This window comes from Thalassotalea litorea, from assembly GCF_043642205.1.
GTDB classification, from domain to species: domain Bacteria; phylum Pseudomonadota; class Gammaproteobacteria; order Enterobacterales; family Alteromonadaceae; genus Thalassotalea_A; species Thalassotalea_A litorea.
Genome location: NZ_JBHZSG010000005.1, coordinates 1 through 115,343, shown reverse-complemented (window position 1 = coordinate 115,343; position 115,343 = coordinate 1). Strand labels below are relative to the sequence as shown.

The following is a 115,343-nucleotide window of genomic DNA, read 5'->3' as shown; positions in this document are numbered from 1 at the left end:
GGGCATATAGCAAAAAACGTAAAACTTCATTTGATGAAGCTGCCAATTCGATTTTCGACGAAGACGACAACGTGAATAAAGAAAAACAGGAGACTAATAAGAATGTCTAGCTTCTGGAGTATATGGATCACAGTTCTTACCCTGGGCACGTTAATCGGTTGCTTTATTCTGCTGCGATGGACGTTAACCAATTTCACTGGCGTGGAAGAAGGCGAATCCATGGGCCATGAATTTGATGGCATCGAGGAATTAAATAACCCACTTCCTAAATGGTGGAGTACTTTCTTCCTGGTAACCATTATTTGGGGCTTTATTTATCTGGCGCTATATCCAGGCCTTGGTAACTTTAAAGGTTTGTTTGGTTGGAAAAGTTCTAACCAGGGAATCACCAGCCTTGCCGATTCGAAGGCGCAAATTGAGGCTGCAAAAGAAGCCGGTTTACTGGTTCAATATGACCGTGAAGTGGATTCTGCGCAAGAACGTTTCGGTCCAATTTTTGAAGGTCTTGCCAAGCAAGACTACAGCGAATTGGTGAAAAACGAAGAAGCGCTGCGTATTGGTCAGCGTCTATTCCTGCAAAACTGTGCTCAGTGTCACGGTTCTGACGGTAAAGGTACCACGGGCTTCCCTGACCTTACAGACGGTGATTGGTTATACGGTGGCTCTCCTGAAGCCATTGAAGAAACCTTACTGCACGGCCGTAAAGCACAAGGTATGATCGCCTGGAAAACCATGTTAGGTGGTGAACAAGGCGTTAAAGAAGTTGCAGCTTATGTGCGTGGATTAAGTGGTTTAGACGTTGATTCTCAATTAGCCGATGCTGGTAAAGAGAAATTTGCCATGTGTGCCGCCTGTCACGGTGAAAACGGTGAAGGTAGCCACGAAATGGGCTTAGCCCTTGGTGCGCCACGTTTGAATGATGATATCTGGTTATACGGCGGTTCTCCTCGCGCAGTAGAAGCGTCTATTCGTGATGGTCGTGCCGGTGTCATGCCTGCCTGGAAAGACTTCCTTGGTGAAGACAAAATCCGAGTGGTCAGTGCCTACGTTTACAGTTTGTCCGCTGACAATTCCGACAGCGAATAATCTCAATCTCAATAAACCCTGTACAATCTAATTGTGCAGGGTTTATTTTTGTCCGGTACAAAGATAAATCCAGAAATACCTAGTTCAATACAGGTTAAATCAGATTAAGTTTTCCAAAATAACCAACAAGAATGCTTAACCTTATTTAACTTGATACCGAAAAAGCGTTAAAATTAGCGCGTTCAAACAATCGCTGAGCTTTTTCTCACAATAATAGGTTTATTTATGACAACCCGCTGGTACAAAGAGCCCTGGGCTTATTTCGTTTTCTTCTTACCTTTAAGTGCGGTGATCGCCGGAACCACGACGTTCATCATCGCCAATACAAATGCTGATACTGTCGTCGTTGACGATTATTATAAAAAAGGCAAAAGCATTAACCTGGAAATATCAAAAATCAAAGAAGCTCAAAAACTCGGGGTTTCCTTCGATATGATGGTGTCCAGGCAAGAAATCATTTTAAAACCAACCGGAATTGAGAAGAGTTTCCCTGTGCTGAACGTTAGCTTTTATCATTCGACGTTGGCGGACCGAGACTTTTCATTGAAACTAACGGCAGATGGCAATGGCTGGTATCGTCAGACCTTTGAAAACAACATTGAAGGAAAGTGGCGCATTCAGGTATTGCCATTTGACCAGCGCTGGAAAGTACAAACCACGGTTGCCCTACCCCAATCAGACTTCAGGCCATTTGATATTCAATATTAATGATGAACATGGATTGTTACCACTGCGGTGAAATCGTTCCAGCAGGTCTGGAGTTAACCGTTAATATTTTTGGCAATGACGAGCCAATGTGCTGCATTGGTTGTCAGGCAGTCGCCGAAGCGATTGTTGACAACAACCTCGACGATTACTATCGTTTCCGTACTGAAAAAGGAAATAAGGTAAACGCTGATATTCCTGAACAATTACAGGTTAATCAATTTGTTGATGATCAGGACTTACAGACAGAATTTACTTTTGAAGCCGATGGTCATCAGGAAACCATTCTTTCTATTGAAGGCATGAGTTGCGCGGCTTGTGCCTGGCTGATAGAGAAACAACTGACGCCGCAAACCGGCATTGTCAAAGCCCAGGTTAATGCAACCACTCAACGGGCTACCGTTACCTGGAATAAAGACCAAGTAAAGCTAAGCGAAATCATTTCAGCAATCGCCCGTATTGGTTATTCGGCCCTGCCATTTAAAGCCAACACCACGGAAATTAAAAATAACCAGCAAAGTAAAGCCTTTATACGTCGACTTGGGGTCAGCGGCATACTAACCATGCAAGTTATGATGATTGCCTTCGGGTTGTATTTTGGTGCGTTTAGCGATTTGAGTGAACATAATTTAATGTATTTACGCTCAACCAGTCTGATCCTCACCCTTCCGATTGTGACTTACGGTGCCTTTCCGTTTTATCTGGGTGCCATTAATGCGGTCAAAGGTCGGCGCTTAACTATGGATGTGCCGGTTGCGATAGCCATTAGCCTTGCGTTTATGGCCAGTTGCAGGGCAACTTTCTACCAACAGGGTGAAGTGTACTTTGAATCCGTCGCCATGTTTACGTTCCTGTTGCTGATAGGCAAATTTATGGAATTCAGAGCTCGGGCCCGGGCCGCAGAAGTCTCTGCCAATTTATTAAAATTGATGCCCTTATCGGCTACCTTACTCGAAGGTGACAGTGAATCGATTGTGAGCGCTAAGCATCTGAAAATTGGTGATATATGTTTGGTTAAACCTGGTGAAACCATCCCCGGAGATGGCGTTATTGTTCATGGCAGCACCAGCATTAATGAAGCCATGCTAACGGGCGAATCGGCTCCGGTACGCAAACAAGTGGGCGATCAGGTGTTTGCAGGAACCGTAAATACCGATGGTAGTTTAAAAATTAACATTAACGCCACCAACGCCGACAATTTTTTAACCAACATTATTCGCATCAGTGAGAAAGCACAGAATCATAAGCCCGCCATCGCTAAACTTTCCGATAAGATTGCCCAGTATTTCGTTGCGCTCATTCTTATTACCGCGATCTTTACCTGGGTTTATTGGGCTCAGGAAGATGCCAGCTATGCTTTTTGGATCACCATTTCCGTATTGGTAGCGACCTGCCCTTGTGCATTATCACTGGCAACACCGACCGCATTGACCTGCGGCACCATTCGCCTGAATCGTCAGGGCATTATGATCAAAAGTGCACATGTTATTGAAACGATGAACCGGATTGATACTTACGCCTTTGATAAAACAGGAACTCTGACCCACGGCAAATTTTCACTCAATCATGTGAAAATACTGTCATCGACGTTTGATAAACAGCAGGTGCTTGCTTTAGCCAGTGCCTTGGAAGCCTATTCGCAGCATCCAATAGCGGAAGCATTTGCATCGTTCAGAAACCCTAATATCAAGGTCTCTGGTGTCCAGACTCATACAAGTTGTGGGGTTGAGGCTAAATTTGAGGGTAAGAGGGTCCTGATTGGTAAAGTCAGTTGGGTCTTGCAACACTTGGACTCAGAACAGGGTAAATCGGTAGATATGATATCCGAGCGAAGCAACTGTATTCTGGCACTGGATAACCAGATTATTGCCGAATTCTATCTTGAAGACGATATTCGTGACGATGCAGCATCGGTACTCTCTCAACTCGGGCAGTCGGCAGATACTCTGTTACTGAGTGGCGATAACAAAACTGGTGTTGAACGTTTTGCCCAACAAATGGCAAATAATGGTGGACACTTTAGCGCCGTAAAAAGCAACCTGACAGCGCCTGAAAAGCTAGAAACACTGACAGAGCTAACAAAACAGCAAAAAAACGTGGCCATGGTAGGTGACGGTGTCAATGATGCTCCGGTCTTTGCTGGTGCCCATGTCTCTGTCGCTATGGGTAGTGGTACCGAGATCGCCAAAACCGGTGCTGATGTGATATTGCTGGATAATCATCTATCCAGCTTGCTATCCTTAAAAGATACGTCCATACGTACGCAACGTATTATTAAACAAAACTTTATCTGGGCTATGGCATATAATGCGATTGTACTTCCGTTAGCGGTTTGTGGTTATATTACGCCATATTTTGCCGTGCTAGGAATGTCCGCCAGCTCCCTGATAGTGGTAACAAACTCTTTAAGGCTACTAAAAAAATGAGTGTCATTTACATTCTAATTCCAATCGCCATATTATTTACTGCTCTGGCTATCTATTTATTCTTCTGGGCGGTTAAATCTGAGCAGTTTGATGATTTAGAAAAACAAGGGATGAGTATTTTATTCGATGATGAATCGGTAAAAAACTCAAAACCGAAGCAAGAACAGGATCAAGAACAGAAAATCACCGATAATAAGCAGGCAAGTGAAAGCAAGCCATCAACGGGCAAATAGTCGGGGCCCTTAAATGGAAATGGATGTCATCTCTGCGTTTATCGTTGGTCTGGCGGGTGCGGGTCACTGCATAGCGATGTGTGGCGGCATTACTTCCATGCTCACCCGGTCAGTTACGTCGACAGGTTCAATAACTCCTCCAATTAGACTTATCGTCGCCTATAATATGGGCCGTTTAGGTTCCTATACCATTGCCGGGATCATTGCCGGTCTCACCGGCTCGCTGGCCGCGCAATCCATAGGCTTACCTATCGCACTGCTGCAGGTTATCGCCGCCATTTTCTTAATTTTACTGGGTCTGTATGTCGGTCAGTGGTTTTTTCTTTTGCATCGTGTTGAAGCATTAGGAAAACATATTTGGCAACGGATCCAGCCATTTTCCAAGCGATTTTTACCTGTCACTACCAGTTATCAGGCTCTGGGGCTTGGGGTCATCTGGGGTTGGTTACCCTGTGGTTTAGTCTATTCAACGTTAACCTGGAGCATGGCCAGCGGTAGCTGGTTAAAAGGAGGGTTAATCATGCTGGCATTTGGACTAGGGACATTGCCAGCGTTACTTACCTTAAGTGTTGGCTTTACCTGGATCACCGACACGCTTCGCCAAAACTGGTTGAAAAAAATCAGTGGTATGTTTTTGTTAATCTACGGCTTTTACTTATTGCATATTGCACTCAAAAATCTCTTTTAGTACTCTTGTCGTTAAAATTTAATAAATGCCTCACTGGATATATGTCTGTAACGAGAAACCTTTCATGTGCTAATTGCCGCATCAGCGAGCTTTGCTTACCGTTTAGCCTATCCAGCAGTGAGTTGAATTTACTGGATCAGATCATCAAGCGCAAAAAACCGATCCAAAAAAACCAAACCCTATTCAAAAGTAGTGATAACCTGCAAAGTCTATATGCGATTCGTTCCGGAACATTTAAATCCTACATAGAGACGGCCAGGGGCGAACATCAGATCACCGGATTTCATTTGCCTGGCGATGTGATAGGTTTTGATGCTCTGTCCGAAAAAATCCATCCTGGCACAACGCAGGCGCTGGAAACCGCCATGGTATGTGAGATCCCGTTCGATGTACTCGACCAGTTATCCAACCAAATCCCGCGATTAAAGATGCAAATCATGTCACTGATGAGCGCTGAACTTGGCGGAAACCAACTTCATTTATTAAGCATTAATCAGGAAAATGCGGAACAAAAGCTAGCCCGCTTTTTGATCAATTTTGGCGACCGACTGGCCGACAGAAATTTGTCTGCAAATGAATTCCAATTACCCATGACCCGAACTGATCTGGGAAATTATCTTGGATTGACCGTAGAAACCGTGTCTCGGTTATTGAGTCGGTTTCAACAAAACTCATGGATAACTCTGGATAAAAAATTCATCTCTATTAACGATCCCAAAGCCCTTTTACAACTTAGTGAATAAGCCTTTGCTACAAGGCTCTTTTTTATTTGTATCCAAGACAATATCCGATTAAGCTTAAAGTCAGTTAATCTGACACAATTATATTTGTATTGGTATAAGCTGTATTCACGTAATCACAATTGTTGACAAAGGGTGGAGCTATGGAAAGGTATCGAAATATTCTCGTGGTCGTTGATCCGGATAGCGATGAGCAAAAAGCCTTACAAAGGGCTTGTACCATTGCTAAGAAAACCGGCGATAAAATCACCGCGCTACTGGTAATTTTTGATTTTTCCTATGAGATGACAACCATGCTATCGGGCGATGAACGCGAAGCCATGCGCAAGTCTGTCGTTAAAGATAGGCAGGCTTGGCTTGATGAATTGGTTAAAGAATACGATCACCCAATGGAAACCAAAGCGGTCTGGCACAACCGTCCATTTGAAGTCATTATCGAAGAAGTGATCGAGCAAAATTTCGATGTTGTCGTAAAAAGCACCCACCAGCACCCTACTCTTCAGTCTGTCATTTTCACCCCGACAGACTGGCACCTGATCCGCAAATGCCCGGTACCACTGCTACTAGTGAAAGATCATGAATGGCCGGAAAATGGCCACATTCTTGCTGCCGTTAATGCCAGCAGCGAAGAAGAAAGTCACCGCGTATTGAATGATAAAATCACCGATGCTGCGCTGACCCTGAGCAAACTGATAAAAGCCGATGTCCATCTGGTTAATTCCTACCCGGGCACACCGGTAAATATTGCGATTGAGATCCCTGAGTTTGACGCGGGCGAATACAACAAAACCATGCGTGACCATCATAATAATATGATACAGGAGCATGCTGAAAAATATCAAATCCAACCGCAATATCTGCATGTCGAAGAAGGTCTGCCAGAGGATGTGATAGAGAAAGTTGCAAAAGATATTGATGCTGAGCTGGTGATCCTCGGTACGATTGGCCGGACCGGCCTGTCTGCTGTGTTTATCGGTAATACCGCCGAACACGTCATTGACCGATTAAACTGTGATTTACTGGCATTAAAGCCAGATGGATACGTATCGCCCATCGATAAATCATAACAAATCCTTTAAACGGTTTGCCCCGGGACTGAGCTTGGCTATAATACGCCCTTTTTTTAAGTTGGGTTGGTTACATGTCCGCACAAGTAGCATTTGAAAAGCAACAATTGAAGCAGCTAGAAAAGCGATTTCGCCACCATGTCGGAAAAGCGATCAGTGATTACAATATGATCGAAGATGGCGACAAAATTATGGTGTGCTTATCTGGCGGTGCTGACAGCTATACCTTGCTCGACATCCTGCTTAAATTAAAAGCATCAGCACCTATTCGGTTCGATATCGTGGCCGTAAATCTCGACCAGAAGCAACCTGGATTTCCTGAACATATTCTCCCGGATTATCTGCAGGATATTGGTGTCGATTACAAAATCGTTGAAGAAGACACCTATGCCATTGTCAAAGATAAAGTTCCTGAAGGGAAAACCACCTGTAGCCTTTGCTCTCGTTTGCGCCGCGCCATCTTATATAAGGCCGCAAAAAGTTTAGGGGCGACCAAAATCGCCTTGGGTCACCACCGCGACGATATGATAGAAACGTTATTGTTGAATATGTTTTTTAACGGCAAAACCAAAACCATGCCCGCAAAATTGGTCAGCGATAATGGAGAGCATGTGGTAATACGTCCTCTCGCTTACGTCAAAGAAAAAGACATTAAACAGTATGCTCAACTAAAACAATTCCCGATTATTCCCTGTAATTTGTGCGGTAGTCAGCCAAACCTGCAACGTCAAAACGTCAAGGCCATGTTACGTGACTGGGATGAGCGTTTTCCTGGTCGTGCCGAATCGATCTTTACCGCCATTCAAAATGTTGTGCCGTCTCATATGGCCGACCACCAGTTGTTTGACTTTAAAAACGTAGATCTGGATTCCGGTGTTATCAATGGTGGGGATTTAGCGTTCGACCCTCAACCGATAACGCAGCAACCTATAACTGAGGTTGCTCACACGGTTAACGATCAACATGCCATTAACATCATTGAAATAAAATAACGTTATTAGACGAATAATAACGTTATTTGCGTAAAAAGATGTAATTTAGCTACATCTTTCGGTAAAATGCCGCCAATTTTTTTGTAAGGACTAATCGATGTTTGAGAAACTCTTTAAGCTTTCACAGCACAACACCAATGTGAAGCAAGAAGTGATTGCCGGGTTCACGACTTTCCTGACCATGGCCTATATTATCTTCGTTAACCCGAGCATGCTGGCAATGACAGGCATGGATCAAGGCGCAGTATTTGTTGCGACGTGTCTTGCTGCCGCCATCGGCTGCCTGATTATGGGGCTGTACGCTAACTACCCTATCGCCTTAGCACCAGGCATGGGTTTAAACGCCTTCTTCACATTTACCGTAGTGATGGAATTAGGTTATAGCTGGAATGTTGCCTTAGGTGGTGTTTTTATTTCCGGTGTGATCTTCACCGCATTAAGTGCGTTTAAGGTACGTGAATGGATCATCAACTCTATTCCGCACGCATTACGATTTGGTATCGCTGCCGGTATTGGTCTGTTTCTGGCGTTAATTGCCCTTAAAAGCGCTGGTATTATTGTTGCCAGTGACGCTACTCTGGTTACGCTAGGCAGTGTTACGGATTTTGAACCATTAATGGCGATTTTAGGGTTGTTCCTGATCGTTGGCCTGATTTCATTAAACATTAATGGCGCCGTGATGATTTCTATCTTAGTCATTACTGTTCTTGGTCTGGTGTTCGGTTCAGTCGAATACGCGGGTATCGTGACTATGCCTCCATCGCTTGCGCCAACCTTTATGGAACTTGATGTCGCCGGTGCACTGGAAGTTGGTATGCTCAGTGTCATCTTTGCGTTTTTATTTGTTGATTTATTCGATACCTCTGGCACGTTAATCGCCGTTGCTCAACGTGGTAAATTGCTTGATAAGGATGGTAACCTTCCACGTCTTAAAAAAGCATTATTTGCCGATTCAGGCGCAACCATTGCCGGTTCTTTACTCGGTACATCAACCACCACCAGTTATGTTGAAAGTACTGCGGGTGTCAGTGCAGGTGGTCGCACCGGTCTTACCGCGGTTACCGTAGCGGTTTTGTTTTTACTTGCTCTGTTCTTTTCGCCTTTGGCGTCTATGGTTCCTGCCTACGCAACCGCTGGCCCGCTATTTTTCGTCGGCGTCTTAATGGTTGCAGGCCTGGTTAACGTGCAATGGGACGATTTAATGGACGCCGTACCGGTTACCGTGATCGTGGTTACCATGCCTTTAACCTTCTCCATTGCTGATGGTATTGCGTTTGGCTTTATCAGCTATGCCGCGGTACGGGTCTTTAGTGGTCGTTTTAGTGAAATCAGTCCTGCGGTTTGGTTTCTTTCAGCTCTGTTTATTGCGAAATTTGCTTTCGCTTAATCACATAAATCAAAAATAAATCACTATTGTGGCTTCGCTTATTGCTCAACACCATGCAGTAAACGAAGCCATGAAAATTTGTAGTATTTTGGGAATGCGCACATGTTAAATCTTAACAAACTCTTTGCTGGTCTTGTTGCCAGTGCTTCATTAATTGCCAGCTCGGCAAATGCAGAAATGTTTTGGAGTGACAACTCCATTTCTTATCTGATCAACCAAAACCAATATCAGGTTACTGAGAACGACGATGTTCATGTGGTAACTATTGAGCACGCATCAGGACACAACTGGGGTGACGTATTTTTCTTCGTTGACCGCCTTGATGCCAAAGCTGACGCGAACAACTTAGCAAGCAAAGAAACCTATTCTGAGCTATCCCCACGTTTTAGCTTAAGCTACCTAACTGGGTCCAAGCTTGAATATGGTTTCGTTAAAGATGTGTTCATCGCAACGACATGGGAACACTCGACGTTAGATGTATCAGGTATTGTCTCTCAAAGTTTCGATAACTACCTTGTCGGTGTTGGTGCGGATTTTGCCGTTCCAGGTTTTGCTTACTTTAATGCCAACGTTTATCAGGCGAATAACGAGTTAACCGAAAACGACCAGCAACTTACCGTTGTTTGGGGATACCCATTCACAGTTGGCTCAGCCGATTTCATGTTTGACGGATATATCGACTGGTCTTCAGCAGAAGCAGATCACGCTGCTGATTTCCACTTTAACCCACAACTTCGTATGGATGTTGGTAAATACTTCGGCGTACCTAAGAAATTTGAAGCGGGTATCGAATATTCTTACTGGCACAATAAATTCGGTATCCCAGGTATCGATAATGAATCTACCTTAAGCTGGATGGTAAAAGTTCACCTTTAACGTCAGGTTTAAATTTTATAAAAGCCAGCATTACGCTGGCTTTTTTTGTTTGTAAGAAATCCCGACTCTCATATCGTACATTTTATATGCAACGCAAACAGTTTGTTACAAATCTCCACCCGCAATAAATCTATGGCTAATGCCGCCCTATCGCATTTGTTGTAGCATTAGCGGGTTTCATTTTAAGGAAGTAACTATGAAAAAACTCTTAACCTCCTGTCTGGCCTTATTCAGCATTGCCAGCCAGGCTGATGAAGGAATGTGGCAACCTAATCAGCTACCTGAAATTAGCCAGCAGTTAAAACAGGCTGGTTTGAAATTAGATCCTAGTGACCTAACCAATCTTACCGGTTTTCCAATGGGTGCAATCGTCAGCCTTGGTGGTTGTACCGCATCTTTTGTTTCTGATAAAGGGCTTGTAGCAACAAACCACCACTGTATTTATGGTTCTATTCAGTACAACTCTACCGAAGAGAACAACCTGCTACGTGATGGGTTTTTAGCAAAGAGCTTTGATGAAGAGTTACAGGCAACACCCGGTAGCCGCATCTATGTGACCGAAGAAATTAATGAAGTAACCGAGCAGGTTAACGCGGGTTTGAATGCCGATATGGATGGCGCTGAGCGCTTTAGCGTTATTGACCAAAACCGCAAAGGGTTAGTCGCTGAATGTGAGGCTGATGACAAATATCGTTGTCGGGTGGTTAACTTCCACGGCGGTTTACAGTACTTCCTATTCAAACAACTGACCATACGCGATGTACGTCTTGTGCACGCGCCAGCGATGAGTGTGGGTAAATACGGCGGTGATATCGATAACTGGATGTGGCCACGTCATACTGGCGATTATGGTTTCTACCGCGCTTATGTTGGCAAAGATGGTCAACCGGCGGATTACCATGAAGATAATGTTCCTTATGAGCCAAAACATCATCTCAAAGTGAATAAAGCGTCAGTAGAAGACGGTGATTACATCATGGTTCTGGGTTACCCGGGCCGCACTAACCGTTATCGCGTTGCCAGCGAAGTGGAAAACCAGTTCACCTGGACTTACCCACACGCGAAAACGATGCGTGAAGCTATTATCGATTTAATCAAATCCAATTCTGAACCAGAAAGTGATGCCCGTATAAAGTATGAAAGCACACTGGCAAGCCTTGCCAACTATGCCAAAAACTATGGCAGTATGATCACCAGTTATCAAAAAGGCGATATGCTAGCCCGTAAGCAAAAACTGGAAGCGGATTTGGCCGACTGGATCAATGCAGATAGCAAGCGTAAAGCACAATACAGTGACGCCCTAACTGGTTTAAATAAACTCATTGCTCAAAGTCAGGAAAACCAGTCCCGTGACCTTATCTTAGGTTACATGCGTTATGGTGCCCTTTACAGCAGTGCAAACCGTCTGTACCGCTGGTCGATTGAGCAAGAGCTTGAGGATGCCGCACGCAAAAGTGGCTACCAGAATCGTGATAAAAACCGTTTTGTTCAAGGCATGAAAACCATCAACCGTCGTTATGATCAAGTGATTGATAAAGCGATCATGACCAAGCTGTTAAGCGATTATGCAAAACTTCCAGCAAACGAGCGTTTAGCGAGCCTGGATAAATTTTTCGGTATCGATAACGGTGCTGATGAAGCGAAAATCACTAAACAACTCGATACAATGTACGCGAAAAGTAAGCTTGCGGAACAAGAGCAGCGTCTTGCCTGGATGGAAAAATCTGCCGAAGATTTCGCTGACAGCAAAGACCCGTTCATTCAATTAGCCGTTGCTACCTTTGATGACCGCAAAGCATTAGAGCAAAGCGATGAAGCGTTAAGCGGTGCAATTCAGGCTTATCGTCCGAAGTTCATGGAAGCACTAATCGCCTATTACAAAGATAAGAACCTTCCGGTATATGCCGATGCGAACTCTACTTTGCGTATTACCTACGGCAATGTAAAAGGCTATTCACCTCAGGATGGTTTATGGGCAACACCGTTTACCCGCCTTGAAGGTATAGCGGCGAAAAACACTGGCGAAGTGCCTTTTAACGCTTCAGACAAACAGCTATCGTTAATCGCGAATAAAGAATACGGCGATTATGCTCGGCCTGAGCTAGGTTCTGTGCCAGTAAACTACCTAGGTACACTAGACATAACTGGTGGTAACTCAGGTTCACCAACGCTTAATGACAAAGCCGAATTCGTTGGTTTAGTATTTGATGGTGTCTACGAAAGCATTATTGGTGACTGGGATTATGACCCTTCATTAAACCGCTCTATCCATGTCGATGTGCGTTATATGCTTTGGGTAATGGAGCATATTGATGGTGCGACTAACCTGATTAATGAAATGGATATCGTTGAATAGTACTCGTTTGTAGATAAACACGAGTAACGATTGAACCTAGTGAAAGGCCAGTAGATAACTACTGGCCTTTCTTATAACAACAAGTATGACATGCGTTTTTCGTAATATCACAATCCTGCTCATTATGTTCACCGCGCATGACTTTGCCTAAATAGGTGCTTTGACCAAGATAGAAGTTCATAAATATCTGTTCGAAATCAGAACTGATTGTGCCATACAGCAAATCTAAACCAACAATCGCTTTTTGCCATTTTTGCACCTTCGCAAAGCCTTCAAGCATATCAATACCCGTAAGGCGACGAACAATATCCGCTCGGTGTAAAAGTGGTAACCAGGCCATATCAATGTTGCTTAACTGACTGCCTTTAAAATAGGGTCCTTGTGCTAACTGTTGTTCTGCTCGTGCAAAAGCTTTTTGCAGCTTTTCAAGACGTTCTGAAAATACCTTAGCATCCGGGCTGCGCATGGTTGAGCACTGGGTCAGATAATGTTTACTGCCCTGATAAACCCAGGCGCGATCCAATGCTTTTTGAGTGGCACTGACATTAGCTTCAATAGCTGGATAAGCATCATCTAGAAATTCAGCGATGGCATCAGATTCAAATAGTGCCGTCCCCTCTTCGGTGATCAACACAGGAACCTGACCTGTTGGCGAGATATCCAAAAACCATTGTGGTTTATCACTTAGTTGAATGTACACAAGCTCATAGGGAAGGTTTTTCGCCTCTAGCAATGCCGTTACCCGTTGCACGAACGGACATAATTTAAAACTTACGACTTTAATCATTTCTCTGTCTCCTAAGGATGTTAAATCCTTGCATGGGTGTCTTTAATCTATAAGACGACCGAGGTTGAAAAAAGACGAAAAAAGATAGCGGCGATTACATTTTTGAGAGAGGACGTTGTCGGATATGGCCAAGGATGGCCTGTATGCAGAAAATGCACTAATACATGCAAGTATGAGGTAGAGTAACGCACAAGTACATGGATGTATGCAGGTAGATTAACGCAGGAGCAGTTATCGAAGAGCAATTTTCGGTGGAAGAAACAGCAAAAGCTCTTGCGTCATGCCGTGATAATACACGGTATCTCCGATATGAGACGACTGTCTCTTATGTGTTAACAACTGGAGTTGAAACGCAGTTATGGTGACAGTGGTTCTTACAAGGCTGAATGTGGTGACTAAAAATTAATGCGTAAGAGATTGATAAATAGACCTTAATCCTTCATGGCAAGCCATTTGCTTAATGAGTGATGGTTTTAACCTGATTGGAGACACTTATGAAAAAACTTGTCACTTTGTTGTTCTGTCTGATGCTTTCAAGCGCTTCACAGGCGGCGTTGTTGACGATTAATGAATTATTTAAAACGAATAATGATGTAGCGGTTGTTCAGCTTGAACTATTAACGGATAGTCCGCTCATTATCTTTACCACCTCGTTCGATTATGGAGCCAATTTTGATCCCATTGTTGCATTCTATGATAATGAGGGCAATTTCATTGCCTACAATGATGATAATGAATATGTTGCGCCATATAATTTCCCTGAGGAGCAAACCTTTTGGGATTCCGGTTTGATACTTGATTTGCTGACGGGGACGTATTACATAACAGTCAGTGAATATCCAAACTTCCCAAACCGGAATAATCTGTTTGATGACCCGTACAATCAGCGTCGTGATATCATGCCGATCGACGATGGACCTCAATTAAGCTTACATGTCATCGGGAATATAGACGTTGATTCCGCGTTATGGGAGGTCTTTCGTGATGATACAGGCTTGTCAAGAAATTTACCGACTCCAGTGCCGGAGCCCTCCACTCAATTGCTCGCATTGTTGTTTGGATTGGGATTAATACGACTTAAGTGCCGGGTTTAAAGCAAGCAGTTCGCCTTGAATATCGCCAAGGCGAACTAACCTACTAATCAATTTTATCCATGTTAATTTCGGTCGTGTTGAAACCCGCTGTCCAGGGCAAGAATATGTCATCATCGGCTAATACCAAGTGTTTTTACATCCACAGCTTTTGAGGTGGTGTCAAATTGATAGGATGACAAAACTAGCGTTAGAATAGCCGTTACCTCGGGTACTTTTAAAGCCAGCGTGTAATTCCCTGTATGACTGTAGATCGCTGTTCGAAGACATTAACCTTTTCAATGAGTTAAGGTCAAATTTTAGCATCAAGAGCATTACGTAAAATCGTATTGCGTCAAAGATAATCAACAATGCTTATCACAACCTTTGGATTTTTCGTGCCATTCCATCATATTGCCCCGAGCATCTAACTCATACTGGCAACAACGGTTAAACAGGCCGCGGAGTAACTCACGACTTTTTTGGGTACGGGATTTTAAGGTGGAATAGGCAATGCCATGTTGCTCGGCATAATCTTTTTGACTTTGACCATGCAAATCGATGGCGGTGAGGATATCTTTCGACTCTTTCGGTAAAGCCTCAATAAAAGGCTCAAGGCAGTCTTCAAGGCCAGTTAACGGGCTTTCGAAATCCTCGGTATTAGCATTGCCGTGGGAATCTAGTACGTTGTCGTCGATACCTGAAGCAACTACCTTGTTCTCTCTGCCCTGATTACGGTAATAATCAATAATAGTGTGGTTAGCAATTTGAAACAGCCAGGGTTTAATTTTTGATATATCGTTAAGAGTGGATAGTTGCTGATAGCTTTTTAGCAAGATATCCTGGAGTAAATCGTCAACCTGATGAGGATCTGAAATTTTACGATGCAAAAACCTCTTTAATTGCTCGCTAAACTGTTTCCATATGGTGACGATATCGTCATGGAATTCTGTTTTGCCTGGCATTGAATTTCCTAAGAAGATTAATCTAGTCCTTTGCAACCCATGGCGATATGACAATCGGCGGCTGGCTAAACTGCAATGCCATTTCTGACGATGTTTGCCCTTCATCGATTGCCAAAGTACACTGACGTTGCTCGCAATTAAGTGCCGATTGCAACGTTTCATCGATATACGACAAGCTATTGTCGTTAGCCAATTTAAGGTTCAGTCCCTGCACATCTGGCATCATAAACCAAAGGAAACCGCCAAATTCATCCATTAGGGTTTGCATTTGTTCACGGTACGCGGATAACTCAGCAAAACTAAACGCGGTTTTACTGGCATCTTTTACTTGAATTTGCATTTGCAACGTACAGTTTTGCCCGGGATCCTGCAAATTGACGCGCAATATCGCAAAACCATCGTAAAGTTTTTTATCAAAAGGAACCATCAACCGACCATCATTGCCCGTTTCGATAGCTCTATCGGTAATGCCAGGACCAAACAATAACGCACTTTGAATCTCACAGCGTTGTCGATCGTAAGCATCGACCAGATAGAAACCCATGGTGATTTTATCCAGTTCGTTATCTTCGATGATTTCCAGGCGCTGATAAAATCCTTTGTATTCGAGATCCAGAGCCTGAGCTTTGAGACTTGTCATCGCCAGGGTAAGGAACAACACAGTTATCAGTTTTCTTATCATGTTTGCAGGGCCTGTTTATGGTGTTATGGACAGTAATTATTAGATTATAGTAAGTCTGTTTTGCGGTTATGCAACGAACAACCTGAGTCGTGAGTTCCTCAGGCGCTACGCTTTAAAGTATCTCTGGTTTTGTCGCAGCATGGTGTGAATTTCGACGATATAGTCAATACCGCGTTGCGAGTATGGCAGTAACCCCGTCGCCAATACATCTGCCTGTAATGGCTGATTATGTTCACGTAGTTGGCCACGAATCGAGCGAAATAAGTCATAGGCGTAATGACTATTGAGGTTGTGAAAGTAAAATCTTAACATTTGCTGTACGCTATCAAATGTTGCGACTTCATGCCGTGCACCATTATCACGACCTTTAGGAACCATGCCACAATTGCGCTTAAAGCACCACAAACCAAAAAAGTTCAGTCCTTGTTGCGCAAATCGCGAGCTTCCCCAGGCTGATTCATTGGCTGCCTGGACTAACACCAATTCCATCGGGATCTGATCCACACGCAATAATAATTGCGCAAATAGCTTGTTGATATCTTTGCTGGTTTTTATGTCGTACAAATCGACCATTTCAGCCAAAAATTCTTTTTGAGCTAAGGACAATTTGCCATTTTTCAGATATTGCTGTTGGCTCTTTAGAATCTGCTGGCGTAGCAACAGTAAACGTTGGTTTTCTGCAACAATCGCCGGTCGTAGAAAATCGAAGAATTGTTTCTTTCTTTCAGTAACATCAGCAATGCTGGAAAAATCCGGAATTTCAACATTATGATAACGAATAGCCTTCGGCTCTGTTGTTACTTTGCTGCTCTGTTCAGGGGTATTACTGGCATCGGAGCGTTGCGGCTGTTGTAACCAGAAATATACCGGTTGTGCCATCATATACATCACAAGCGTCGCCGCCAGTAGCAAGAATAGTTTTTTCATTGCACTAATCATCAGGCAGAAAAGAAGCTTTCGCCTGAGCCCTCGGAGTTATCATCAAGCACCTGCATTCGCACGCCAAAAATTTGGCGATACAAAATTCCCTTCACGTAATAGAAGAACGGTGCGATCCAACTTAGTCCAAGTATCGCAACCACCGCCGCAGGGATAATGCCCACACTTTGAGCCAATACAACAACGATAAATGCCAATGGCATCACTATCGCTATCACAAATAAATACACCTGGAAAATTTTAAGCCATTTAAAACGAGTCGCTTTTAAGGAAAGAATAATCGCTTGATTTGGGCTCAGATTTTTCTCAGCGACCAAAGGTCCGCTCATTGATAACGCAACGGCCAAATAGATACCTGGAACGATCAACAACATTAATCCTAGGTTGGTCGCACACATAACGATCAGGCTCGTTAACGCAATAAAGGCGCTTTTTCGTAAAAAAGAAAAAATCATTGTCGGTTTTGACTGCATGCCGATGGCATAGGAGATGCCCATCATTTCTAACCCGACGATAAGTGGTGATAACAATGTTGTCACAATCATATTCAGCCCAGAAAAGGTTTTCTGATCTTCCATTACCGCAGCAATACCGCCCAGAGGTTGCGAGAATGCCATCATCAGCACCATCGTCACAGCCATGATCATCAGTACCGCAACCATAATCGATTGCCTGTTCGCCTGAGTTAGCTTCCAGGCTTCTTTAATAATGGCAGCGACATCGATGTCATAGTCACCTGTAACGGCTTTTTCAGGGGTGCCGCCTATTTGTATATAGCGCTTTTCGTTCATTCAGCTTTATTAATTACTAATAAAATTTTTGCGATTATACAGTAACTCCTGACAAAACTCACCTAATCTCCCCCTGACAAGTTTGTAATTAAATGTAATATCGAACTTTTTTGTGTAAAGGGTGGAATCATAAATTTGATTTTAAACACATATTCTCGTCATAAAAGGTTTCAAAGCTGCCAGATTATCCGCACAGCCAGTAACATCAATACAACGCCCATGACCCGCTCAATGATATGCCGTTTTTTCTGTAGCTTTTGTTGATATTTTTCAATGGTAAACAGCCAGGACACCAAACAAAACCAAGCCGCTGTCGCCAGCATCATGTAAACACCATACGAGGCCTTAATCCATAATGGCGTGGCAATGGAGACCACCACGGAAAACAACGCCACAAAAAACAACGTTGCTTTTACATTCAGGCCGTTGATAACAAACCCTAACGCAAAGGCGCGCCATTTCGATTGCTTCGCAATATCTTCTTTAGTGTCAATATTAACCAATGCACCATCGCCTGCTTTTGCCGTTATACCGCCCCACCCGATATACGCAAGATAAAGGGCGGCGATAACGCTTAACCAACGAATATACTCTGGATTTGACGCGATAATTAAACCAATACCTAAAAGCGAGTAGGCAACGTGTAATCCAATGCCAGTCCCTACCCCTAAGCTGGTTAATATGGCGTATTGCCTACCTCGGGTAAGGCTTTGCTTTAATACGATGGCGAAATCGGGACCAGGGCTGGCCACCGCTAAAAAATGTACCAAAGCAATGGTAAAGAATTCTTGCCAATAAAAGGACATAAACAGAAGATTATTTTTTAATTGTTGGGTGCAACGATGCTAAATAGTCGATAAAAAATTGTCGACCTTTTTGTTCACACAATGCGATATTTCTTTCCGGTATTGCTTCAGGATCCGGATGGGCATCTACGGCACGAGACATCGATTCTTCTCTGAGAATATGCAGGATTGGCCAAGGTGCACGGTTGGTATAATTGCTGACATCATCTTCTGATACATCAGCAAAGCAATAGTCCGGATGAAATGTCGCAATTTGAAAAATGCCTTCCAATTTGCTCATTTTTAACCATTGTTGCGCCAAATCCAGCAGTTCCAGATAGTCATCAAAGAAAGAAAAACCATCCGCCAGGATTAATAACGTGGTTTCCACTTCCGGGTGATTCTGCAGATATTGCAACTCCTGTGCGAGCAATGTCAGGGCAAGCTCTTTATCTAATTCGTGGCCCACCTGATAACGTATGGTGTTATTAATGACTTCTTTTTTCGCAAAGGGGCAAAAATTAAGCTCAACGACAATATCGCTTACCCAGCGTTGGCATTGTTCAATGATCAGTTTTTCGTTCATAGGGAATGTGATTAGGCAGATATGGGCGCGATTATAACACTCCTGTATCGCAAACCGTAATTGAAAAAAGGCTTTCTAACAAAGTTGTTATTCCTGGCTAGGTAAAGGTAAGATGAAGTAACAAGAACAACAACAAGAGAATCATCGCCGTGTTTCGCCTTATTGCCAGTTTATCGGACAAGATCATTTTTACGGTTACGTGTTTGCTAGGAATGCAGATACCCGCATTTATTAATGCGTATAAACAGCGCCTGGCCGGACACCTTGATGAAGCTCACTTGCAACTGCAAAGTTTTCAGTCTATTGCCGACAAACATCATCACGGCGATATATCACAACTGCTTGTCGCGTATCGCAATAGCGGCGATCCCGGCGTCCATGCCAGTGCGGAATTAGTGCTCAACCTGATTGATCGAATCGCCTGGCTTACCTCGCATCTGAACAATCTCACTCAAGGCGATTATCTACAGCAGGTATATTATTTCCTGACCGGTATGGATTCGGCCATCGCCAGAGCAACCTTACATGATTTTCAGCTTGCCCTGCCCTTACAGCCGAGCGCTTTGGCAACCGGTTTAATTCTGGCTCTGTTGTCAACATTTGTGTTCAGTCAAACTCTGGGAAAATTAACACCGCAATCCTAAAATAGGAAACAACTGATTATTTTGTGTACAGTTAAGGTATCGTTACACAATAATGATCAGGGTTAACTTTGAAAAAAACCGACGTTAATCACTACCAACACTACCTAAAGGTTGTTGATTGCCAACAAGCCTGCCCCGCACACACTCCCGTGCCCGAATACATTCGTCTAATCCAGCAAAAGCGTTACAGCGATGCCTACATGTTAAATTGGCAATCAAACGTATTCCCCGGGATTCTTGGTCGGGTATGTGACAGGCCTTGTGAGCCAGCATGCCGTCGTACCCGGGTAGAAGATAAAGCCGTTGCTATTTGTCGCTTAAAGCGCGTAACGGCCGATTACAAAGACGATATCACCGACAGACTGCCTGAAGTGCCCAAACAACATAACGGTAAACGCATTGCCTTAGTTGGCGCCGGCCCAGCATCATTAACCGTTGCTCGGGACTTGCTGCCGTTAGGGTATCAAATCGATATGTTTGAGCGTGACGGTAAAGCCGGCGGCATGATGCGAACGCAAATTCCCCAGTTCCGTCTTCCCCATGACGTATTAGACGAAGAGCTAAACTACATTCTTGATATGGGCGTAAATGGCTTTTTCAATCACCCCATAGAAAGTCTCGATAGCTTACTAAGTAAAAACTATGACGCGGTGTTTATCGGTACCGGTGCCCCAAAAGGTCGCCATTTAGGGTTACCCGGTTATGATGACTGTAAAGACAATATCCAACTCGGTATAGACTGGTTATCCGGTGTCAGTTTTGAACATATTGATGAAGCGCCAAAACGTGTTGTGGTTTTAGGTGGTGGTAATACCGCCATGGATTGTTGCCGGACAGCAAAGCGCCTCGGAGCGACTGAAGTAAAAGTATTGGTTCGCTCAAGCTTTGAAGCGATGAAGGCATCGCCCTGGGAAAAAGAAGATGCGATAGCAGAAAACATTGCCATTATGCCGGATCATAGCCCCCTGGAATATAAGAAAAACGACGATGGCTCGATTCAAGTATCGTTTGAAAAAGTGATTTCCAGTTACGATAAATCCAATAATCGAACCTTAACCCCTACCGGAGAAATCATCGGCGTAGATTGCGATTTAGTGCTTGTTGCTATCGGCCAGGATACCAGCTTCCCCTGGATTGAGCGGGATATTGGCTTGCAGTTTAACGACTGGGCGCAGCCGGTACTTAACAAACTAACCTTGCAATCGTCCCTGCCTCAGGTGTTCTTCGGTGGCGATTCAGCATACGGCCCGGAAAACATCATTACCGCCGTGGCCCATGGCCATAAAGCCGCCATTTCTATCGATTTATTCTGTCAGGGTAAAAATCCGGCGAACCGGCCAGACAGTGATTTTAATCTGGTAAGTCAGAAAATGGGCATGCATGAATGGCGTTACGATAATCAAATTGAGCATCATCAACGGCGCGATGTCCCTCATATTGATTGGCAACAGGCCAGTCATGAATTAGCGACAGAGGTCGAACTGGGCTTTGATGAACAATTAGCGCTGAAAGAGGCACAACGTTGCTTAAACTGCGACATTCAAACGGTATTTACCGAGACAAAATGCATTGAATGCTCCGCATGCGAAGACATCTGTCCCTTAGATTGTATTAATTTCATCGACGACATCCAGCAATCAGGGCCTACCGAAACCTTACTCGCTGGCAAGCTCAGGGTCGAAAAGGCGCATTCGGATCAGGATTATTTTATCTCTGACACCCTTAATACCGGCCGTATCATGGTAAAAGATGAAGACGTCTGTGTTCATTGTGGTTTGTGTGCAGAACGTTGCCCAACAGGTGCCTGGGATATGCAAAAGCTGATCTTAAGTAACATTGAGGCAACCATCAAATGACAACAAACACCACCGATAAAACCAATAATTTTGTCATTCGTTTTGCCAATACTAACGGTACCGGTTCTGCAAGTGCCAACCACATGTTTGCCAAAGCTATTATGCGCATGGGCATTCCGGTTAGCGCGAAAAATATTTTTCCTTCCAATATTCAGGGATCGCCTACCTGGTATGAAGTCAGAATTAGTGAGCAAGGATATTTAAGCAGACGTGGTGGTGGTGCCGACATTATGGTGGCGATGAATGCGCAAAGTTTTGAGCAGGATTTGCAGGATGTGCGCCCTGATGGATATTTGCTTTATGATAGTACTCGCCCACACGAACTCACGTCTTTACCGGATTCAATAACCACTCTAGGCATTCCGATCGCCGAAATTTGTCTGAAAGAATATCAGGATCCAAGGCTTAGACAACTGTTTAAAAATGTCATTTATGTCGGTGCACTTGCGGCCCTTCTAGACATTGAGTTTGATGTACTAAAAACCCTGGTGAGCGACCAGTTTAAAGGTAAAGAAAAGCTGATCACGCCGAATATCTTTGCTCTGGAGTTGGGCTACCAATATGCCCATACTCACTTTAACTGTCCCTTAGAAACCCGAGTCGAACGCCGAGATTTAATTGGCGACCAAATCCTGGTCGATGGCAATACTGGCTGTGCACTTGGCGCTGTTTATGCCGGAGCAACGGTTGTCGGTTGGTACCCAATTACGCCCTCAACATCGGTGATTGAGAAATTTTCGAATTATTGTGAACGTCTGAGCATCGATCCGGCTACCGGTAAAAAAAATTATGCCATTGTCCAGGCTGAAGATGAACTGGCGGCCATTGGAATTGCGCTTGGCGCTGGCTGGAATGGTGCCAGAAGCTTTACCGCCACCAGCGGGCCTGGCGTATCATTGATGTCCGAGTTTCTTGGCCTGTCGTACTTTGCCGAAATTCCGGTGGTGTTAATGAACATTCAACGTGCTGGCCCTTCGACGGGTATGCCAACCCGGACACAACAATCGGATATTCTGGCCTGTGCATATGCTTCCCATGGCGATACCAAGCACGTGTTGCTGTTTCCTAAGTGCCCTACCGATTGCTTTGAGCTTACCACCATCGCTTTTGACTTAGCAGACCGTTTGCAAACGGCGGTAATTTTAATGAGCGATCTCGATTTAGGCATGAACGATCATCTGTGTCAGCCGTTTCAATGGGATGATGAGCGCCAATACGATTTAGGTAAGGTACTCAATGAGGAGCAACTCGAAGCGTTAAGCCATTATGGGCGTTATCAAGATGTGGATGATGACGGTATATGCCCGAGAACGCTGGCAGGAACTCACCCGAATAAAGGCGCTTTCTTTACCCGAGGCACATCACGTAACCGCAATGCGGTTTACAGCGAACGCTCGGAAGATTATGTCGATAATATGCAGCGGCTGGAGAAGAAATTTAAAACCGCGGCGTCTTTGGTGCCTGAGGCGCAAATTAATCAACAAAGCCAGGTTGCTGATGTATCACTGATTTACTTTGGCACCAGTGCTCAGGTGATTGATGAAGTCATCGATAAATTCCAACAGCAGGACTTGATGGTAGATACCATGCGTATTCGTGCATTCCCGTTTGGACCGGAAGTGGCGGAGTTTATTCGCAAACGCAAAAGCTGTTATGTGATAGAGCAAAACCGCGATGCGCAAATGCGAACCTTGCTAATCAATGAACTGGATGCCTCGCCCCACTCTCTGGTATCGGTATTAAATTTTGATGGTTTATCCCTTACCGCCGATGCTGTGATCGACAATATTAATAATGCACGGAAAATAGCACCTATTCGTCAAAGGGGGCGCAGATAAGTTACGCGAAATCAACATTCCGCCATCAAAACCTCAAGGTTAACGAGATTGGTTTAACCTATCGGGATTACGAAGGTGTGGTATCGACACTTTGTGCAGGCTGTGGCCACGACTCTATATCGGCTGCCATTGTCCATGCCTGTGCAGAGCTTTCCCTGCCGCCACATAAAATTGCTAAGATGTCGGGCATCGGCTGCTCGTCTAAAGCCCCTAATTACTTTCTCGGCCGCTCACACGGCTTTAACTCGGTGCATGGCCGCATGCCATCGGTAACGACCGGTGCAAACCTTGCCAATAAAGACTTAACCTATCTGGCGATGTCTGGCGATGGTGATACGGCCTCTATCGGCTTAGGCCAATTTGCCCATGTCATTCGCCGCCGGCTTGATATGGTGTATATGGTTGCTAACAATGGTGTTTATGGTTTAACCAAAGGCCAGCTTGCAGCCACATCCGATAAAGGCGCCCGCAATAAAGCTGGCGAAATTAGCCCATTCAATGAAATTGATTTGTGTGTAATGGCATTGCAGTTAGGCGCCAGTTTTGTGGCGCGCTGCTTTTCTGGCGATCGCAAACAGCTGGTTTCGATATTAAAAGCCGCAATTTCCCACCAGGGCTTTGCCTTTATCGATATCATCTCGCCATGTGTTACCTTTAATAATCAGGCGAATTCCAAGCGTTCTTATGATTATGTGCAGCAACATGTGAGTACCGCCGCTATCAGCGATTTCGTGCCCGTTAAAGACGAGATAAGCTGCGATCTACCTGCTGGTAACTATCACGATATCTGCCTGCACGATGGTTCGCTAATTCGCCTGTACAAGGTGGCTAATGATTATCGCAGTGACGATAAGCTGCACGCAGTGAATATGATTGAAGAGCACAAAGCCAAGAATCAGATCTTAACCGGCCTGTTTTATGTGAACCCGGCCATCGATACCTACCATGAAGTAAATCAAACCTCAGATACACCATTGAACGAACTTCGAGAAGACGCACTCTGTCCAGGGCAACGAGTGTTGAATAGTATTAATGGCAGTTTTAGGTAACTCCAGAAGCGCTGTTGATGAAGAGGTAAGCTGCGCTGGCGGAAGGTGGGAGGTGGAAGAAAAAACTACCACCCTCGTCATACCGTGATGCTGCACGGTATCTACTCCCGTTGCTTCTCCTTAAGCCTTCGATAAACCAACCAAAGCAAGGCAAAAGCGAGAACTATCAATATAAAGCTTATGCTTACTATTTCTAGTTGATATTGAAAAGGAGAAGCAAAGCCATTAAATCGAGTTTGTGCAAAAGAGCACGCACTAGTACCTAGGGCATTTTGAGTAAATGTACCACCGCATAAGGTCATGGTAAGCGAACTAACAATGGCTAAAGCAACTAGGACAATTACTCCGACAATTTTTTCTACTTTACGCGTGATAACAATACCCTGCTTAACCCTACTCTTTCATCTTTCCAGGCTACTTAGTTGGCGAATATAGTTTTCTATTAGGCGGGACCCCAAAGTCTGAGGTTAGCTCACTACAACCCAGGTTTACTACCTACCACACTATGTTTGTATTAAATTAATAAATTCAAGGGATCAAAGTCATTGATAAACGCTTAATTAAAAGCAAAGTAACTTCGAAAAATTGTAAAGCAATTTATCATCGGCAGTTTCATGACCCCTAGAAATAAATTGGGCAGTCCAATTGGGCACTTGTTTTGCTTCAATTCCTAATTTTTGTAATTTTTCGAAAACGTCTTCTGCGGTTAAAGATTCTAGTCCCGACAAAGCTGCTTCTAATTTATCCGTACTATTTGTTTCCGGAATTTGCACTCGTGCATTTAAAACAGCATCAATACTTTTTGGCTTGTAGGCGTTAAATTTCGCTATCAATTCGGGGTTATCGTCGATAAAAATACTCAGCTTTCGCGTTTGAGCAACATCCAAATGAGAGACCAAGGAAGAATCGCAACATTCTGTCGTAAATGAACGATTGAATGAGTCATTCACGAAACGGCAACAAAATACTATTGTTCTTTTTTCATCGCACATCGAGGCAAAATTAAAGTCGCTTAATTCTAAAATTCTGTGTATTTTCCATATGCCAGAACCGTAACTTCGAACCCAATCCCCTACCTGTAAATTGCTATTCATTTTTTAGACTCACTGTCTTTTGGTTCTAACATCACTAATTGACTCAAACATAAAGAATTAGTTTGGCCTGCGCTTATTGCCAGAAAACATTTTGCTCACAAGATAGATCAATGTTGGGGTGAGCAAGAAAATTAATAAGTCTTTAATGTGGACTATCGACTGGTATTGATTCACCGCAGAGGACGTTTCAAAAGGCAACGTAGTTAGTACTAGTGGTAACGCGATTAGCAGGCAAATCAGAACCTTAAAGCGAGAAAAGAACTTGTTGATTACCCAAACCGCAATAGCTGCCGAGACAAAAAAGCTTAGATTATGAGGTATTCCTAACAGCAGTAAATATACGAGGCTTTCTGTGTCCTGCACTTTCGATAACACGGGTAAAAATAAATCCGTTAACAACGGCAAAAGCAAATATGCCAATACCGGGTAGACAATTGATAACCCAACAATTAAAGCTCCTGTTGCAAACCTTTGCATTTCAACCCTTTTTAAATAATTCCGAATTCTAGTTATTTCAGACATTCTGCCATTTTTTGGCACAGCCTGTCATATTCTTGTTGAGCAGAGGCGACGCCTTGCTTTTTCGCTTCCCCGAACCAATACAAGGCAGCCTTAACATCCGTATCTACGGATTCACCATCACGATACATTTGAGCGAGACTCACTTGCGCATAAGGGTGACCCTGTTTAGCTGCCTGTTCAAACAAACGAAACGCTTCATCGAGATTCTTTTCATAGCCCATGTTGCCCTGATAATAAGAAATAGCTAATTGATTAGCCTCTTCGCCTTTTCTAATTTTCCGCTTTTTTTGAACGGGTTGTGGTGACTTATCGATAACGATACCACCATACAGATGCATATTATCGCTGGAGCGGCCAACGTCACTGATCAAACCTTGCTGCCAGCTTCTTAACAAATCCGCCTTAGCTAAGCGGGCTAATTCTTGCGAGAAAAACTTATGGGTGAGTAATTTATCCGAGCGAATACCTTTGATCGCATCTGACGCTTTCATATACACAAAATTGCTGACTTTAACGGTAACGTGCGCTTCTTCTACGCTAGCAATTTGTGCAATCACATACTTTTCACGAAATTTGCAATATCGGTTTACGATATCTTTTTCCAACACATAAACATCATGAATCTTAGGTGACTCTAGAAGTTCAAGCGTATGCTGATTTTGCGACATTTTATACGTAACGGTGAATCCCGCTAACAAGAAAATTATTGTGGTAAGTGCAATAACTTTAAAACGTATTGATAGTGAGCCCATAAAACCATCCTTTTTTATTGCGTTTATACCCTTAAACATTCGGCTGAGCAGTAACATGCCGATGAACCGATGAACCGATGAACCGATGAACATCAGATATCTACTAAATCCATCGTAATCAAATTCGCTAACTTGTCAATCAAAATTGATTATAACTATTTGTAAATTATATGGATTTCAAACCTTCGAGAGTTTTTATGGAACTCACGGCTGTTCGCATTCGGTTGCTTTAATACGGGTTGAGCGGCTTCAACAAAAGAAAATAAAAAAGGCGCCAACAGGCGCCTTTTTTCATACTAATCAGCAAAATTAATCTTTATTCGCTTCTTCTACACGAGCTTTTAGCTTTTGTCCTGGACGGAATGTAACTACCTTACGTGCGGAGATTGGAATATCTTCACCTGTTTTTGGGTTTCGACCCGGGCGCTCGTTTTTCACTCGCAAATCAAAATTACCAAAACCGGACAGTTTTACTTGCTCGCCCTTTTCCAGACAGGTTCGGATCTCTTCAAAGAATTCCTCCACCATCATTTTTGCGTCGCGTTTGCTTAATCCGAGTTTTTCGTACAAGTGTTCAGATACTTCTGCTTTAGTTAGCGCCATACTCTTAGTCTCTCAATGATGCATCAAGTTCAGTGGTCAGGGCTTGCACAACGGTTTGCACAACATGATTGATGTCTTTCTCTTCCAGAGTACGTTCCTTGTCTTGCAAGGTTAATGCGATAGCCAGACTTTTATAACCTGGCTCAATTCCTTTACCCTGATATACATCAAACAATTCTAGGTCAACTAGGTGATTTGTGCCAACCTTTTCAATGAGTTGTAATACAGAATTTGCGCTAACCTGATCTTTGACAATGACGGCAATATCGCGTCGGTTTGCAGGAAATTTGGAAATGTCCTGTGCTTGTGGGATTGTCTGAGTCAAAATTTCGCTCTGACGCAGTTCAAATACCACCGTGCGGCCATTCAAACCTAGCTTACGCTCTAGCTCAGGATGAACCGTACCAACATAACCGACTAACGCATCCCCGCGATAAATCGCAGCCGTTTGCCCAGGGTGCAAAGCACTGTGTTCTGCGGCCTTAAATTCATAAGCCTGAGTATTGCCAGTCAGAGCCAACAACGCTTCAACGTCACCTTTGGCATCAAAAAAATCAACGCCAGCTTTTTCAAGTTGCCAGTGTTCGCCGCTGCGAAGACCCGTGATAACACCAGCAAACATTGCTTCCTGGCGCACACCATTTTCCGCTTGTGGGTCCGGAATAAAACTCAAACCACTTTCAAACAAACGTACCCGGCTTTGTTGACGGTTTTGATTATAAACAACTGACTGCAATAATCCCGGCCATAAACTTACCCGCATTACCGACATTTCCGAAGAAATTGGATGCGGAAGCGTTAACACGTCCTGTTCAGGGAACAGCTGTTCCTGGATTTTCGGGTCAACAAAACTGTATGTAATCGCTTCCTGGTAGCCTCGATTTACCAGAACATCTTTAAACTTGCCGATCGTAAGCGTCGCTTCCTGATGCTGACGCATGGTCAACTTAGCTTTTGGTGCAACATTTGGAATATTGTTGTAGCCGTATACGCGAGCCACTTCTTCGGTTAAGTCTTCTTCAATGCTGATATCAAAACGATACGGCGGAACTTCAACCGACCATTGGTCATCCTTAAAGGCAACGGTGAAACCTAAACGGGTCAAAATTTCAGTGACCTGTTCGGTTTCAATGTGAATACCGATACGGCTGTCTAATTTTGAGCGACGTAACGTGACCTGATTGGCTTTTGGCAAATGCGCTTCAGATTTTGCTTCAACGATAGGGCCTGCCTGACCACCAACAATTTCAAGCAATAATGCGGTTGCTCGTTCCATCGCTGCAAACTGCAGCTCAGGATCAACACCACGCTCATAACGATGGGATGCATCGGTATGTAATCCGTACTGACGGGCCTTACCTAAAATCGCTAACGGTGCAAAAAATGCACTTTCTAACAAGATATCCTGAGTGTTCGCCGACACACCAGAATCTTCACCACCGAAAATACCCGCCATCGCGAGTGGTTTACTGTGGTCGCTAATTACCAAGGTTTGCTCGTTAAGTTTGACTTCCTGACCGTCTAACAACGTTAAAGGCTCATTGGCTGTTGCGAAACGAACATTAATACCGCCATCGATTTTCGCCAAATCAAACGCGTGCATTGGATGACCCAACTCAAGTAGTACGTAGTTAGTCACATCAACCACAGGATCGATAGCACGAACGCCACAACGGCGCAGTTTCTCTACCATCCACAACGGTGTGGTGGCATTAACATTGATGCCTTTGATCACACGGCCTAAGTAACGTGGACACGCTTCACCGGCAGTAATCTCAATCGGTAATACATCATCAATGCCAGGTGCGATGGCATCGCAACTCACTTCATTAACCGACAGGTTGTTTAATACACCAACTTCACGGGCAAGGCCGCGAATGCCCAGACAATCGCCACGGTTTGAAGTTAGATCAACATCAATGGTGACATCATCAAGTTTTAAGTATTCACGAATATTTACACCGACAGGTGCATCGGCTGCCAGCTCGATAATGCCATCGGCACTTTCTGCCATACCCAGCTCTGATTCAGAACACAGCATACCGTGCGAGGGTTGACCGCGAAGCTTGGCCTTTTTGATTTTAAAGTTGCCCGGCAATACCGCGCCCACTTTCGCAACCGCAACTTTAAGTCCTAAGCGACAGTTTTTGGCACCACATACGATATCAACGACCTCGTCACCAACGTTTACTTTGGTAACCTGTAGTTTATCGGCATCTGGGTGCTGACCACACTCAATCACTTCACCAACAACCACATTGGTAAATTCACCTGCAACCGCATCAACGCCGTCCACTTCAAGTCCGGCCATGGTAATTTGATGGGTCAGTTCATCGGAAGTATTGGCCGGATTCACCCACTCTCTTAACCAGGATTCACTAAATTTCATTATCGGCTTCCTACTTAAACTGCTTCAAGAAACGAAGATCATTTTCAAAAAATGCACGCAGATCATTAACGCCATAACGCAACATGGTTAAACGCTCTACTCCCATACCGAAGGCAAAGCCGGTGTAGACTTCTGGATCAATGCCGACGCTGCGCAGCACATTAGGATGTACCATGCCACAGCCCAGTACCTCTAACCATTTGCCGTTCTTTCCTTTAACGTCGACTTCCGCAGAAGGTTCTGTGAATGGGAAGTAAGACGGGCGGAAGCGGATTTCCAAATCTTCTTCAAAAAAGTTATGAAGAAAATCGTGCAAAATGCCTTTTAAGTGGGTAAAGCTTACGTCTTTATCGACCATCAAGCCTTCCACCTGATGGAACATCGGCGTATGAGTTTGATCGTAATCGTTACGATATACACGACCTGGAGAAATGATGCGTAACGGCGGCTTTTCTACTTCCATAGTACGAATTTGTACGCCTGAGGTTTGCGTGCGCAAAACCAATTTCGGGTTGAAGTAGAAGGTATCATGATCGGCACGTGCCGGATGATGGTCCGGAATATTCAAGGCATCAAAATTATGGAAATCATCTTCAACTTCAGGGCCCGATTTAACCGCAAAGCCCAGCTCAGTGAAAAACGTTTCAATACGCTCAATCGTTCTGCTCACCGGGTGTAAACCGCCGGCTTCACTGGTGCGACCCGGTAAGGTAACATCAATGGCCTCTGCCGCCAGCTTTTGTTTTATTTGTTCGGCGCGCAATAGCTCACCGCGTTGATGGATCAAGGCCTGTACTTGTTGTTTAGCCTGATTGATAAGTTGTCCGGCTTTTGGGCGCTCTTCTGCACTCAACTTACCGAGAGATTTTAATTGCTCGGTCAACTTACCTTTTTTGCCCAGAAATTCCACCCGAACCTGATCCAGGCCGGCAACATCTGTGGCACTCGCAACGGCTTCTTCAGCCTGCGAGATTATCTCTTCTAAATTCATATATTCCTCGGGCGATACTTCGCGAATGAATATGGTTTACCTAAGCACCAGCAACAAATCTGCCCAGTGCACACTGGTGGCTATTTTCAAAACCGATAATTTTACACGAAAAAATGCACTAACATAGTGAAAAGTGCAGAATTTCGGGTTTTTTTTATGTCTGGCTAGCAAGAATGGGAATAAGTGGCAAAGTCGCGGTTATTGGTATGGACTAGGACAGGTTAATCCTGTCCCAAAATGCGTGTTGTATCCATCATCAATGATTAGCGGAATAATACCGATTCACGATTGAACCAATAGACGCAAAAGACAATGGATACAAAGGCAAAAAATCCGGTCGACAGGAATATCGGCACTAGATAGCCATAGTCTATGGTGCCTTTAAGCAGTTCCTTAATTGCCAAAGCAACATTCGAAATTGGCACTAACGCCCAGGTGAAATTGAGTTTTATCCCCGGCAGCATCGGCGCAATAATCGGAAATATCACCAAAATGGTTAACGGTCCCATATAATTTTGTGCTTCTTTGTAAGAACTTGCATAAATTGAAATCGCCAGCAAAATTGCCGAAAAGATAGCCGAAACCGGCACCAATAATAACACCATCAACACATAGTCAAACCAGCTAACCGACGAAAGAATGCTCGAAACCTGAGAGACATCAAATAAGCTACCGATAATAAATGACCAGAATACCATCGAAAATATGGTGATCAGTGCGGTCATCATGGCCGTTGCTGTAATGGTCAGAAATTTTCCGATAACAATGGCAAAGCGTGAAACCGGCGTCAGTAACAAGGTTTCGATGGTGCCCCGCTCTTTTTCACCCGCGCCTAAATCAATCGCGGGATACATGGCACCGGTTAAGCAAAGTGGGATCAAGATATACGGGATAAACCCGCCAAGGGTCTCACCAAAGCTTTCCCGTTCATCGGCGGTATCATGCTGTTCAAAAATAACCGGATCTTTAAAGGCCAACAATTCACTGGCGCTAAAACCTTTTTCGGCGAGCATTTTATCCTGGATCACCGTTGTAAATTCTTCAAAGGCCTCTTTCACTTTGATGCCAATGCCGGAGATCACATTGGCACCATTATAATACACCTGCCAGGGGCTGGATTCGCCGGCGGCCAAATGCTTTTCAAAATCCGGATTCAAGACAATGACGAGATCGGCTTTATCATTCTTGATCGCCTCAATGTATTCGTCTTCCGAGGTCAGCTCCAAGTCGACTTTTTCAAAATCGCTGTGGTAGAACATGGTATTGGCGAAGCGCTCTGAGGCATCGGGGTTGACGAGCACATAGCGCACCATTTTCTGATGTTCTTTTAATGCAGCGCTGGAACCTAAAAAGCCAATTAGTCCAAATAAAACCGGAAACACCACCATCGGCAAGGCAATAATAAAAAATAAGGTTTTGGTGTCTCTTAACAGCTCTATCAGCTCTTTATTAAATACTTGCCACATACGCTTTCTCCAGGTTTAACACATGCATAAATGAACGTCGTAAATCTCTGTCTGAACTCAGCTGTCTGAACGCTTCAAGGGAACCAGAAAACGCACTTTTTCCCTGGTCAATAACCGTTACTCGGTCCGCCAGCATCGCCACTTCATCTAAGTGATGGGTTGAAAAAATAACCGCCGTGCCCTGCTCTTTCATCAACTCAATAAACTCAAGAATGATTTCGGTGGCCATAATATCCAACCCTGTAGTGGGCTCATCGAGCACCAAAACGTCTGGTTTGTGGACCACCGCACGGGCAATGGATACTTTTTGCTGCATTCCGGTAGAAAGGTGCTCGACCCGTCGGTCAAGATATTGAACGATGCCAAGGTTTTGATAGATGGTCTGAGCTTCGGTTGCTAAGTATTCATCATTGACACCATGTAAGCGCGCAAAAAATTCGATATTTTCACGCGCGGTTAACCGTCCATACAGGCCGGTTTTGCCGGAGAGAAAACCGATTTTCTGTTTCGCAAGCAAGGGAGATTTGACCACATCGACTTCATTGATTCGCACGGCACCACTATCAGGTTTCAAGGCCGAAGATAGAATTCTCAGGGTGGTTGTTTTACCAGCGCCATTTGGTCCCAACAGCCCAAGAACTTCACCGCGTTCACAATGAAAGCTCACTCCGGTTAACGCATTGAACACACCATCATGTTGGCGTGGATCAATTTTATGACTGCGATCTTTTTTACTGCGGGTATTGAGGGTGAACGTCTTAGTAAGATTCTCTACGGAAATCATAATATTCCTTTGAATGCACTGAGTAATCGTCAGGACGATTAAGCGGGCTCAATTAAACAATCCATATGCAAAACCTAACCCGTTGTTATCTTGCAAGTTTAAACCGGTTACTAAACATTGCAATGATTTTTAACCGTCATTGACGTCGGTTATCTGCCGACCCTGCGCCAAAGTTCATCGAATTTTACTTCCAATTAGCCAGACAACAGGCTAATTTAATCCTGGATTTTTTAAGGAAACGAATTTCTATGAAACGTAAATTTTACAGCGCATTCGGTGCGGCTTTGACAGTCTCTATGGCGGCAACCATTGCATTGCCTGTGCAGGCAAAAACAGTTGAACAGGCCTATCAGAACTTTTCAGAAGCGCAGTTACATCAGCATGTAAAAACCCTGGCATCTGACGATTTTGGTGGCCGTTTACCGACCAGTGAAGGTGAAACCAAAACCATGGACTACCTGACCAAACATTTTAAAGAAGCCGGATTTGTCGGCGGTTATCAAGGAAGTTTCCTGCAACCGGTTGAACTTACTGAAATTACCGCCGATGCGGATATGGCCTTAACCGTAAAAGGCAAAGGCAAAACCCATACCTTTAACTACGTTGATGATATGGTGTTGGGCACATCAAGGGTGAGTGAAACAGAATCCATTAAAGACTCGCAAATCGTGTTTGTCGGCTATGGCATCAATGCACCAGAATATCAATGGAATGATTACCAGGGACTGGATGTAAAAGGCAAAACCGTGGTGATGCTCGTTAATGACCCGGGGTTTGAAACCCAAAACCCAGATTTGTTTACCGGCAGTGCCATGACCTATTATGGTCGCTGGACCTACAAATACGAAGAAGCAAGCCGTCAGGGCGCAGCCGCTGCCATTATTGTGCATGAAACCGCACCGGCATCTTACCCCTGGTCCGTAGTCACTAATGGTTGGACAGGCCCACAATATGGTTTGTATCGTGAAGATAAAAATATGCAGCGAGTTGGTCTGGAAGGCTGGTTAACCCATGAGTCGGCGGTAAAACTGTTCCAGCAGGCTGGATTGAACTTTGACGAATATAAACAAAAAGCGCTGCAGGGTCCGATTGCCAAATCTCTGGATTTAATGGCAAGTGCGACCGTTAACAGTACCCTTAAACGTTCCACCTCGCATAATTTTATCGCTACGCTACCAGGCTCAAAAACGCCAGATGAGCAAATTCTTTTGACTGGCCACTGGGATCACATAGGAACGGATTCATCACTGCAAGGTGATCAGATTTATAATGGTGCCCACGACAATGCAACCGGCATTGGCGGCATGATCGAAATTGCTAAAGCATTTGGCTCTTTAGATAAAGCTCCAAAGCGTTCGATTACAGTCATCGCTACCACCGCCGAAGAACAAGGCCTGCTTGGCTCTTTGTATTATGCTCAAAACCCCGCTTATCCATTAGATAAAACGGTTGCCGTATTTAACCTTGATAGCCTCAATATTTTGGGTCAAACCAAAGACATGATTGTCCGTGGCAAAGGCAAATCTGAGGTAGAAGACTATCTCGCAAAAGCCGCGGAAAAGCAGGGTCGTCACCTTGTTAAAGAAACTAACCCGGCAGCCGGCAGCTATTATCGCTCTGATCATTTTAACTTTGCAAAAGAAGGCGTGCCTGCTGTATTCGCAGGAGGCGGTAGCATCCCACTTAACGATGAGGTAGCAAAGTATCGCGCTAAGGTATTACCGGATATGCGCCGTTGCTACCATCAGTTGTGTGATGAATACAATCCACAATGGGATTTACGAGGTGCAATTGAAGATTTGCAATTAACCTTTGATGCTATGTTTCAGGTTGCCAATTCAACGGATTGGCCAAAGTGGTCAAAAAGCAGTGAATTTCAGCGCAAATAATTGCAAATTAGGGTTCATTAATAACCATCTGAAACCGATGTTAATAAAAAGTTGAATATTTATTCTAATTTATAGCGAACTGCTATTGATTTTTACGTTTAAATATTAGACTCTCAAAGGCAGCCGTTAATACGGCTGCCTTTTTTATTCTTGAAAACAAAGCAGTAACTTGTTTAGTGAACCTCACGCCTCGTGTATCTGATCCTAATTCTGCCGTTTTCGCAAAAGAATAAAAACTACGTGATTTCGATATTATGGTAAAAGGAGTAACACCACCATGTGTTCAATTTTTTGTGTGCTGGATATTCAAGGTGACGCAACACCATTGCGTGAGCAAGCCTTGCAAATGTCCCGATTATTAAGACACCGCGGTCCAGACTGGTCCGGTGTATATGCCGATGAAAAGGCTATTTTAGTTCATGAACGTCTAGCGATTGTTGATACTGAAAATGGCGCCCAACCACTATATAACTCAAATCGAAATCACGTGTTAGCGGTTAATGGCGAAATTTACAATCACAAGCAACTGGAACAGGAACTGACCAGTAATTATGAATTTCAAACCAAGTCCGACTGTGAAGTGATCCTTCCCCTTTACGACGAGCAAGGTAGTGGCTTCATCGATCGTCTTGAAGGTATGTTCGCGTTTGTTGTGTATGACAAAGAAAAGCAACGCTATTTAATCGCCCGCGATCATATCGGGATTATCCCTTTGTACACCGGTGTTGATGAACACGGTAATTTTTATGTCGCATCGGAAATGAAAGCGTTGGTGCCAGTATGCAAAACCGTGAGCGAATTTCCTCCGGGTCACTATCTGGACTCAACCGAGGGTGAAATTAAGCCTTATTATCAGCGAGACTGGCAAGACTATCAGGCCGTTGCTGAGAACCCGGCCAATATTGAAGAATTGCGTCAGGGATTTGAACAAGCGGTAAAATCTCATCTAATGACCGATGTTCCTTATGGCGTATTGCTTTCCGGCGGTCTGGATTCGTCTCTGGTTTCCGCCATCACTCAAAAGTTTGCATCTCGACGTGTCGAAGAAAACGGTCTTAGTGATGCCTGGTGGCCTAAGGTCCACTCTTTTGCAGTAGGTCTAGAAGGTTCCCCGGATCTGATCGCTGCGCAAAAGGTTGCCGACGCCATTGGTACCGTGCACCATTCTATGCACTTTACCGTACAAGAAGGCATCGATGCGCTCAAAGAAGTGATTTATCATCTGGAAACCTATGATGTTACCACCATTCGCGCATCTACCCCGATGTACTTAATGGCGCGTAAAATCAAAGCCATGGGCATTAAAATGGTGTTATCTGGCGAAGGCGCAGATGAAATCTTTGGTGGCTATCTGTATTTTCACAAAGCACCCAATGCTCAGGAGTTTCACGAAGAAACCGTACGTAAGTTGAGCAAGCTTCATATGTTTGATTGCTTGCGGGCAAACAAAGCAATGTCTGCCTGGGGCGTTGAAGCACGAGTACCGTTTTTAGATAAAACCTTTATGGATACGGCAATGCGATTAAACCCGCAGGCCAAAATGTGTGTTGACGGCAAGATTGAAAAACACGTGTTACGTTCGGCGTTTGAGGGATATTTACCTGAAGAGATCCTATGGCGTCAAAAAGAACAGTTTTCGGATGGCGTCGGTTATTCCTGGATCGATAGTTTAAAAGAGCATGTTGAAGCTCTGGTAAGTGATCAGCAACTTGAAAATGCGCGCTTTAAATTCGAGCATAATACCCCAGATACCAAAGAAGCATATTTCTACCGAAGTATCTTTGCTGAGCATTTCCCACTGGATTCTGCCGCTAAATGTATTCCTGGCGGTAAATCCGTTGCCTGTTCAACCGAAGCTGCCCTTGCCTGGGATGAGAGCTTTCAAAATAACGCAGATCCGTCAGGCCGTGCCGTACTGAGTGTTCATAACGAAAGTTACTAAACGCATTTGCGTAAAAAAGCCTGCTAACGCAGGCTTTTTTATACCAAATCCTATGGTTCGATGTACAACGTGATTAAACGTTGCTGCTATTCATCATCGTCTGGCTTTTGATCTAGCACACAATGCTCTGCGTAATCCGCAGCCTCATTGGCACTCCAGTCTGCTTTAGGCTTTTCTTTCATTTTGGCACACCACTCATCTGAACCAACTTTGGGCTGACAGCCTACGATAAATAAACCCGCCACTAATGCTAATAAAATCTTTTTCATAATAAACCCTGTATCTCAATTTGACGTTTCGCCATCACGGTTACACGCTGTTCAGTTTTCTTAAATGTACTACTCATCAGTCAACAAAATTCACAGCCCTTGTAAAACCTTAGCAGAATATAAAGATAACGCGTTAATTCGAATCACTTTTCTTTCTCGGAGTGAAGCAAACAAGTCATTTAGCGCCAATCTTTCGGTGCATTTAAGTCACATTTTTTACAATTAATGCGAAATCCTATTTTTCGTTTACGCCCCTCATCTGTCACGACCCAGGAGCGATTTTGCCAAGGGGGATTGTGCCTTACATGCTGATTGTGACCGCAGGACAGCTTAGCTACCCAATGCTCTTCTTCATCAAGCAAAAAGCCAACGATTGCTTGTTTCATAGTTTACTACGTCTCTTTAATTTATTACTGTTTTTGATTCGGGTATACCTGTCCGGAGAATACCACGCCCCATATATCGATATCTTTGATTTTCATGGGATCCACCTTGTATGGATCATCCTCAAGAATCGTGAAATCGGCTTGTTTACCAGTACGAATGGAACCAATTTGAGATTCTTTACGCATCATCCAGGCAGCGTCAATGGTAATGGCGCGCAATGCCTCATCAACGGATAGTGCCTGATACTGGTTATTTTCATTGTCATTAATGGTAGTACGATTCACCGCCGCCCAGGCTAACGTCAATGGACTTAAAGGTGCCATTGGGCAATCCGAATGTAGCGCGACTTTCATACCATATTTTCTCGCGGTGCCCAGAGGAACCATATTACGAGCCCTATCTTCACCCAACCATTTTTCGGCATAGATATCCGATAAAATGTATTGATAATAAGGGTTAGCTGAAATTGTCATCCCCAGTTCGTGCATCTGCGCAATTTGTTCATCGGTGACATAGGCAAAATGCTCTAGCGTAGCCCGGTGATCAAATCGTGGTCTTTGGGCCTGTAATTTACGAACAATATCAATAAGAGCGTCAGCACTGGCATCACCGTTAGTATGGGCATGTAGTTGATAACCCGCATTCCAGAATGTTTCCGCATAGCTGTAGGTAACCTCCATTGGCGCCATCCATTGTCCCTGATGACCATCGATATATCCTGGAAACTTGTATTGCGACAAACCGGAGTAAATTGCACCATCCATCATCAGCTTAAAATGTTTGTCGAACATTACTCGCTCGCTGTTGTTGGCGTTCCATTGTTCAACCTCCTGTAGCGCTTGCTCTGGTGATTTACCTCGAGCGATAAAGTCGGTAATGATCGGCGTTAATACCAATCTCGCCGGTGCCTTTTTATTGTCCATCACGGTATGAATCAGTTTCGCCTCACCAATCGGGTCACCAAATATTCCGACGCCCATATCCATGGCCGAGGTAACGCCAGCCTCTCGCATCATAGTTACAAAGGTTTCCATACCTTGTCTATATCTGTCAGGTGCTAATAAAAACGTCATTTTGGGGATCATTTTTACAAAGCCATTTTCCCAGAAATGGCCTTTTTCCCAGTCCACATCCTTCTCACCGTTAGCGCTGCTCTCATCGATACCCAAAAGCTTAAATGCGGCGTCATTGCCGATGATTTCGTGAAAAGAACGGTGCCAAATCATCACTGGCTTGTCGCCAAACCAATCGTTAAGTTGCTGGCGATACACGTCGCCGTGCCACAAACCGTGATAGCCCCAGGAAATAAACGGCACATTTGGGTCTCGATTGGCATCGTCAAAATAGGTCTCAACCTGTTTGCTGAGCATAGCTTTATAGTCTTGTGGTGTTTTAGCACCAGGAAACGTTCCAGTCGGAAGCTCCCAGTCATCGGGCGCAAGGAACACAAACTGAGTCAGTACCGCAGGCAATGATGGATGCACATGGGGATCTATCAAACCTGGCATAATCACCTTGTCTTTAAAACGATCATCAATTTTAGCGTTATATTTTTTCTTCCAGATTTCGAGACTTTCTTTGTCACCAATGCCAACGATTTTGTCACCCGATACCGCAATCGCAGAAGCTTCAGGTGTCGCCGGCTCCATGGTTATTACTTTTTTTGCGGTAAAGATTGTTACCTTGGCATCGGCGGATATCGACATTGATGCTTGTTTAGAAACGGCAAAAAAGGCTGTGAATAAGGAAATTAGAACAATCGTAGAGATTAGTCTTAATATCATATTTACGTTCTCATGGATAAGTCTGGTATAAGCTTAGTAAGCAAAAGACAGAATTGAAAAGTCTGATACCAATCAAGATTAATTTCTGATCTCTTAGCAAATGTTTGACTTGGTATATTTCACCAATTAATTCATGGAATATGCCTGATACACAGGCGCATAAATTGGAGGCAATTGTGATCCCAAGCCATACTTATACCAATCACATTAAGTTTGTGCACAACTCAGAGTTAGGGCTGAGGTTCAGTTACAACATAGATTTTATTGATATAGTCATTCTATATTAATGAAATATAGGGCCGTAAATGGACCTTAAGATAAACTCCCTACGGGTGAGTTTTAAAGGCATTTATCCTGCGTTACTGATTTTGACAATGGAGCGACCATTCTCTGCAATCAAAGCCTTGCCTAAAAGCCTTTAAATTCTCACTGAGTGAGCAATAATTTAATGTGATTGGTATTACCCCTTAGTGATGTTTAAATGCCCTGTTACTGGAACCTTGTTTTGAAAACCCTATTGCTGGTCAGTTTGCTATTTTCCTGGGCTAGTTATGCTGAAAATATATCCCTGACCACGCAAAATATAAACGCTGAGCAGTCGCAAAAAGTGACTAATTGGCTTAACACAGGTGTCAAGGTGGTAGAGTCGACACTGACTCCGATCCCCCATGCTCAATTGAAAATTACCGTCAAAGGATATCCAGATGCCATGGAGCCGGTTCCCTGGGGGCAAATATTACGGGAACACCCCATTGAAGTGCTGCTGTATGTGAATCCGAATATGCCATTGAGCAGTTTTATCAATGACTGGACCCTCTACCATGAACTCTCGCATTTGTATTTCCCCTATCTGGATTATCAAAATTTCTGGCTAAGCGAAGGGTTTGCAACATACATGCAATATCTTGCCATGTTCCGCGGCGAAATCATTAACTCAAGTCAGTTTATCGAGCGCATCGAACAAGGGCTGTTGCGAGGTAAAATAAAAACTCAGGAAAAGCCCGGAAAATTAAATGAGGTGAGCGCTGATATGTGGCAACAACGGGCATTTAAGCGAGTTTACTGGAGCGGCGCGGCATACTTTATGGAAGCAGATTTGCAGTTGATCGAAAAAGGCAAAGATTTAACCGAGATCATTGCAAGCTTTAGCCACTGTTGTCTTCGTAAAACGATGACCGGCGGTGAACTTGTAGCAACATTAGATAAGCTAAGCCAAACCAGTATCTTTAGCGCACTGCATCATCAATATCGATATCGTGTTGATTTCCCGGATATCAATCAACAACAATTACGAGTCCTTGCCAAACATTACCAGACCAAACCGGGATTATCTGAGCAGCAGCAAGGCTCAAAGGTTATTGCTGATTAAACCAATAGTGTTCGGGTTGGCTTTGCAACATGGCATCAAACTGCTGATAAAACACATCCCATAAAGGTTGACCATTTGGGGTTTCAACAAAGCGGCCTCGGGTCAGTATGTCATCTAACGCAATCCAGGCAATTTCGCTGGTTTCATAATACCCGGGATCATTGGGTAATTGCGCGGAATAATATTGATTGAGCTCTAATGGTTGTTCTAATTCAATCAAAAAGGTGATGTAGTCACCCCGTGATGTTGGGTTAGCGTAGAATTTGGCATTAGTAATCGCACTTGATAAAAGCTTTGCTGATAATAATGTGCGTGATTCTTCTACGCTTTCCCGAACAGCGGTCTGATCGGGAGTTTCACAGCCTGACACCGATTGTTCTAAATCCAGCTTCTTGGGGCCACCACCAAAGGTGCTCCAACCTCGCCCCCGCTCATAGGCTAATAATAAAAAGACATTCCCCTCGTCATCTTTTTTAAATACAGTAGTGCCGGCGCCAATATATCCGTCAGAAGAACATTCATCGCCATGCAACACATACCAGCCAATGCCAGCAAAAAGCAATAAAATGGTTACTATGATTGAAGCTAATTTCATGATTCCTTTCCCTGGTGCCCATCAACAAAAACGGCTTAGCAATTGCGTAAGCCGTTTGTTCTGAATTAAAGCTCGTCAACAATACGTTTAATGAGATCAGGACCTTCGTAGATAAACCCAGTGTAAACCTGAACAAGAGACGCTCCTGCTGCCAGTTTTGCCTTTGCCGCTGCGGCGCTATTGATGCCACCAACACCGATTATCGGCATTTTCCCATCCAGTCGGTCGGCAAGGAGTTTGATCACCTGCAGACTTTTTTCCTGAACCGGCACGCCGCTCAATCCGCCCATTTCATCACCATGGGCCAATTGTTCAACCCCTTCCCGGCTTAACGTTGTATTGGTGGCAATCACCGCGTCGATATCATTGCTAAGCAGGCAGTCAGCAATGCCCTGCACTTCTTGTTCATCGAGATCGGGGGCGATTTTCACGGCCAGGGGAATATATTTACCATGAGTCTCGGCAAGTTGCGCTTGTTCAACCTTGAGCGCCGCTAATAGTTCATTTAATGCATCACCATATTGCAAAGCACGTAAGCCTGGCGTATTGGGTGAAGAAATATTTACCGTGATATAGTCTGCATGCTCATAGACTTTGCGCATGCAGTGGATGTAATCGTCTTTGGCGTTTTCTTCCTCGGTATCCTTATTTTTACCGATATTAATGCCTAACACGCCATCAAAACCCGCTTGTTTGGCTTTGCGAACCTGATCAACCAGGTAGTCGACCCCATGGTTATTAAACCCCATACGGTTAATGATGGCATCGGCCTGAGGAATACGGAAAATACGCGGCTTATCATTGCCCGGTTGTGGTCTCGGCGTAACCGTGCCGACTTCAACAAAACCAAAACCTAACGCTGAGAAACCACGAATACATTCGCCATTTTTATCCAGACCGGCAGCAAGGCCAACAGGGTTTGGAAATTCAATTCCCATTACGCTAACCGGTTTGTCGGCGACTTTGGCGCCATACAGCCCCTTTAACGCGTTGGCAGCGGGTGATTTGAACATGTTGATTGCCACGTCATGGGCTTGCTCAGCGTCGAGTTTAAATAAAAATTTTCGGGCGATGGAGTAAAACATAATTCCTCAGATAATAAAAACTCACCTTAAAGAAGGTGAGTTTAACACTAAAACCAATGGGCACAAGTATTTGCGCCCGTATTGCAACCTTTTGGCCGTCGCAAAAAGTCTTGCAGTTCGGTTATAAATTCGGGTCGCAATGATGCGCAAGTAACATCAATTCACGCAATCCTACCGAGAACTTGGCAAATTCATGTACCTTACTGGTTCGAAAATCGGCCAGGATCTGGTGCCAGCGCTCAAGTGGTTGTTCTGAACGTTGCTCCCAAATGTCTATCATAGGCTCAATATCCGCCATCTCTGGGTTCATTCTTAACACAACAGATGTCAATGAGCGTTGCTGCCAGTCAAGTTCTTCCCTAAAGGATGCTCGGGCAAGCGCTTGCCAGTGGTTGTTCACCGGTTGTTTGGTTATTTGCTCTAAGAACCAGTGCAAGTCTAAACGTACACCAATTGAAAAATACAATTGTGCGACCAGTTCAATATCTCTGGCATCCTGACAGGCTACCTGAGCAATATCCATGGTTGAGAATAATGTACTCAATTGCGAGATACGTTTCGCCAGATCTTCAGGGACATGCTCTTTTAACAGTTTCGACTGCAGGTCGTTTAACTGTCGGGCTTCCTTATCGACCAATAAGTCATCAAGCTTATCACTTAATACCTTGAACGTTGGTTGATAGAAGTCCAATGCCTGTTCAATGCTCAGCGTTTTATTACGATGACGCAAGAACCAGCGGGTTGCGCGGCGTATCGTACGACGCAATTCAAATAACATTTCGCTTTGTACTTTTGCCGAAACCTTATTGTCCAACGCTTCAATACGTTCCCAGGTCGCTTCCATTTCAAACACGGCACTGGCCATAGCAAAACATCTTGCCACTTCTTCAACCCCTGAGCCTGTCTCTTCCTGCATCCGGTAAACAAAATTTGCGCCCATAAAATTACACAACAAGTTAGCCAATTGGGTCGCAATAATTTCAGCTTTAAGCGGATGATTCTGCATTTGCTCGGCATAACGGGATTGCAATTGTTTCGGAAACGCGTTCGTCAGTAATTGCCCAAGATAGGGATCATTGGTGATTTGTGGGTGCACTAATTGCTCTTTCAGCACCATTTTTCCATAGGCTACCATCACCGAAAGCTCCGGTCGGGTCAGGCCTCTTCCGCGGGCAAGACGTTCGTTGATTTCTTCGTCTGAAGGCATAAATTCCAAAGCCCGATCAAGCTTGTCTTCCCGCTCAAGATATTGAATAAAACGCTGGTGCTCTTTTAATTTGCTGCCACCTCGAGATTCGGATATCGAAATCGAATTGGTTTGACGATAACAGTCTTCCAAGACAATATCTTCAACATCATCGGTCATGTCATATAACAGTTGGTTGCGCTGTTTCAGCGTTAAATCACCATTAGTGACCAATCCATTTAATAAAATTTTGATATTTACTTCATTATCCGAACAATCGACACCACCAACGTTATCTACAAAGTCAGTATTCATGCGGCCGCCATTGGCGGTATATTCAATACGGCCAAGTTGAGTACAGCCTAGATTACCACCTTCTCCGATAATACGAGCCCGTACTTCATTACCGTTTACACGCAGAACATCATTGGCGCGGTCACCGACTTCAAGATGGCTTTCATCACTGCCTTTAATGTATGTGCCAATCCCGCCATTCCAGAAAAGGTCAACTTCCATTTTTAAGGCCGTCTGGATCAATTCATTAGGTGCCAAAGATGCTTTTTTGGTGCCAAGCAACTTCTTCATTTGCGGCGTCAATTTGATGGATTTTGCCGCCCGCGAGAAAATACCACCGCCTTCAGAAATAAGGTCGCGATTGTAATCGTCCCAACTCGAACCCGGCAAATCAAACAAGCGTTGGCGTTCGACATAGCTGCTTTTCACATCGGGTGTCGGGTCGATAAAGATATGCATATGGTTAAACGCAACCTGCAGACAGGTATGTTTGGATAACAACATACCATTACCAAATACGTCACCGGCCATATCGCCGACCGCAAGACAGGTAAAATCGCTACTCTGACAATCGATGCCAATCTCACGGAAATGACGTTTTACCGACTCCCAAGCGCCTTTTGCGGTAATGCCCATTTGTTTATGATCATAACCGACACTACCACCGGAGGCGAATGCATCCCCTAACCAAAAGTTGTAATCCGCTGAAATGGCATTGGCAATATCTGAAAACGTTGCTGTTCCTTTGTCGGCGGCGACGACTAAATAGGTATCATCTTCATCATGACGAACGACATCTTCTGGGTGTACGATTTCACCGGCAACGATGTTATCCGTGATATCCAGTAAGCCTCGAATGAAGGTACGGTAACATTGTTTACCGGCCTCAAAAATTTCCGCTCTGGTACCACCAACAGGCAGGCGTTTACAATAAAAACCACCTTTGGCGCCCACCGGCACGATTACGGTGTTTTTCACCTGTTGCGCTTTTACCAGACCCAGTACTTCGGTCCGGAAGTCTTCTCGACGATCGGACCAGCGCAGACCACCACGGGCAACTTTACCACCTCGCAGATGGACACCTTCAACGTCCGGAGAATAAACAAAAATCTCAAATTTCGGTAATGGCTTTGGCATCTCCGGGATCAGCTCTGGCAGGAGCTTAAATGAGATATATGGCTTGCAATTGCCGGCGCTGTCCGGCTGAAAATAGTTGGTACGCACCGTGGCATTAATGATTTCGACATAGCGGCGAATGATACGGTCATCATCAAGGCTGGCAACATTATCTAAAGAAGATTCAATCGTCGAAAGAACTTTATCCATGGCACGCTGTTTGGATTTATCCGTGGGCGTGAATTTCAGCTCAAATAACTTAATGAGTAATTCAGCAAAGCTTGGATAGCGGGAAAACGCATCTTCAATATAACTTTGACTAAATGTGGAACCAATTTGTTGCTGGTATTTGGCCAGGGCTCTGAGAATAGAGACTTCACGACCCGCCATACCGGCACCAAGGATCAAACGGTTAAAGCCATCATCTTCCAGCTCACCATGCCAGACTTTGGCAAACGCATCCTGAAACAAATTCTGAACCTGCTCGAGATCGAACGTTTTTTCTGACGTTAACAGCATCGAAAAATCGAGGATCCAGCACATTTCACCATCCGTGTTCTTCACAGAATAGGGGCTTTCACCAATCACTCGTAAGCCAAAGTTCTCCAACATTGGTAGCACATCTGACAGATGCAGAGGTTCACCTTTATGAAATAGCTTGAGTTTGACATAGCGACTATCCGCCTTTTCTTCTAAAGGCTGATAAAATAGCATCTCAAGTGGATTATCTACCGTCACTTTTTCTAATTTGTCGATATCAACAATGGCCGTACCCGGCAAAACTTCGTCTTTGTATGACTGCGGAAAATCGGCATATTTGCGGCGTAACATTTTGCCTTTGGCTTCACCCTTATTTAAATTCAGGGCATTGGCCAGTTTGTCATCCCAACCGCGCGCTGCGGCGTTCAAATTACGCTCTATTTCCTTCACATCAATATCCGCTTTTGTGTTTTTAACTCTGACTATGTAATGGGTACGCGCCTGCACCGACTCGGAGAAAAACGTCGTAAACTCTACTTCTTCATCACTGCCTAAGGCTTGTTTTAATATTTGTTGGGTTTCGACCCTTAACTTGGTGTTATATCGATCCCGAGGTACGTAGACCATACAGGAATAAAATCGGTTAAAGGCATCGCGACGCACAAATAAGCCAGTCAGATCCCGTTCCTGCATTTGCAATACACCACGCACTGTCTGCAGCAATTCGTCTTCACTGGATTGTAAAATCTCATCACGAGGATAGGTTTCGAGAATATTGATCAGAGTTTTGTAGGCATGAGAGCTTGGGCCATAACCCGATTTATCGCAGACGCGCTTCACCTTATCACCGATTAACGGCAGGTTTAAGGCACTATCATTGTAAAATGCCGAGCCAAACAAGCCAAGAAATCGCTCTTCGCGGATGATTTTACCTTCTTTATCAAATTTTTTGATACCGATATAATCAAGGTGAGCCGGACGGTGTACGCGAGAACGAGAATTAGTTTTCGTTAAAATAAGTAAATTGGTACCAACCGCGACTTCGCGAGCACTTTCGCTTAAATCCGACAGCAACATGGGTTTACTGGACTTAGATTTTCGCAATAATCCTAAGGAAGACTTTAAATCCCCTTCGATTGAAACGTTGCCCTTGACCCGATGAATGTCGTAGGCCCGATATCCCATAAACGTGAAGTTATCATTGGCAAGCCATGACAATAACGCTTTCGATTCCCGATAATCCTGAGCGCTTACGATGGATTTTGACTCCGCCATTTCTTTAATGCAGGCATCAAAGCGATCTTTCATCGGCAGCCAGTCGTCAACCGTTACGGATACATCCTGAAACACCGAATGCAATTCCTGGGTAAGCTCATCAATTTGTGCCTGCTCGGTTAACCGATCAATTTCAATAAAAAACACCGTTTCGGTAATGCTGTTTTCAAGTTTGTTAGCATTGGCATCAAGGTCAATCACCTGCCCTTTATCGTCACGAACAATATTCATCGGGCAATTCAGGATCAGGTGCGGAAACATGTTCAGGCGATTCAAAGCGATGCGGGTGGAATCTACCAGAAACGGCATATCCTTGATGATCACTTCAATAACCGTATGGCTTGATTTCCAGCCATGTTGGGAAACCTGTGGATTTAATACCCGAATAAACGCCTTGTCATCGACCTGCGCATTTAAGGCTTTCCAAAGACTTAATGTTGCGCCATAAACGTCGCTTTCGTTACGGGCCGCTAAATCTTCTTTTGAAATATTGGCGTATAACAGGCTCGTAAATTTATCAAGCAACGGGGCAGTATGGGATGGAACCTTGTCATGAATTAATGCTGACACATTTTTAAAAAGCACAGAAGATTTATTATCTAATGACGCCATGCTTAAGTACCCTCTGGTTGGCGAATGAAATTGACGACTGAAACTTTCAGTCTAAGTGTCAATTTTCTTCTTATTTTTTTATTTAGAATAGTCTATTGCGCGAATTCTATTAGGAAAAATAAGGGATTGCGAGTACTTTTTTAGAGTAAAAATACCAATTTAGATAGGGTCTTAAGAGCAAATCAGGGAATTATTCACCCGCTATAAATAGAAAATGGCCCTTAGGCCATTTTCTTGATTATTTATGCATTTTAATCAGTTAGCGTTATTTTACTTTTTTAACTCATCTCGCCACAGATAGGCCGAAATTGCCGGTAAAAGAATAATGGCAGCTAACATGTTCACCAGGAACATAAAGGTTAACATGATCCCCATATCTACCTGGAACTTAAGCGCTGAGAAAAACCAGGTTGAGACACCGATAGCGAGTGTTAAACCAGTGATCAGTACCGCTGAACCACGTTCTTTCAGTGCCGCCAGATACGCTTGTGGGACATTGTCTCCCGCTCTTATGCGCTGACTCATCGTCGATAATATATAAATACCATAGTCAACACCTATGCCAACCCCGAGGGCAATAACCGGTAAGGTTGAAACCGTCAGTCCAATATCCAGGAAGGTCATTAATGCCTGAGCTAGCGTCGAAACCACATACAGTGGCACGATCACCGCGATGGTTGCCTTAATCGAGCGGAACGAAATCAAACACAGTAAAATCACCGCGCCGTAGACATAAAGCATCATCGGCGTTTGTGCTTCCGCGACCGCTTCATTGGTCGCCGCCATCACACCCACAGGGCCAGATGCCAATTTAAACTGAATTTTGTCAGTGCCTAACTCCTGGCGATATTCTTTTACCGCAGCAACCACTCTATCGATCGTTTCAGCTTTGTGATCTTCGAGGAATAAAATGATTGGCATTGCTGAGCAATCACGGTTTAGTAAGCCACTTGTGGTAGGAACACGGGCGATGGACTGCACCAGAGACTGTTGGTTTCTGGATAATACTTTCCACTTCTGATTACCTTCGTTGTAGCCAGAGTTCACCATTTTCGCGATGCTTGCCAAAGATACAGCAGATTGAACACCTGGAATATTTTCCATTCGCCATTGCATCGTATCGACCACATCAAGAACCTCGTGATAAATACAGGAATCTTCATAGGTCTCAACCACAATCGACATATAATCGACGCTGATGGCATATTTGTCGGTAATCAAGAACGTGTCCTGATTATAACGGGAGTCTTCATGCAATGATGGAGCACCAGCATGTAGCTCACCAATTTTTAGCTTCTGTCCCTGGTATTGGCCCCAGAAGAACAACAATGCAGCAATAGCAATAATAATCGCTGCCGGTTTCTGCGACGTTACGATTTCTGCTTTTTTCCAAAGCAATCGTGCCATCAACTTATGTTCGGCGCCTTCAACAATTTGCTTTTGCTCTTCCTGATCGAAACGCACAAACGACACAAGGACAGGTAGCAAAAAGAGATTAGTAAAGATGATAAGAGCGACACCTAATGAGGCGGCAATGGCCAATTCTCGAATAATACCGATATCGATTGCCAATAGCGTCAAAAAGCCGACGGTATCGGATAACAGGGCAATACCCCCTGGGACCAACAATCGACGAAAACTCAACTGTGCGGCTTGTTTAGGATTGTTGCCTCTGGCAACTTCCCGCGACACCGAGTTGATCATCTGCACACCATGACTTACGCCTATGGCGAAAACCAGAAACGGCACCAGTATTGACATTGGATCCAGGCCAAAGCCTAACCAGGACAACACGCCCATTTGCCAGACCACAGCAATCAGGGAAGTGGCGATAGGTAAGATGGTTAACGTGAAAGAACGACAGAACAGATAAACCATCACCGCAGTGATCGCTATCGCTATCGCAAAAAAGGTGACCACCCCTTTGGCGCCATCGGCGATATCACCGACCATTTTCGAAAACCCGATAATATGAATACTGATACCATCTTTTTCATAAACGGTACGAATTTCTTCTTCCAGTTGTTTGGCCAGCTTTAAGGTATCAAGCTTTTCACCGGTTTGCGGATCCATTTCCAGCAAAGAGGTTTTAACCATCGAACAGGTGTAATCATCGGCAACAATACTGCCGACAATGCCTGCCTTTTCAATATTTGCCTTTACGGTTTGTAAATCTTCTTCACTACCACTGAAATTAGCAGGAATCACCGGACCACCGGCAAATCCGTCTTCAACCACCTCGACAAAGCGAGTAGAAGGCGAAAATAACGAGTTTACCTGTATGCGGTCGACGCCTGGAATAAAAAACAATTGGTCATGAACACCACGTAACGTTGTGAAAAAATCCGTGGTAAAGATATCCCCTTCATTGTTACAAACCGAAATAAGTACATTATTGGCCCCACCAAAATTTTTCTGATGTTTGAGGTAAGTCTGCATGTACTCGTGTTGTAGCGGAATATTCTTTTCAAATGAGGCATCCAGACGGATCTGGGTAGCGAACACAAATAAATACGATGTGATCGCCAAAAATAAACCGATCACCAGGAATCGGAAGCGAAAGATATTTCTTTCTAATTTATTAAATAATCTGCTCATTATAATTATTGACCCTGTACTGCTTTAAGTCCGACTTCCGTAGCCAGTATTAATTGATCGTTAAACCAGACCCCTGCAATAATTGCCTTGCCGTCTGGCTGAGTGGACTTATTAAAGGTCTTGCCCTGGTCCTTACTTGTTAACATCACCCCAGAGTTTGCCAGCACATAAACTGTATCATTCGGAGCCAAAATAACCGCATTTAATAAGGCTTTAGTATTCAGCGGTATTTGCTGCCAATCCTCCCCCATATCTTCGGAGGTAAATAAGTTACCGCGTAGCCCGGCAACGATCAGGCGTTGTTGTGATGTGACATTGATATCAAAGAAAGAACCCTGATAGATCTCATCGAGAAGCTGCCAGTGTCGACCCCGATTGTCGCTCTTGGCCATAAAACCCAGCTCACCAATCAGATACCATTGTTCACCGACGACCTTGATCCGATTAAAGTGCGGCAAAATACTGCGGATCTCGTCGAGATAAAGTTCTTCGTCTTCTTCTTTGAGCTCTTGCAGATATAACTGATCGTCTTCAATCAATAACTCATCGTGAAATTCTTCTGTCCAGGTAGCTCCGCCATCCTGAGTTCTTAAAAATCGTCCATAAGCTCCGACAGCAACACCTTGTTTCGGACTGGTGAATAACACATCAAACAATGGACGTTCCAAATCCGGCTCGTACATTTGTACGGCCCAACTTTCACCACCATCTTCTGTTTTTAAAATGACGGAATCATGACCGACGGCCCAACCCAGATCTTCATTTAAAAAGAATACGCGCGTTAACGTGGAAATCGTCGGCACAGTTTTTTGTTGCCAGTTAGTGCCGTCTGTGGAGGTCAAAATATGTCCACGTTCGCCAACAGCTATTAATTTTTGCTCACTGACTTTGCTCACATCGAGCATTAAGGACTGACTCGCCAAAGGTAAAATTTGAGAAAATTGAGAGGATTCGGATTGGTTTAATGAGTTCGCTTGCGCTGCACTCAGTGCAGAATACGCCAACATAGAAAACAAGATTAGTATAGTTCGCAACATGCAGTTTCCAATGGGTAAAAATGAAAACGGTTGGCCTAAGCCAACCGTTGTTTACGTCGAAAAGAACGGTTAGCGGCGACCTTCACGTCTAAGTGCTGACGCTGTAAAGTCTTTCTCCCGTAATGGTGTTTGGAAGTCATACATTTTATGTTCATTATCCAGCCCCATCGCAATGTAGCGGCGAGATTGAACGTCATGGAACACTTCTAGTGTAGACCATTGCGCTGGTAACTCGTAATAGTTGATTGCATGAGCCATTCCAACTCGATACAACTCATTACGATTATCGTAGATATCTACGACAGAAACCTGCCAGGAATCTTCATCAATAAAGAATGTACGTTTCTTATAGATATGGCTGGTGCCAGATTTAAGGTTTGCTTCCACAACCCATACACGGTGCTTTTCATAACGCACAAGTTCAGGGTTGATATGACCGGGTTGCAGGATGTCTTTGTATTTCACAGCATCCGAATGCAATTTGTAGTCATTGTATGGAATTAGCAATTCCTGTTTACCCACCAATGTCCAGTTGTAACGATCAGGTGCACCGTTGAACATATCAAAATCATCGGTTGTACGTAAACCATCAGACGCTGTACCCGGTGCATCATAAGCAACGTTAGGTGCACGACGAACGCGTCGTTGACCTGTATTGTATGTCCAGGCCTGACGAGGTGTTTTGATTTGATCCATGGTTTCGTGAACCAGTAAAGCCGTACCAGCAAGGCGTGCAGGAGACGTTACTTTCTGTTTAAACTTAAACAGAATATTGGTTTTTTCCAATTCTTCATAGGATGCTCCTTTCATACCGTAAGGTAAGATAAGTGATTCATCAAATCCCAGATAGGTGTAATCGCCACGTGCGGTTGGCGCTGCCTGACCACCTTCACGACTCACCTGTTCGCCACGATATCGAAGCGTGTGATTCCAAATCACCTCAAGACCATTAGCCGGGATTGGGAATGGAATGCCGACCGCCGCTTTGGAAATACCATTGCCGTCCTGGATCAACTCGGAACGAGTCGCATTTTTTAACGTTTCATCATAAACATGCTGAGGATATGAGGCGCTACGACGGGTCTGATACACATTCATTTTGAATGTTTCAGGATAAGTCTGAAATAGCTTTTGCTGACCTGGTGTCAATACATCCGCATAGTCGCTGTAGTTGCTGGCGGTAATCGTATACTTAATTTTATCTTCCGGGAAAGGGTCCGGATGATGGTCGCCAACACTGTAGCCGGCAGGTGGTTGAGTAATACCACCCGTCCATTCAGGGATAGAACCGTCCGCATTACCTGCTTTTACAGCGCCTAATGGGGTAAGTTCAGTGCCAAGCTTCTTCGCATCCGCTTCGCCTACTTTAGCTGCTGCGCCAGCCGACGTTAACGCCAGAGTCACAGCCATAGAAATAAATGCAATTTTTTTCATGTTATTGACCTTTAAATTGAATACTTGACGTTAAACGACACGAAGTCACGATCTTCAACCTGGTTTATCGTACCAGCGCCACCGAAGAATGCATTATAGCTAATGTCGGCAGACCAACGGCTTTGGTAATCAAAAGCAACCGTCATAGCAACCGATTTTCTGTCTTCAACGAACAAGAACAATGGATCTGGGGTAACCCCTTTGACGTCATGGGAAAATACCACGCGCGGTGAAACGTTCACACCGGCAAATACATCGTTATAATCCAGTTTACCGACGACTCGGTAACCCCAGGCAAACTCCGTTGGGAACATATTGGTTTCGGTACCGCCAAATAGTGGGCCGATATACGGATTATCTTCCGTAGATGTTCCTGAGCGACTGGTATTAGGACCGTTCAAACGCAAAACATCTTCGTCTGGCATATCCATAATATTAATACCGCCGACCTCAATCAGACCCGTAAGCTGGCTAGCACCAAATGTCGGGCCAAACAAATGCGTTAAGGTAACCTGGGCCTGCAAGGTATCGGATTCTACCCAACCCTGTGCAGTATCGCCTTGCTGGAACTCGCTACCGTCTGCTTTCTTCATTTGCGAGATACCATCTAAAAATGGTGCCAGGCCTGCATTTGCCAGTTGCTGCGGAACAGCAGTGAACAATAATTCGACATCATCAATTTGCAGAGGTTCATCTTGACGGTAACTAATTTCACCGGCAACAGACGTAATACCAACGGTCGTATTAAAGCTCAAGCCATAAAGGTTGATATCTTCCGGGTAAAACAACTGCGCTTTGGAAAACGCATTGATCTTAGTGACATCTGATATTGCGAAGTCAGGGTTCGCAACCGTCATAACATCCTGAGCTAATTGGGTATAATCAGCCGTCACACCGGAAATAACCGGACGACGAGAATGGTAATTCATGTAGTACAGGCTCAATTCCATATCATTAAGCTGCGGGAAGAAATAAGACAAACGTAAACCGTATTGACCACCATCTTCTGGCAATACACTACCGTTTAAAGAGCCATCTGAATTAATATAATGACCTTCTTCATTGGTTTTTGCCTGCCCCTCGCCAGTAGCACGTAAAGTAACCGATCGACTTAGACCAACAAGCATATTACCTGCGCTGGCACCATCGCCTTGCCGTGCTAATTCACCGGCCTGTTGCAACATACCGTATAAGGTATCCAGGTTCATATCCGGTGCAGAGCCGAAACCTAATTGAATGTTGTTGGCATAACCGCCTGAACCGGCGAAATCATTAGTTGAGAAATAACTTCCAGGTGCTGGAAGAATTGAGTTTTCCCATTCGTATTGATAATAGGCTTCGACATTAAAGTTTTCAGTGACACCAAAAGATGCCCAAACCGCACCAAACGGAATAAACGCTTCTTTTAGCTCGGCACCTGGGGCACGAAGACGGGCGATATCAACTGGGTTGATTTCGCTAATACCGTGAGAAATCAGGGTAGATTCACCCCAACTGATAACCTGTTGACCGACGCGAACACTAACTGGCGTATCACCAATGTCAAAGTCGGCATAAAAGAAAGCATCAAGCAAACGTACATCGGCACATACCTCTTCCTTTGCGTCTTTATCATCGCAAGGATCAAAGGTGCTATCATCGAGAACGTTGGTAAAAGGACGAGAACCGTCCATTAATTCGAAATCGTAAAAATACAGGCCACGTGCGAAGAAACCGAAGTCGCCGTAGCGAACATCTAGCTCGTGGCTACCTTTGAATACCCGGGAAAACGCTTCGCCGGCATCAAAGTTAAGGTTACCCATATCGCCGTTTGTGGAATATGAACCTGGCAACGCCCAGATTTGTTCCGGTGGATAACTGTTATTTTGCCAATCCAAATTATTATTCAGATTGTTGGACTTACCAATATGGTCATCCCAGTTACGATTTTCTGTGCGCCAGCTTTCACCGTAAGAAAACGTTGAATCAAAACTGATTTCAAAATCTCCCAGGTCAAAATTAACAGCGTGTGCTTGTGTGACAGTTAAAGATAACAGTCCGGCGGCAATACCTTTAGCCACAGGACTCTTGCAAAACTTAACCAGAGCATTTTGCTTCATGTTTTCTCCCCAAATAAATACGCGAGTAATTTTATTCTTCTTTCTACGTATAGCAGTTAAACAATGATTACATCATTTTTTTAACGAGGCAACCGTTAAAATAAATTACTACGTGACTCTATATCAATGATTATTACTGTTTTATCACGCACCAACGTGACGCAGTTTAAAACAGCTGTTTAAAACTTAGCGCAATTGTAATTCGTGCGCATATTATTGGTTTTATTTTAGTATTCCACTTCCAAGCCAAATGGTCCGACCACGTTTAAAGTAGAAGCTCTAGAATAAAAATTATTACTTGAAATTATTTTACCTTGTAGCTTAATTAGCAAGCGCTGCGGAGATTTTCTCACCGATATCGGCGCTAATATTATCCAATCCCTGCAACCGAACTAACTGTTGTCGCAATTTAAGTTGTACGGCTTCACAAAACCCCTGCCCCTGAATTAGAGCTGTTATTAATCGTGACGCAACCTGCGGATTGATTTTATCCAGCGCTTCGATTTGCGTGGCTAGCCATTCATAGCCCTGACCACTGGGATCATGGAAGTATTTTGGATTTTGTCCGGCAAAACTACCTACCAGCGCCCTAACCCGATTAGGGTTTTCTAAAGAAAATTTCGGGTGAGCTAATAACGATTGTAAACGTTCAAATATGGCACCATCCTGCACTTTTGCCTGAATGGCAAACCACTTGTCCATTACCAACGTGTCCGCTTGCCATTGCGAGGCAAAGTCTGTACTGAGACGTTCAAAGCATGGTAAGTGATATTGTGCTGCGACACCCAAGGCGGCGATTTGTTCGGTCATATTTGGGGCTTGAGTAAACTGCTCGACAACGTTTGCATCAAAGTCTGGATCCGCGGCCAAAAAATGCAGGCAGGCATTTTTCAGCGCTCGCAAGCCTGTTGCTTGCTCCGATTCAGTTAATAGCTGTTGTGAACACTGCTCATAGACAGCTTTAAGTTTGTCCGCCTGAGCGTCCAATAAATCTTGCTGAAATCGGTCAAGCGCTGACAGCAACGTTTGCGGCTCGACGTTTTGTAAAAACTCGGTCATTTCAGCAAAGCCAGGTAAGCTAACTTGCAATGCTTTAAATGCGGGTTCAACATCCGCATCAAGGATACTTGCAAAGGCCTGACTCAATGCCGCAGGAAGCGTATAAGAAAGATCCTGATAGTAATTGGCAATACATTGTCTAAACAGATTTTGACTCGCTTCCCAACGGGAGAATCCATCGTTAGCCGACACCATAACCGTCAGCAATTCTTCATTACTTTGCTTATAATCTAACTTCACCGGCGCAGAAAAACCGGTAAGCAAGGCGACAACGGGATTGACGTCAATATGTTCAAACTCAAAGGCTTGCGATGTTTCACAGAGTGACAGCACTCCTTGGTTGAGCGTGACGCCAGTTTTTGGATCCAATAATTCAAAACCAATAGGTATCAATAAAGGCGGGTGTTGTTGCCCTGCTGCCGGAGATTGTTGCAGTTGCAAGGTTAGTGACTTTGACTGCGGGTCATAGTTTGACGTACCCCGGACCTCTGGTGTCCCTACCTGGGAATACCACAACGCAAACTGACTTAAGTCTCGCTGATTCGCGTCAGCCATCGCATTGACAAAATCATCACAGGTTACTGCCTGGCCGTCATGACGGCTGATATATTCTTTCATCCCCCGCTGGAACCCTTCTTCGCCCAGCAAGGTGTGCAACATCCGGATAACTTCCGAGCCCTTTTCATAAACCGTCAGGGTATAAAAGTTGTTCATTTCCACTACTTTTTCAGGCCGGATTGGGTGCGCCATAGGTCCTGCGTCTTCGGCAAACTGATGCGAACGAAGTACCCGGACATTATTGATTCGAGTCACATCTCGTTGATGCATATCAGCACTAAATTGCTGATCTCGAAACACCGTTAACCCTTCTTTAAGGCTTAACTGGAACCAATCTCTACAGGTAACACGATTACCGGTCCAGTTGTGGAAATACTCGTGTCCGATTACCGCCTGAACGTTAAAAAAATCTTCGTCGGTGGCGCTGCGTTCATCGGCAAGAACAAACTTAGAGTTAAAGACGTTTAAGCCTTTATTTTCCATCGCCCCCATATTGAAAAAATCGACTGCGACAATCATGTAGATATCAAGATCATATTCAAGGTCAAAAACGTTCTCATCCCAGGCCATAGAATCTTTTAATGCCTGCATTGCATATTGCGCTTTAAACAAATTGCCTTTATCGACAAATAGTTGCAGATCCACTTGACGACCAGATTTGGTCGTAAACGCATCTTCGAGTAAATCAAAATCGCCAGCAACCAAAGCAAACAGATAACAGGGCTTATGAAAGGGATCGTGCCAGGTTACCCGGTGTTTACCATCTTCTAAATCGCTACGTTCAACACAGTTGCCATTAGACAATAAATACGGATACTGGCCTTTATCGGCGATGATCGTCGTCTTGTATATTGACATGACGTCGGGACGATCAAGAAAATAGGTAATTCTGCGAAACCCCTCAGCCTCACATTGAGAACAAAACGCGCCACCGGATTTATAGATCCCTTCCAGGGCCGTATTTGCTTTCGGGTTGATCTCGGTTTCAATCTTTAACGTAAATTGCTCGGGACACTGTTCAATGCACAGCGTCTCATCGTCAACCCTGTATTGTTCGGTTGACAGTGCTACGTCATCGATATAGACCGAAAGCAACGTCATCTGGTGGCCATTAAGGACTAAAGGCTGTGATTCGCCTGCCGCGCGTTTAATGTGCATCGTATTGCGCACAATAGTGCGTTCATCATCTAATTCAATGATTAATTCGACGTTAGGGATCTGATATGCCGATGCCTGATAGTCTTTCAAATATATAGGGGTAAATTCTGCCATTACTTTGCTATTTTTTTTCCATGTTCACGGTCGTGGTTACACTGTCTTTCACTTTCTCAGCCAGCGTTTTAATTTGAAATCCAAGAAAGCCATAAACCACGGCGAGAACGGGGTTAATCAGATTAAAGAAACAATAGAAGATGTATTCCAGAGGATTTACCGCCAGAACACTGGCCATATAGGCACCACAGGTATTCCATGGAATTAGTGGTGATGTGATGGTCCCGGAATCTTCCAGGGTTCGACTCAATACCACAGGGTGCAAATTACGTCGTTCGTACTCTTCTTTAAACATGCGACCGGGCATCACAATTGACATATATTGGTCAGCCGTAATGATGTTCGTGCTGATACACGTAGCCACCGTTGATGAGATTAAAGCACCGGTAGATTTAGCAAAACCAAGAATGCCATTAATAATTTTCTTAAGCATGCCTAAATGCTCAAGCACCGCACCAAAGGTTAACGCGCAAACGATTAGCCACACGGTATTAAGCATACTCGACATACCACCTCGTGACAAAAGGTCATCTAAGTTGGCATTACCGGTATCGACGGAAACACCATCGAAAAAGGCGGTCCAGACCACGGTAACATTACTGTCGAACGTATTAAGTCCATCACTGGCAAGAGATAAAATAAAGTCCTGCTGAAACAATACCGCCCATATGGCACCGACAATCGCACCAATAGAAACGGCTAAAAACGCTGGAACCTTTTTAATTGCCAAAGCCAGTAACACGATTAAAGGGACTAAATTAACCACAGAAATATCAAAATGCTCGGTCATCAATTGATTTAACTCAATACCTTTTGTCCCTGTACTGCTGACATCTTCCGATAATCCAAGCACCGTAAACAGCAATAGCGCGGTAACGATCGACGGTACGGTTGTCCATAACATGTAGCGAATGTGTTCGAATAACTCACTGCCTGCAACCGCAGGTGCCAAGTTGGTGGTTTCAGATAAAGGTGAAATCTTATCGCCAAAATATGCGCCGGATATAACCGCACCGGCGGTAATTGGCGCGGATAAATCCAGACCACTTGCAACCGCGATAAGGGCTACACCAATCGTTGCTGCGGTCGTCCATGAACTACCAATAGACATGGACACCAATCCACAAATTAAACAGGTCGCGGCATAGAACCAGGACGGATTCAAAATGTTGAGACCATAGTAAATCATCGTCGGCACCGTGCCAGATAACAGCCAGGTTCCGATCAGGGAGCCAACCGCAAGCAAAATCAATACTGCACCCAGGGAAATAGAGATCCCTTTAACGATCGCTTTTTCCATACCGAGCCAGTCATAGCCATTTTTGAAACCAATGGCAATTGCAACACCGGTCGCCAGAAGTAAAGCTATCTGATTCGGGCCATAAGACGACCCATCACCAAAATATTGCACTGCGGCTACCAATAAGCCAACCATGATGAGAATTGGGATCGCGGCATCCAGAGCACTGGGATCCTTGTGAACTTGTTGAGTGGTCATAAAAACATGTGTCCGTGAATTTATCTAATTGCGTTTATTATTTTATTTTTATTGCAAGGATTCGAAAATCGCACATGACGTTTAGCGAATCTGAATTAAAGGCAGTATAAAGGAAAATTTTTTAAATTACCCCTTTGAAGCAGGCATAAACAGGCGTTTTTATTACAGAACCTATAAAAAAACCGCCAAATTTGGCGGTTTATTCATCAGTTGAATTTGAGTGGTTATTTTTTGGCTAATTTACCAATTTCCACTAAATCAAAAGTAATATTAGCGGACTCATCCAAAAACGGATCCAACTCTGACAATTCTTCTGGAATATCATCAATGGATGCAACCGGCTCTTTCTCCATCGCTTTCAAACGAAGGTTAGCTCGGGCAAGGCGTTTTTCCTTATTCTCTTCACGCTCGGCTTTACGCTGGTCGTAATTTAAAGAAATGGATTTATCGTCTTTCTTCTCTTGATACTCAGCGATGTCCTGAAGCAGATATTTGAATTCATCATTCTTTTTAATGCGTTCATCATGCAATGACTGCAGATAAGAGATATCCTGAGTAAAATCGTAAAGTGGGCGATAAGGCGCTTTTTTAATTTTATCCCAGACTAAGGCGTTCTCTTCCTGACTTTCGCCCCACTCTTGCGGCTCAATGGCCGAAGGGAACGCAATATCAGGTTGAACCCCTTTATGTTGCGTACTACCACCATCAATTCGATAGAATTTTGCAATAGTAAACTGAATGCTACCTAATGGGTTTTCGTATAAGTCATACACCCGACCTAAACCGCGATGTTGCTGAACCGTACCTTTACCAAAGGTATTTTCACCAATAATTAATGCTCGACCATAATCCTGAAGAGCCGCGGCAAAAATTTCCGATGCCGACGCACTATAGCGGTCAACGATAACGGTTAATGGACCATCATAGTAACTTAACCCATCGGTATCTTTATTAATTTCAATGCGATCATCAATACCACGAACCTGTACAACAGGTCCTTTATCAATAAACAAACCGGTTAAAAGTGTCGCTTCGGTTAATGAGCCACCGCCATTACCACGCAAATCGACAATGATCCCTTGCACTTTCTCTTCTTTTAACTTGGCAATTTCTTTTGCCACGTCACGGGATAGTTTATTGTAGAAACTTGGAATAGTGATCACACCCAGTTTTTTCGGGTTGTCAGCAATCTCACCGTCTGCGTTTTTCTCTATAAACACTTCCGATTTTGCCGCTCGATCTTCCAGTTTGATTTTGTCACGAACTATAGAAATCACCACAATCTGCGGGTCATCTTCGCCTTTTTGCACCTGTAAACGAACCGTAGTGCCTTTTGGACCTTTGATTAAATCCACGACATCGTCAAGACGCCAGCCCACAACATCCACGAATTCTTCATCACCTTGAGCAACCGCAACCACTTTATCTTTTGGCTTAAGGCGCTTGCTTTTATCGGCGGGTCCACCGGTAACAATACTTTGAATCACGGTGAAATCATCATCGGCACGTAAAACGGCACCAATGCCTTCCAGTGACAAATTCATTTCCATTTGGAAACGTTCGGCATTGCGCGGTGATAAATACGAGGTGTGCGGTTCAACCGTACGTGAGAATGAGTTCATGACCACTTGAAACACGTCTTCACTCTCGCCCTGACTCAGACGTTTGATCGCATAGTTATAACGCTTAGAAAGAATTTCTTTGATTTTTGGCCATTCTTTGCCAGCCAGTTTTAAATTTAGCGCATCATACTTAACGCGCTTACGCCAAATTTCATCCAACTCTTCGGTTGACTGTGCATATGGCGCTTCTTCGCGGTCAAAATCGTAGCTTTCTTCGATTTTAAAGTCGAACTCTTTATCCAGTAATTGCAAGGCATACTGATAACGTTCATAACGGCGCTGAACATTCAGATTGTAAATATCGAAAGCATCATCGAGTTTGCCAGTCATGATCATATCGTCAAACTTGTTGCGATATTTTTCCAACTCATCGATATCCGACTTTAAAAACACCGCGCGATTGTAATCAAGTTGCTTCAGATACAAATCAAAAATTTGTGAGGACAGCTCATCATTAAGTTCAAACTGTTTATAGTGAGAGCGCGAATAGGTTGCAGTAATGCGTTTACTGGCAGTCTTATGCTGCATTTCCTGAGTTAGCTGCGGCAAATCATCCAGATCAATCTTCGGATCTTCTGCAAAAACAGCATTGGACGATAAAGAAAAAGAGAAGGCAACCGCTAGGGCTATTCGAGAAACGTTCTGCATAAGACTACTCCATATTTATTTGGTAAAGATTTTATCCGCTCGAGTCTTGACTACCATGCCTGAAATTAACTGCACACTGACATCTTTACCCGCTACTTCTGTAATAGTAGCATCAATTGGTGAATTCCCAACTTGCACTAACACCTTCATTCCACTTTTCAATGTGTTAGCTTCAGCCTGGACTAATTTAACGGGTTCTTTTTTCGGCGCTTTCTTCGCTTTTACCGGCTTGCTTTTCGTTCGAGCTGGTATAGTAGAGCGTTTTTCTGCCGCTTTAGTTCCTTTATACGACTTATTTTGCTTATTTTCCGCTTCTTTTTTGTTAGCAAATTTTTCCTGGCTTTCTTTAAGGGTGTTCGCAGCAAACTCTGCCTGAGCTTCATCTATCTCAGCAACCGCTTCTCCTTGCAGGTTGACACGCTGACTACCCGTCTTAATGGCTTTCAGGTATCGCCAGCTCGAAGTGTAATGACGCAACGCTTGACGAAGTTGCGTTTTACTGACCTTTTCATCTTCTTGCAGGGCTTCAGCAAGTTCTTGAAAAATACCAACCTTTAGTGGTTTTACCGTACCTTGAGAGGTAAAGCAAGCCGGGAACTTTTCGGCTAGATATTGAATGATTTCTTTGCTTGAGATTTTTTTGGTTTCCATAATATTACTTCGTAAATTAATTGTGCTGAGACTGCAAATATTGATCGCGATTCGTCAACAGGTGATGACACCAGTCGATGATTTCATCTTCTTCAACTTCAGCCAGATGCTCTTGCCCAATCCAGGTGTCCCAGACTAACTCTAGCAAGAATGTTAATTGTTGAGGATCAATATCCTCTTCTGCCATTTGATAAATGGTGTGATAAATAAGGTTTAACTTTTCGGCGGCAACTTCTTCTTCACCGTCCCAATCGCCTACAACTTCCTCGGATACCAGAAAGTCGTGAATTACGACTAACTCTTTCATGAGTGACAACGCTCTTGCAGGATATTGACGATGTGTTGCAAACCTTGGGCATCCTGTTGGTCAAATTTCGCAAATGCGGTGCTATCAATATCCAATACAGCGATACACTGGTTATCGACATAAACGGGTACCACGATCTCCGAATTACTGGCGGCATCACAGGCGATATGGCCACTAAATTGATGAACATCATCAACAACCTGTATTTCTCGCTCACTCACTGCGGTACCACAAACGCCCTTGCCAACAGGGATACGAATGCAGGCTACCTGCCCCTGAAACGGGCCAAGTATCAGCTCATCATTATGTAACCGATAGAAACCTACCCAGTTTACATCATCCAGAGCATTAAAAAGAATGGCGCTGATATTTGCCATATTGGCAATTAAGTCAGATTCTCCGGCAGTGATTGCATCGACTTGTTGGGCCAGAGTTTGATAAAATTCGCGTTTATCCATAATTGCTAAGGGTCGCTATGTTGCTTGCATAATCAGGGTCTGTTTTGCTTGCCAAGTTCGAATTTCCGTCGTTTTATTAAAAACCGACATTGACCGCTAAACAGCCCCCAAGAAAAGCGCATAACATACCTTGTAACACTAACAAGTTAAAGCATTAGTTTAAAATTATCGAATAAAGCCTAGTTTATCTCAAATATCAGCTGAACTTGAGCCGAAATTTGTTGCTCTGCCGGTACCGACTGATAGTTTGGCGCGTCAGCTGTCATACCGTATACCCGCCTTGGTGCAAAATTTTCCGATTCCTTAAGATAGATAACACCGCCCAAAGAAATATTCGCTTGTTTGGCCATCCGCTGAGCCTTCATTTTGCCATCATCAATTGCGGCCTCTAGTGCCTGTTGATAGAAAAAGTCAGCACGGCTCACTTCGTATCGTAACCGGGAAACACTGGAAACGCCGATTTGGATACCCTTTTCCAGTAATTGGTCATAATGATTAAAGTTTAACAGGGTGAATGTAATATTGCGGGACACTTCAATTAATGCCGGTTTTTGCTGCGGGCTTGCCCCCGGTTTGTCAGACACAGCCGCCGCACGGGTCTGATCAGTGGCAAAAATTGGCCGTATACGTAATTGTGACGATTCGATATCTTTGTCTGCGATATACAGTTTATCGGCCAGAGACAATAGCTCATCGGATTTTTTGTCGACAACCTGCTTGGCTTGGTTCGCCGTTTCCGAGCGTTCACTGATGGTAATGGTGAAAATAAACGTATCAGGTTTTACGATAACCTGTCCTTTTCCAATAACATCGATGCCTCCCGGGAGAGTACGTTTATCTGGCTGAGCATGTCCAAGGGATGCGAACAAGGCCATAAACATTCCCATAATCAGAATTCGTTTCATTTTTGCTCCTCCTGCAGGTACCGGATAAACTCCTGACGCTCGGCATCCGTGGCCAACTCCCACCAATACTCTAGCATTTCTACCGTATCAGGGCCCTGGTGCCTAAATTCGCCTGGGTCTTCACTTAAACTTTTTTTAACCACCTGTTGGCGTCGTTGTTGTTGCATCGACTGAAGATCTTGCTGATATCGTTTTTGCGATAGCTGCTGTACCACCAGAGCCTGTCCGTTTTCATTGTTCAGCTGTACCTTAGGTGATTTGGCAAATCGCCTTGCTTGCTCTATGTCTAACTGTTGTTGATGCGCCAATCGCAACACGTCGTCCGCTTGCACGTTGAACATCAATATAAATGGTTCAGAGCGCACCGTTTCATGGTGATCCTCGGTGTCATGTTCAAACATTTCCCGGTACTGAATCTCGACAACATGCTGGCCAGGTTCCAATTCCAGGTTTGTGGCTTTTGTAAAAAATGACTGGCTTTGTTGTTCGCCATCGACAACAAGCACTTCAAGGGTGTCAGGAATCGTTAATTTTGCGGCTGTAGCCGATAGTGAAAGCAGCACTAAAACGCTGCAAAGAATTGCTTTCATACTCAGTTGAATTTTTATTACTGTATACTTTCAATCTAGCTGATCTTTCCCCCCTTAGACAAGGTAATCATAAAAAAATCATTGCGTTATATAGTGAAAAGGCAGGTATTACCCCGCCCCTAATTTTTTATCCAAAAGAAAATCAGTCAATACACGTATCCAGCACCTGACCCGGGATGCGCACTTGCCCTTCCATCAATACTCGCGCACTGCGACTCATGGACACCGATGTCACTTGCCATTGGTTATCATCCAGGGACGTTTTTGCACCGACTTTCAGGGTTCCTGATGGATGGCCAAAAACAACGGATTTCGCACTTTCTTTTGCCAGAGTTTGGGCCACAACCGTACCAGGTATTGCCGCCGCCGCGCCAATCGCCACCGCCGCCGTTCCCATCATGGCGTGGTGCAGTTTACCCATAGACATGGCCCGGACCAAGATATCAACCGACGTATCGCTAATCGTTTTACCACTCGACGCGATGTACGTAGAAGCAGGAGATACAAACGCCAGCTTTGGCGTATGCTGTCGCCCTTTGGCTTCATCTATTGACGAAATCAACCCCATTTTCATCGCGCCCCAGGCTCTAATGGTTTCCAGACGCGCCAACAGCGCGTCATTGTTATTAATGTCCTCCTGAAGTTCAGCCCCCGTAAAACCAAGTTGGTTAGCAGGAATAAAAATAGTTGGAATACCGGCATTGATGAAGGTTGCATCGAAACGTCCGATATCCGGAACCGCAAATGTATCGCTGACATTGTTAGTTGGGAATAATGACCCGTCTTTATCTGCTGGATCAAGAAAGTCGATAACCACTTCAGCAGCAGGAAACGTCACCCCATCGAGCTCAAAATCGCCAGTTTCCTGAACCTGATAATTGCTCACCGGCACATGGGCAATAATGGTTTTACCAATATTTACCTGCCAGATACGAACTTCTACCACGCCATTTTCTGGGATGCGCTCGGCATCGAGCATACCCTGCTCTATCGCAAACGCGCCAACCGCGGCGGTTAAATTGCCACAGTTCCCGCTCCAGTCCACAAACGGCTTATCAATTGCCACCTGACCAAACAGATAATCTACATCATGGTCGACTTTGTCACTCGGTGACAAAATGACGGTTTTACTTGTACTGGATGTGGCGCCGCCCATACCATCGGTATGCTTTTGATAAGGGTCAGGACTTCCAATAACCCGTAATAATATGGCATCCCTTACGGCTCCAGGTTGTTGTGCCGCTGCTGGTAAGTCTTTCAGGTTGAAAAATACCCCTTTACTGGTACCGCCGCGCATATAAGTCGCTGGAATTTTAATTTGCGGAAGATGCATCTTCGATATCTCCTGTTTATTTTTTTAGTCACACTTGCGTTGCTAGTTCGGGTTGACAATTAAGTGTTTAAACTTAAAAAATCCTGAGCAAACTTTTGTAGCACACCACCGGCGCTGTATACGGACACTTCTTCGGCGGTATCAAGACGACATTTAACGGGTATTTCTAGCCGTTCACCATTTTTACGGGTCATCACGACTTTCATCGGTGCACCTGGTGCCGGGCACCCCTCGACATCGTAGGTTTCACTGCCATCAATGCCGTATGTATTGCGAGTATCCTTGTTGGTAAATTCAAGCGGCAATACCCCCATCCCCACTAAGTTCGTGCGGTGAATTCGCTCAAATCCTTCGGCCACGATGACTTCTACGCCTGCAAGACGAACCCCTTTTGCAGCCCAGTCTCGGGACGACCCTTGCCCATAATCCGCGCCAGCGATAATGATCAGAGGCTGTTCACGACTCATGTAAGTCTCGATGGCTTCCCACATTCTCGATTGCTGACCTTCGGGTTCGATACGCGCCAAGGAACCCTGGATGATCCCGCCATTGTCATCACGAACCATTTCATTTAAGAGTTTGGGGTTGGCAAAGGTAGCACGCTGCGCCGTTAAATGATCGCCGCGATGGGTGGCATAAGAATTAAAGTCTTCTTCAGGAAGTCCCATTTTCGCTAAGTATTCACCGGCTGCCGATGATGCCAAAATGGCATTCGATGGTGACAAATGATCAGTGGTAATATTATCGCCCAGCACCGCTAATGGACGCATTCCTCGCATCGTTCTCTCACCGGCCAGAGCGCCTTGCCAATAAGGAGGGCGACGAATATACGTACTCTTCTCGCGCCAGTCATACAATGGGCTTTCAGCATTGTCGACATTGCGAATTGCAAACATCGGTTGATAAACGTTTTTAAATTGCTCCGGTTTTACCGAACGTGAAACAATCGCATCGATTTCTTCATCATCGGGCCAAAGATCCATTAAACGAATGTCATTACCCTGAGCATCTTTTCCTAACACGTCCTGTTCAATGTCAAAACGCATGGTTCCGGCAATCGCATAAGCGACAACTAATGGTGGTGATGCCAGAAAAGCTTGCTTAGCGTATGGGTGAATACGACCATCAAAATTTCGATTTCCGGATAACACTGCGGTGGAATAGAGATCTCTGTCGATAATTTCCTGCTGAATTTTCGGATCCAGCGCCCCGGACATACCATTACAGGTGGTACAAGCATAGCCAACGATACCAAAACCCAAGGTTTCCAACTCGGTTAATAAACCAGCCTCTTCCAAGTACAATTTGATGACTTTTGAGCCGGGTGCAAACGATGTTTTCACCCAGGGCTTGCGCACCAGCCCGAGCTCATTGGCTCGTTTGGCCACTAAAGCCGCAGCGATGACATTACGTGGGTTTGAGGTGTTGGTACAACTGGTGATGGCGGCAATGATACAAGCTCCATCTGGCATATTACCCTGCCAGTTTTGCAGATCTGGCTCTTGATAGTTACCCGCTATTTCACGCTCAGCCAAGGCCGACGTTGGTAACCGGCGATGAGGGTTGGAAGGACCCGCCATATTACGAACCACCGCGGACAAATCGAACTCTAATACCCGCTCGTATTGCGCGCCTGTCATATCGTCAGCCCACAGACCTGTCGTTCTGGCGTAATTTTCAACCAGAGCAACCTGTTCTGGCTCACGACCAGTCAGCTTAAGATAATCGATGGTTTGTTCGTCAATATAAAACATACCCGCTGACGCACCAAATTCCGGGGTCATATTGGAAATCGTTGCCCGGTCACCGATGGTGAGATCACGAGCACCTTCCCCGAAAAATTCAAGATAGCTTGAAACGACACGTTCTTTGCGTAAAAACTCGGTTATCGCCAGAACGATATCGGTCGCAGTGATGCCCGGTTGACGCTTACCGGTGAGTTTAATCCCAACGATGTCCGGCAAACGCATCATTGATGGACGACCCAACATCACCGTTTCAGCTTCAAGACCACCAACCCCAATGGCAATCACCCCTAAGGCATCAACGTGCGGTGTATGGGAATCTGTACCAACACAGGTGTCAGGGAATGCGACGCCATCCCGGGCCTGAATAACCGGTGACATTTTTTCCAGGTTGATCTGATGCATAATGCCGTTGCCTGCAGGGATCACATCGACATTTTCAAATGCGGTTTTGGTCCACTCAATAAAGTGAAATCTGTCTTCGTTACGTCGGTCTTCGATTGCCCGGTTTTTATCAAAGGCTTGTGGGTCAAAGCCTGGAGCCTCCACGGCCAAAGAATGATCAACAATCAATTGCGTCGGCACAACCGGGTTTACTTTTGCCGGATCGCCGCCTTTTAAAGCAATTGCATCACGAAGCCCGGCAAGATCAACCAACGCCGTTTGTCCCAGAATATCGTGACATACAACACGCGCTGGGTACCAGGGGAAGTCCAAATCGCGTTTGCGTTCGATGATTTGCAGCAAGCAGTCATCTAGCAAGTTTGGATCGCATTTTCGTACCAACTGTTCCGCCAGCACTTTTGAGGTATAGGGTAAGGTAGCGTAACTGCCAGGTTTTAGGGTTTCAACGGCTTGTTTAGTGTCAAAATAATCAATATTGGCGTTAGCTAAGGGTTTTCGGAATTGGTAATTCATATCAATATCCACAAGAAATTGGAAATGACGGGAGGCTCAACGCACTCCCCGGGTATTGCTCGTTTGCTTGTTTAACTGCGCAGGTTTTGTCCAGCACAAATGACAAACCTTATCGCTCAGAAATTGGCGTAACCGTGCGTGGTTCAGGTCCCGTATAATCGGCACTTGGTCGGATAATACGATTGTTATCTCTTTGTTCCATAACATGTGCAGCCCAGCCGGTTAAGCGTGAACAGACAAAAATAGGAGTGAATAATTTGGTTGGAATGCCCATAAAGTGATAGGCCGATGCATGGAAAAAATCTGCATTACAAAACAGCTTTTTGGTATCCCACATATATTCTTCACAAGCGACCGAAATATCGTAAAGGCTACTGTCGCCAAATTCCTGTGCCAGTTTTTCTGACCAGCGTTTGATAATGACATTACGGGGATCAACGGTACGGTATACGGCGTGCCCAAAGCCCATAATTTTTTCTTTGCGCTCCAGCATGCCAGCCATCTGTTGCTTTGCATCTTCAGGCGATTTAAACGTTTGGATCATATCCATGGCAGCTTCGTTGGCACCGCCGTGCAGCGGACCACGCAAGGAACCGATGGCACCCGTGACACAGGAAAACATATCCGATAGCGTCGACGCACAGACTCGAGCGGTAAAGGTAGATGCATTAAATTCATGCTCTGCGTACAGGATCAGAGACACATCGATAACACGACGATGCAATTTTGACGGCGTTTTGCCCGTTAATAGCTTAAGAAAATGGCCACCTATGGAGTCTTCGTCGGTTACACAATCGATTTCCACGCCTTGATGAGAATAGCGATACCAATAGGTCATGATCGCCGGGAATGCGGCCAGTAGCCGATTCGCGGCTCGATTTTGTTGGGAAAAGTCAGTTTCTGGCTCTAGATTACCGAGAAATGAACAACCGGTTCGCATTACATCCATTGGATGAGCATCCTGAGGAATACGCTGCAACACTTCTTTCAACGCCTGCGGCAGATCTCGCATCGCGTTTAATTCAGATTTATATGCCTGAAGTTGAGTTTCATTTGGTAATTCACCGTTGAACAGAAGATATGCAACTTCTTCAAACGTTGCATTATCCGCCAAATCGGAAACGTCGTAACCGCAGTAAGTTAAACCTGTGCCCGATTTACCTACCGTACAAAGTTTCGTTTCACCAGCACTTTGTCCGCGCAAACCTGCGCCACCTAATTTCTTGTCGACCATAATTTATTCCTGTTAGTGCATCTTATTGTTATTAACTTTTGTTACCGGCGTTTTTCACACCGGGCGATTAACCATGAATTGGATTTTTGTTTATATTTATTTGTTTTTATTTGTTTTTGCCTTCAGCAAAAAGTGAATCCAATTTCTGTTCATAGTCGTGATAACCAAGGTAATCGTAGAGATCCATGCGCGTTTGCATGGTATCGACAACGGCCTTTTGATCACCATCTGTCAAAATCGTTTTATATACCAATTCAGCGGCCTTATTCATGGCTCGAAATGCTGACAGTGGATACAGCACCATAGCGCAGCCCCATTCGCCCAGTTGCTCTTTATTCCAAAGCTCGGTTTTACCGAACTCAGTGATATTCGCTAAGATAGGGACATCCAGAGCCGCTGAAAATGCCCGGTAGTGCGCTTCGGTTTGCACCGCTTCGGCAAAAATACCATCGGCGCCAGCTGCAACATAGGCTTTGGCTCGCTCAATCGCAGCATCAAGTCCTTCCTGTGCAAAGGCGTCGGTACGGGCCATAATGAAAAAGTCACTATCGGTGCGCGCATCAACCGCCGCTTTGATTCGATCGACCATTTCTGCGGTAGAAACAATTTCTTTATTAGGACGATGGCCACAGCGCTTTTGAGCGACCTGATCTTCCAGATGTACCGCGGCGGCGCCAGCCTTTTCCATATCGCGAATGGTTTTGGCGATATTAAATGCGCCGCCCCACCCCGTATCAATATCAACCATTAAGGGTAGATCAGATGCGCTGGTAATGCGCTGCACGTCAGCCACCACATCATTTAAGGAAGTCATGCCCAAATCTGGTAAACCATAGGAAGCATTGGCAACACCACCACCTGACAGATAAATCGCCTGATGTCCTAATTGTTGCGCCATCATCGCGCAATAGGCATTAATCGTACCGACGATTTGTAACGGTTTGTTTGTCTGCAAAGCTTGTCTGAATTTCGCACCAGGCGAAAGTTGCTGTGACATTATAATTTTCCTTCTTGCTGTAATTTGTTTTCGATGTTTTTTCTTGATGCGCCAATATGACGTCGCATCAACATTTCCGCCAGCTCTCCATCTCTATCGGCGATGGCCGTTAAAATAGCCTGATGTTCGGTAAAAGCGCGACTGGCTCTTGGTGAATTCATGCCAAACTGGCAGCGATACATGCGTACCAAATGGTAAAGTTCGCCACATAAAATATTAATTAAGTGTTGATTGTGAGATCCCTGAATCACCCGGTAGTGAAAATCTAAGTCCCCTTCTTCCTGATAATAAGACACACCTTGTTGAACGGACTGACTGTTGCCATGGGTGGTTAATACGTCCTGAAGGTCGGCAATTTCCTGATCCGTCATACTCGATGCTGCAAGGCGACACGCCATCCCTTCCAATGCTTCCCGAACCTGGTAAATTTCAAGTAATCCCTGAACCGTGCATTCAACAACCCGACTACCTACATTGGCTTTACGATGTATCAAATGGCATTTTTCAAGGCGATTCAGAGCCTCTCTCAAGGTTGAACGAGAAACCTGATATTGTCTGGCCAGTTCTGGCTCACTGATTTTACTACCGGCGGAAATATAACCTTCAACAATAGCATGTTGGATTTGTTCAAAGACTTTGTCAGCTGTGGTTACAGCTTGCGTAGAGGTAGGGTTATTTACCACAGACTGAATGAATTCCTGTGTCAAAATCACTCCAATTGTCGACAATCTATAAATTAACAATGATTCTTATTGATTTAAAAGCCAATGTCAAGGGCGATTAATTTAGATTGTCGACAATGATTGTCGACAATCCATTGCCAGTGTTGAGTGCCGCATTATCAAATGCCTTTGTTTGTTTAGTAACCATAAGAAAATATTGAAAAAATTTAAATAGAAAATGGTTTAGTCGCGTGTTGGAAGTTACTTCTTAGCTGGATAAACATTGATATACGTCGACAATATGTAGGTATCGATTCACAGAATGTATAAATTGTGAATAAAATGTGGGTATTATGTGATCTAGATCAGATAATAATTCGTTTAGAATTGCAATACTGGTTTATATGCCCGGATTCACTCGAGTTTATCGACAGCACTGCTGTGGATATTTTTTTAACAAAAAATTAGCATTTGTTGAAAACTGCACTATGCTTATTAATTCATGTAGCAAATTTAAAAAGGAAATGGTGTTGTGAAATACCGTTTTCTGGTCAGCAAACATTGACCGTGTAACAGTTTATTAGCGCAGGCTCATTCCTGATGAGCCATTCCCCTGAGCCCGAAACGTTTATCGTATCGGGCCTTTTTTTGCCTACAGGGAAGTAGGTATGTCGTTAATGTCGGGAACCTATTGACGACGCCTGCATGGATGTAGGTACCCTGCGTCACATGGAAGGATTGACGCATGGGTTCTCCCAGTTTTACACCTATTCGGAATCTGCATGATTATTGATAATCCACACAAATGTAAGTATGCCCGGATAGCAGGATGCGGATAGGGTATGCCTACAGGGAAGTAGGTATGTCGTTAATGTCGGGAACCTATTGACGACGCCTGCATGGATCTAGGTACCCTGCGTCACATGGATGGATTGACGCATGGGTTATCCCAGTTTTACACCTATTCGGAATCTGCATGATTATTGATTACCCACACAAATGTAGCTATGTCGGGAACGTATTAACGACTCATGAATATTTGATTTCGATAATAGCATCCATAAACTCAGCACTCAGCGGCCCCCTTCCCTGCAATCACCAAAAAATTAACCTCAGCAAGGTTACAGACATCGATATTTTGTTCTAAGCTATATTGAAAACAACAAGTTAACAGGACAATCGATGCGCTTAGCATATGCGCATTGGCATTATGGAAATCTTCAATCAAACAGTCTCGCATGCCCATTTTAATCGTAGCAATACTCGGTTACTCGCAAAGTTACCGACATGGCGATTAATGCTATTAGCAAATAAATTACTAACGCGAATCATTTTCCTGGTTTCCATCGTTTGCTGCACATACTCTGGTTTGGTCAACGCCACTGAAAACACCTACGTCGGATCGAACGTATGTAAAGAATGCCATCAACAAGCTTTTACAGATTGGCAAGGCTCGCACCACGCAAACGCTATGGCACATGCTAACCAGGCGTCTGTTTTGGGAGATTTTGCTAACGCGAACATTGAATTCAATGGCGAGATTTATCGCTTTTATCAGAAAAAGAATAACTATTACGCCCGCATAAAAGATGCCGACGGTCAATTTAACGACTATCAAATCCTCTACACCTTTGGAGTTTACCCACTACAACAATACATGGTTGATATTGGTCAGGGGAAAATTCAACTCATTCCGTTTGCCTGGGATAGTCGGGAGCAAGAACAAGGCGGTCAACGCTGGTTTCACCTTTACCCTCAGGCTCAGGATCCCAAACATGAGTTTTTCTGGACCAATCAGGGACAGAACTGGAATTACATGTGTGCGGATTGCCATTCCACCGACGTAAATAAGAACTACCTTGTTGATAGCGATAGTTATCAGACGTCTTTTTCTGAAATCAGTGTAGGTTGTGAAGCCTGTCATGGTCCTGGTGCAGAACATATTCAATACATAAACAATCATGCTGAAAACGCAAAAGATGCCAAGAAGAATGATTTAAAGGGCTTTGATCGTAGTTTGCATAAATTGGTCAGTCAATGGCAACCAAGGGCCAACGCTACGACCTTACAACCGGTGATGGCGGACAATGCCGATACAAGTAAACAGACATTAGTGTGCGCGCAGTGCCATAGTCGTCGAATGCAACTCGGCGATGATGATTATATCGCCACACATGAGTTGGGCGATAAATATCTGGTCAATTTAATAGAACCAGGCGCCTATCATGCTGACGGACAAATCTATGATGAAGTTTATGTTTATGGTTCTTATCTGCAATCAAAGATGCATCAAAAAGGCGTTGTCTGCACCAATTGCCATCAACCCCACAGTGGCGAATTGATCGTTGCAGGCAATGCCCTTTGTAATCAATGCCACATCAGTGAAACATACGATACGCCAGCGCATCACAATCACCCAGACTCTGTCGAGGGTAGTCAATGTGTAGACTGCCACATGCCCCAAACTACCTACATGCAAATCGATCCGCGACGAGATCATCGTTGGCACATACCTGATCCACAACAATCGGCAAACCTCAATACCCCAGACGTTTGTCTTTCCTGTCACCAACAAAAAGATAGTGACTGGAGTTCTGGTGAAGTTGCTAAATGGCGAGGAAATTATTCGCAAAACAGTGCTCAATTTGGTCCGGCGTTTTTAGGATCCGAGCTGGGATACCGGCAATCTGCGACCTGGCTTTCTAAAATTGCGCAAGACTTAAATTACCCGGCGATCATTCGAGCATCCGCATTACAACGCAGTGCTGGAGTTGCTGACAATAATACTCTGGTTGCCATATCTCGGGGGTTAAAGTCTGACAACGCCTGGATTCGAATCGGTGCAATACGAGGAGCTGACAACCTGCCAATAAACGCACGCTGGCGATTACTTTCGCCGCTTTTGGAAGACCCCGTTCTCGCAGTGCGCATTGAATCGGCAAGGTTATTGATTGCAAACTGGCAACAATTGACATCGGCCCAGCAAACACAAATGCAGGGAGCTATTGATGATTACGTAAAGGTTCAGTCCTATAATGCAGATCGTGGATTTGCGCTAACCAACCTTGCCAATCTTTATGCCTATCAAGGACAGTACAACAAAGCGGAATTGACCTACCAGCAGGCGATTAAAACTGAACCCAACTATATCAACAGTTATCTGAATTTGTCTGAGTTATATCGACAAATGCGTGATGAAAGCAAAGTCATTGGCATTTTGGAACAGGGAAAAAACAACGTAGCCTCACCATCAGCCTTAGCCTACCAACTTGGTTTATCTTATATCCGTCAACAGCAGCCTTTGTCTGCCCAACAAAATTTTGCTCAGGCGGTAGCAACAGAACCAGATAACCCCCAGTATCAGTTTGTGTATGGATTAAGCCTGAAGGAAAGTAAGCCGAAACAAGCACAGCAAGCTATGTCTCGTGCATATGCATTGAGCCAGAACCCGCAATATCTCTATGCGCTTTGCGAATTTCAAATACAGCAACAGGAGTTTTCCGCTGCGCAATGTATCGAACGGCTAAAACCCCTGGTTGCACCGGAAATTATCAATCAATTGGAACAACAGATAAAACCTTAGTCAAACCTATGTCAATATAGGTATATAGGTGCCGTAAACCTTAATCACTGTGGTCGTCAAAGGTGCGATTGTTTGGCCTTTTCTATTTACCACGTTGTTTGACTAAAATTTTTCAACCTTTGGTTTATACTGAAAAAACCGGGTTGCAAAGGCTTGCGATGTTCCCGAATGCAAGGTCTTGTATTTATAACATTGTAAAGGTGCCCATATGAGCCAGGCCCGCGAGGCAATCGCGTTGCTCAAGCAACAAATGCAAACCGTAGTAATCGGTCAGGAGATTGTCATTGATACCCTGATCACAGCGCTGCTAACTAATGGCAATGTCCTGTTGGAAGGTCTACCAGGAACCGCAAAAACCCGTTCGATTAAAGCCTTGGCAAAGACGCTGCAAGTCAGCTTGGGTCGGGTTCAATTCACACCAGATTTATTACCTTCGGACATCACCGGAACCGAGATCTACCAGGAAGTTGATTCAAAACCTACGTTGACATTTCAACAAGGTCCGATTTTTAACAATCTCCTGCTCGCCGATGAAATTAACCGTTCTCCAGCTAAAGTACAGGCCGCATTGCTTGAAGCGATGGAAGAGCGGCAGGTAACCGTTGCCGGTAAATCCCACATATTACCCAAACTTTTTATGGTGTTGGCAACACAAAATCCGATTGAGCAGGAAGGCACATACCCTTTGCCGGAAGCGCAAATGGATCGTTTTATCATGAAAATTAATCTTGAGTACCCCGATGATGAGGCTGAAGCGCGCATTATTTCGCTTGTGCGCTCAGAAGAAATCGCCGACGACAAACAATTGTCCAGAGTTGACCCCGATCACATATTCAGTGCTCGTGAGGAAATTAATCAACTTCATGTCAGTGAGGAGGTGGTGAAATATATCGTCGCGCTGGTGATGGCCACCAGAGATCCGCAACGCTACCCCGACTCACCATTACAAGACTGGATACAAGTCGGTTCGAGCCCTCGCGCCAGTATTGCCTTGGATAAATGCGCCAGAGCTTATGCCTGGCTGAGTCAAAACGATTTTGTCGAACCGGATCATGTTCGGGCCATGGCTTATGCGGTGTTGCGACATCGTTTGATATTAAGCTATGAAGCGTTAGCAGAAGGCATCACAGCGGATCAGGTCATTGATGAATTACTCAAACAAGTGGCTAGCGCCTGAGGCTGAAAATGACAGGCAGTAATATCCATGTCACCTTGCAGCAATTGGAAAAACTTAAATATCAGGCAAGGTATTTTTCATTTACCGAGCAACAGCCGGTAAATAGCGTGTTGTCTGGTAAAAACTCGTCCAGACTGAGAGGCCGGGGGCTGAATTTCGAAGAGTTGCGGCACTATCGCCCAGGAGATGATATTCGCACTCTGGACTGGAAAGTTACGCAGCGTACCGGTAAAGCCCACGTTAAAGTGTTTACCGAAGAAAAAGAACGCAACACCTATCTTGCCATCGATCAACGCAGTTCGATGTTTTTTGGTAGCAAGGGGAAAATGAAATCCGTTATCGCAGCTGAGGTGTCGGCACTGATTGCCTGGCAAATCACCAGCAGTGGCGATCGTGTCGGAGCCTTTATTTTCGATGATTTACATGTCAAAGTGATCCCCGCCAAACGAGGTAATCTCCACATATCTCAGCTATTACATCAGCTAACGAAAATCAACAATGCTCTAAATTGTGAAACGATTAATTCAGGCGCGCATGACTCTTTAAATACGATGTTGAGGAAACTGAACGCCCTTAACCAGCACAACGCGTTGATCATTTTGATCAGTGATGGCTATGGCTGGGACCCAACGACAACCCAGTATGTGAAAACACTTCGCCAGCACAACGAAGTTATCGCCTGCCATGTATACGATCCATTAGAGCAAGATCTGCCGCGCATGCCGCAAATGATAGTTTCCGATGGAAAGTGGCAGATTCAGTTTTCCTCGCAAAATCCCACGACCCAAGCTCGGTTTCGGCAAGACTTACAGCAGCAGTTAGACCAATATCGTAACTTTACCAATAAATACCGAATCCCTCTGATCAGCCTCAATACCCTGGAAGATCCCGTCCAGCAACTCAGACGGGCATTAGGGAGAGCATTTTGACACCACCATTTGAAATGCCATGGGGCAATTATTTACTTAAGGATCTGGTGGAGTCACCGCCGCCTCAGACGATCGATTACTGGCCGCAGACGCCGGGTTGGTATGTACTTGGCATAGCCCTGCTGATTTGGATAGGCCGTTGGCTTTACCACCAATACCTGCATTACAAACATAATGCCTATCGGCGTGAAGCACTGCGATTTATTAAATCGTTACCACGAGATACCGTAACTAATCGCTATCAAATCTACCAGCAGTTACCTGCGTTACTGCGTGCCACAGCGATCCACGGCTATGGACGTGTAGAAACAGCCGGATTAACCAATAAGCGCTGGGAAAGCTGGTTAGACAATCACTGCAAGCAATCAGATTTTCTTGGTAACTGCCCCAATTACCTGCAAGCATTGGCCTATGGTCCTGAGCATAGTCTAAACCCGCATCAATTAACGAAACTGCTTCAGGAAATACAATTATGGATACAATTCCATCCAGGTGGTTACCATGATTGAATTTGTTTATCCGTGGAGTTTTGGATTATTACTTCTGCCATTTGCCGTGTACTATTTCTGGCCGGCATACAAGGAACGAAAAAGTTCGGTAAAAGTCCCCTTCTTCTCTCGCCTTGTTGAATTAACGGGTGAAAAACCAGCCACCGGTTCGGTCATACTCAATCGTTATTTTCTGCAAAAATTATTATTGATTAGCGGCTGGGTACTGATCTGCGCGGCGTTGGCAAAACCTCAATATATTGGTAAGCCTGTTACGCTAAATAAATCCGCACGGGATCTAATGGTAGCCGTGGATCTTTCGGGTTCGATGACAACCGAAGACTTTAAGACACTCGATGGCGCCAATGTCGATCGATTCAGCGGTGTCCAACAGTTGCTTGCCGATTTTGCCAAACAAAGAGACGCGGATAGACTCGGACTGATCCTATTTGCCGACGCGCCTTATTTACAGGCGCCTTTTACCAATGATCTCGACACCTGGTTGACCTTATTAAACGAATCAGAAGTTGGTATGGCGGGACAATCTACCGCCCTTGGAGACGCAATTGGTCTGGCGATTAGCGTGTTTGAGCACGGCCAAACCAAAGAACGCGTGCTTATCCTGCTTACCGATGGTAATGATACTGGATCAAAAGTGCCGCCCCGTGATGCCGCTCAGGTTGCGGCAAGTTATCGGATAAAAATTTACCCCATTGCCATAGGTGATCCCGAAACGGCCGGCGAAGAAGCCATCGACCTGAATGTCTTAGAATATATTGCCGACACCACTAACGGGCAAATGTTCGAAGCGGTTAATGCCGAGCAGCTGGACGCCATTTATGAACAGATCAATACTCTGGAACCACAAAAATATTCATCCCGTTCCTATCGACCTAAAACCAGCATACATTTCGTTCCAATTATCATCTTACTGGCTATGTATATGGGCGCTCTTACCATAGTTGCGATTCGAAATCTCTATCACAGGCGCAAGGTTGCAAAGGAATTTCTCAATGATTGACTGGATTGGTCTACAGAATTTCCATTTCATTCGGCCAGCATACCTGTTGCTGTTCCTGATATTAATTTTCCTGTATCTGGCATTACGCCAACGTGATAATTCGCTGCATTTTTGGCAGCAGGTTATGTCAATAGAAGTATTAGATCAGTTAACCATCAAAGGCAGCAACTACCAATGGTTTTCACCGTCTAAAGTCATGCCAATTGTTGGTTCCATTGCAATTATTGTCGCGGCTGGCCCAAGTTTTACCCAAGTCCCCTCGCCTTTTAACGAAGATAAAGCCGGATTGGTGATCGCTCTGGATGTTTCAGAAACCATGCAGCAAAGTGATTTAGCCCCAACTCGCCTATTGCGGGCGAAACAAAAGGTCAATGACCTCCTGACCCTTCGCGGAGACAGCAACACCGCTTTGATCGCCTATGCCGGCAGTGCACATATCGTGATGCCCTTAACCAACGACGGCAATATGATACGCCAGTTTATAAAACCATTAAGCCCAGCAATGATGCCTCGGGCAGGAAAGATACCGGACAACATTCTGCCTTTGACTGAGGATATATTGAACCCTACGGGCGTACCAGGGACTCTATTGTTGCTAACCGATGGCAGTTCAAGCGAAGCACAACAAAATTTCCAGGCATTTTTTCAACAACAACAGCATCAATTAGTTATTTGGGCAATCGGAGATGATAAGGTCAAAGCCAAACCAGGATCTAATTTTTTACCGTTGCAATTAAACTCGTTACAGCAGTTGGCCAGTGCCAGCAACGGTCGCCTTGTACGATTTACCCATAACAAAGATGACATCGAAACGGTGAATAACTATATTGAAAACAATCTGGTTGTTGTCAACGATGGTACTCGGCCCTGGCTCGATGCGGGTTACCCGCTAGTATTTTTAATCGCGTTTAGCTATGTCTTTTGGTTTCGGCGCGGATGGACACTGCAATGGTAATTCATCCTAAAGCAAATTCCGAGCAAGGCATGAGCTGGCTATTAGGCCGTCTGAAGCATTACTGGCGTAGTGGCAAACAAAAAATCTCCGGCAATCGAAAAGCGCTATTGGTGCTCCTTGTGGTATTACTGATTAGCTACATCAGCTTGAAACCTCAACAGTTTGTCGACCTTTGGCTTACCCCTGATCAGCAGGGAGCCATTTTGTTTAAGCTGGGAAACTATCAACAGGCAGGCGAGCACTTCAACGATAGTCGCTGGCAGGCATATAGTTATTATGGCGCAGAAGAGTTTGATACGGCTGCCAACCTGTATAGTCAGTTTGACGAGCCAACAGACCTGCTGGCCCGGGGAAATGCCTATGCTCAGGGCCGAAGATATGTAAGAGCGAAAGGGGTCTATCAGGCTTTACTGGAACAATACCCGGATTATCAACCCGCGCAAACTAACTTAGACATCGTCCAAAGCATCATTGATGAAGTGAACCGTATTTCCCAAAGCCAACAACAGGAGAGCAGTGACGCTCCCAAAGAATTGGGGGATGATCCACAAACGGCTGATGGCGCCGAAAGAAAGGTTTCAGTGAAGCAGCTGGAACAGTACAGTGCCGAAGATATACTTCAGGACCCGCAATTAGCACAAATGTGGCTGCGTCAGGTACAAAAAGATCCGGCGAGATTTCTGGCCATTAAATTCGCAGTGCAGTTACAACGTGGCAGCGGCAACAACAATCAAGACAAAACACCGTCTCAACAACCAGGTGACAATGATGATGATTAAGTCATGCTCAATCTGGCCGGGTCTGCTTGCGACATGTGGATTGCTTTTCCTCTCGATTTCCTTCAATGCTCAAAGCCGCTCAAATAATCCCGATACCAAGCCCGCTCAGACGATTGAGTCGCTCATCGACAATGAGCAATTACAAATTAACATTAAACGTCTTGGTCAAGACAACACCATTGCTCGTCAGGCAGTCACTTTTCAGGTAGAGGTCGCAACCAATCGCTGGTTTTCCAGAGGTACTCGCATCGAAAAATTTGATTTGGAAAATGCAATCGTCCTGCCATTTGACGGCATGGCGTTCAATTCATCGAGGATGATTGATGGCGCGACCTGGGCCACCCAGTCAAGAGACATTACTATCTACCCGCTCGATGAAGGTGAGTACAGCTTACCGCAGATACGTGTGTTTGTTTCGGTAAACACAGAACACTCTGGAACGGTTGAAGGATTTTGGCAATTAAACCCAATGAATTTTTCGGTTTCGCAACCAAAGCAGTTGGCGTTGATCGATCACTATGTCGTTACCGATACCTTTAGCGTAAAACAGCGCAGCGATTTTGATAAAAAAGCCGATTACCAAATTGGTGATAGCATAACTCAGGAAGTTGAATTTTATGCCGAACGAGTGCCAGCGATGATGCTACCAGAATTAGCGCAAATGAGCGTTGAAGGGATCAGTGTTTTCGACGAAGAGCCCATTCTAAAGGACAACCAGTCTCGCGGGGAGTTTAGCAGTAGTCGTCACCAGACTCGCACCTATATTTTTGAGCAAGCCGGTAATTATACAATGGCAGAGCAAACGTTCTATTATTGGGATCCGAGCAAAAATACACTCAAGACTCGCAAGCTTCCAGGTTTTAACATCGAAATAGCAAGTGACCCAAACCAACAACAAAAACCTCGAAAAAATGAGCAAATAGCGCCGATCCCCACCATTCCCTGGGAACGGGTGTTTGGCGTCATTGTTTTGGTTACTCTGGTCATTATCTCGATAAGAAAGCGACAGGAAATACTCGGTTTTTATAAACAAGTTACCCGTTATCAAAGGCGCCAATATCGACGCGCTTATATCAGCAGCTGTCATGATGGCAACTATCGACAATCCTGCGAGTATTTGTACCGGTATTTACGCACTGGCGGGGAACGATATTCGACTTTACACCGTTATTTCCCGATAGAGCCGCAACGTACCTATTTGCAAGAGCTTGTTGCGCTTGCCTATGATATTAATGAGCCGATCCCAGAGAAAAAACTGGTTACCCGTGGCAGCTTTGCGCGTCGTAAAATGCTGAGTTTGCTAAAACCAGAGCGTTTAGCCAAGGAAAGAGTCTGGGAGGATCGGGAGCTGTTAAATATCAACCCCCGACAATGCCCCAACGACTAAGTGTTTGTTTTATGAAAAAGCCGGTAATAATTGGCACTCGACAATTCGGCTATCTGTTCAATGGTCTGGCCTCGAACATCCGCCAACAACTCAGCAACATGCACTACAAACGACGGCTGATTTTGTTTGCCACGATGAGGCACAGGCGCTAGATAGGGCGCATCGGTTTCAATTAAAAATCTGTCATCCGGGACTTTTGCCGCAACAGCTCTAAGGTCACTCGCCGTTTTAAACGTAACGATGCCGGAAAATGAGATATAAAACCCCATCTGCATCGCCTGTTCAGCCATTTCCCAGCTCTCGGTAAAGCAATGTAAAACCCCACCCACCTGTTCAGCACCTTCTTCACGCATAATGTCCAATGTGTCCTGACGTGCATCACGAGTATGGATAATTAAGGGCTTATTTAACTGTTTGGCAACCTTAATGTGTTTTCGAAAGGAGTCCTGCTGCACCTGCTTCGTTTCTGGCGCATAAAAATAATCTAGTCCTGTCTCCCCGATGGCGACAACCCGAGAATGATCTGCAAGCTGTGCCAGGCGCTCGATATCGATTTCGTCGCCTTGGTTTAAAGGGTGAGTTCCACAGGAAATGTCCACATGACTATAGGGCTGCGTCACTGCCGCCATATTTTCAAATTCGTCCAGGGTCACTGACACGCATAGCATGCGCGATACACGAGCTTCGCTGGCAAGTTCTATAACCTCGCGAATGCCGCCAGGAAATTCAGATAGTTTTAGTCGGTCCAGATGACAATGGGAGTCGATAAACACAAAAAGCTCCGGTTTAGGAAAAACCGAATTTTAGCACGTAACTTGCAATGCAAGCTACATGGTATAGGTGGGTTCTTTTGAATTTAGCATTCGCCCAAGGCTAGTTTCAATTTGATTACGAACGTTAAACTCATCGTCCAAAAAGGCCACGCCTACACCAGATTCTGTGCCATTGTGAGCGCCAGGGGGCGTGATCCAGCACACGTGAGTTTGCATCGTCACATGTTCTTCTTGCCCGGGGAGTAACACCTGCAGGGAAATCGTATCGCCAAGTTCGTATGCCTGGGTCGTTTTGATGAATAAGCCGCCTTGTTTCAAAAAAGGCATGTAAGATAGATACAAGTCTTTTTCATTGGCAAATTCCAAGGTGATTTGGGTCATTTTTACTTCCTGTTAACGCGTACGCATTTCTGCATTGTTACCTATCAATTTAAGTAAATCAATAAGTAAGGATTCAATCACAAACTTTTTATTCGCTTGGGTGAGTTGTTTTAATTGCTTGCTGGCATTAGTGATCAACACCATCGCCTGTGTAAGATTATCCGGGCTTTGCCTGCTGAGTATCGCCAAACCTTGATGTTGACGAATGCCTTGCCACTGATTTGCTTGTCGGATCGCAGCGCTAAACTGTTGCATTAACCAACCTAACGCCAGCGAATGCTCATTTAAAAAAGCGAGCAATTCATCCATATATTGTGGTTGTAGCAACCAATCGTTAAACAAGGTTTCAAATGTGCCAAACAGTTGCGCCTGCTCTTCACTTTGTAATTGTGGCAGATGGCACATATTGGAATAGTCATCAATTAATGGCGAATTCCCCAGACTTTGCGTTAACGCTTGCCCTACCGGTGGACGTATATCAAACCGGGTGCATCGAGACTGTATCGTCGGCAATAAGCGATCGCTATCATAACTGGTCAGAATAAGAAAACTAAACGGTGTTGGCTCTTCCAATGTTTTCAATAATGCATTCGCGGCAGCTTCGGTCATTAATTCTGCCTGTTGGATAATCACCACCTTTGCCTGTCCTAACTGGGCTTTTTTAACCAAAAACTGATTGGCTTGACGGATACCGTCTACACCGATATGGGCTTTCTCCGCTTCGATATGAACGAGATCCGGATGATTTCCTGCCCTAAGTAATGAGCAGGCTTTACATTGACCGCATGCCGGTCCCCAAAGACCATTTTCAGTACAAATTAATTGTCGTGCCAGCCAATAACCTAATTCCCAGGTACCGCTTCCCGGATGGCCATTAAATAACAGGCCATGGGGTAACCTCTGCTGCGTCAATAGCTGTGTTAATTGCCCGGTAATGGGAGCCAGCCAGTTCTTTTGAGATAGCGCGTCTTCACCCATATTGGTTAACTGTTTTCCTGTAAATAGTGTCGCAGCTGGTGTGCAATTTGCGCATGCACATTTTCCATCGACTGTGCCGCGTCAATTATCACTATGTGTTCATCACGGTTTGCAAAACTCAAATACTTATCACGAACGCGATAGAAAAATTCTATCTGTTCCTGCTCAATGCGGTCGAGTTCTCCACGACTTGCTGCTCTTTGCAAACCTACGCTCGGATCAATATCCAAATAAAACGTTAGGTCGGGCTTAAAGCCTTTTAAGGTGATATTTGCGAGGCTTTCCAGAGTAGCATCATCCATCTGACGTCCTCCACCTTGATAAGCACGCGAAGACAAATCATGACGATCGCCAATAACCCATTGGCCGTTGCCAAGGGCCGGTTTAATGACATTGTGAATTAATTGCGAGCGGCTTGCGTACATCAATAAAAGTTCACATTCAGGCGTCAGGGTTTCTTCGATATCCGGGGATTTGACAAGACTTCGCAGCGACTCCGCCAGCGGCGTGCCACCGGGCTCGCGAGTTTTAATATAGTCAATGCCATATTCCACTAACGTTCGTTCTATTACGCCTATGGCGCTGGACTTACCCGCGCCTTCGATTCCTTCGATGACAATAAATTTGCCAGATTGGCTCATGATTTCCCTCTTTGGTACTTATCAACTGCGCGATTATGATCCGCCAGATTTGTGGAAAAAATATGCTCACCGTTGCCTTTACTGACGAAATATAGATAGTTGCTGTCTGCCGGTTGCACACTCGCATCTAATGCCGATTTGCCTGGCATGGCAATGGGTGTTGGTGGTAATCCATTGATCTGATAGGTGTTATATGCGGTTTTTTCACGAATGTTTGCATAGGTAATGTCGCCGTTATAGCGTTCACCCAGGCCATAAATAATGGTCGGATCGGTTTGTAATCGCATGCGTTTTCGTAATCGATTAACGAATACCGCACTGATCAGTGGTTGTTCCGCAATAACTGCGGTTTCTTTTTCGATTATCGATGCCATGATCAGCGCCTGATAAGCATTATCATAAGGCAAACCTTTAGCGCGTTTCTGCCAGCTATCTTCGAGTTCTTTTTGCATGCGTGCGTAGGCCTGACGAAGAATGCTTATATCATCCGTTCCCTGGGGAAAGGTATATGTATCAGGGAAAAATAACCCTTCTGGGTGCATAGCTCCGGGAAAATGATGTTGCATTTGCTCCCAGGATGTATCGTTTAATGTGTGTTTTACATGGGGATGTTTCGTTAACATCACTAACCATTCTTTGAAAGTACTGCCTTCAACAAAGGTGATTTTAAACTGGTGCTCTTTTCCCTTTACTAACAGTGCCAGTAATTGTGAGAAAGTGAATGAAGATTGTAATTGATAGGTTCCCGCTTTAACTTGGGTAAGGTCTGGATTTAGTTTGCCGTAAAGCTTTAGCGCCCATACCGAATCAATCCACTGATGTTGTTCTGCGTGTTTTAGCAGGCTATGGTAGCTGCTCCCTTTATTTAGCGTATAAAGGTGAGTTTGAGAAATGTTGAGCGGTTGCTGTACCGACTGCTGTACTTTGACATAAAGTCCGGCAATGGCAATCATCCCCAGTAAAAATAGACCTGTAATCCAGCGCCACATTAGAAAACTTCCTTTATTTCCCGGCTTAATGTTGTTGAAAGCGGTCGATCCAAAAACTGCCTTACCGGGGCAATCTGCAGCAATGCATTGCAAATAAACATCGATTGCGCTTGCTGCAACTGCTCGATTGTATGTTGGACAATTTTAACCTGTCCCAGCGTGTTTAACAATCGTTGACTGGCCAGTCCGTTGACACCACTGCTACTCAAATCAGCGGTGTACCAACAATTATCAAGCTGCCAGAATAAATTGCAGCTACTGGTCTCTACGATAAAACCGTTTAAATCACAAACGACGAGATCATCATATGCGACCGCGTCCAATTCGTTACGAACCAGCACCTGTTCCAGCCGATTCATATGCTTGATGCCAGCTAAATTGGGGTTTAACCCTAATCGTGTCGCCGCAACTCCTAAATGAACACCACGTTTACGCCAATCGTCAAAATGCCCAGGATAGTCGTTAATGGTCACAATAATATTGGCGTTATTGTCAGGGTTTCGGCCGTATCCCCTGCCAGAGTTACCTGCGGTGACCATCACTTTCAGCACTGCCCTATGGTAAGGCGCACAAACATGATTGAGGTGCGTTTTTAAACGCGCAAAGTCGGGCATATTAATTTGCAATGCCTGGCAGCCATAAGACAAGCGCTCTATGTGCTGTTCCAGCCATTGCACTTGGCCTTCCTGAACAAGCGCCGTGGTAAAAATACCATCGCCAAATGCAAGTCCTCTGTCGGCAATGGAAATCTCTGATTGTGGGAAAAAGTTAACCGAGCTGTATAACATAACGGATAAAAAATAAGCCTGTTTACCAGCTAGTAAACAGGCTTATTTAAGGAAGTGCAAGGGAATAATTTCAAATAGAAATTAAATCTTTTTAAACAGTAAAGAGCCGTTAGTGCCGCCAAAGCCAAAAGAGTTGCACAACGCATATTCTAGCTGTGCATCACGGGCCTGATGGGGTACGTAATCAAGATCGCAACCTTCGCCAGGATTATCCAGATTGACCGTCGGCGCAATGGCTTGGTTGACCAGAGACTGAATCGTAAATATCGCTTCCGCTGCCCCTGCTGCACCTAACATATGACCGGTCATGGATTTGGTTGATGAAACCGCCATTTTGTAAGCATGCTCACCAAATACGGATTTCATACCATTGGTTTCGGCAATATCGCCAGCGGGCGTTGATGTGCCGTGAGCGTTAATATAGCCCACTTGCTCTGGGTTTACTTGAGCATCGCGAAGTGCATTGCTCATTGCCGCTGCACCGCCGCTACCATCTTCTGGTGGCGATGTAATGTGGAATGCATCGCCACTCATGCCAAAGCCGGCAAGCTCGGCATAAATGTTAGCGCCACGCGCTTTAGCATGCTCATATTCTTCAAGCATAATCACACCAGCACCGTCACTTAATACAAAGCCGTCACGATCTTTATCCCAAGGTCGAGAAGCTTGTTGAGGTGCTTCATTGCGAGTTGATAATGCTCGCGCTGCGGTAAAACCGCCAATACCTAATACCGTTGACGCTTTTTCTGCGCCGCCGGCCAGCATCGCATCGGCATCGCCATAGGCGATCATGCGTGCGGCATGACCAATATTGTGTACGCCGGTCGTACAGGCAGTCACAATGGAAATGTTTGGTCCTTTTAACCCATGCATGATGGATAAATGCCCGGAAATCATATTCAAAATTGTGGCTGGACAAAAAAATGGCGACAGTTTTCTGATCCCATTTTTAAGAATTTTTTCGTGGTTTTCTTCGATTAAACCTAAGCCGCCGATACCTGAACCAACGGCAACACCTATCCGAGGGGCATTTTCGTCGTTAATTTCCAGACCTGAATCAGCTAATGCCTGATTTCCGGCTGCGATCCCATATTGGATGAACAAATCCATTTTACGGGTTTCTTTTTTGGCTATACCGAAAGATTCCGCATCAAAACCTTTGATCAGGCCTGCGAATTTGGTGGGAAAGTTGCTAATATCAAAATGTTCAATTGGGCCAATACCGCTGGTTCCTGACATCAGTTTTTGCCAGGTAGATTCAGGGTCATTTGCCAATGGACTTAGTAAGCCCAGTCCAGTTACCACAACTCGGCGCATCACGAATCCAATCTCCGTTTGAAAAGAATAAAAACAAAAAAGGCGGTATTAACCGCCTATTTCGAATCAATATTGATTAGCTGTTAGCTGTAACGTAATCAATTGCAGCTTGAACAGTAGTAATCTTTTCCGCTTCTTCATCAGGAATTTCAGTGTCGAATTCCTCTTCAAGAGCCATTACTAGCTCAACGGTATCTAAAGAATCTGCACCTAAATCATCAACAAAAGATGCTTCATTTTTTGCTTCTTCTTCTTTAACACCTAATTGCTCAACAATAATTTTTTTAACGCGTTCTTCGATAGTACTCATTTTTTTTCCTTTACTAAAATTAGCAATTATAAAAATTGCCTGTAGTTTATTCGCCAACCGGTCACCATGCAAGTATTTATCAGTAAATTACAGCTGGTCAAACCTGATGACTTATCAAATATTTATCGCTCAAAGATGGACGAATAAAAAATCAATTATTTACGTCGAGCCATCGATTTGCAAATCAATGAACGAACGGTCAAGGTTCGATCAATGCGAATTTTTATGAACTATTCTCTATAAAAAAGCGGAGATAATCAACCCACCATTAAACGGAGATTATCTTGCCTGTCATAAAAATAGTGGGACTTAAATCGTTAATCCCATTACGCCATATACATGCCACCATTAACGTGAATCGTTTCACCGTTAATGTATGCAGCAGCATCGGACGCTAAAAATAATACCGTGCTGGCAATTTCTTCTGGCTTACCCAGGCGATTCGCAGGCACTTGCGAGAATATCGCTTGTTTTTGTTCATCACTCAATGTTTGGGTCATATCTGTGTCTATAAAACCCGGAGCAACCGCGTTAACCGTGATTCCGCGAGAAGCCACTTCTTTGGCTAATGATTTGGTAAAACCAAGCAGCCCTGCTTTAGCTGTCGCGTAGTTTACCTGCCCGGCATTCCCCATAGAACCAACAACAGAACCTATGCTAATGATGCGACCCGAACGGTTCTTCATCATTGGGCGCATTACAGCTTTGCTTAATTTATATAGCGACGACAAATTAGTGGCGATAATATCGTCCCATTCATCATTTTTCATTCGCATCATTAAATTATCACGTGTGATACCGGCGTTATTTACCAGAATATCTACACCGCCAAACTGTTCTTTGATCGCCGCAAATAATTCATCCACGGAATCTTGAGACGTAACGTTCAAAGCAAAGCCTTTCCCCTGCTCACCCAGATAGTCACTGATCGCGCTGGCACCCTTTTCCGATGTCGCGGTACCAATAACAGTTGCACCAGCACCTGCCAGTTGTTGGGCAATTGCTTTGCCGATACCACGGCTGGCACCAGTCACCAATGCGACTTTACCGTCTAAATTAAAAAGTCCTGACATAATAAATCCTTGTTAATCCTCAAGAGCTGATTGAATGCTTTGAGTTGTGTTTATAGAAGTGCAAGATACTGCCTTATCGATTCGCTTTGTTAGCCCTTGTAACACTTTTCCGGGGCCTGCTTCAACTAACGTATCGACACCTTTTGCAGCCATCGCTTTAACCGTTTCGGTCCAGCGCACAGGGCTGTATAGTTGTCGAATTAGCGCATCTTTGATTTGCTGTGCGTCGCTATAAGCCGAAACATCAACATTATTAATGACTGGGATCTGTGGGGTATTGAAAGTGATGTCGTTTAAATCTTTTGCTAATTTTTCTGCCGCGCTGGCCATTAACGCACAATGCGACGGTACACTAACCGGTAATGGTAATGCTCGTTTTGCGCCAGCTTGCTTACACAGCTCACCTGCCCGTTCTACCGCTGCTTTGTTGCCTGCAATAACGACCTGACCAGGAGAGTTAAAATTAACCGGAGAAACGACCTCTCCTTGCGCCGCCTGCTCACAGGCTGTTTTGATCGCATCGTCATCTAGGCCAATAATGGCATACATAGCGCCGGTACCTTCAGGCACGGCTTGTTGCATATACACACCACGACTTTCCACCAGTTTTACTGCCGTTGCCAAGGATAAGACCTCGGCACATACCAAGGCTGAATATTCACCCAGACTATGACCGGCTAATAAGGCAGGGGCATTACCGCCCATTTCCAACCAGACTCGCCACATTGCCACACTGGCTGTAAGTAACGCCGGTTGAGTAATGTGAGTTTGATTAAGTTTTTCTACAGGGCCTTGCTGAATTAATTGCCACAGGTCATAACCTAAAGCATCAGACGCCTCTGCAAACGTTTGTTGTACCGTATTGTTGTCGGCAAAATCCGATAACATACCAAGTGATTGTGATCCTTGTCCTGGAAACACAAATGCTAGATTTGCTTGCATATTATATCTCTTTTAAAAACGAACCAGAGCTGAGCCCCAGGTAAATCCACTACCAAAGGCTTCCATTAGAATAATTTGTCCACGTTTGATGCGACCGTCTCGTACGGCTTCATCTAACGCTGTAGGAATGGTTGCGGCGGAGGTATTGCCATGCTTATCTAAGGTAACGACTACCTGATCCATAGACATCGAAAGCTTTTTCGCGGCGGCAGAAATAATACGCAGGTTTGCTTGATGCGGTACAAGCCAGTCGATATCTGATTTGTCCATATTATTATGAGCCAACGTTTCCGTAACAATCTCGCTTAAGCGAGTTACGGCAAATTTGAACACCTCGTTACCTTTCATATAAAGATACGCTTTTTCTTCGGTCAGCAAATCGCCACGTTTAGGCGAATCTGCACCAAGCAAAGCTCCGTGTTCACCGTCCGCATGAAGATGGGTGGAAATAATACCCTGCTCTTCACTTGCTTCAATGATCACAGCACCGGCAGCATCACCAAAAAGAATAATGGTACTGCGATCCTTTGGATCACACATATGTGATAAGGCATCAGAGCCAATGACCAGAACTCGCTTAACCATTCCCGATTTAATAAATTGATCGGCGACGCTTAAGCTATAAATAAAACCAGAGCATGCCGCGGCTACATCAAAAGCAGGAATATTTGGCACATCCAGATATTTTTGTACATGACAGGCCGCACTAGGTAAGTCTACGTGGGAGCTGGTCGTTCCCATCACTATCATATCGATATCTTTGACATCCAAACCCGCCATTTCTAACGCATTTTTAGCGGCTTCTGCCCCCATATATGCAACATTTTCTTGTTCATTGGCGATACGGCGCTCTTTAATCCCGGTGCGTTCGGTGATCCACTGATCTGTGGTGTCCACCATTTTTTCCAAATCCGCATTGGTGCGCACTTGCTCAGGAAAGTAACTTCCTGTCCCAATAATTTTTGAATACATAACGTTTTGTTAAGACCTTTTGATTAATCCCAGTTCAACTTTATTTTTAATTTTCTCAGGAACTTGCCTTTCAACTTCTTTGACTGCTTCTAAAATTGCATTATAAAACGCAGTACTATTGGCATTACCATGGCTCTTAACCACAATGCCACGTAATCCTAACAGACTTGCACCGTTATACTGGTCGGGGTTCAGTCGTTTTAAGATTTTTTTTAAGGTTGGATTTAATAAAACACCCAGAAATCGGGTAAAAGGACTTTCATCAACGATCTTTTTGACCTTATCTAAGACCATTTTCGCGACACCTTCACAGGTTTTAAGCGCAACATTACCGACGAAGCCATCACAAACGATGACATCAGCTTTGCCCGAAAATATATCATTACCTTCAATAAACCCCGCATAATTAATGCTAGGGCTTGCGGTTAATAATGCTGCGGTCTGCTTGATGTGATCACTGCCCTTAATGTCTTCTTCACCCATATTTAGCAATGCGACTTTTGGCTGTTTGATGCCGTCGACCTGCTCTGCCATGACAGAGCCCATCAGTGCAAACTGGAATAAGGTATCAGAATTGCAGAAAACATTGGCACCTAAGTCCAACATAAACACATGGGAATTGCTGTCGCTAAGTGGTAGGTGAGTAATTAAGGCCGGACGTTCGACGCCGGGGATCATTTTCAGAACAAAATGCGCTATCGCCAGTAATGCTCCGGTATTCCCTGCACTGACACAGGCTTGTGCCTGTTCATCACGAACCAGGTTAAGCGCTTGGCGCATCGAAGAATCTTTTTTGCAACGCAGCGCAATTGCTGGTTTTTCATCCATGCTAATGGATTCACTGGCATGCTGAATAGACAGTTGTGGATGATTAGAAAGTTGTAGTGTATCGAGGTGGGATTGGATAATTTCTTCATCACCGCAGAGCACGAGATGAAGGTTTGGCAATGCTTCTATCGCCAATTTTGCTGCAGGCAAAGTTATAAGGGGGCCATGATCGCCCCCCATAACATCTAACGCTACCGTTAGACTCACCAAAGTGTTCTCGCTTATTTAGCGATAACTTTGACACCTTTGTAAAAGCCATCGGCTGTTACGTGGTGACGACGATGAGTTTCACCAGATACGCTATCTACTGATAGATTTTCTGCAGTTAACGCATCGTGTGAACGGCGCATGCCTCGTCTTGAACGAGACTTTTTACTTTTCTGTACGGCCATTACTTTACTCCTAAAATCACAAGTTACTTGAGTTGTTTCAATACATCAAATGGATTCGGTTTCTCAAGCGTATCCGGTAACTTCCCCCAAGTACTGTCGGCATCAGCCGGGCAATCTTCGAGTTCATGTTTCGGGATTAATGGAATCGCGAGAATTAACTCATCTTCCACTAATTCGCGTAAATTCACTTCACCATTTTCATCTAATTCTACGGCATCATAATACGAAGGCAGCTGACCGGCAGCTTCTTCGCCCTTCACAGGAGAATAACAGAATTCAACCTGCAAATCCTGCGAAAATTCTTCATTACAACGCTGACATGTTAAAGACACTGATGCCTGGGCTTGACCTGATAATACAATCAGACCCTGCTCGTCCACATCAAAGGTGACCTTTACATTTGCCTGCTCACCCTGACCTTTAGTCAAAGCTTGCAATCGTTCTAATCCAGATAACTCAAAATATCCTTCACATACCAAGCGCCGTTGAGCACTCTTATATGGGTCTATGGTTATCGGAAGTTTAAGGTTCTGCATAAGGCGCGCATGATAAAGGCTGTCGGTCCTTGTGTCAAAAGAAAATTAAACACATTGAGCTCATTCGCTCAATTAATGACATATTTTAACACATTGAATACGATCCTAAAGCGAAAAGTAGAAAAATAGCGTTAGCTTCCATGTTGTTAACATAGCTTTCGCTCTCGCCAGCTGTCAGGTAAAATTGATCGATAGACAATCCTAAACATAAGTACATTTTGCTATGAAAAAGATAGTGCTGGGTTCAACATCGATATTTCGCAAACAAATTTTAGAAAAACTAAATCTTAATTTTAAATGTGACAAGCCTGATATTGATGAAAGTCCCCTACCCGATGAGACGCCGGAACAATTGGTTGAACGCTTAGCAATAGGCAAAGCTAAAGAAGTCGCCAAAGGTCATCCCGATGCTCTGATCATTGGTTCCGATCAAGTTGCCGTGCACCAGGGAGACATTCTTGGTAAACCCGGAACCGAAGAGAATGCGATTAAGCAGTTACTGCGCTTTAGTGGTGACAAAGTCACCTTTTTAACCTCCTTGTGTTTATATAACAGCACCGACAATAGCTACGACGTCATCGTTGAGCCTTTTCATGTATATTTTCGCGAGCTGTCACATGCGCAAGTCAGCGCATATGTGCGGGCCGAACAACCTTTAAATTGTGCTGGAAGCTTTAAAAGTGAAGGTCTGGGAATTTGTTTGTTTGAGCGACTTGAAGGCGATGACCCCAATAGTCTGGTTGGCTTACCTTTAATACGCCTGACTAAATTACTGGCAAATAAAGGTATTGATGTCCTGGCGCAGCAAGCATAGCGGCAAAGAGATTTCCAAGTGACTTATGGTTAATCTCTTCTCTCCGCTCAATCTAATCCGGCATTCATTAGAAGGTTTTTATTTCCATTTTCGTTAATGCCGCGGTTAATTGTTGATCGTAGGGCGCTTCAAATTTTACCCGTGTATCATCTTTAGGGTGATTAAACTCTATGCTTGCCGCATGTAAAAACAATCGTTTTAACCCTATTGATTGCATACTGGCGGTAAAATCTTCCGCACCATATTTATTATCGCAGGCTATAGGGTGACCTTTAACCTGACAATGAACCCGGATTTGATGGGTTCTGCCGGTCACTGGAAACGCGCGCACTAACGTGGCACCAATGTAATGGGTCAACACTTTATAGCGTGTTTCTGATTCTTTTCCCTGCTGGTTATCCACCACAACCACTCGCTCGCCGGATTTAAGCTCATTTTTCTTTAAGCCTTCAGTAACCCGGGTTAGCTTTGTCGACCAGTGGCCTTTAACTAATGCGTGATAAAATTTCTGCACTTTTTTATGACGCAGTTGCTCGTGTAAATTACGCAATGCCGAGCGTTTTTTAGCAACCACCAAACAACCGGACGTATCTCTGTCAAGACGGTGCACCAGCTCTAACATTTTCGCATTGGGGCGCAGGGCTCGTAGCGCTTCGATTAAGCCAAAACTTAAACCGCTACCACCGTGAACAGCCATCCCGGAAGGTTTATTAATGACAATCAGGCAATCATCTTCAAAGATGATTTGTTGTTCCAGTGACGCAACCTTTTTTAATTGTGGCGAAATTTTTTCAGGGTTATCTGGCATCCGAATCGGAGCAACACGGACAATATCTTCGAGTTGCAATCGATATTCCGGTTTAATTCGTTTCTTATTTACCCGGATCTCACCTTTTCGCAATAATCGATAGATCATGCTTTTTGGCACACCTTTTAAGGTTTTTAATAAGAAATTATCGATACGCTGACCATCACTGGCCTCGTCAATCTCATGATATTGAACTTTAGGTTTGTCTGCAGACGATGCCGTTGATTGCGGTTTGTCGGCTGCCGTTGAAGAATGATTGCTCACGTATTTCACATACACTTGAATAAAACGAACATATGCCGGGATTTTAACACATGAGTAATCATTCTGCTGAGCTATATCGCTGCCAAGGGCAAAGATTTTGTCAATAAACTGACCATAGAATCGGACGACAGGCCAGTGTGTATTTCGCTTGAGCGAATTTAAGGAGAATTAAAGTTAATATAACGCGCCTTTATTGTTGCCTTAATCTACACTTTAGTGGGATAATGAACAGGTTATTGATGATTTTCCAATAACCATGAAAAAACGAAGCTCTTTATGAATTGTAAGAGGTTTGGTGCGGCAACGTCCCTGTACATATTATTAGCAAACCCTAATTTTCGGTTTGCCCGATACACGGATAGCATCGCCATTTGCTGGCTCTGATGTGTGTAACCTATCAGAAACTGCAGCATAAACATCAAATCCAGCATTAATGAGCAAAACTTAGATAAGCACAACACTGCTTTGAGTGTAACTAGTTAATACACGTTATTGCCAAATTGCTGTATTTGTTTGCAATAACGTATAGATAAACAATCAGATATAGAACAGACCCAGAACAACTGGCGTTGACAACCGTGAGGCTGACAACCCTCTGTTTGCTTAGCTATTGCTACGCAACGATTGCCTGCACTCTCGCATGTGTTGTGACAAAAAAATAGAGTCACACAATCAATGAAACGCATGTTAATTAATGCTACTCAGTCGGAAGAGCTCCGCGTAGCACTTGTTGACGGCCAAAGTCTTTATGATCTTGATATCGAAAGCCCTGGTCACGAACAAAAAAAATCCAACATTTATAAGGGTAAAATTACCCGCGTAGAACCTTCCCTTGAAGCCGCCTTTGTCGATTACGGTGCTGACCGCCACGGCTTCCTCCCAATGAAAGAAATTGCAAAAAGCTATTTTCCGCAAGGTTATAGTTTTCAAGGCCGTCCAAATATCAAAGATGTTTTAAGTGAAGGCCAGGAAGTCATCGTTCAAATCGATAAGGAAGAACGAGGCCAGAAAGGGGCAGCTTTAACGACATTTATCAGCCTTGCCGGTAGTTATTTGGTACTGATGCCAAATAACCCACGAGCAGGCGGCATCTCTCGTCGCATTGAAGGTGATGAGCGTACTGAATTAAAAGAGTCATTAAGCAAACTAGATTTACCAAAAGGCATGGGACTTATCGTCCGTACCGCTGGTGTTGGCAAAGATTATGAAGAACTTGCGCATGACTTAAATGTCCTTTTGCACTATTGGCGCTCCATCGATACTGTCGCCAGTTCAAAACCAGCACCTTTCCTAATTCATCAGGAAAGTAATGTTATTCTTCGTGCCATTCGAGATTACTTGCGTCGTGATATCGGTGAAATCGTTATTGACCGACCTAAGGTTTTCGATAGCATTAAAGAACATATCCAACTGGTGCGCCCGGACTTCATCAATAAGGTAAAACTGTATAAAGGCGATGTGCCGTTATTCACCCATTATCAGATTGAGTCGCAAATTGAATCCGCTTTCCAACGAGAAGTTCGTTTGCCATCTGGTGGTTCCATCGTTATCGATCCGACAGAAGCCTTAACATCTATTGACATTAACTCTGCCCGAGCAACCAAAGGCAGTGATATTGAAGAAACGGCTTTCAACACTAACCTTGAAGCCGCTGAAGAAATTGCTCGTCAATTGCGTTTGCGAGATTTAGGTGGTCTTGTGGTTATCGATTTTATCGATATGACCCCGGTTCGCCATCAACGTGAAGTTGAGAATCGTATGCGCGACGCCGTTCGTTCTGACCGAGCACGAATTCAGTTGAGCCGCATATCTCGTTTTGGCTTATTGGAAATGTCGCGTCAGCGTCTGCGTCCATCCATTGGCGAAACCAGTCAGGGTGCCTGCCCTCGCTGTAACGGTACAGGTCACGTGCGTGGGGTTGAATCACTGGCATTGTCGGTATTGCGTCTGATGGAAGAAGAAGCGATCAAAGACAAAACCAGCCAGGTGCATGCGCAAGTTCCTGTGCCTGTTGCCACGTACCTGTTAAACGAAAAACGCAATGCGGTTGGCCACATTGAGAAGCGCCACGACGTTAAAGTTTTGATTTTACCAAACCAGAATATGGATACGCCGCAATACGAAGTTATCCGTGTTCGTGACGATGAATCTACGTCACAAGCGAGTTACGAAGTAAAAGTTGCTGAGCCTGTGTCTGAAGAAGCGGTTATGCCGAAATTCCAGAAGGATGCGGTAAAACGTGATGAACCGTTGCTGCAGGGAATGACAGCTCCGCAAGCTACACCTGCGAAGAAGAAGCCGGTAAAAGAAGAAAAATCTGCAGGCTTGTTTGCCGCTATCGCTGCATTTTTTGCGTCTTTATTTGCGTCGGAAGAAAAACCGAAAGCAGATGCCAAACCACAGAGACACAACCGTGGTGGTCAAGACAAACGCGAACACCGTCAACGCAAGCCTCGTCAACAACAACGTCGTAATCGTAATCAAGACAAACGCGATGGCAATAGAGACCAACGTGACGGCACTAAAGACCAGCGTGGTGGCAATAAAGAAAACAAACCGAATGATAAGCCTCAAAACCGCAACGCCAAAAAACCGGCTAAACGTGGTCAAGATAAGCAGCAAGATAAAACGGTCACTGAAGAGAAAGTTGCAGAACGTCGTCAACGTCGCAATACCCGTAAAAAGGTACGTTTAAATAGCGATAAAGGCGAACAGAATGCGACCGATAGCAATGCTGTTCAGAAGCAGGACGCAAAACCGGTAAGCAAAGATAAACCGGCAAAAGCCAGCCCTCGCCAGGGTCAGAAAAAACAACCAGCGCCTGTTGGCACTCAGGAAGTGGTTGAAGCAAACGTTGAAGCCAATGTTGAAGATACAAAAGCAGCCCAAGCTTCGACGCCTGAGTCAGAGGTAAAACGGGATAATGAAGGAAAGAATCGTAACCGTCGCTCTCCTCGTCATTTGCGCTCTCATGGTCAACGTCGTCGTAAAGACAAAGAACAAGATGCCGCGCAGGCAACAGTTAGTGACGAAGCACAAGATACCGTAGAAACGGTTGATGATGCAGTAGTTGCTCGCTATCCATCGGTTGCAGAAACAGAACAAGGCGTGCAAACCTCTCTGGATTTATCTGCAGAAGAGCTACAACCGGCCGCTGAAGTTTCGCCTGAACAAGCGCCAGCGGTACCATCTGCGACGCCTTCACAACCAGAAGATGCAAGCACCCAACTGGAACTCGAAGTTTCCGGTGACCCTGTATCATCGACCGATAAGTCTGAAGTCGTTCCTGACAGTGAAGCCGCTGTTAAGGTAGATGAAGCGTTGGATACGGAAGATAAATCTGTTCAAGCTCAAGAGCAGACGCCTTCAACCGAAGACAGCAGCGCTCAGAGCGAGGCAGTTTCCTCCACTCTAAGTGATGTAAAAGCGCAGACACAGGCAGAAGATATCGCCCAGGTTGAAGATACAGTACACGCTCAAGATAGCATCGAAACGCCTGTCGAGTCGCAATCAGAGCAGGAAATCAAAGTTGACGTTGAACAAGCAGCTAGTGCTGACGTGCAAACCAACAGCGATAACAGCACTGATACTACAGAAGCAGACGTTGCCGTAGTGAAAAGCAAAAAGCCAGTAGCAAAAGTTCATAAACTTAGTGGCAAAGCGAATGCTCCGATGACGAAGCCAGAAATGGTAGTAGACAATGTTAATGCTGAGCTTCCGACTTCTGCACTGAATATTGATGAGCGAGCTGAATTTGGCCGGTCTGCAAGGGTTGCAAGTCAGGCATCAGCCACTAACCATAGTTTTGCGGGTCCAACGAAACCTTAACCCAAGGCGATTATGAGATTGAGTCTCAGCCTTAACTAAAAAACATGGTTAATACCCACAAAAAACGCCAGCAAACGCTGGCGTTTTTTTATGCTCCCTAAACCTCGAATATTAATAGGCCTTTGCAAACACCGTAAGGCAAGTGTCTACTAATATTTAATCCTCAGATCAGCGGCTCATTAACTGCATCAGAGCATCTGATCTTCAGTACATCGAAACTTACAATCGCAGTAGGTTTGCATTTTTCGATAAAAACTTCTCACCAATGCCCTTGACGTTAAGTAGCTGTTTAACATCGGTGAATGGGCCATTTGCTTCTCGGTATTCGATGATTGCCTGAGCCTTTTTCGCACCCAATCCACGGATACTTTGTAGTTCCTCAAGATCCGCTTTATTCAGACTTACCGACTCCATGGTCACAGACTTCTCAGCTTTGCTCGATTCGGCATCAGCAGAATGGCATACGCCAGAAACAAGCGATACGCTTAACATCAGCATTAATAAAAATTTGTTCATATGTATCATCCTTAAATAAAATCTACCGACTTTCAATAACAGCTAGCCTGTCGTCTAATAAACCGTAAAAACCAGTCCAGCATAATACTGAAAGTCATATACCCACCCCGTGTGGGCATTTTAAGCTTAGGAAAAATACCAGAATTTTTTGCCAGGCAATAAAAAAGCCACCGATAAAGTGGCTTTAGATGTTGGTTAAGGTATGCAGCTATTTATGACATGAGTGACGCATTAATGCTTTTAAGAACCGCTGCAGGGTCTTCGGCTTTGGTAATTGGACGTCCAATCACTAAATAATCCACACCCACCGAAATCGCTTGTGGAGGCGTCATAATGCGCTTTTGATCATCGATACTAGCACCTTCAGGTCGGATCCCCGGTGTTATTAATTTAAATGTTTCACCTAAGGTTTGTTTTAATAGCTGAGCTTCCTGAGCCGAGCACACTACCCCGTCAAGACCTGATGTTTGCGCTAATTTAGCGAGTGCAAGAACCTGTTGCTCCGGAGTCAATTCGATGCCAAGTTCTCGTAGATCGGCAGAGCCCATGCTGGTCAGTACCGTTACAGCAATCAATAACGGCGCTTTATCACCGTAACGTTCAAGTTCCTGTTTCGCCCGCTTCATCATTGCACTGCCACCACTGGCATGGACATTTACCATCCATACCCCGAGATCAGCGGCAGCGGCAACGGCTTTGGCTACAGTATTTGGAATATCATGAAACTTAAGATCTAAAAACACATCGTAACCACGGTGTGTTAACGCTTTAACAAATTCTGGTCCGAAGTGGGTAAACATTTCTTTACCGACCTTGAGCCGACAATCTGCAGGTTCAATTTTATCAACAAAGGACAAGGCTTCCGCTTTGCTTGCAAAATCCAGGGCAACGACGACCTTAGGATCAAATGACATAAATTTACTCTCCTTCCAAACCTCTTACGGGTTTGATTTGTTCCCAATCATGACAGGATGGGCAAGACCAATAGTGAACAGTACTGTTGAAGCCGCAATTTCGGCAACTATACCTGGGGCGCAACTTTAAATACGCTGTAACCAATTCTTTGATCACATCCAGAGATTCTCGCTGAGTTTGCGAATTCTCTTCATTAATCTGCATTTTTACGAAATGTTGAAAGCCACGGATGGTAGGACGACGATGCAAGGCCGATAATAAATACTCTACCGCTTTCTCGGGCGAATGACTTTGTTGTATATGCCCTAAGTAAGTGATCAGAGCGGTACTACTTCCCGTTTTCTCAAATACATCTTTGATAAATGGGTAAAATTCGTCCTTGTGATCGCTTCGTAAATAGCAGTCGCGCATTTTATCAATTACATCAGGAAAAAACTCCTGATCTTGCAAAAATATTTCTTGGTAACAACGACAGGCTTCATTGTATTGATCTGAGTTTTCATAGACTTTGGCCATCGTAACTTTGGCGCGGCTAGAATTGGGATTTAACAGCAAAGCATGTTCAAGCAATTCCAGCTCTTTAATATATTCGTCATCCTGCATGGCCTGTTCAGCAAGCTCACAATAAAAATTTGCCAGGGAATGGTTGAGTTTTTTATCTTTTGTTTTACGTATTGTTTTTTCCAGCTTAATGCCTTTTTGCCAATCTTTGGTAGATAAGTAGATTTGTAACAGGTAAGAAAGCGCCTTAATGCCATAGGTGGGTGTTTTGATAAGCTTTAGAAACATTTTTTCTGCACGGTCAAAAAGCCCTGCGCTATGAAAGTCGCGGCCTAATTCAAATGCCGCTTGCTGTTTTTCTTTGTCAGACAATACCGATTGGCGCACCAGATATTCATGCACTTTAAGCGCTCTGTCGAGCTCACCACGGCGTCGAAATAAATTAGCCATAGCAAAATGGGCTTCAACCGTATCGTCTTCATGTTTGAGTGCTTCAAGCAGATAATCGATTGCCTTATCCTGTTGATTGGACAACAGATAATTCAATCCGGTGGAATATTTGGCAGATAAAGAATCTTTTTCGCTTTGATCCTTTTGCTTGATGCTATTTCTTCCCATAAACCAGCCGTAACCTACGGCAACAGGAAGTAATAAAAATAGCAGTTCAAACATAGCGATTATTTCTTATGGGGGATTTAAGTTAATCTGATTTCTTGCGCATAAAACGACGCTTAAAGGAAAACAGCGTAGATATCAAAACCCCTATCAAAAAGCCGATAAAGGTAAACAGACTAACGGCCTGAGAAACGCTGATTTCAGCCTTAGCAACAATATAATTCAGTTCAATAAGTTGCTCATTTTGAGAGCCAAAGACAAAGGCAATGGCCAGTAGTATAAAAAGAAATACAACCGAAATAAATAATCTCATTGGATACTCGTATCTGAAAAAAAAGGCATGCTATATAGCATGCCTTTTTCTGATGTATTCTGCAATTAAGCTAATGAAAGATTTACTCTTTCTCTCAACTCTTTTCCCGGTTTAAAGTGTGGAACGTATTTACCCGTTAGGTCAACAGATTCCCCAGTTTTGGGATTGCGTCCAACCCGTGGTGCGCGATAATGTAATGAAAAACTGCCAAATCCACGAATTTCAATACGGTCACCGCTTTCGAGGGTTTCCGCCATCATTTCCAGAATTTCCTTGGTGGCTGATTCTACATCCTTAGCTGACAAGTGATCCATCTTATCAATTAACTTCTCAATGAGTTCTGACTTGGTCATTTGACCTCCAGTTCATTTTGGCGCTAGCCGATGGATTAGAGATAGAGGAGATAAATGAATATCTCCTCACCTTAGGGCTAAATTAGCCTTTAGCGTTTTTAAATGCTTCTGCCATCGCACTCAAACCAGTGTCTTCTGCCTGGTTCAAGTTTTCCATAGCTGAACGTTCGTCAGCCTGGTCTTTCGCTTTGATAGATAGGCTGATAACGCGGTTCTTACGGTCAACACCGACGAACTTAGCTTCAACGCTGTCACCAACAGATAATTCAGTTGATGCATCTTCAACGCGCTCACGAGAGATGTCAGATACACGGATGTAACCTTCAACGCCTTCGATAAGAGTTACCTTAGCACCCTTAGCGTCAACTTCAGCTACAGTACCAGTAACAATAGCACCTTTTTTGTTGTCTGTCAGATACATATTGAACGGATCATCTTCAGTTTGCTTAACGCCTAAAGAGATACGCTCACGCTCTGGATCAACCTGTAGGACAACAGCTGAGATCTCATCGCCTTTCTTGTATTCACGAACAACTTCTTCACCGCCATTCCAAGAAATGTCAGATAAGTGAACAAGACCGTCGATACCACCGTCAAGACCGATAAAGATACCAAAGTCAGTGATTGACTTGATCTTACCGCTAACTTTATCACCCTTGTTGAAGTTCTTAGCGAACTCTTCCCATGGGTTCGGGATACATTGCTTAAGACCAAGAGAAATACGACGACGCTCTTCGTCAATTTCAAGAACCATAACTTCAACTTCATCACCCAAGTTAACAACTTTAGATGGGTGGATGTTTTTGTTAGTCCAATCCATTTCAGAAACGTGAACTAGACCTTCAACGCCTTCCTGGATTTCAACGAAACAACCGTAGTCAGTTAGGTTAGTGACACGACCTGTTAGTTTAGAACCTTCAGGGAAACGGTTAGCAATTGCTGCCCATGGATCTTCACCCAACTGCTTCATACCTAGTGATACACGGGTACGCTCGCGGTCGAACTTAAGAACTTTAACTGGGATTTCATCACCAACATTAACGATTTCACTTGGGTGCTTAACACGCTTCCAAGCCATATCAGTAATGTGTAGTAGACCATCGATGCCGCCAAGATCAACGAATGCACCGTAGTCAGTAAGGTTCTTAACGATACCTTTAACTTCTTGGCCTTCTTGAAGAGACTCAAGTAGTTGATCACGTTCAACACTGCTTTCAGATTCGATAACAGCACGACGAGATACAACAACGTTATTACGCTTTTGATCAAGCTTAATAACTTTGAATTCTAGATCTTTGCCTTCCAAGTGAGCAGTGTCACGTACTGGACGTACGTCAACTAGAGAACCTGGTAAGAAAGCACGAATGTTGCTAACTTCAACTGTGAAGCCGCCTTTAACTTTACCGTTGATAACACCGATAACAGTTTCTTTTTCTTCGTAAGCCTTCTCAAGGAACTGCCAAGCTTCGAAGCGCTTAGCTTTTTCACGAGAAAGGATAGTTTCACCGAAACCGTCATCAGTAGCGTCAAGCGCTACGTCAACTGAATCGCCAACGTTGATTTCAACTTCACCAGAAGTGTTCTTGAACTGATCAAGAGAGATAACACTCTCAGATTTAAGGCCAGCGTCAACAAGAACGTTGTCTTTGTTAATTGCAACAACGGTACCTTTGATGATGGAACCAGGACGTGTTTCGATTTCTTTTAAGCTTTCTTCAAAAAGCTGTGCAAAATTTTCAGTCATAACTTGTAAGTTAACTCAGTTATTAATCCACTCAACGTACATGTATTGTGGGGTTGTTAAAAAAGTTCACTATCTTCCTTGCAGTAAACTACTTTGGAATTAAAAAAATTCCGATAATTTTTCATTAGCAAATGCCAGTATTTTTTCTACGACCTGAGGCACGCTCAGCTCAGTAGAATCAACCAACAACGCACCTTCTGCAGGCAACAACGGCGCCACTGAACGATTCTGATCACGCTCATCTCGCTGTTTGATGTCCGCCAAAAGGCGCCCGATGTTAACATCAATGCCCTTATCTTGCAACTGAAGCATACGGCGTTTAGCACGTTCTTCCGGGCTTGCTGTTAAAAATACTTTAACTGGCGCATCCGGGAACACTACGGTTCCCATGTCACGCCCATCAGCCAGCAGACCTGGCATTTGTTTAAACGCCCGTTGGCGCCTTAATAATGCCTCGCGTACCCGTGGAAATGCGGCAACTTTTGATGCTATCGCCCCGACTTCTTCGGTGCGAATAACATTAGTCACATCTTCGCCTTCAAGTAAAACCCGGGACTCGCCTTTTTCCTGAATATCAAATTCCACATCCAGATGCGATGCCAGAGGAATCAACGCTTCCTCACTTTCAATATCAATATTATGGTGATTGGTGGCAACCGCCAAAACGCGATAAATTGCCCCACTATCAAGCAGATTCCATCCTAGTTGTTCCGCCACAATCCTGGCAACGGTACCCTTCCCAGCGCCGCTGGGACCATCAATGGTGATTAAAGGGATTTGTTCATTCATTTACTAATTCCTGAGTAATATTTAGACCCACTTCATTAGCAAGTTCGACAAAAACAGGAAATGAAGTGGCTACGTTATCGCAGTCCAATATGCGGATTGTACCACTAGAGCGTAGCGAACTGATAGCAAAAGCCATCGCAATTCGATGATCGTGCTGGCTATCAACCGTTCCCGTGGTTAACTTACCGCCAGTGATATCAATGCCGTCCTCATACACGGTACATTCAATACCCAGGATCTCAAGGCCATCGGCCATTGCCTGGATGCGATCACTTTCTTTTACCCGTAATTCTTCGGCATTTCTTAAACGAGTCACGCCTTTGGCACAGGCGGCGGCAATAAATATAGCCGGGAATTCATCAATAGCAAGAGGGACGTCAGCATCATCAATGTCGCAGCCCTTAAGCTCACTGGCATGAACAATCAAGTCCGCAACTGGCTCATCGCCAGCCTTACGGGCATTAACCACTTCAATATTGGCGCCCATTTTACGAACGATGTTTAACACACCAATACGCGTTGGGTTCATACCAACATTGCGTAACGTTAGTGTGCCCTGTTTGGCGATCAACCCTGCAATAATAAAAAAGGTGGCCGAAGAAATATCGCCAGGTACGGTGATATCACAGGCGGTGAGTTTGCCACCACCCTCGATAGACACCTTATTGCCGTCTACGTTCACCGGATAACCGAACGCATTCAGCATGCGCTCTGTATGATCTCGGGTTATGCCAGGTTCCGTAACAACGGTTGTACCTTGCGCATACATACCAGCAAGTAGTACACAAGATTTAACCTGAGCAGAAGCCATAGGCAATGGATAATCAATGGCAGTTAATTGACTGTTGCCAGCAACTTTTAGCGGTGGTGTGCCATCATCGGTAGCACTGATATTCGCGCCCATTTGCTGCAAAGGATTGACGACCCGCATCATCGGACGTTTATTCAATGACTCATCACCAATCATTTCACTGGCAAATGCCTGCCCCGCCAGTATCCCGGATAACAGTCGAATCGAAGTCCCTGAGTTACCAACATCCATCGCTTGCTTCGGCGCTTTCAAACCATGCATACCGACACCGTGAACAACAACGTTGTTATCTTTATCCGGACCTTGAATATCCACACCCATCGCCTTAAACGCATTCATTGTCGCCAGGCAATCCTGACCCGGTAAAAAGCCACGGATATGACTTGTACCTTCCGCCAATGAGGCAAACATAATCGAACGATGAGAAACGGACTTATCACCGGGAATGGTAATATCGCCATTGACCGGTCCGGCAGGCTTAGCATTGAAAATCAGAGTTGAAGATGACTGGGTCATGGGTACTTCCTTTTTTACTTCGGTTTAGTAATTTTTATTAATTTAATATCTGGTATTAACGATGATGCTGCTCGGCAAAAAGTTGCATAAATTCAATCAAGGCATCAACCCCCTCTATCGGCATGGCATTGTATATGCTTGCTCGCATACCGCCTACCGAACGATGCCCTTTTAATGCCAACAGCCCGGCCGCTTTTGCCTGCTGCAAAAACGCCGTATTCAGGCTCTCATCTCGTAAGTAAAATGGTACATTCATGGTGCTGCGATTTGCGGTCGCGATTTTACTGGTATAAAAGTCGCTTTGCTCAATGTAATCATACAAGCGATTAGCTTTATTGCGGTTGCGCGCTTCCATAGCCGTTAAACCGCCAAGTTCTTTAAGCCAGCTAAATACCAAACTTGCCAGATACCAGGCATACGTTGGCGGCGTATTGAACATCGAGTCATTATTTGCCAGTGTCTGATAGTTAAAAATCTCGGGCACCGTAGGCATCGCTCTGCCCAATAAGTCTTCGCGGACAATAACAATTGTCAATCCCGAAGGGCCGATGTTCTTCTGTGCACCCGCATAAATCAATCCAAACTTACTGACATCGATGGGTCTTGATAAGATCGTCGACGACATATCTGCAACCAAAGGCACTTCGCCGGTATCTGGTAGCTCAAATATTTCGATACCATCGACGGTTTCATTCGGGCAATAATGCACGTAATCAGCATCCGTGGACAAATCCCATTGTGACGACGGCAGCACCTGTTTTTCACCCTGGATCTCAACAACCGGTTCTAATACGTGAATGTCGCCGTACTTTTTTGCCTCAGAAACAGCGCTTTTCGACCAGGAGCCGGTGACGATATAATCCGCCTTGCCTGTTTTGGTCAGCAAATTTTGTGGTACGGCTGAAAATTGCCCTCGCCCACCGCCGTGACAAAACAGCACCTTATAGTTATCCGGAATATCTAAAATGTCCCGAAGATCTTGCTCGGCTTTTGCCGCCAATGCCATAAACTCAGGGCCCCGATGGCTTAACTCCATGACCGAACAACCAGTATGATTCCAGTTTAAAAACTCTGCCTGAGCTAGAGCCATTACCGGTTTAGGTAACATTGCAGGACCGGCACAAAAATTATAAATCTCTTTCATCAAAAACAACTTTTACAGATTAACTAATCGTGAAACCTTGCCTTAAATATGGCAGCGGCTAAAACCAACAGTCAGGAACGAGTCCTGACCAGAAAAAAAATGAGCGGTAAAAACCGCCCATTTATTATGTCGTGTAAAAAACTTTACTCGTCATCCGCCTCAGGCGCTGCGTCTTGCGCAGGTTCAGAGCTGTCTGTAGTTTGCTCCTCACCATCAACGTCCGCCTCATCTACCTCAGGCTCTTCTTCGATTTCATCAATGCGTTGCAAACCTACAACGTGTTCGTCGTCGGCCGTTCTTATCAACCGAACCCCTTGGGTGTTGCGGCCAATAATGCTGACTTCATTAACACGGGTACGAACCAGTGTACCATTGTCGGTAATCAACATGATTTCATCGGCGTCTTCTACCTGAACCGCACCAACCACTGAACCATTACGATCGCTGACTTTAATCGACACAACCCCTTTGGTTGCACGACTTTTCGCTGGGTATTCCTCAAGTTCAGTACGTTTACCGTAACCATTTTCCGTAACCGTTAAAATCGGTCCCTGGTTTTTCGGCACAATTAACGACACAACTTTTTGCGCTTCATCAAGCTTCATGCCGCGAACACCGGTAGCCGTTCGACCTACAGTACGTACCCCTTGCTCATGGAAACGAACCACTTTGCCTTCATCGGAGAACAACATGATTTCGCTGTCACCATTGGTAATATCAACACCAATTAAGGTATCGTCATCACGCAGATTTAACGCGATAATACCGTTTGCACGTGGACGAGAATATGCCGTCAATGGTGTTTTCTTAACCGTACCAGATGCCGTTGCCATGAAGATAAATTTATCTTCTTCGTATTCACGAACCGGTAAAATGGCGGTGATACGCTCATCGCTTTCTAGTGGCAATAAGTTAACAATTGGACGTCCTCGGGCAGTACGTGTCGCCAGAGGTAATTGATACACTTTCAGCCAGTACATACGACCGCGGTTCGAGAAACACAAGATAGTGTCATGGGTATTAGCGACCAACAAACGTTCAATGAAGTCTTCTTCTTTCATCTTGGTTGCGGCTTTACCTTTACCACCCCGACGCTGAGACTCATATTCAGACAACGGCTGATATTTCACATAGCCTTCGTGCGATAAGGTAACAACAACATCTTCTTCATTGATCAAGTCTTCAAGTGACAAATCATGAGAAGCGAGTGAGATTTCAGTACGACGTTCATCACCAAATTCTTCACGAATGGCTTCTAATTCTTCACGAATCACTTCCATCAAGCGCTCAGGGCTGCCAAGAATATGTAGCAATTCCGCGATAAAGTCTAATAACTCTTTGTACTCGTTTAGAATTTTTTCATGTTCTAAACCAGTTAATTTGTGCAGACGTAAATCAAGAATGGCTTGCGCCTGTTGTACGGTTAAGTAGTACTTTCCGTCACGAATACCAAATTCAGGTTCCAGCCATTCCGGACGCGCTGCATCATTACCAGCACGCTCCAGCATTTCCGACACATTACCCAGATTCCAACCATTGCTGACCAAACCTTCTTTGGCTTGTGCAGGTGTTGGTGAGTTTTTGATTAACTCGATGATAGGGTCGATATTGCTAAGTGCTACCGCTAAACCTTCAAGAATATGTGCACGCTCGCGCGCTTTGCGTAATTCAAAGATGGTACGACGAGTAACCACTTCCCGGCGATGGAGAATAAACGCTTCCAGCATTTCTTTCAGATTAAACAGTTTTGGTTGACCATCCGTCAACGCAACCATGTTCATACCAAAAGAAACCTGCATCTGGGTCAGTTTATAAAGGTTATTTAGAACCACTTCCCCAACTTCGCCGCGCTTAACCTCAATAACCATGCGCATACCGTCTTTATCAGACTCATCGCGCAGGGCTGAAATACCTTCAAGACGTTTTTCTTTAACCAACTCGGCCATTTTTTCAATCAGGCGAGCTTTGTTAACCTGATAAGGAAGTTCATGGACGACAATGGTTTCTTTACCTGTCTTGTCGTCGACTTCTATCTCGGCTCGAGCACGAATATTTAACTTACCACGGCCAGTGCGATAAGCTTCCTGGATCCCTGCTTTACCACTGATAATACCTGCCGTTGGAAAATCCGGACCAGGAATATATTCAAACAATTCTTCAATGGTGATATCCGAATTATCAATCATGGCGATACAGCCATTGACAACTTCGGTTAGGTTATGAGGCGGGATATTGGTTGCCATACCAACCGCGATACCCGAAGAACCGTTTACTAACAGGTTTGGTACCCGGGTAGGCATAACAGCCGGCATCTGTTCCTGACCATCATAGTTGGGAACAAAATCAACCGTTTCTTTTTCTAGATCCGCGAGTAATGCATGGGAAATTTTCTGCATGCGGATTTCGGTATAACGCATGGCTGCCGCGGAATCACCGTCGACAGAACCAAAGTTACCCTGTCCATCTACAAGCATGTAGCGTAAGGAGAATGGTTGCGCCATACGAACAATGGTGTCATAAACAGCTGTATCACCATGAGGGTGATATTTACCGATTACGTCACCAACGACACGGGCCGATTTCTTATAGCCCTTATTCCAATCGTTACCCAAATCGTGCATTGCATACAACACACGGCGATGAACAGGTTTCAGACCATCACGTACATCGGGTAGGGCCCGTCCTACGATTACACTCATCGCATAATCCAGGTAAGACGTTTTCAATTCGTCTTCGATGTTAACTGGAATGATTTCTTTTGCCAGATCGGTCATAAAATGATGCTTTCCCTAAATCAGCAAGTTGCTTTATCTATTTTTTATTGGTGCAGAATACTAGCATAAAACGCGAATGTTCTGCACGGCTTTATTAAGCTTCTGACGTTAACAAACTTCCCGGAAAATTAGTAGCATTAATTACACCTGAAGGTAAATTTACTGTGAATTAAAATTCCTTTGCGACACAACACAAATCACATATCGCGGTTTACATACCTACTAGGGTTAGATATATAATGGGTCCAGCACAAAAATAATGTTCAGCCTTACAATAAGGTCGGTCGAGTTATTGATTGATTTTTCTCTTGTACCGGGCTGCGCTTGCAAAGATTCAGGATCAGCCAATTTAGCTATGAGCAGCAACGATACCCCTTTGACGACAGTGACGGTACTTTATTATGACATTCACTCTCTGGAATTTAATTATCAGGTCGGGCAATTTCCCAAAGCGGAGCAAGGCCGGGTGATCATTGATGATGAATTCAAACGTGATAAATCCATTATTGCGGTTTGTCGTGGTGAGGTGAAAATACTAAATAAAATCGGCGATCGCATTAACGAATAGTTTTTCGTGCATTGTTCGCCATCATACGTGTTGATAACTTAACTGGCTGTTTTATCTAAGCCAACCAGATTAACCCCAGTCGGATTCGCAAATTATGAGCCAAGACGTAAACGTCAACCCGCAAGAAATCGCAAAGTTTGAAAAAGTCGCCAGCCAATGGTGGGATACCGAGGGTGATTTTAAACCCTTGCATCAGATTAACCCATTACGGCTGAGTTTTATTCAATCCCATTGCGGTTCGCTGTTCGATTTAACCACCATAGATGTAGGTTGTGGCGGCGGTATTCTGGCGGAAAGCATGGCACGCATTGGGGCAAGTGTTACCGGCATTGACTTAGGAGAAGAACCTTTAAATATTGCTAGGTTGCATGCCTTGGAAGCCGGTATTGACGTAGATTATGAAAAAATCCCGGTTGAAGAGAAAGCTAAGCTTGTACCCGAGCATTTTGATTTGGTTACCTGTATGGAAATGCTCGAGCATGTACCGGATCCCCAGTCCATTGTAACGGCCTGTGCGGCGATGCTAAAACCTGGCGGAAAAGCATTTTTCTCAACCCTGAATAAAACAACCAAATCCTATTTGTTAGCGATTGTCGCTGCGGAAAAGTTACTGAAGCTTGTCCCTGACGGCACCCACGACTGGAATAAATTTATTCGCCCTTCGCAACTGATTGGCTGGGCGGAGGCGGCAGGTCTTCGCTGTATCGATGCCACAGGCATTCATTACAACCCCATCAATGAAAACCATAAACTGGCTCCGGGACTGGATGTGAATTACTTGCTGGCATTCGAAAAGCCGGTTGAATAAACAAGCAGTGCATAAATCTCGGTGTCTGTTGATAGTTTTTGCTTCCTCTATCGTATGAACCATCATACCAATCAGCACTCAGAATCGACGGGTTTCATCATGAGACAATGGCAAGGAAAAGGCGTACTGTTTGATTTAGACGGTACTCTGGTTGACACAGCGGCGGATCTGCACGCAACGTTAAACCGGTTGCTGGACCAATATCAACTTCCAAAGATCAGCCTCGCCTAAAAGCCTTTAAATTCTCACTGAGTGAGCAATAATTTAATGTGATTGGTATTACCAACAAGCCCACCTGTTTAACGCTGCCGTTATTGGAAAAGCTTCCCCTGCTCAACGGTGCAAAAGCACTGGTTTGCGGCGATACCTTAGCGTTTAAAAAGCCTCATCCGGCACCAATGCACTATGCCAGAGATGCCTTAAACATCAGCCAGGGCCACAATATTTTGTATGTCGGCGACGCCCAGCGTGACATTGACGCTGGCAATGCGGCTAATATGCACACCGCTATCGCTTCATGGGGCTACATCAATCCAGATGCAAACATTAAAAACTGGGGTGCCAGGTTTTTACTTGATGCGCCTGGAGCACTGTTAGAGCTTACATTTTAGACGAATTGAACAAACAATACCCAAGAGCTTAATTTACTGTTTTAAATAGGGATTTTTAAAGTCAATTAATAGTAGCAATGAACAAAAAAAAATAATCTATGGTCGCAGTAAAATAATTTAATTTTAATAAATAACGCTTGCATTTTACTTAGTATGTTTTTCACAGGTGCTAGTAAGTTAGTTACCACTAACCTAAATTCACTAACTAAATTCATCGTAAATAAATGCCAGATCTCAGGGGTTGCATTAACCGCCAAACCTCATTATCTTGTGACTATATCTTGTAATACCCCCTAGATATTGTGCATTTATTTTCAACAGCCACTATTGGCAAGTTGACTTGGTTTTAACGAATCATCAAATTTTATTGGTGATTATCAATAAAAATAAAAAAATAAATATAAAACATTAATTACAGGTTTTTCATGAACAGCAACCTCTTTGTAACCAAACGGAACGGGCAAAAAGAACCCATCGATTTAGACAAGATCCATAAAGTCATTGACTGGGCAGCTGAGGGACTAGAATCAGTTTCTGTGTCTCAAGTAGAGCTAAAATCACACATTCAATTTTATGATGGCATTAAAACGGAAGATATACATGAAACCATCATCAAAGCAGCCGCCGATTTAATCAGTGAAGAAGCGCCAGACTATCAATATCTGGCGGCTCGATTAGCGATTTTTCATCTGCGTAAAAAAGCCTATGGCAAATATGAGCCACCGGCGCTGCACGAACACGTATTAAAGCTGGTAGAAACGGGCAAATATGATAAGCATCTGATTGAAGATTACAGTGCTGAAGAATTTGCTACGATGGATGCGTTTATCGATCACGAACGTGACAAAACGTTCAGCTACGCGGCCGTAAAGCAACTCGAAGGTAAGTATCTGGTGCAAAACCGTGTCAACGGTGAAATTTATGAAAGTGCCCAGTTTTTATATGTCCTCGTTGCCGCGTGTCTTTTTGCCAAGTATCCAAAAGAAAATCGATTGGATTATGTCAAGGGTTTCTACGATGCGATTTCGATGTTCAAGATTTCCTTGCCAACGCCAATTATGGCCGGAGTACGCACACCAACTCGCCAGTTCTCATCTTGTGTTTTGATAGAGACTGGAGATAGCCTGGATTCGATCAACGCCTCAACTAGCGCAATTGTTAAATACGTATCGCAACGTGCAGGTATCGGCATAAATGCGGGTCGTATTCGTGCTCTAGGAAGCTCGATTCGCAACGGCGAAGCATTCCATACAGGTTGTATCCCATTTTATAAGCATTTTCAGACAGCAGTAAAAAGCTGTTCTCAAGGTGGTGTTCGTGGTGGTGCTGCTACCTTGTTTTACCCACTATGGCATTTAGAAGTTGAAAGCCTGCTGGTGCTTAAAAACAACCGTGGTGTTGAAGAAAACCGTGTCCGTCACCTAGATTATGGTGTGCAATTTAATAAGCTGATGTACCAGCGTTTGATTAAAGGTGACTATATCACCTTGTTCAGCCCGTCTGATGTACCTGGCTTGTATGATGCGTTCTTTGAAGATCAGGATAAATTTGAGCAACTTTACGTGCAGTACGAAGCCGATGCGTCGATTCGTAAAAAGCGCGTAAAAGCGATTGAGTTGTTTACCTTGTTTGCCCAAGAGCGTGCCAGCACAGGTCGAATTTATCTGCAAAATGTCGACCATTGTAATACTCACAGTCCGTTCGACCCAAGCGTTGCACCGGTTCGTCAATCGAATCTGTGTTTAGAAATTGCATTGCCGACCAAACCGTTTGAAGATGTCAACGATCCTAATGGTGAAATCGCTCTGTGTACCCTTTCTGCGTTCAATCTAGGTAAGATTGACAGTCTGGATGAGTTAGACGGTCTTGCTGACCTGGCGGTACGTGCCCTGGACAGCTTGCTTGATTATCAGGATTACCCGGTACCGGCTGCACTGTCGGCCACGATGGGACGTCGTACACTCGGTATAGGTGTTATTAATTACGCATACTACCTTGCCAAAAATGGCGTTTATTATTCTAATGGTAGTGCCAACAATCTGACCCACCGTACGTTTGAAGCGATTCAATATTACTTGTTGAAAGCATCAAACCAGCTGGCAAAAGAGCAAGGCGCGTGCCCGAAATTTAACGAAACCCGTTTATCACAAGGTATCCTGCCAATCGATACCTATAAACGCGAAATCGACAAGGTCACCAGCGAACCATTACATTTGGATTGGGAAGGCTTACGCGAAAGCATCAAACAACACGGTGTACGTAACTCTACCGTTTCCGCGTTGATGCCGTCTGAGACGTCTTCACAGATTTCCAATGCGACTAATGGCATTGAACCTCCGCGCGGCCTTATTAGCGTAAAAGCCAGTAAAGACGGCGTGTTAAAACAGGTTGTTCCTGAATATGAACGTCTAAAAGACAATTATGAGCTGCTTTGGAATATCCCGAGCAATGAAGGTTATCTTGAACTGGTTGGTATCATGCAAAAATTTGTCGACCAGACGATATCTGCCAATACCAATTACGACCCGTCGAAATTCGAAAATGGCAAAGTGCCGGTAAAACAAATCCTTAAAGATTTGCTGTTAGCATACAAATTAGGGGTTAAAACCATGTACTACCACAACACTCGCGATGGTGCTGATGACAGCATGGGTGATATGGAAGATGATGGCTGTGCCGGCGGCGCTTGTAAGATATAAGCGTTCGGTCGATTGACCGAATAAACATTACAGAGACCCCAGTGCACTTTCCCCTTTAAGTCGCTGAGGTTTCTTTCGTTTTAATTTACCGAATTTTTAGCCAGTTCCAATGACCGGAGCTGCAGGAGCAAACATGACGTATTCAACGTTTAACCGAGTAAAAAATGATCCATTACTCGAGCCGATGTTCATGGGTAACACAGTCAATGTTTCCCGATATGATCAACAAAAACATCCTATTTTTGAGAAACTGATTGAGAAACAACTTTCCTTCTTCTGGCGACCTGAAGAAGTGGATATTTCCAAAGATCGCGCCGACTGGCAGTCGCTGACTAATTCTGAGCGCCATATCTTTATCTCTAATTTGAAATATCAAACGCTTTTAGATTCAATCGCAGCGCGTAGCGTCAACGTTTGTTTATTGCCGCTGGTTTCGATACCCGAGTTAGAAACCTGGATTGAGACCTGGGGCTTTTACGAAACAATTCATTCGCGTTCATATACACATATTTTGCGTAATCTGTTCACCGATCCGAGTGAAGTGTTTGATGATATTGTTATCAACGAAAATATTCTTAACCGTGCCAGCGCCATTTCTCAGTACTTTGACCGGTTGATATTGCTATCTCAGCTATATCAGTCACAAGGTGAAGGTACCTATGATATCGAAGGCGAACAGGTTGTTGTAAACCAGCGCGAAATCAAAAAGGCCCTGTATTTTTCGGTATGTTCCACCAATGCCTTGGAGGCCATTCGTTTTTACGTGTCTTTTGCCTGCTCATTTGCATTTGCCGAACGTGAATTGCTTGAAGGCAATGCCAAAATTATTAAGCTGATTGCTCGTGATGAAGCCGTACACTTAACCGCGACTCAACATATTTTAAATCTATGGGCATCGGGTAAAGATGATCCGGAAATGGCTGAGATTAGCAAAGAGTTTCATGATGAAGGTCTGCAGTTATTTTTAGACGTGATCGAGCAGGAAAAAGAATGGGCGGATTACCTGTTTAAAGATGGCTCTATGATCGGTCTGAATGCTGAAATCCTGAAGCAATACATTGAGTACTTATCGAATCAACGTTTATCCGCCATCGGCTATGAACCACAATTTGCGATTAAGTCTAACCCACTACCGTGGATCAACGCCTACCTGTCCAGCGATAATGTTCAGGTCGCGCCGCAGGAAACCGAAATCTCTTCGTACTTAGTCGGTCAAACCGACAGCGCTGTTGATAGCAGTGACTTCGAAGACTTCGATTTATAAATTACTGCCAAAATGGGACATAAAGTTTGTGTTAATGACCAGGTAATCGACAGCGATTTCGATAATCAGTCGCACACTAGCTTGTTGGAGTTTTTTGAACACCATAATATTGATGCCCATTATCACTGTCGCGACGGGTTTTGCGGAGCCTGTCGCGTTGATTTACACCAGGGAACAATAGAATACACCAATGGTGAACCTCTGGCGTTTATTCGCGACGGAGAAATTCTGCTCTGTTGTAGTATCCCAACCTCCGATATAAAACTATCTTGCGATTGATCGGCGCTCCCGTCACCTTATCCTTTACCTAACCTGTTATACCAATCACATTAAGTTTGTGCACAACTCAGAGTTAGGGCAGAGGTTCAGTTACCACATAGATTTTATTGATA

The 115,343-nt window shown here is 44.4% G+C and carries 100 protein-coding genes (1 of these 100 running past the window's edge); 37 read left to right on the top strand and 63 right to left on the bottom strand.

The genetic code is table 11. The features are described 5' to 3' along the window. The 12 genes from ACHUFQ_RS04275 to ACHUFQ_RS04220 all read left to right on the top strand — a co-directional run. Positions 1-110, top strand: the 3' portion of a protein-coding gene (locus tag ACHUFQ_RS04275) for a cbb3-type cytochrome oxidase subunit 3 (RefSeq protein WP_394173309.1). Its footprint begins 70 nt before the window's first position; only the last 110 of its 180 coding nucleotides appear in the window; the start codon falls outside the window, past its left edge; it ends in the stop codon at positions 108-110. After that, on the top strand, positions 103-1,086 hold the full coding sequence (ccoP, locus tag ACHUFQ_RS04270) for a cytochrome-c oxidase, cbb3-type subunit III (protein ID WP_394173307.1): 984 nt from the start codon (positions 103-105) through the stop codon (positions 1,084-1,086). The genes ACHUFQ_RS04275 and ccoP overlap by 8 nt, the downstream gene beginning before the upstream one ends. A 225-nt stretch (positions 1,087-1,311) precedes the next feature. Then, positions 1,312-1,794, top strand: coding sequence for a FixH family protein (locus ACHUFQ_RS04265; protein ID WP_394173305.1), 483 nt, complete (start codon positions 1,312-1,314; stop codon positions 1,792-1,794). Further along, positions 1,794-4,217, top strand: a complete 2,424-nt coding sequence (locus tag ACHUFQ_RS04260; protein ID WP_394173303.1) for a heavy metal translocating P-type ATPase — start codon at positions 1,794-1,796, stop codon at positions 4,215-4,217. Before ACHUFQ_RS04265 ends, ACHUFQ_RS04260 begins: the two co-directional genes overlap by 1 nt. Then, the gene (ccoS, locus tag ACHUFQ_RS04255) at positions 4,214-4,450 is read left to right on the top strand and encodes a cbb3-type cytochrome oxidase assembly protein CcoS (protein ID WP_394173301.1); all 237 of its coding nucleotides are present in this window, start codon (positions 4,214-4,216) and stop codon (positions 4,448-4,450) included. Before ACHUFQ_RS04260 ends, ccoS begins: the two co-directional genes overlap by 4 nt. A gap of 13 nt (positions 4,451-4,463) precedes the next feature. Further along, the gene (locus ACHUFQ_RS04250) at positions 4,464-5,138 is read left to right on the top strand and encodes a sulfite exporter TauE/SafE family protein (RefSeq protein WP_394173299.1); all 675 of its coding nucleotides are present in this window, start codon (positions 4,464-4,466) and stop codon (positions 5,136-5,138) included. Between the two features lie 41 nt (positions 5,139-5,179). Beyond that, positions 5,180-5,881 carry a fumarate/nitrate reduction transcriptional regulator Fnr gene (fnr, locus tag ACHUFQ_RS04245; protein WP_394173297.1) on the top strand — a complete coding sequence of 234 codons (702 nt, stop codon included), beginning with the start codon at positions 5,180-5,182 and terminating at the stop codon, positions 5,879-5,881. Between the two features lie 140 nt (positions 5,882-6,021). After that, a complete protein-coding gene (gene uspE, locus ACHUFQ_RS04240; protein WP_394173295.1) occupies positions 6,022-6,945 on the top strand; it encodes a universal stress protein UspE in 924 nt (307 codons plus the stop codon). Between the two features lie 74 nt (positions 6,946-7,019). Continuing rightward, complete coding sequence (ttcA, locus tag ACHUFQ_RS04235; protein ID WP_394173293.1) at positions 7,020-7,937, top strand: tRNA 2-thiocytidine(32) synthetase TtcA; 918 nt, start codon at positions 7,020-7,022, stop codon at positions 7,935-7,937. A gap of 97 nt (positions 7,938-8,034) precedes the next feature. Beyond that, complete coding sequence (locus ACHUFQ_RS04230; protein ID WP_394173291.1) at positions 8,035-9,324, top strand: NCS2 family permease; 1,290 nt, start codon at positions 8,035-8,037, stop codon at positions 9,322-9,324. Between the two features lie 102 nt (positions 9,325-9,426). Beyond that, positions 9,427-10,200: an outer membrane protein OmpK gene (locus ACHUFQ_RS04225; RefSeq protein ID WP_394173289.1), complete on the top strand. Its 774-nt coding sequence runs from the start codon at positions 9,427-9,429 to the stop codon at positions 10,198-10,200. Between the two features lie 196 nt (positions 10,201-10,396). After that, entirely contained in the window at positions 10,397-12,556 is a 2,160-nt protein-coding gene (locus ACHUFQ_RS04220) for a S46 family peptidase (protein ID WP_394173287.1), read from the top strand. A 58-nt stretch (positions 12,557-12,614) separates the two neighbouring features. Here the strand turns inward: ACHUFQ_RS04220 and ACHUFQ_RS04215 are convergent, their stop codons facing one another. Then, complete coding sequence (locus ACHUFQ_RS04215; RefSeq protein ID WP_394173286.1) at positions 12,615-13,343, bottom strand: glutathione S-transferase family protein; 729 nt, start codon at positions 13,341-13,343, stop codon at positions 12,615-12,617. Positions 13,344-13,837: 494 nt separating this feature from the next. Here ACHUFQ_RS04215 and ACHUFQ_RS04210 point away from each other — a divergent pair, with 494 nt between their 5' ends. Continuing rightward, positions 13,838-14,437 carry a DVUA0089 family protein gene (locus ACHUFQ_RS04210; RefSeq protein ID WP_394173285.1) on the top strand — a complete coding sequence of 200 codons (600 nt, stop codon included), beginning with the start codon at positions 13,838-13,840 and terminating at the stop codon, positions 14,435-14,437. A 341-nt stretch (positions 14,438-14,778) separates the two neighbouring features. Here the strand turns inward: ACHUFQ_RS04210 and sigZ are convergent, their stop codons facing one another. The 6 genes from sigZ to ACHUFQ_RS04180 form a co-directional block, all read right to left on the bottom strand. Then, positions 14,779-15,378, bottom strand: a complete 600-nt coding sequence (sigZ, locus tag ACHUFQ_RS04205) for an RNA polymerase sigma factor SigZ (protein ID WP_394173283.1) — start codon at positions 15,376-15,378, stop codon at positions 14,779-14,781. 22 nt (positions 15,379-15,400) lie between these two features. Further along, a complete protein-coding gene (locus ACHUFQ_RS04200; protein WP_394173282.1) occupies positions 15,401-16,060 on the bottom strand; it encodes a DUF2987 domain-containing protein in 660 nt (219 codons plus the stop codon). A 105-nt stretch (positions 16,061-16,165) separates the two neighbouring features. After that, positions 16,166-16,987 carry a glucosaminidase domain-containing protein gene (locus tag ACHUFQ_RS04195; protein WP_394173280.1) on the bottom strand — a complete coding sequence of 274 codons (822 nt, stop codon included), beginning with the start codon at positions 16,985-16,987 and terminating at the stop codon, positions 16,166-16,168. Between the two features lie 11 nt (positions 16,988-16,998). Beyond that, positions 16,999-17,790, bottom strand: coding sequence for a hypothetical protein (locus tag ACHUFQ_RS04190; protein WP_394173278.1), 792 nt, complete (start codon positions 17,788-17,790; stop codon positions 16,999-17,001). 170 nt (positions 17,791-17,960) lie between these two features. After that, positions 17,961-18,596, bottom strand: a complete 636-nt coding sequence (locus ACHUFQ_RS04185; protein ID WP_394173276.1) for a LysE family translocator — start codon at positions 18,594-18,596, stop codon at positions 17,961-17,963. Positions 18,597-18,606: 10 nt separating this feature from the next. Next, positions 18,607-19,161 carry a DUF1415 domain-containing protein gene (locus ACHUFQ_RS04180; protein ID WP_394173274.1) on the bottom strand — a complete coding sequence of 185 codons (555 nt, stop codon included), beginning with the start codon at positions 19,159-19,161 and terminating at the stop codon, positions 18,607-18,609. 149 nt (positions 19,162-19,310) lie between these two features. Here ACHUFQ_RS04180 and ACHUFQ_RS04175 point away from each other — a divergent pair, with 149 nt between their 5' ends. From ACHUFQ_RS04175 to ACHUFQ_RS04160, 4 genes are all read left to right on the top strand, one after another. Continuing rightward, positions 19,311-19,805 carry a DUF2937 family protein gene (locus tag ACHUFQ_RS04175; RefSeq protein WP_394173272.1) on the top strand — a complete coding sequence of 165 codons (495 nt, stop codon included), beginning with the start codon at positions 19,311-19,313 and terminating at the stop codon, positions 19,803-19,805. Between the two features lie 68 nt (positions 19,806-19,873). Continuing rightward, entirely contained in the window at positions 19,874-21,661 is a 1,788-nt protein-coding gene (locus tag ACHUFQ_RS04170) for an FAD-dependent oxidoreductase (RefSeq protein WP_394173270.1), read from the top strand. Then, positions 21,658-23,499, top strand: coding sequence for a 2-oxoacid:acceptor oxidoreductase subunit alpha (locus ACHUFQ_RS04165; RefSeq protein ID WP_394173268.1), 1,842 nt, complete (start codon positions 21,658-21,660; stop codon positions 23,497-23,499). The genes ACHUFQ_RS04170 and ACHUFQ_RS04165 overlap by 4 nt, the downstream gene beginning before the upstream one ends. 77 nt (positions 23,500-23,576) lie before the next feature. After that, the gene (locus tag ACHUFQ_RS04160; RefSeq protein WP_394173266.1) at positions 23,577-24,548 is read left to right on the top strand and encodes a 2-oxoacid:ferredoxin oxidoreductase subunit beta; all 972 of its coding nucleotides are present in this window, start codon (positions 23,577-23,579) and stop codon (positions 24,546-24,548) included. 560 nt (positions 24,549-25,108) lie between these two features. Here the strand turns inward: ACHUFQ_RS04160 and ACHUFQ_RS04155 are convergent. The 8 genes from ACHUFQ_RS04155 to ACHUFQ_RS04120 all read right to left on the bottom strand — a co-directional run bounded on the left by ACHUFQ_RS04155 (position 25,109) and on the right by ACHUFQ_RS04120 (position 33,149). After that, a complete protein-coding gene (locus tag ACHUFQ_RS04155) occupies positions 25,109-25,642 on the bottom strand; it encodes a hypothetical protein (RefSeq protein ID WP_394173264.1) in 534 nt (177 codons plus the stop codon). A 57-nt stretch (positions 25,643-25,699) separates the two neighbouring features. Next, on the bottom strand, positions 25,700-26,119 hold the full coding sequence (locus tag ACHUFQ_RS04150) for a hypothetical protein (RefSeq protein ID WP_394173262.1): 420 nt from the start codon (positions 26,117-26,119) through the stop codon (positions 25,700-25,702). Between the two features lie 32 nt (positions 26,120-26,151). Beyond that, complete coding sequence (locus ACHUFQ_RS04145) at positions 26,152-26,916, bottom strand: tetratricopeptide repeat protein (protein WP_394173260.1); 765 nt, start codon at positions 26,914-26,916, stop codon at positions 26,152-26,154. Positions 26,917-27,225: 309 nt separating this feature from the next. Continuing rightward, positions 27,226-27,519, bottom strand: a complete 294-nt coding sequence (ihfA, locus tag ACHUFQ_RS04140) for an integration host factor subunit alpha (RefSeq protein WP_394173258.1) — start codon at positions 27,517-27,519, stop codon at positions 27,226-27,228. A 4-nt stretch (positions 27,520-27,523) separates the two neighbouring features. Next, complete coding sequence (gene pheT / locus ACHUFQ_RS04135; RefSeq protein ID WP_394173256.1) at positions 27,524-29,908, bottom strand: phenylalanine--tRNA ligase subunit beta; 2,385 nt, start codon at positions 29,906-29,908, stop codon at positions 27,524-27,526. 10 nt (positions 29,909-29,918) lie between these two features. Beyond that, the gene (gene pheS / locus ACHUFQ_RS04130; protein WP_394173254.1) at positions 29,919-30,899 is read right to left on the bottom strand and encodes a phenylalanine--tRNA ligase subunit alpha; all 981 of its coding nucleotides are present in this window, start codon (positions 30,897-30,899) and stop codon (positions 29,919-29,921) included. A gap of 263 nt (positions 30,900-31,162) precedes the next feature. Next, a complete protein-coding gene (locus ACHUFQ_RS04125) occupies positions 31,163-32,365 on the bottom strand; it encodes an ABC transporter permease (RefSeq protein ID WP_394173252.1) in 1,203 nt (400 codons plus the stop codon). Then, positions 32,349-33,149: an ABC transporter ATP-binding protein gene (locus tag ACHUFQ_RS04120; protein WP_394173250.1), complete on the bottom strand. Its 801-nt coding sequence runs from the start codon at positions 33,147-33,149 to the stop codon at positions 32,349-32,351. The genes ACHUFQ_RS04125 and ACHUFQ_RS04120 overlap by 17 nt, the downstream gene beginning before the upstream one ends. Positions 33,150-33,397: 248 nt before the next feature. Here ACHUFQ_RS04120 and ACHUFQ_RS04115 point away from each other — a divergent pair, with 248 nt between their 5' ends. Together ACHUFQ_RS04115 and asnB are read left to right on the top strand one after the other, a co-directional pair. Continuing rightward, a complete protein-coding gene (locus tag ACHUFQ_RS04115) occupies positions 33,398-35,038 on the top strand; it encodes a M28 family metallopeptidase (RefSeq protein ID WP_394173249.1) in 1,641 nt (546 codons plus the stop codon). Positions 35,039-35,315: 277 nt separating this feature from the next. Further along, complete coding sequence (gene asnB, locus ACHUFQ_RS04110) at positions 35,316-36,980, top strand: asparagine synthase B (RefSeq protein ID WP_394173247.1); 1,665 nt, start codon at positions 35,316-35,318, stop codon at positions 36,978-36,980. Positions 36,981-37,066: 86 nt separating this feature from the next. Here asnB and ACHUFQ_RS04105 read toward each other — a convergent pair whose 3' ends face one another. The 3 genes from ACHUFQ_RS04105 to ACHUFQ_RS04095 all read right to left on the bottom strand — a co-directional run bounded on the left by ACHUFQ_RS04105 (position 37,067) and on the right by ACHUFQ_RS04095 (position 39,420). Beyond that, on the bottom strand, positions 37,067-37,249 hold the full coding sequence (locus ACHUFQ_RS04105; protein WP_394173245.1) for a DUF3012 domain-containing protein: 183 nt from the start codon (positions 37,247-37,249) through the stop codon (positions 37,067-37,069). Between the two features lie 179 nt (positions 37,250-37,428). Beyond that, on the bottom strand, positions 37,429-37,635 hold the full coding sequence (locus ACHUFQ_RS04100; RefSeq protein ID WP_394173243.1) for a DUF3565 domain-containing protein: 207 nt from the start codon (positions 37,633-37,635) through the stop codon (positions 37,429-37,431). Positions 37,636-37,659: 24 nt separating this feature from the next. After that, on the bottom strand, positions 37,660-39,420 hold the full coding sequence (locus ACHUFQ_RS04095; RefSeq protein ID WP_394173241.1) for an amidohydrolase: 1,761 nt from the start codon (positions 39,418-39,420) through the stop codon (positions 37,660-37,662). A gap of 505 nt (positions 39,421-39,925) precedes the next feature. Here ACHUFQ_RS04095 and ACHUFQ_RS04090 point away from each other — a divergent pair. Continuing rightward, the gene (locus ACHUFQ_RS04090) at positions 39,926-40,789 is read left to right on the top strand and encodes a M61 family metallopeptidase (protein WP_394173239.1); all 864 of its coding nucleotides are present in this window, start codon (positions 39,926-39,928) and stop codon (positions 40,787-40,789) included. On the opposite strand, the gene ACHUFQ_RS04085 is transcribed toward ACHUFQ_RS04090, so the two are convergent. The 20 genes from ACHUFQ_RS04085 to ACHUFQ_RS03990 all read right to left on the bottom strand — a co-directional run bounded on the left by ACHUFQ_RS04085 (position 40,776) and on the right by ACHUFQ_RS03990 (position 71,102). Next, positions 40,776-41,384 carry an NUDIX domain-containing protein gene (locus ACHUFQ_RS04085; protein WP_394173237.1) on the bottom strand — a complete coding sequence of 203 codons (609 nt, stop codon included), beginning with the start codon at positions 41,382-41,384 and terminating at the stop codon, positions 40,776-40,778. The genes ACHUFQ_RS04090 and ACHUFQ_RS04085 overlap by 14 nt on opposite strands. Positions 41,385-41,449: 65 nt before the next feature. Next, positions 41,450-42,469, bottom strand: coding sequence for a quinone-dependent dihydroorotate dehydrogenase (gene pyrD / locus ACHUFQ_RS04080; protein ID WP_394173235.1), 1,020 nt, complete (start codon positions 42,467-42,469; stop codon positions 41,450-41,452). A 121-nt stretch (positions 42,470-42,590) separates the two neighbouring features. Then, complete coding sequence (locus ACHUFQ_RS04075) at positions 42,591-47,432, bottom strand: NAD-glutamate dehydrogenase (RefSeq protein ID WP_394173233.1); 4,842 nt, start codon at positions 47,430-47,432, stop codon at positions 42,591-42,593. 270 nt (positions 47,433-47,702) lie between these two features. Then, positions 47,703-50,030: an efflux RND transporter permease subunit gene (locus ACHUFQ_RS04070; RefSeq protein WP_394173231.1), complete on the bottom strand. Its 2,328-nt coding sequence runs from the start codon at positions 50,028-50,030 to the stop codon at positions 47,703-47,705. Between the two features lie 5 nt (positions 50,031-50,035). Next, positions 50,036-51,067, bottom strand: coding sequence for a WD40/YVTN/BNR-like repeat-containing protein (locus ACHUFQ_RS04065; RefSeq protein WP_394173229.1), 1,032 nt, complete (start codon positions 51,065-51,067; stop codon positions 50,036-50,038). A gap of 69 nt (positions 51,068-51,136) precedes the next feature. After that, the gene (locus tag ACHUFQ_RS04060; RefSeq protein ID WP_394173227.1) at positions 51,137-52,501 is read right to left on the bottom strand and encodes a DUF1329 domain-containing protein; all 1,365 of its coding nucleotides are present in this window, start codon (positions 52,499-52,501) and stop codon (positions 51,137-51,139) included. A gap of 11 nt (positions 52,502-52,512) precedes the next feature. Further along, positions 52,513-54,600 (bottom strand): DUF1302 domain-containing protein, encoded by a 2,088-nt coding sequence (locus tag ACHUFQ_RS04055; protein ID WP_394173225.1) that lies wholly within the window; start codon positions 54,598-54,600, stop codon positions 52,513-52,515. Between the two features lie 321 nt (positions 54,601-54,921). Beyond that, a complete protein-coding gene (gene pepN / locus ACHUFQ_RS04050; RefSeq protein WP_394173223.1) occupies positions 54,922-57,489 on the bottom strand; it encodes an aminopeptidase N in 2,568 nt (855 codons plus the stop codon). Between the two features lie 7 nt (positions 57,490-57,496). Continuing rightward, a complete protein-coding gene (nhaC, locus tag ACHUFQ_RS04045) occupies positions 57,497-58,987 on the bottom strand; it encodes a Na+/H+ antiporter NhaC (protein ID WP_394173221.1) in 1,491 nt (496 codons plus the stop codon). A 224-nt stretch (positions 58,988-59,211) separates the two neighbouring features. Next, positions 59,212-61,257, bottom strand: coding sequence for a carboxy terminal-processing peptidase (gene prc, locus ACHUFQ_RS04040; RefSeq protein WP_394173219.1), 2,046 nt, complete (start codon positions 61,255-61,257; stop codon positions 59,212-59,214). Between the two features lie 15 nt (positions 61,258-61,272). Next, a complete protein-coding gene (proQ, locus tag ACHUFQ_RS04035) occupies positions 61,273-61,908 on the bottom strand; it encodes an RNA chaperone ProQ (protein ID WP_394173217.1) in 636 nt (211 codons plus the stop codon). A 16-nt stretch (positions 61,909-61,924) separates the two neighbouring features. Continuing rightward, positions 61,925-62,215 (bottom strand): hypothetical protein, encoded by a 291-nt coding sequence (locus ACHUFQ_RS04030; protein WP_394173215.1) that lies wholly within the window; start codon positions 62,213-62,215, stop codon positions 61,925-61,927. Beyond that, the gene (locus ACHUFQ_RS04025) at positions 62,212-62,673 is read right to left on the bottom strand and encodes a GAF domain-containing protein (protein WP_394173213.1); all 462 of its coding nucleotides are present in this window, start codon (positions 62,671-62,673) and stop codon (positions 62,212-62,214) included. Before ACHUFQ_RS04025 ends, ACHUFQ_RS04030 begins: the two co-directional genes overlap by 4 nt. Positions 62,674-62,852: 179 nt before the next feature. After that, a complete protein-coding gene (locus ACHUFQ_RS04020; RefSeq protein WP_394173211.1) occupies positions 62,853-63,578 on the bottom strand; it encodes an SIMPL domain-containing protein in 726 nt (241 codons plus the stop codon). Continuing rightward, complete coding sequence (locus ACHUFQ_RS04015; protein ID WP_394173209.1) at positions 63,575-64,168, bottom strand: DUF2057 domain-containing protein; 594 nt, start codon at positions 64,166-64,168, stop codon at positions 63,575-63,577. The genes ACHUFQ_RS04020 and ACHUFQ_RS04015 overlap by 4 nt, the downstream gene beginning before the upstream one ends. Before the next feature lie 142 nt (positions 64,169-64,310). Beyond that, complete coding sequence (gene prpF / locus ACHUFQ_RS04010; protein WP_394173207.1) at positions 64,311-65,501, bottom strand: 2-methylaconitate cis-trans isomerase PrpF; 1,191 nt, start codon at positions 65,499-65,501, stop codon at positions 64,311-64,313. Positions 65,502-65,560: 59 nt separating this feature from the next. Then, positions 65,561-68,164, bottom strand: a complete 2,604-nt coding sequence (gene acnD / locus ACHUFQ_RS04005; protein ID WP_394173205.1) for a Fe/S-dependent 2-methylisocitrate dehydratase AcnD — start codon at positions 68,162-68,164, stop codon at positions 65,561-65,563. A gap of 109 nt (positions 68,165-68,273) precedes the next feature. Continuing rightward, positions 68,274-69,398 (bottom strand): bifunctional 2-methylcitrate synthase/citrate synthase, encoded by a 1,125-nt coding sequence (prpC, locus tag ACHUFQ_RS04000; RefSeq protein WP_394173203.1) that lies wholly within the window; start codon positions 69,396-69,398, stop codon positions 68,274-68,276. A 106-nt stretch (positions 69,399-69,504) separates the two neighbouring features. Next, positions 69,505-70,395 carry a methylisocitrate lyase gene (gene prpB / locus ACHUFQ_RS03995; RefSeq protein ID WP_394173201.1) on the bottom strand — a complete coding sequence of 297 codons (891 nt, stop codon included), beginning with the start codon at positions 70,393-70,395 and terminating at the stop codon, positions 69,505-69,507. Beyond that, positions 70,395-71,102: a GntR family transcriptional regulator gene (locus ACHUFQ_RS03990; RefSeq protein ID WP_394173199.1), complete on the bottom strand. Its 708-nt coding sequence runs from the start codon at positions 71,100-71,102 to the stop codon at positions 70,395-70,397. The genes prpB and ACHUFQ_RS03990 overlap by 1 nt, the downstream gene beginning before the upstream one ends. 1,252 nt (positions 71,103-72,354) lie before the next feature. On the opposite strand from ACHUFQ_RS03990, the gene ACHUFQ_RS03985 reads away from it, so the two are divergent. The 8 genes from ACHUFQ_RS03985 to ACHUFQ_RS03950 all read left to right on the top strand — a co-directional run bounded on the left by ACHUFQ_RS03985 (position 72,355) and on the right by ACHUFQ_RS03950 (position 81,376). Then, the gene (locus ACHUFQ_RS03985) at positions 72,355-74,640 is read left to right on the top strand and encodes a multiheme c-type cytochrome (protein WP_394173197.1); all 2,286 of its coding nucleotides are present in this window, start codon (positions 72,355-72,357) and stop codon (positions 74,638-74,640) included. Positions 74,641-74,848: 208 nt separating this feature from the next. Next, positions 74,849-75,817: an AAA family ATPase gene (locus ACHUFQ_RS03980; RefSeq protein WP_394173195.1), complete on the top strand. Its 969-nt coding sequence runs from the start codon at positions 74,849-74,851 to the stop codon at positions 75,815-75,817. An 8-nt stretch (positions 75,818-75,825) separates the two neighbouring features. Then, the gene (locus ACHUFQ_RS03975) at positions 75,826-76,746 is read left to right on the top strand and encodes a DUF58 domain-containing protein (protein WP_394173193.1); all 921 of its coding nucleotides are present in this window, start codon (positions 75,826-75,828) and stop codon (positions 76,744-76,746) included. Next, the gene (locus ACHUFQ_RS03970; RefSeq protein ID WP_394173191.1) at positions 76,743-77,255 is read left to right on the top strand and encodes a DUF4381 domain-containing protein; all 513 of its coding nucleotides are present in this window, start codon (positions 76,743-76,745) and stop codon (positions 77,253-77,255) included. Before ACHUFQ_RS03975 ends, ACHUFQ_RS03970 begins: the two co-directional genes overlap by 4 nt. Beyond that, on the top strand, positions 77,248-78,255 hold the full coding sequence (locus ACHUFQ_RS03965) for a vWA domain-containing protein (protein ID WP_394173189.1): 1,008 nt from the start codon (positions 77,248-77,250) through the stop codon (positions 78,253-78,255). The genes ACHUFQ_RS03970 and ACHUFQ_RS03965 overlap by 8 nt, the downstream gene beginning before the upstream one ends. Continuing rightward, entirely contained in the window at positions 78,248-79,210 is a 963-nt protein-coding gene (locus ACHUFQ_RS03960) for a VWA domain-containing protein (RefSeq protein ID WP_394173187.1), read from the top strand. Before ACHUFQ_RS03965 ends, ACHUFQ_RS03960 begins: the two co-directional genes overlap by 8 nt. Next, positions 79,204-79,989, top strand: a complete 786-nt coding sequence (locus ACHUFQ_RS03955) for a tetratricopeptide repeat protein (protein ID WP_394173185.1) — start codon at positions 79,204-79,206, stop codon at positions 79,987-79,989. Before ACHUFQ_RS03960 ends, ACHUFQ_RS03955 begins: the two co-directional genes overlap by 7 nt. After that, a complete protein-coding gene (locus ACHUFQ_RS03950) occupies positions 79,979-81,376 on the top strand; it encodes a hypothetical protein (RefSeq protein WP_394173183.1) in 1,398 nt (465 codons plus the stop codon). The genes ACHUFQ_RS03955 and ACHUFQ_RS03950 overlap by 11 nt, the downstream gene beginning before the upstream one ends. Here ACHUFQ_RS03950 and ACHUFQ_RS03945 read toward each other — a convergent pair. The 14 genes from ACHUFQ_RS03945 to yceD form a co-directional block, all read right to left on the bottom strand. Continuing rightward, entirely contained in the window at positions 81,373-82,149 is a 777-nt protein-coding gene (locus tag ACHUFQ_RS03945) for a TatD family hydrolase (protein ID WP_394173181.1), read from the bottom strand. The two genes, ACHUFQ_RS03950 and ACHUFQ_RS03945, sit on opposite strands and share 4 nt — an antisense overlap. Before the next feature lie 54 nt (positions 82,150-82,203). Continuing rightward, positions 82,204-82,530 carry a PilZ domain-containing protein gene (locus tag ACHUFQ_RS03940; protein ID WP_394173179.1) on the bottom strand — a complete coding sequence of 109 codons (327 nt, stop codon included), beginning with the start codon at positions 82,528-82,530 and terminating at the stop codon, positions 82,204-82,206. A gap of 12 nt (positions 82,531-82,542) precedes the next feature. Beyond that, complete coding sequence (gene holB, locus ACHUFQ_RS03935; RefSeq protein WP_394173177.1) at positions 82,543-83,508, bottom strand: DNA polymerase III subunit delta'; 966 nt, start codon at positions 83,506-83,508, stop codon at positions 82,543-82,545. 5 nt (positions 83,509-83,513) lie between these two features. Next, positions 83,514-84,149, bottom strand: coding sequence for a dTMP kinase (gene tmk / locus ACHUFQ_RS03930; RefSeq protein ID WP_394173175.1), 636 nt, complete (start codon positions 84,147-84,149; stop codon positions 83,514-83,516). After that, positions 84,146-85,138 (bottom strand): endolytic transglycosylase MltG, encoded by a 993-nt coding sequence (gene mltG / locus ACHUFQ_RS03925; RefSeq protein ID WP_394173173.1) that lies wholly within the window; start codon positions 85,136-85,138, stop codon positions 84,146-84,148. The genes tmk and mltG overlap by 4 nt, the downstream gene beginning before the upstream one ends. Beyond that, on the bottom strand, positions 85,138-85,926 hold the full coding sequence (pabC, locus tag ACHUFQ_RS03920; protein ID WP_394173171.1) for an aminodeoxychorismate lyase: 789 nt from the start codon (positions 85,924-85,926) through the stop codon (positions 85,138-85,140). Before pabC ends, mltG begins: the two co-directional genes overlap by 1 nt. 81 nt (positions 85,927-86,007) lie before the next feature. After that, on the bottom strand, positions 86,008-87,243 hold the full coding sequence (fabF, locus tag ACHUFQ_RS03915; protein ID WP_394173169.1) for a beta-ketoacyl-ACP synthase II: 1,236 nt from the start codon (positions 87,241-87,243) through the stop codon (positions 86,008-86,010). Between the two features lie 76 nt (positions 87,244-87,319). After that, the gene (acpP, locus tag ACHUFQ_RS03910; protein WP_136735294.1) at positions 87,320-87,553 is read right to left on the bottom strand and encodes an acyl carrier protein; all 234 of its coding nucleotides are present in this window, start codon (positions 87,551-87,553) and stop codon (positions 87,320-87,322) included. A gap of 326 nt (positions 87,554-87,879) precedes the next feature. Continuing rightward, positions 87,880-88,626: a 3-oxoacyl-ACP reductase FabG gene (gene fabG, locus ACHUFQ_RS03905; RefSeq protein WP_394173167.1), complete on the bottom strand. Its 747-nt coding sequence runs from the start codon at positions 88,624-88,626 to the stop codon at positions 87,880-87,882. Between the two features lie 12 nt (positions 88,627-88,638). Then, positions 88,639-89,568 carry an ACP S-malonyltransferase gene (fabD, locus tag ACHUFQ_RS03900; protein ID WP_394173165.1) on the bottom strand — a complete coding sequence of 310 codons (930 nt, stop codon included), beginning with the start codon at positions 89,566-89,568 and terminating at the stop codon, positions 88,639-88,641. Between the two features lie 12 nt (positions 89,569-89,580). Continuing rightward, positions 89,581-90,540, bottom strand: coding sequence for a beta-ketoacyl-ACP synthase III (locus ACHUFQ_RS03895; protein ID WP_394173163.1), 960 nt, complete (start codon positions 90,538-90,540; stop codon positions 89,581-89,583). A 9-nt stretch (positions 90,541-90,549) separates the two neighbouring features. Beyond that, positions 90,550-91,578 (bottom strand): phosphate acyltransferase PlsX, encoded by a 1,029-nt coding sequence (gene plsX, locus ACHUFQ_RS03890; RefSeq protein ID WP_394173161.1) that lies wholly within the window; start codon positions 91,576-91,578, stop codon positions 90,550-90,552. A gap of 11 nt (positions 91,579-91,589) precedes the next feature. Continuing rightward, a complete protein-coding gene (gene rpmF / locus ACHUFQ_RS03885) occupies positions 91,590-91,760 on the bottom strand; it encodes a 50S ribosomal protein L32 (RefSeq protein ID WP_138318033.1) in 171 nt (56 codons plus the stop codon). Positions 91,761-91,783: 23 nt separating this feature from the next. Next, on the bottom strand, positions 91,784-92,296 hold the full coding sequence (gene yceD / locus ACHUFQ_RS03880) for a 23S rRNA accumulation protein YceD (RefSeq protein WP_394173158.1): 513 nt from the start codon (positions 92,294-92,296) through the stop codon (positions 91,784-91,786). Between the two features lie 223 nt (positions 92,297-92,519). On the opposite strand from yceD, the gene ACHUFQ_RS03875 reads away from it, so the two are divergent. Continuing rightward, positions 92,520-93,110 carry a Maf family protein gene (locus ACHUFQ_RS03875; RefSeq protein ID WP_394173156.1) on the top strand — a complete coding sequence of 197 codons (591 nt, stop codon included), beginning with the start codon at positions 92,520-92,522 and terminating at the stop codon, positions 93,108-93,110. 67 nt (positions 93,111-93,177) lie between these two features. Here ACHUFQ_RS03875 and rluC read toward each other — a convergent pair whose 3' ends face one another. Further along, positions 93,178-94,182 (bottom strand): 23S rRNA pseudouridine(955/2504/2580) synthase RluC, encoded by a 1,005-nt coding sequence (gene rluC, locus ACHUFQ_RS03870; RefSeq protein WP_394173154.1) that lies wholly within the window; start codon positions 94,180-94,182, stop codon positions 93,178-93,180. 675 nt (positions 94,183-94,857) lie between these two features. On the opposite strand from rluC, the gene rne reads away from it, so the two are divergent. Further along, a complete protein-coding gene (rne, locus tag ACHUFQ_RS03865; protein WP_394173152.1) occupies positions 94,858-98,010 on the top strand; it encodes a ribonuclease E in 3,153 nt (1,050 codons plus the stop codon). A 219-nt stretch (positions 98,011-98,229) separates the two neighbouring features. Here the strand turns inward: rne and ACHUFQ_RS03860 are convergent, their stop codons facing one another. The 10 genes from ACHUFQ_RS03860 to gyrA form a co-directional block, all read right to left on the bottom strand. Then, positions 98,230-98,526, bottom strand: a complete 297-nt coding sequence (locus tag ACHUFQ_RS03860; protein WP_394173150.1) for a ComEA family DNA-binding protein — start codon at positions 98,524-98,526, stop codon at positions 98,230-98,232. 212 nt (positions 98,527-98,738) lie between these two features. Then, entirely contained in the window at positions 98,739-99,440 is a 702-nt protein-coding gene (gene pyrF / locus ACHUFQ_RS03855) for an orotidine-5'-phosphate decarboxylase (protein WP_394173148.1), read from the bottom strand. Between the two features lie 4 nt (positions 99,441-99,444). Continuing rightward, positions 99,445-100,614: a lipopolysaccharide assembly protein LapB gene (gene lapB, locus ACHUFQ_RS03850; protein WP_394173146.1), complete on the bottom strand. Its 1,170-nt coding sequence runs from the start codon at positions 100,612-100,614 to the stop codon at positions 99,445-99,447. A 28-nt stretch (positions 100,615-100,642) separates the two neighbouring features. After that, positions 100,643-100,870 (bottom strand): lipopolysaccharide assembly protein LapA domain-containing protein, encoded by a 228-nt coding sequence (locus ACHUFQ_RS03845; protein ID WP_394173144.1) that lies wholly within the window; start codon positions 100,868-100,870, stop codon positions 100,643-100,645. A gap of 65 nt (positions 100,871-100,935) precedes the next feature. Further along, positions 100,936-101,223, bottom strand: a complete 288-nt coding sequence (gene ihfB / locus ACHUFQ_RS03840) for an integration host factor subunit beta (protein WP_394173142.1) — start codon at positions 101,221-101,223, stop codon at positions 100,936-100,938. An 82-nt stretch (positions 101,224-101,305) separates the two neighbouring features. Beyond that, complete coding sequence (gene rpsA, locus ACHUFQ_RS03835; protein WP_394173140.1) at positions 101,306-102,967, bottom strand: 30S ribosomal protein S1; 1,662 nt, start codon at positions 102,965-102,967, stop codon at positions 101,306-101,308. Positions 102,968-103,066: 99 nt separating this feature from the next. Further along, complete coding sequence (gene cmk / locus ACHUFQ_RS03830; protein WP_394173138.1) at positions 103,067-103,756, bottom strand: (d)CMP kinase; 690 nt, start codon at positions 103,754-103,756, stop codon at positions 103,067-103,069. Further along, positions 103,749-105,083, bottom strand: coding sequence for a 3-phosphoshikimate 1-carboxyvinyltransferase (gene aroA, locus ACHUFQ_RS03825; protein WP_394173136.1), 1,335 nt, complete (start codon positions 105,081-105,083; stop codon positions 103,749-103,751). The genes cmk and aroA overlap by 8 nt, the downstream gene beginning before the upstream one ends. 55 nt (positions 105,084-105,138) lie before the next feature. Next, positions 105,139-106,227, bottom strand: coding sequence for a 3-phosphoserine/phosphohydroxythreonine transaminase (gene serC, locus ACHUFQ_RS03820; protein WP_394173134.1), 1,089 nt, complete (start codon positions 106,225-106,227; stop codon positions 105,139-105,141). Between the two features lie 143 nt (positions 106,228-106,370). Continuing rightward, positions 106,371-109,001, bottom strand: coding sequence for a DNA topoisomerase (ATP-hydrolyzing) subunit A (gene gyrA, locus ACHUFQ_RS03815; RefSeq protein ID WP_394173132.1), 2,631 nt, complete (start codon positions 108,999-109,001; stop codon positions 106,371-106,373). Positions 109,002-109,356: 355 nt separating this feature from the next. On the opposite strand from gyrA, the gene ACHUFQ_RS03810 reads away from it, so the two are divergent. From ACHUFQ_RS03810 to yfaE, 7 genes are all read left to right on the top strand, one after another. Further along, the gene (locus ACHUFQ_RS03810) at positions 109,357-109,569 is read left to right on the top strand and encodes a TIGR02922 family protein (RefSeq protein ID WP_394173130.1); all 213 of its coding nucleotides are present in this window, start codon (positions 109,357-109,359) and stop codon (positions 109,567-109,569) included. Between the two features lie 94 nt (positions 109,570-109,663). Next, positions 109,664-110,377, top strand: coding sequence for a bifunctional 2-polyprenyl-6-hydroxyphenol methylase/3-demethylubiquinol 3-O-methyltransferase UbiG (ubiG, locus tag ACHUFQ_RS03805; protein ID WP_394173128.1), 714 nt, complete (start codon positions 109,664-109,666; stop codon positions 110,375-110,377). A gap of 99 nt (positions 110,378-110,476) precedes the next feature. Beyond that, positions 110,477-110,608: an HAD family hydrolase gene (locus tag ACHUFQ_RS03800; protein WP_394173126.1), complete on the top strand. Its 132-nt coding sequence runs from the start codon at positions 110,477-110,479 to the stop codon at positions 110,606-110,608. 38 nt (positions 110,609-110,646) lie between these two features. Beyond that, positions 110,647-110,988, top strand: a complete 342-nt coding sequence (locus ACHUFQ_RS03795) for an HAD family hydrolase (RefSeq protein ID WP_394173124.1) — start codon at positions 110,647-110,649, stop codon at positions 110,986-110,988. Positions 110,989-111,413: 425 nt separating this feature from the next. After that, positions 111,414-113,687: a class 1a ribonucleoside-diphosphate reductase subunit alpha gene (nrdA, locus tag ACHUFQ_RS03790; protein WP_394173122.1), complete on the top strand. Its 2,274-nt coding sequence runs from the start codon at positions 111,414-111,416 to the stop codon at positions 113,685-113,687. A 133-nt stretch (positions 113,688-113,820) separates the two neighbouring features. Next, positions 113,821-114,951 carry a class Ia ribonucleoside-diphosphate reductase subunit beta gene (gene nrdB / locus ACHUFQ_RS03785; protein ID WP_394173121.1) on the top strand — a complete coding sequence of 377 codons (1,131 nt, stop codon included), beginning with the start codon at positions 113,821-113,823 and terminating at the stop codon, positions 114,949-114,951. A gap of 12 nt (positions 114,952-114,963) precedes the next feature. Then, positions 114,964-115,230 carry a class I ribonucleotide reductase maintenance protein YfaE gene (gene yfaE / locus ACHUFQ_RS03780; protein ID WP_394173119.1) on the top strand — a complete coding sequence of 89 codons (267 nt, stop codon included), beginning with the start codon at positions 114,964-114,966 and terminating at the stop codon, positions 115,228-115,230. The last annotated feature ends 113 nt before the right edge of the window (positions 115,231-115,343 follow it).

What these genes read in the sequence shown, in the direction of transcription:
- serC (WP_394173134.1), bottom strand. Translation starts at nt 106,227, where the DNA reads ATGAAAGAGATTTATAATTTTTGTGCCGGTCCTGCAATGTTACCTAAA.
- ACHUFQ_RS04065 (WP_394173229.1), bottom strand. Translation starts at nt 51,067, where the DNA reads ATGTTGCGAACTATACTAATCTTGTTTTCTATGTTGGCGTATTCTGCA.
- ACHUFQ_RS04075 (WP_394173233.1), bottom strand. Translation starts at nt 47,432, where the DNA reads ATGGCGTCATTAGATAATAAATCTTCTGTGCTTTTTAAAAATGTGTCA.
- ACHUFQ_RS03940 (WP_394173179.1), bottom strand. Translation starts at nt 82,530, where the DNA reads ATGACCCAAATCACCTTGGAATTTGCCAATGAAAAAGACTTGTATCTA.
- rpsA (WP_394173140.1), bottom strand. Translation starts at nt 102,967, where the DNA reads ATGACTGAAAATTTTGCACAGCTTTTTGAAGAAAGCTTAAAAGAAATC.
- ACHUFQ_RS04105 (WP_394173245.1), bottom strand. Translation starts at nt 37,249, where the DNA reads ATGAAAAAGATTTTATTAGCATTAGTGGCGGGTTTATTTATCGTAGGC.
- aroA (WP_394173136.1), bottom strand. Translation starts at nt 105,083, where the DNA reads ATGACCCAGTCATCTTCAACTCTGATTTTCAATGCTAAGCCTGCCGGA.
- rne (WP_394173152.1), top strand. Translation starts at nt 94,858, where the DNA reads ATGAAACGCATGTTAATTAATGCTACTCAGTCGGAAGAGCTCCGCGTA.
- lapB (WP_394173146.1), bottom strand. Translation starts at nt 100,614, where the DNA reads ATGTTTGAACTGCTATTTTTATTACTTCCTGTTGCCGTAGGTTACGGC.
- prpF (WP_394173207.1), bottom strand. Translation starts at nt 65,501, where the DNA reads ATGCATCTTCCGCAAATTAAAATTCCAGCGACTTATATGCGCGGCGGT.
- ACHUFQ_RS04165 (WP_394173268.1), top strand. Translation starts at nt 21,658, where the DNA reads ATGACAACAAACACCACCGATAAAACCAATAATTTTGTCATTCGTTTT.
- tmk (WP_394173175.1), bottom strand. Translation starts at nt 84,149, where the DNA reads ATGAGCCAATCTGGCAAATTTATTGTCATCGAAGGAATCGAAGGCGCG.
- fabG (WP_394173167.1), bottom strand. Translation starts at nt 88,626, where the DNA reads ATGTCAGGACTTTTTAATTTAGACGGTAAAGTCGCATTGGTGACTGGT.
- ACHUFQ_RS03810 (WP_394173130.1), top strand. Translation starts at nt 109,357, where the DNA reads ATGAGCAGCAACGATACCCCTTTGACGACAGTGACGGTACTTTATTAT.
- ACHUFQ_RS04120 (WP_394173250.1), bottom strand. Translation starts at nt 33,149, where the DNA reads ATGATTTCCGTAGAGAATCTTACTAAGACGTTCACCCTCAATACCCGC.
- ACHUFQ_RS04055 (WP_394173225.1), bottom strand. Translation starts at nt 54,600, where the DNA reads ATGAAGCAAAATGCTCTGGTTAAGTTTTGCAAGAGTCCTGTGGCTAAA.
- ACHUFQ_RS04125 (WP_394173252.1), bottom strand. Translation starts at nt 32,365, where the DNA reads ATGTGGCAAGTATTTAATAAAGAGCTGATAGAGCTGTTAAGAGACACC.
- ACHUFQ_RS04150 (WP_394173262.1), bottom strand. Translation starts at nt 26,119, where the DNA reads ATGCAAAGGTTTGCAACAGGAGCTTTAATTGTTGGGTTATCAATTGTC.
- prpB (WP_394173201.1), bottom strand. Translation starts at nt 70,395, where the DNA reads ATGTCACAGCAACTTTCGCCTGGTGCGAAATTCAGACAAGCTTTGCAG.
- pyrD (WP_394173235.1), bottom strand. Translation starts at nt 42,469, where the DNA reads ATGTTTTACTCCATCGCCCGAAAATTTTTATTTAAACTCGACGCTGAG.
- ubiG (WP_394173128.1), top strand. Translation starts at nt 109,664, where the DNA reads ATGAGCCAAGACGTAAACGTCAACCCGCAAGAAATCGCAAAGTTTGAA.
- ACHUFQ_RS04195 (WP_394173280.1), bottom strand. Translation starts at nt 16,987, where the DNA reads ATGAAAAAACTATTCTTGCTACTGGCGGCGACGCTTGTGATGTATATG.
- ACHUFQ_RS04210 (WP_394173285.1), top strand. Translation starts at nt 13,838, where the DNA reads ATGAAAAAACTTGTCACTTTGTTGTTCTGTCTGATGCTTTCAAGCGCT.
- ACHUFQ_RS04180 (WP_394173274.1), bottom strand. Translation starts at nt 19,161, where the DNA reads ATGAACGAAAAACTGATCATTGAACAATGCCAACGCTGGGTAAGCGAT.
- ACHUFQ_RS03950 (WP_394173183.1), top strand. Translation starts at nt 79,979, where the DNA reads ATGATGATTAAGTCATGCTCAATCTGGCCGGGTCTGCTTGCGACATGT.
- yfaE (WP_394173119.1), top strand. Translation starts at nt 114,964, where the DNA reads ATGGGACATAAAGTTTGTGTTAATGACCAGGTAATCGACAGCGATTTC.
- ACHUFQ_RS04190 (WP_394173278.1), bottom strand. Translation starts at nt 17,790, where the DNA reads ATGAACGAAAAGCGCTATATACAAATAGGCGGCACCCCTGAAAAAGCC.
- ACHUFQ_RS04095 (WP_394173241.1), bottom strand. Translation starts at nt 39,420, where the DNA reads ATGATATTAAGACTAATCTCTACGATTGTTCTAATTTCCTTATTCACA.
- ihfA (WP_394173258.1), bottom strand. Translation starts at nt 27,519, where the DNA reads ATGGCGCTAACTAAAGCAGAAGTATCTGAACACTTGTACGAAAAACTC.
- ACHUFQ_RS04145 (WP_394173260.1), bottom strand. Translation starts at nt 26,916, where the DNA reads ATGGGCTCACTATCAATACGTTTTAAAGTTATTGCACTTACCACAATA.
- ACHUFQ_RS04215 (WP_394173286.1), bottom strand. Translation starts at nt 13,343, where the DNA reads ATGATTAAAGTCGTAAGTTTTAAATTATGTCCGTTCGTGCAACGGGTA.
- ACHUFQ_RS04070 (WP_394173231.1), bottom strand. Translation starts at nt 50,030, where the DNA reads ATGAGCAGATTATTTAATAAATTAGAAAGAAATATCTTTCGCTTCCGA.
- nrdA (WP_394173122.1), top strand. Translation starts at nt 111,414, where the DNA reads ATGAACAGCAACCTCTTTGTAACCAAACGGAACGGGCAAAAAGAACCC.
- acnD (WP_394173205.1), bottom strand. Translation starts at nt 68,164, where the DNA reads ATGAATTACCAATTCCGAAAACCCTTAGCTAACGCCAATATTGATTAT.
- ACHUFQ_RS04030 (WP_394173215.1), bottom strand. Translation starts at nt 62,215, where the DNA reads ATGAAAGAGTTAGTCGTAATTCACGACTTTCTGGTATCCGAGGAAGTT.
- pepN (WP_394173223.1), bottom strand. Translation starts at nt 57,489, where the DNA reads ATGGCAGAATTTACCCCTATATATTTGAAAGACTATCAGGCATCGGCA.
- ACHUFQ_RS04155 (WP_394173264.1), bottom strand. Translation starts at nt 25,642, where the DNA reads ATGAATAGCAATTTACAGGTAGGGGATTGGGTTCGAAGTTACGGTTCT.
- ACHUFQ_RS04250 (WP_394173299.1), top strand. Translation starts at nt 4,464, where the DNA reads ATGGAAATGGATGTCATCTCTGCGTTTATCGTTGGTCTGGCGGGTGCG.
- ACHUFQ_RS04085 (WP_394173237.1), bottom strand. Translation starts at nt 41,384, where the DNA reads ATGAAATTAGCTTCAATCATAGTAACCATTTTATTGCTTTTTGCTGGC.
- ttcA (WP_394173293.1), top strand. Translation starts at nt 7,020, where the DNA reads ATGTCCGCACAAGTAGCATTTGAAAAGCAACAATTGAAGCAGCTAGAA.
- prpC (WP_394173203.1), bottom strand. Translation starts at nt 69,398, where the DNA reads ATGGTCGACAAGAAATTAGGTGGCGCAGGTTTGCGCGGACAAAGTGCT.
- ACHUFQ_RS03980 (WP_394173195.1), top strand. Translation starts at nt 74,849, where the DNA reads ATGAGCCAGGCCCGCGAGGCAATCGCGTTGCTCAAGCAACAAATGCAA.
- ACHUFQ_RS04100 (WP_394173243.1), bottom strand. Translation starts at nt 37,635, where the DNA reads ATGAAACAAGCAATCGTTGGCTTTTTGCTTGATGAAGAAGAGCATTGG.
- ACHUFQ_RS04020 (WP_394173211.1), bottom strand. Translation starts at nt 63,578, where the DNA reads ATGAAACGAATTCTGATTATGGGAATGTTTATGGCCTTGTTCGCATCC.
- ACHUFQ_RS04060 (WP_394173227.1), bottom strand. Translation starts at nt 52,501, where the DNA reads ATGAAAAAAATTGCATTTATTTCTATGGCTGTGACTCTGGCGTTAACG.
- ACHUFQ_RS03895 (WP_394173163.1), bottom strand. Translation starts at nt 90,540, where the DNA reads ATGTATTCAAAAATTATTGGGACAGGAAGTTACTTTCCTGAGCAAGTG.
- ACHUFQ_RS03975 (WP_394173193.1), top strand. Translation starts at nt 75,826, where the DNA reads ATGACAGGCAGTAATATCCATGTCACCTTGCAGCAATTGGAAAAACTT.
- ACHUFQ_RS03860 (WP_394173150.1), bottom strand. Translation starts at nt 98,526, where the DNA reads ATGAACAAATTTTTATTAATGCTGATGTTAAGCGTATCGCTTGTTTCT.
- prc (WP_394173219.1), bottom strand. Translation starts at nt 61,257, where the DNA reads ATGCAGAACGTTTCTCGAATAGCCCTAGCGGTTGCCTTCTCTTTTTCT.
- uspE (WP_394173295.1), top strand. Translation starts at nt 6,022, where the DNA reads ATGGAAAGGTATCGAAATATTCTCGTGGTCGTTGATCCGGATAGCGAT.
- mltG (WP_394173173.1), bottom strand. Translation starts at nt 85,138, where the DNA reads ATGTGGCGCTGGATTACAGGTCTATTTTTACTGGGGATGATTGCCATT.
- ihfB (WP_394173142.1), bottom strand. Translation starts at nt 101,223, where the DNA reads ATGACCAAGTCAGAACTCATTGAGAAGTTAATTGATAAGATGGATCAC.
- rpmF (WP_138318033.1), bottom strand. Translation starts at nt 91,760, where the DNA reads ATGGCCGTACAGAAAAGTAAAAAGTCTCGTTCAAGACGAGGCATGCGC.
- ACHUFQ_RS03955 (WP_394173185.1), top strand. Translation starts at nt 79,204, where the DNA reads ATGGTAATTCATCCTAAAGCAAATTCCGAGCAAGGCATGAGCTGGCTA.
- ACHUFQ_RS04015 (WP_394173209.1), bottom strand. Translation starts at nt 64,168, where the DNA reads ATGAAAGCAATTCTTTGCAGCGTTTTAGTGCTGCTTTCACTATCGGCT.
- fabF (WP_394173169.1), bottom strand. Translation starts at nt 87,243, where the DNA reads ATGCGCCGAGTTGTGGTAACTGGACTGGGCTTACTAAGTCCATTGGCA.
- ACHUFQ_RS03875 (WP_394173156.1), top strand. Translation starts at nt 92,520, where the DNA reads ATGAAAAAGATAGTGCTGGGTTCAACATCGATATTTCGCAAACAAATT.
- ACHUFQ_RS04220 (WP_394173287.1), top strand. Translation starts at nt 10,397, where the DNA reads ATGAAAAAACTCTTAACCTCCTGTCTGGCCTTATTCAGCATTGCCAGC.
- pyrF (WP_394173148.1), bottom strand. Translation starts at nt 99,440, where the DNA reads ATGTCATTTGATCCTAAGGTCGTCGTTGCCCTGGATTTTGCAAGCAAA.
- ACHUFQ_RS04200 (WP_394173282.1), bottom strand. Translation starts at nt 16,060, where the DNA reads ATGATAAGAAAACTGATAACTGTGTTGTTCCTTACCCTGGCGATGACA.
- ACHUFQ_RS03800 (WP_394173126.1), top strand. Translation starts at nt 110,477, where the DNA reads ATGAGACAATGGCAAGGAAAAGGCGTACTGTTTGATTTAGACGGTACT.
- nhaC (WP_394173221.1), bottom strand. Translation starts at nt 58,987, where the DNA reads ATGACCACTCAACAAGTTCACAAGGATCCCAGTGCTCTGGATGCCGCG.
- pabC (WP_394173171.1), bottom strand. Translation starts at nt 85,926, where the DNA reads ATGTTATACAGCTCGGTTAACTTTTTCCCACAATCAGAGATTTCCATT.
- ACHUFQ_RS04225 (WP_394173289.1), top strand. Translation starts at nt 9,427, where the DNA reads ATGTTAAATCTTAACAAACTCTTTGCTGGTCTTGTTGCCAGTGCTTCA.
- gyrA (WP_394173132.1), bottom strand. Translation starts at nt 109,001, where the DNA reads ATGACCGATCTGGCAAAAGAAATCATTCCAGTTAACATCGAAGACGAA.
- pheT (WP_394173256.1), bottom strand. Translation starts at nt 29,908, where the DNA reads ATGAAATTTAGTGAATCCTGGTTAAGAGAGTGGGTGAATCCGGCCAAT.
- asnB (WP_394173247.1), top strand. Translation starts at nt 35,316, where the DNA reads ATGTGTTCAATTTTTTGTGTGCTGGATATTCAAGGTGACGCAACACCA.
- pheS (WP_394173254.1), bottom strand. Translation starts at nt 30,899, where the DNA reads ATGAATTTAGAAGAGATAATCTCGCAGGCTGAAGAAGCCGTTGCGAGT.
- acpP (WP_136735294.1), bottom strand. Translation starts at nt 87,553, where the DNA reads ATGAGTACTATCGAAGAACGCGTTAAAAAAATTATTGTTGAGCAATTA.
- ccoS (WP_394173301.1), top strand. Translation starts at nt 4,214, where the DNA reads ATGAGTGTCATTTACATTCTAATTCCAATCGCCATATTATTTACTGCT.
- ACHUFQ_RS03845 (WP_394173144.1), bottom strand. Translation starts at nt 100,870, where the DNA reads ATGAGATTATTTATTTCGGTTGTATTTCTTTTTATACTACTGGCCATT.
- ACHUFQ_RS04115 (WP_394173249.1), top strand. Translation starts at nt 33,398, where the DNA reads ATGAAACGTAAATTTTACAGCGCATTCGGTGCGGCTTTGACAGTCTCT.
- holB (WP_394173177.1), bottom strand. Translation starts at nt 83,508, where the DNA reads ATGGGTGAAGACGCGCTATCTCAAAAGAACTGGCTGGCTCCCATTACC.
- ACHUFQ_RS04265 (WP_394173305.1), top strand. Translation starts at nt 1,312, where the DNA reads ATGACAACCCGCTGGTACAAAGAGCCCTGGGCTTATTTCGTTTTCTTC.
- ACHUFQ_RS03965 (WP_394173189.1), top strand. Translation starts at nt 77,248, where the DNA reads ATGATTGAATTTGTTTATCCGTGGAGTTTTGGATTATTACTTCTGCCA.
- proQ (WP_394173217.1), bottom strand. Translation starts at nt 61,908, where the DNA reads ATGGAAACCAAAAAAATCTCAAGCAAAGAAATCATTCAATATCTAGCC.
- fnr (WP_394173297.1), top strand. Translation starts at nt 5,180, where the DNA reads ATGTCTGTAACGAGAAACCTTTCATGTGCTAATTGCCGCATCAGCGAG.
- sigZ (WP_394173283.1), bottom strand. Translation starts at nt 15,378, where the DNA reads ATGCCAGGCAAAACAGAATTCCATGACGATATCGTCACCATATGGAAA.
- ACHUFQ_RS04230 (WP_394173291.1), top strand. Translation starts at nt 8,035, where the DNA reads ATGTTTGAGAAACTCTTTAAGCTTTCACAGCACAACACCAATGTGAAG.
- ACHUFQ_RS03985 (WP_394173197.1), top strand. Translation starts at nt 72,355, where the DNA reads ATGCTATTAGCAAATAAATTACTAACGCGAATCATTTTCCTGGTTTCC.
- ACHUFQ_RS04260 (WP_394173303.1), top strand. Translation starts at nt 1,794, where the DNA reads ATGATGAACATGGATTGTTACCACTGCGGTGAAATCGTTCCAGCAGGT.
- ACHUFQ_RS04185 (WP_394173276.1), bottom strand. Translation starts at nt 18,596, where the DNA reads ATGTCCTTTTATTGGCAAGAATTCTTTACCATTGCTTTGGTACATTTT.
- fabD (WP_394173165.1), bottom strand. Translation starts at nt 89,568, where the DNA reads ATGCAAGCAAATCTAGCATTTGTGTTTCCAGGACAAGGATCACAATCA.
- nrdB (WP_394173121.1), top strand. Translation starts at nt 113,821, where the DNA reads ATGACGTATTCAACGTTTAACCGAGTAAAAAATGATCCATTACTCGAG.
- ACHUFQ_RS03960 (WP_394173187.1), top strand. Translation starts at nt 78,248, where the DNA reads ATGATTGACTGGATTGGTCTACAGAATTTCCATTTCATTCGGCCAGCA.
- ACHUFQ_RS04025 (WP_394173213.1), bottom strand. Translation starts at nt 62,673, where the DNA reads ATGGATAAACGCGAATTTTATCAAACTCTGGCCCAACAAGTCGATGCA.
- cmk (WP_394173138.1), bottom strand. Translation starts at nt 103,756, where the DNA reads ATGAATGAACAAATCCCTTTAATCACCATTGATGGTCCCAGCGGCGCT.
- yceD (WP_394173158.1), bottom strand. Translation starts at nt 92,296, where the DNA reads ATGCAGAACCTTAAACTTCCGATAACCATAGACCCATATAAGAGTGCT.
- ccoP (WP_394173307.1), top strand. Translation starts at nt 103, where the DNA reads ATGTCTAGCTTCTGGAGTATATGGATCACAGTTCTTACCCTGGGCACG.